110 protein-coding genes and 8 pseudogenes (1 of these 118 running past the window's edge) are annotated in these 113183 nt (G+C 59.0%); 49 read left to right on the top strand and 69 right to left on the bottom strand.

Going from position 1 to position 113183, the window contains the following annotated elements:
- The 20 genes from nuoL to EAH74_RS17330 all read right to left on the bottom strand — a co-directional run.
- On the bottom strand, positions 1-32 hold the 5' portion of the coding sequence (nuoL, locus tag EAH74_RS17425; RefSeq protein ID WP_140680046.1) for an NADH-quinone oxidoreductase subunit L. It extends 1822 nt beyond the left edge of the window; 32 of the gene's 1854 nt are visible here — the first part of the coding sequence; it begins with the start codon at positions 30-32; its stop codon lies beyond the left edge, outside the window.
- Positions 29-337, bottom strand: a complete 309-nt coding sequence (gene nuoK / locus EAH74_RS17420; protein WP_007946416.1) for an NADH-quinone oxidoreductase subunit NuoK — start codon at positions 335-337, stop codon at positions 29-31. The genes nuoL and nuoK overlap by 4 nt, the downstream gene beginning before the upstream one ends.
- Positions 338-339: 2 nt before the next feature.
- Positions 340-843, bottom strand: coding sequence for an NADH-quinone oxidoreductase subunit J (nuoJ, locus tag EAH74_RS17415; RefSeq protein WP_140680045.1), 504 nt, complete (start codon positions 841-843; stop codon positions 340-342).
- A gap of 9 nt (positions 844-852) precedes the next feature.
- A complete protein-coding gene (nuoI, locus tag EAH74_RS17410; protein WP_019648466.1) occupies positions 853-1398 on the bottom strand; it encodes an NADH-quinone oxidoreductase subunit NuoI in 546 nt (181 codons plus the stop codon).
- A 12-nt stretch (positions 1399-1410) separates the two neighbouring features.
- Complete coding sequence (gene nuoH, locus EAH74_RS17405) at positions 1411-2418, bottom strand: NADH-quinone oxidoreductase subunit NuoH (RefSeq protein ID WP_140680043.1); 1008 nt, start codon at positions 2416-2418, stop codon at positions 1411-1413.
- Positions 2415-5129 (bottom strand): NADH-quinone oxidoreductase subunit NuoG, encoded by a 2715-nt coding sequence (gene nuoG, locus EAH74_RS17400; RefSeq protein WP_140680041.1) that lies wholly within the window; start codon positions 5127-5129, stop codon positions 2415-2417. Before nuoG ends, nuoH begins: the two co-directional genes overlap by 4 nt.
- A gap of 137 nt (positions 5130-5266) precedes the next feature.
- Positions 5267-6622 carry an NADH-quinone oxidoreductase subunit NuoF gene (nuoF, locus tag EAH74_RS17395; RefSeq protein WP_123366298.1) on the bottom strand — a complete coding sequence of 452 codons (1356 nt, stop codon included), beginning with the start codon at positions 6620-6622 and terminating at the stop codon, positions 5267-5269.
- Complete coding sequence (gene nuoE, locus EAH74_RS17390) at positions 6619-7116, bottom strand: NADH-quinone oxidoreductase subunit NuoE (protein WP_008146039.1); 498 nt, start codon at positions 7114-7116, stop codon at positions 6619-6621. Before nuoE ends, nuoF begins: the two co-directional genes overlap by 4 nt.
- Positions 7117-7118: 2 nt before the next feature.
- Positions 7119-8903 (bottom strand): NADH-quinone oxidoreductase subunit C/D, encoded by a 1785-nt coding sequence (nuoC, locus tag EAH74_RS17385; protein ID WP_074878214.1) that lies wholly within the window; start codon positions 8901-8903, stop codon positions 7119-7121.
- A 72-nt stretch (positions 8904-8975) separates the two neighbouring features.
- A complete protein-coding gene (locus EAH74_RS17380; RefSeq protein WP_008146035.1) occupies positions 8976-9650 on the bottom strand; it encodes a NuoB/complex I 20 kDa subunit family protein in 675 nt (224 codons plus the stop codon).
- Positions 9651-9660: 10 nt separating this feature from the next.
- Positions 9661-10074 carry an NADH-quinone oxidoreductase subunit A gene (locus EAH74_RS17375; protein WP_003223812.1) on the bottom strand — a complete coding sequence of 138 codons (414 nt, stop codon included), beginning with the start codon at positions 10072-10074 and terminating at the stop codon, positions 9661-9663.
- Between the two features lie 539 nt (positions 10075-10613).
- Positions 10614-11939, bottom strand: a complete 1326-nt coding sequence (gene aceA / locus EAH74_RS17370) for an isocitrate lyase (protein ID WP_008032724.1) — start codon at positions 11937-11939, stop codon at positions 10614-10616.
- 512 nt (positions 11940-12451) lie between these two features.
- Positions 12452-13213, bottom strand: coding sequence for a secretin N-terminal domain-containing protein (locus EAH74_RS17365; RefSeq protein ID WP_140680039.1), 762 nt, complete (start codon positions 13211-13213; stop codon positions 12452-12454).
- Between the two features lie 214 nt (positions 13214-13427).
- Positions 13428-13853 (bottom strand): GNAT family N-acetyltransferase, encoded by a 426-nt coding sequence (locus EAH74_RS17360; RefSeq protein WP_017339601.1) that lies wholly within the window; start codon positions 13851-13853, stop codon positions 13428-13430.
- Complete coding sequence (locus EAH74_RS17355) at positions 13846-15015, bottom strand: cupin domain-containing protein (protein ID WP_140680038.1); 1170 nt, start codon at positions 15013-15015, stop codon at positions 13846-13848. Before EAH74_RS17355 ends, EAH74_RS17360 begins: the two co-directional genes overlap by 8 nt.
- Before the next feature lie 86 nt (positions 15016-15101).
- A complete protein-coding gene (purB, locus tag EAH74_RS17350; protein ID WP_140680036.1) occupies positions 15102-16472 on the bottom strand; it encodes an adenylosuccinate lyase in 1371 nt (456 codons plus the stop codon).
- 126 nt (positions 16473-16598) lie between these two features.
- A complete protein-coding gene (hflD, locus tag EAH74_RS17345) occupies positions 16599-17222 on the bottom strand; it encodes a high frequency lysogenization protein HflD (protein ID WP_033057057.1) in 624 nt (207 codons plus the stop codon).
- Positions 17219-18364 carry a tRNA 2-thiouridine(34) synthase MnmA gene (gene mnmA / locus EAH74_RS17340; protein WP_140680034.1) on the bottom strand — a complete coding sequence of 382 codons (1146 nt, stop codon included), beginning with the start codon at positions 18362-18364 and terminating at the stop codon, positions 17219-17221. Before mnmA ends, hflD begins: the two co-directional genes overlap by 4 nt.
- 59 nt (positions 18365-18423) lie before the next feature.
- A complete protein-coding gene (locus EAH74_RS17335; RefSeq protein ID WP_140680032.1) occupies positions 18424-18870 on the bottom strand; it encodes an NUDIX hydrolase in 447 nt (148 codons plus the stop codon).
- A 214-nt stretch (positions 18871-19084) separates the two neighbouring features.
- Entirely contained in the window at positions 19085-21310 is a 2226-nt protein-coding gene (locus tag EAH74_RS17330; RefSeq protein ID WP_140680031.1) for an NADP-dependent isocitrate dehydrogenase, read from the bottom strand.
- Between the two features lie 496 nt (positions 21311-21806).
- Here EAH74_RS17330 and icd point away from each other — a divergent pair, with 496 nt between their 5' ends.
- Positions 21807-23063 carry an NADP-dependent isocitrate dehydrogenase gene (gene icd, locus EAH74_RS17320; RefSeq protein WP_010458895.1) on the top strand — a complete coding sequence of 419 codons (1257 nt, stop codon included), beginning with the start codon at positions 21807-21809 and terminating at the stop codon, positions 23061-23063.
- A 61-nt stretch (positions 23064-23124) separates the two neighbouring features.
- On the opposite strand, the gene EAH74_RS17315 is transcribed toward icd, so the two are convergent.
- On the bottom strand, positions 23125-23406 hold the full coding sequence (locus tag EAH74_RS17315; RefSeq protein WP_140680028.1) for a cold shock domain-containing protein: 282 nt from the start codon (positions 23404-23406) through the stop codon (positions 23125-23127).
- A gap of 225 nt (positions 23407-23631) precedes the next feature.
- On the opposite strand from EAH74_RS17315, the gene clpS reads away from it, so the two are divergent.
- The gene (clpS, locus tag EAH74_RS17310; protein ID WP_140680026.1) at positions 23632-24015 is read left to right on the top strand and encodes an ATP-dependent Clp protease adapter ClpS; all 384 of its coding nucleotides are present in this window, start codon (positions 23632-23634) and stop codon (positions 24013-24015) included.
- A 30-nt stretch (positions 24016-24045) separates the two neighbouring features.
- Positions 24046-26316 (top strand): ATP-dependent Clp protease ATP-binding subunit ClpA, encoded by a 2271-nt coding sequence (gene clpA / locus EAH74_RS17305; protein WP_095129000.1) that lies wholly within the window; start codon positions 24046-24048, stop codon positions 26314-26316.
- 236 nt (positions 26317-26552) lie between these two features.
- Here clpA and infA read toward each other — a convergent pair whose 3' ends face one another.
- The 4 genes from infA to trxB form a co-directional block, all read right to left on the bottom strand.
- Complete coding sequence (gene infA, locus EAH74_RS17300; RefSeq protein ID WP_002553999.1) at positions 26553-26771, bottom strand: translation initiation factor IF-1; 219 nt, start codon at positions 26769-26771, stop codon at positions 26553-26555.
- Positions 26772-26882: 111 nt separating this feature from the next.
- Complete coding sequence (locus tag EAH74_RS17295) at positions 26883-27590, bottom strand: arginyltransferase (RefSeq protein ID WP_008154860.1); 708 nt, start codon at positions 27588-27590, stop codon at positions 26883-26885.
- Between the two features lie 57 nt (positions 27591-27647).
- Positions 27648-28328: a leucyl/phenylalanyl-tRNA--protein transferase gene (gene aat / locus EAH74_RS17290; protein ID WP_140680025.1), complete on the bottom strand. Its 681-nt coding sequence runs from the start codon at positions 28326-28328 to the stop codon at positions 27648-27650.
- 64 nt (positions 28329-28392) lie between these two features.
- Positions 28393-29352 carry a thioredoxin-disulfide reductase gene (gene trxB / locus EAH74_RS17285; RefSeq protein ID WP_140680023.1) on the bottom strand — a complete coding sequence of 320 codons (960 nt, stop codon included), beginning with the start codon at positions 29350-29352 and terminating at the stop codon, positions 28393-28395.
- A 307-nt stretch (positions 29353-29659) separates the two neighbouring features.
- Here trxB and EAH74_RS17280 point away from each other — a divergent pair, with 307 nt between their 5' ends.
- The 6 genes from EAH74_RS17280 (at position 29660) to cysG (ending at position 37299) form a co-directional block, all read left to right on the top strand.
- Positions 29660-32065, top strand: coding sequence for a DNA translocase FtsK (locus EAH74_RS17280; protein ID WP_140680021.1), 2406 nt, complete (start codon positions 29660-29662; stop codon positions 32063-32065).
- A gap of 65 nt (positions 32066-32130) precedes the next feature.
- Positions 32131-32754 carry an outer membrane lipoprotein chaperone LolA gene (lolA, locus tag EAH74_RS17275; protein WP_008154853.1) on the top strand — a complete coding sequence of 208 codons (624 nt, stop codon included), beginning with the start codon at positions 32131-32133 and terminating at the stop codon, positions 32752-32754.
- A 157-nt stretch (positions 32755-32911) separates the two neighbouring features.
- A complete protein-coding gene (locus tag EAH74_RS17270; RefSeq protein ID WP_111448954.1) occupies positions 32912-34234 on the top strand; it encodes a replication-associated recombination protein A in 1323 nt (440 codons plus the stop codon).
- Positions 34234-34608 (top strand): fluoride efflux transporter CrcB, encoded by a 375-nt coding sequence (gene crcB, locus EAH74_RS17265; protein WP_140680019.1) that lies wholly within the window; start codon positions 34234-34236, stop codon positions 34606-34608. Before EAH74_RS17270 ends, crcB begins: the two co-directional genes overlap by 1 nt.
- A gap of 15 nt (positions 34609-34623) precedes the next feature.
- Positions 34624-35904: a serine--tRNA ligase gene (gene serS, locus EAH74_RS17260; protein ID WP_140680017.1), complete on the top strand. Its 1281-nt coding sequence runs from the start codon at positions 34624-34626 to the stop codon at positions 35902-35904.
- Complete coding sequence (cysG, locus tag EAH74_RS17255; protein ID WP_140680015.1) at positions 35905-37299, top strand: siroheme synthase CysG; 1395 nt, start codon at positions 35905-35907, stop codon at positions 37297-37299.
- A 117-nt stretch (positions 37300-37416) separates the two neighbouring features.
- Here the strand turns inward: cysG and EAH74_RS17250 are convergent, their stop codons facing one another.
- The 9 genes from EAH74_RS17250 to EAH74_RS17205 form a co-directional block, all read right to left on the bottom strand.
- The gene (locus tag EAH74_RS17250) at positions 37417-38418 is read right to left on the bottom strand and encodes a glutathione S-transferase family protein (RefSeq protein ID WP_140680013.1); all 1002 of its coding nucleotides are present in this window, start codon (positions 38416-38418) and stop codon (positions 37417-37419) included.
- Between the two features lie 90 nt (positions 38419-38508).
- Positions 38509-39510, bottom strand: coding sequence for a glycosyl transferase family protein (locus tag EAH74_RS17245; RefSeq protein ID WP_140680011.1), 1002 nt, complete (start codon positions 39508-39510; stop codon positions 38509-38511).
- Positions 39507-39842 (bottom strand): TusE/DsrC/DsvC family sulfur relay protein, encoded by a 336-nt coding sequence (locus EAH74_RS17240; RefSeq protein WP_140680010.1) that lies wholly within the window; start codon positions 39840-39842, stop codon positions 39507-39509. Before EAH74_RS17240 ends, EAH74_RS17245 begins: the two co-directional genes overlap by 4 nt.
- Positions 39839-40132 (bottom strand): sulfurtransferase complex subunit TusB, encoded by a 294-nt coding sequence (tusB, locus tag EAH74_RS17235; RefSeq protein WP_123366318.1) that lies wholly within the window; start codon positions 40130-40132, stop codon positions 39839-39841. The genes EAH74_RS17240 and tusB overlap by 4 nt, the downstream gene beginning before the upstream one ends.
- On the bottom strand, positions 40132-40494 hold the full coding sequence (gene tusC / locus EAH74_RS17230) for a sulfurtransferase complex subunit TusC (protein WP_111448948.1): 363 nt from the start codon (positions 40492-40494) through the stop codon (positions 40132-40134). The genes tusB and tusC overlap by 1 nt, the downstream gene beginning before the upstream one ends.
- Before the next feature lies 1 nt (position 40495).
- On the bottom strand, positions 40496-40888 hold the full coding sequence (gene tusD, locus EAH74_RS17225) for a sulfurtransferase complex subunit TusD (protein ID WP_140680008.1): 393 nt from the start codon (positions 40886-40888) through the stop codon (positions 40496-40498).
- A 195-nt stretch (positions 40889-41083) separates the two neighbouring features.
- Entirely contained in the window at positions 41084-41788 is a 705-nt protein-coding gene (locus EAH74_RS17215; protein WP_140680004.1) for a YoaK family protein, read from the bottom strand.
- 35 nt (positions 41789-41823) lie between these two features.
- Positions 41824-42153, bottom strand: a complete 330-nt coding sequence (locus tag EAH74_RS17210) for a DUF6388 family protein (RefSeq protein WP_140680003.1) — start codon at positions 42151-42153, stop codon at positions 41824-41826.
- Between the two features lie 20 nt (positions 42154-42173).
- A complete protein-coding gene (locus EAH74_RS17205) occupies positions 42174-42422 on the bottom strand; it encodes a hypothetical protein (protein WP_008154823.1) in 249 nt (82 codons plus the stop codon).
- Positions 42423-42582: 160 nt separating this feature from the next.
- On the opposite strand from EAH74_RS17205, the gene EAH74_RS17195 reads away from it, so the two are divergent.
- Positions 42583-42933, top strand: a complete 351-nt coding sequence (locus EAH74_RS17195; protein ID WP_008154821.1) for a hypothetical protein — start codon at positions 42583-42585, stop codon at positions 42931-42933.
- A gap of 101 nt (positions 42934-43034) precedes the next feature.
- Here the strand turns inward: EAH74_RS17195 and EAH74_RS17190 are convergent, their stop codons facing one another.
- A complete protein-coding gene (locus EAH74_RS17190) occupies positions 43035-43463 on the bottom strand; it encodes a GNAT family N-acetyltransferase (protein WP_140680001.1) in 429 nt (142 codons plus the stop codon).
- Between the two features lie 150 nt (positions 43464-43613).
- Here EAH74_RS17190 and EAH74_RS17185 point away from each other — a divergent pair, with 150 nt between their 5' ends.
- Positions 43614-44051: a hemerythrin domain-containing protein gene (locus EAH74_RS17185; RefSeq protein WP_140679999.1), complete on the top strand. Its 438-nt coding sequence runs from the start codon at positions 43614-43616 to the stop codon at positions 44049-44051.
- A 61-nt stretch (positions 44052-44112) separates the two neighbouring features.
- Positions 44113-44706 carry an NUDIX domain-containing protein gene (locus tag EAH74_RS17180; RefSeq protein WP_140679997.1) on the top strand — a complete coding sequence of 198 codons (594 nt, stop codon included), beginning with the start codon at positions 44113-44115 and terminating at the stop codon, positions 44704-44706.
- 168 nt (positions 44707-44874) lie between these two features.
- Here EAH74_RS17180 and EAH74_RS17175 read toward each other — a convergent pair whose 3' ends face one another.
- Entirely contained in the window at positions 44875-45390 is a 516-nt protein-coding gene (locus EAH74_RS17175) for a methylated-DNA--[protein]-cysteine S-methyltransferase (protein ID WP_140679995.1), read from the bottom strand.
- Between the two features lie 150 nt (positions 45391-45540).
- On the opposite strand from EAH74_RS17175, the gene ggt reads away from it, so the two are divergent.
- Together ggt and EAH74_RS17165 are read left to right on the top strand one after the other, a co-directional pair.
- The gene (gene ggt / locus EAH74_RS17170; RefSeq protein ID WP_140679993.1) at positions 45541-47268 is read left to right on the top strand and encodes a gamma-glutamyltransferase; all 1728 of its coding nucleotides are present in this window, start codon (positions 45541-45543) and stop codon (positions 47266-47268) included.
- A 69-nt stretch (positions 47269-47337) separates the two neighbouring features.
- Positions 47338-47871 (top strand): cysteine hydrolase family protein, encoded by a 534-nt coding sequence (locus EAH74_RS17165; RefSeq protein WP_140679991.1) that lies wholly within the window; start codon positions 47338-47340, stop codon positions 47869-47871.
- Positions 47872-47901: 30 nt separating this feature from the next.
- Here the strand turns inward: EAH74_RS17165 and EAH74_RS17160 are convergent, their stop codons facing one another.
- The gene (locus EAH74_RS17160; RefSeq protein ID WP_140679989.1) at positions 47902-48804 is read right to left on the bottom strand and encodes a LysR family transcriptional regulator; all 903 of its coding nucleotides are present in this window, start codon (positions 48802-48804) and stop codon (positions 47902-47904) included.
- 148 nt (positions 48805-48952) lie between these two features.
- Between EAH74_RS17160 and EAH74_RS17155 the strand changes: the two genes are divergently transcribed.
- The 7 genes and pseudogenes from EAH74_RS17155 (at position 48953) to EAH74_RS17125 (ending at position 55153) form a co-directional block, all read left to right on the top strand.
- Positions 48953-50452 carry a purine-cytosine permease family protein gene (locus EAH74_RS17155; RefSeq protein ID WP_140679987.1) on the top strand — a complete coding sequence of 500 codons (1500 nt, stop codon included), beginning with the start codon at positions 48953-48955 and terminating at the stop codon, positions 50450-50452.
- Positions 50449-51294, top strand: coding sequence for a nitrilase family protein (locus EAH74_RS17150; protein WP_140679986.1), 846 nt, complete (start codon positions 50449-50451; stop codon positions 51292-51294). The genes EAH74_RS17155 and EAH74_RS17150 overlap by 4 nt, the downstream gene beginning before the upstream one ends.
- 93 nt (positions 51295-51387) lie before the next feature.
- Positions 51388-51531, top strand: a pseudogene (locus EAH74_RS33380) (AAA family ATPase); the annotation flags it as partial.
- A 222-nt stretch (positions 51532-51753) separates the two neighbouring features.
- Positions 51754-53220: an ArnT family glycosyltransferase gene (locus EAH74_RS17140; protein ID WP_140679984.1), complete on the top strand. Its 1467-nt coding sequence runs from the start codon at positions 51754-51756 to the stop codon at positions 53218-53220.
- Positions 53220-53372 (top strand): annotated as a pseudogene (locus EAH74_RS17135) (transposase domain-containing protein); the annotation flags it as partial. The gene EAH74_RS17140 and the pseudogene EAH74_RS17135, both read left to right, overlap by 1 nt.
- A gap of 117 nt (positions 53373-53489) precedes the next feature.
- Complete coding sequence (locus tag EAH74_RS33890; protein ID WP_430539784.1) at positions 53490-53687, top strand: DUF3606 domain-containing protein; 198 nt, start codon at positions 53490-53492, stop codon at positions 53685-53687.
- A 770-nt stretch (positions 53688-54457) separates the two neighbouring features.
- On the top strand, positions 54458-55153 hold the full coding sequence (locus EAH74_RS17125) for a tRNA (adenine(22)-N(1))-methyltransferase (protein ID WP_345789596.1): 696 nt from the start codon (positions 54458-54460) through the stop codon (positions 55151-55153).
- Positions 55154-55193: 40 nt separating this feature from the next.
- Here the strand turns inward: EAH74_RS17125 and EAH74_RS17120 are convergent, their stop codons facing one another.
- From EAH74_RS17120 to EAH74_RS17105, 4 genes are all read right to left on the bottom strand, one after another.
- Entirely contained in the window at positions 55194-55934 is a 741-nt protein-coding gene (locus EAH74_RS17120) for a Mut7-C RNAse domain-containing protein (protein ID WP_140679982.1), read from the bottom strand.
- A 58-nt stretch (positions 55935-55992) separates the two neighbouring features.
- On the bottom strand, positions 55993-56394 hold the full coding sequence (locus EAH74_RS33375) for a hypothetical protein (protein WP_140679981.1): 402 nt from the start codon (positions 56392-56394) through the stop codon (positions 55993-55995).
- A gap of 230 nt (positions 56395-56624) precedes the next feature.
- Complete coding sequence (locus tag EAH74_RS17110; protein ID WP_140679980.1) at positions 56625-57047, bottom strand: MAPEG family protein; 423 nt, start codon at positions 57045-57047, stop codon at positions 56625-56627.
- An 80-nt stretch (positions 57048-57127) separates the two neighbouring features.
- Complete coding sequence (locus EAH74_RS17105; RefSeq protein ID WP_140679979.1) at positions 57128-58081, bottom strand: diiron oxygenase; 954 nt, start codon at positions 58079-58081, stop codon at positions 57128-57130.
- Positions 58082-58279: 198 nt separating this feature from the next.
- On the opposite strand from EAH74_RS17105, the gene EAH74_RS17100 reads away from it, so the two are divergent.
- From EAH74_RS17100 to EAH74_RS17080, 4 genes are all read left to right on the top strand, one after another.
- Positions 58280-59236 carry an AraC family transcriptional regulator gene (locus EAH74_RS17100; RefSeq protein WP_140679978.1) on the top strand — a complete coding sequence of 319 codons (957 nt, stop codon included), beginning with the start codon at positions 58280-58282 and terminating at the stop codon, positions 59234-59236.
- A 156-nt stretch (positions 59237-59392) separates the two neighbouring features.
- On the top strand, positions 59393-60139 hold the full coding sequence (locus EAH74_RS17090) for a tetratricopeptide repeat protein (RefSeq protein ID WP_140679977.1): 747 nt from the start codon (positions 59393-59395) through the stop codon (positions 60137-60139).
- 293 nt (positions 60140-60432) lie between these two features.
- Positions 60433-61581, top strand: coding sequence for an L-threonine dehydrogenase (yiaY, locus tag EAH74_RS17085; RefSeq protein WP_140679976.1), 1149 nt, complete (start codon positions 60433-60435; stop codon positions 61579-61581).
- Between the two features lie 264 nt (positions 61582-61845).
- A complete protein-coding gene (locus tag EAH74_RS17080; protein ID WP_140679975.1) occupies positions 61846-62424 on the top strand; it encodes an eCIS core domain-containing protein in 579 nt (192 codons plus the stop codon).
- Here EAH74_RS17080 and EAH74_RS17075 read toward each other — a convergent pair.
- From EAH74_RS17075 to EAH74_RS17055, 5 genes are all read right to left on the bottom strand, one after another.
- Positions 62393-63103, bottom strand: a complete 711-nt coding sequence (locus EAH74_RS17075; RefSeq protein ID WP_140679974.1) for a class I SAM-dependent methyltransferase — start codon at positions 63101-63103, stop codon at positions 62393-62395. The genes EAH74_RS17080 and EAH74_RS17075 overlap by 32 nt on opposite strands.
- 85 nt (positions 63104-63188) lie before the next feature.
- Positions 63189-63881 carry an arsenical resistance protein ArsH gene (gene arsH / locus EAH74_RS17070; RefSeq protein ID WP_140679973.1) on the bottom strand — a complete coding sequence of 231 codons (693 nt, stop codon included), beginning with the start codon at positions 63879-63881 and terminating at the stop codon, positions 63189-63191.
- Positions 63882-63893: 12 nt separating this feature from the next.
- Positions 63894-64364 carry an arsenate reductase ArsC gene (locus tag EAH74_RS17065; RefSeq protein ID WP_008154752.1) on the bottom strand — a complete coding sequence of 157 codons (471 nt, stop codon included), beginning with the start codon at positions 64362-64364 and terminating at the stop codon, positions 63894-63896.
- 29 nt (positions 64365-64393) lie between these two features.
- Positions 64394-65677, bottom strand: a complete 1284-nt coding sequence (locus EAH74_RS17060) for an arsenic transporter (protein WP_140679972.1) — start codon at positions 65675-65677, stop codon at positions 64394-64396.
- 23 nt (positions 65678-65700) lie between these two features.
- Entirely contained in the window at positions 65701-66048 is a 348-nt protein-coding gene (locus EAH74_RS17055; RefSeq protein ID WP_140679971.1) for a metalloregulator ArsR/SmtB family transcription factor, read from the bottom strand.
- Positions 66049-66344: 296 nt separating this feature from the next.
- Here EAH74_RS17055 and EAH74_RS17050 point away from each other — a divergent pair, with 296 nt between their 5' ends.
- A complete protein-coding gene (locus tag EAH74_RS17050) occupies positions 66345-66926 on the top strand; it encodes a DUF2214 family protein (protein ID WP_140679970.1) in 582 nt (193 codons plus the stop codon).
- Positions 66927-67219: 293 nt separating this feature from the next.
- Here EAH74_RS17050 and EAH74_RS17045 read toward each other — a convergent pair whose 3' ends face one another.
- Positions 67220-67519: a hypothetical protein gene (locus EAH74_RS17045; RefSeq protein WP_140679969.1), complete on the bottom strand. Its 300-nt coding sequence runs from the start codon at positions 67517-67519 to the stop codon at positions 67220-67222.
- A gap of 309 nt (positions 67520-67828) precedes the next feature.
- Here EAH74_RS17045 and EAH74_RS17040 point away from each other — a divergent pair, with 309 nt between their 5' ends.
- From EAH74_RS17040 to EAH74_RS17015, 6 genes and pseudogenes are all read left to right on the top strand, one after another.
- Positions 67829-68851, top strand: a complete 1023-nt coding sequence (locus EAH74_RS17040) for a helix-turn-helix transcriptional regulator (protein WP_140679968.1) — start codon at positions 67829-67831, stop codon at positions 68849-68851.
- 195 nt (positions 68852-69046) lie between these two features.
- Positions 69047-70915, top strand: a complete 1869-nt coding sequence (locus tag EAH74_RS17035; protein ID WP_140679967.1) for an amidohydrolase — start codon at positions 69047-69049, stop codon at positions 70913-70915.
- Positions 70916-70933: 18 nt separating this feature from the next.
- Positions 70934-72677 (top strand): annotated as a pseudogene (locus EAH74_RS17030) (amidohydrolase).
- Positions 72678-72787: 110 nt separating this feature from the next.
- Positions 72788-73528, top strand: coding sequence for a TorF family putative porin (locus EAH74_RS17025; RefSeq protein WP_140679966.1), 741 nt, complete (start codon positions 72788-72790; stop codon positions 73526-73528).
- A 50-nt stretch (positions 73529-73578) separates the two neighbouring features.
- The gene (locus EAH74_RS17020) at positions 73579-74982 is read left to right on the top strand and encodes a purine-cytosine permease family protein (protein ID WP_140679965.1); all 1404 of its coding nucleotides are present in this window, start codon (positions 73579-73581) and stop codon (positions 74980-74982) included.
- A 156-nt stretch (positions 74983-75138) separates the two neighbouring features.
- Positions 75139-75597, top strand: a complete 459-nt coding sequence (locus EAH74_RS17015; protein ID WP_140679963.1) for a GNAT family N-acetyltransferase — start codon at positions 75139-75141, stop codon at positions 75595-75597.
- 15 nt (positions 75598-75612) lie between these two features.
- Here EAH74_RS17015 and EAH74_RS17010 read toward each other — a convergent pair whose 3' ends face one another.
- The 6 genes from EAH74_RS17010 to EAH74_RS16985 all read right to left on the bottom strand — a co-directional run bounded on the left by EAH74_RS17010 (position 75613) and on the right by EAH74_RS16985 (position 81063).
- On the bottom strand, positions 75613-76416 hold the full coding sequence (locus EAH74_RS17010) for a protein kinase (protein WP_140679961.1): 804 nt from the start codon (positions 76414-76416) through the stop codon (positions 75613-75615).
- Between the two features lie 109 nt (positions 76417-76525).
- Entirely contained in the window at positions 76526-77350 is an 825-nt protein-coding gene (locus tag EAH74_RS17005; protein ID WP_140679959.1) for a phage protease, read from the bottom strand.
- A 751-nt stretch (positions 77351-78101) separates the two neighbouring features.
- Positions 78102-78410, bottom strand: a complete 309-nt coding sequence (locus EAH74_RS33885; RefSeq protein ID WP_123366410.1) for a hypothetical protein — start codon at positions 78408-78410, stop codon at positions 78102-78104.
- 125 nt (positions 78411-78535) lie between these two features.
- Positions 78536-78754: a hypothetical protein gene (locus EAH74_RS16995; RefSeq protein WP_109636033.1), complete on the bottom strand. Its 219-nt coding sequence runs from the start codon at positions 78752-78754 to the stop codon at positions 78536-78538.
- 320 nt (positions 78755-79074) lie between these two features.
- The gene (locus EAH74_RS16990) at positions 79075-79563 is read right to left on the bottom strand and encodes a hypothetical protein (protein WP_140679957.1); all 489 of its coding nucleotides are present in this window, start codon (positions 79561-79563) and stop codon (positions 79075-79077) included.
- 144 nt (positions 79564-79707) lie between these two features.
- Positions 79708-81063, bottom strand: coding sequence for a HEAT repeat domain-containing protein (locus tag EAH74_RS16985; protein ID WP_140679956.1), 1356 nt, complete (start codon positions 81061-81063; stop codon positions 79708-79710).
- Between the two features lie 592 nt (positions 81064-81655).
- On the opposite strand from EAH74_RS16985, the gene EAH74_RS16980 reads away from it, so the two are divergent.
- Both EAH74_RS16980 and EAH74_RS16975 read left to right on the top strand, forming a co-directional pair.
- A complete protein-coding gene (locus EAH74_RS16980; protein ID WP_140679954.1) occupies positions 81656-82015 on the top strand; it encodes a DUF6124 family protein in 360 nt (119 codons plus the stop codon).
- A 206-nt stretch (positions 82016-82221) separates the two neighbouring features.
- Positions 82222-82377, top strand: a pseudogene (locus tag EAH74_RS16975) (cysteine hydrolase); the annotation flags it as partial.
- Between the two features lie 298 nt (positions 82378-82675).
- Here the strand turns inward: EAH74_RS16975 and cls are convergent.
- The 3 genes from cls to EAH74_RS16960 all read right to left on the bottom strand — a co-directional run bounded on the left by cls (position 82676) and on the right by EAH74_RS16960 (position 85886).
- Positions 82676-83971, bottom strand: a complete 1296-nt coding sequence (gene cls, locus EAH74_RS16970; protein WP_240050524.1) for a cardiolipin synthase — start codon at positions 83969-83971, stop codon at positions 82676-82678.
- Positions 83972-84164: 193 nt separating this feature from the next.
- Entirely contained in the window at positions 84165-84725 is a 561-nt protein-coding gene (locus tag EAH74_RS16965) for a YSC84-related protein (RefSeq protein ID WP_140679951.1), read from the bottom strand.
- A 258-nt stretch (positions 84726-84983) separates the two neighbouring features.
- Complete coding sequence (locus tag EAH74_RS16960) at positions 84984-85886, bottom strand: LysR substrate-binding domain-containing protein (RefSeq protein ID WP_140679949.1); 903 nt, start codon at positions 85884-85886, stop codon at positions 84984-84986.
- 106 nt (positions 85887-85992) lie between these two features.
- Between EAH74_RS16960 and EAH74_RS16955 the strand changes: the two genes are divergently transcribed.
- The 3 genes from EAH74_RS16955 to solA all read left to right on the top strand — a co-directional run bounded on the left by EAH74_RS16955 (position 85993) and on the right by solA (position 89934).
- Complete coding sequence (locus EAH74_RS16955) at positions 85993-87390, top strand: MFS transporter (protein ID WP_140679947.1); 1398 nt, start codon at positions 85993-85995, stop codon at positions 87388-87390.
- Positions 87387-88661: a glucarate dehydratase family protein gene (locus EAH74_RS16950; protein WP_140679945.1), complete on the top strand. Its 1275-nt coding sequence runs from the start codon at positions 87387-87389 to the stop codon at positions 88659-88661. The genes EAH74_RS16955 and EAH74_RS16950 overlap by 4 nt, the downstream gene beginning before the upstream one ends.
- 109 nt (positions 88662-88770) lie before the next feature.
- A complete protein-coding gene (solA, locus tag EAH74_RS16945; protein WP_140679943.1) occupies positions 88771-89934 on the top strand; it encodes an N-methyl-L-tryptophan oxidase in 1164 nt (387 codons plus the stop codon).
- A 4-nt stretch (positions 89935-89938) separates the two neighbouring features.
- On the opposite strand, the gene EAH74_RS16940 is transcribed toward solA, so the two are convergent.
- Positions 89939-90241: a DUF7693 family protein gene (locus EAH74_RS16940; protein WP_140679942.1), complete on the bottom strand. Its 303-nt coding sequence runs from the start codon at positions 90239-90241 to the stop codon at positions 89939-89941.
- A gap of 66 nt (positions 90242-90307) precedes the next feature.
- Complete coding sequence (locus EAH74_RS16935) at positions 90308-90877, bottom strand: acyl-CoA thioesterase (protein WP_140679940.1); 570 nt, start codon at positions 90875-90877, stop codon at positions 90308-90310.
- 105 nt (positions 90878-90982) lie between these two features.
- On the opposite strand from EAH74_RS16935, the gene EAH74_RS16930 reads away from it, so the two are divergent.
- The 3 genes and pseudogenes from EAH74_RS16930 (at position 90983) to EAH74_RS16920 (ending at position 93494) form a co-directional block, all read left to right on the top strand.
- Positions 90983-91948, top strand: a complete 966-nt coding sequence (locus tag EAH74_RS16930) for a GlxA family transcriptional regulator (RefSeq protein WP_140679939.1) — start codon at positions 90983-90985, stop codon at positions 91946-91948.
- A gap of 38 nt (positions 91949-91986) precedes the next feature.
- On the top strand, positions 91987-92376 hold the full coding sequence (locus EAH74_RS16925) for a c-type cytochrome (RefSeq protein ID WP_140679937.1): 390 nt from the start codon (positions 91987-91989) through the stop codon (positions 92374-92376).
- Positions 92377-92473: 97 nt separating this feature from the next.
- Positions 92474-93494, top strand: a pseudogene (locus tag EAH74_RS16920) (sterol desaturase family protein).
- Between the two features lie 19 nt (positions 93495-93513).
- Here EAH74_RS16920 and EAH74_RS16915 read toward each other — a convergent pair.
- The 6 genes from EAH74_RS16915 to EAH74_RS16890 all read right to left on the bottom strand — a co-directional run bounded on the left by EAH74_RS16915 (position 93514) and on the right by EAH74_RS16890 (position 99627).
- Positions 93514-95229, bottom strand: a complete 1716-nt coding sequence (locus EAH74_RS16915) for an amidase (protein ID WP_140679935.1) — start codon at positions 95227-95229, stop codon at positions 93514-93516.
- Between the two features lie 180 nt (positions 95230-95409).
- Positions 95410-95838, bottom strand: a complete 429-nt coding sequence (locus tag EAH74_RS16910) for a nuclear transport factor 2 family protein (protein ID WP_140679933.1) — start codon at positions 95836-95838, stop codon at positions 95410-95412.
- A 147-nt stretch (positions 95839-95985) separates the two neighbouring features.
- Positions 95986-96558 (bottom strand): chorismate mutase, encoded by a 573-nt coding sequence (locus EAH74_RS16905; protein WP_140679931.1) that lies wholly within the window; start codon positions 96556-96558, stop codon positions 95986-95988.
- A 153-nt stretch (positions 96559-96711) separates the two neighbouring features.
- Complete coding sequence (locus tag EAH74_RS16900) at positions 96712-97113, bottom strand: hypothetical protein (protein ID WP_140679929.1); 402 nt, start codon at positions 97111-97113, stop codon at positions 96712-96714.
- A 295-nt stretch (positions 97114-97408) separates the two neighbouring features.
- A complete protein-coding gene (locus tag EAH74_RS16895) occupies positions 97409-98164 on the bottom strand; it encodes a hypothetical protein (RefSeq protein ID WP_140679927.1) in 756 nt (251 codons plus the stop codon).
- A gap of 368 nt (positions 98165-98532) precedes the next feature.
- Positions 98533-99627 carry a formylglycine-generating enzyme family protein gene (locus tag EAH74_RS16890; RefSeq protein ID WP_205012920.1) on the bottom strand — a complete coding sequence of 365 codons (1095 nt, stop codon included), beginning with the start codon at positions 99625-99627 and terminating at the stop codon, positions 98533-98535.
- A gap of 213 nt (positions 99628-99840) precedes the next feature.
- Between EAH74_RS16890 and EAH74_RS16885 the strand changes: the two genes are divergently transcribed.
- Positions 99841-102327: an arylsulfatase gene (locus tag EAH74_RS16885; RefSeq protein ID WP_205012919.1), complete on the top strand. Its 2487-nt coding sequence runs from the start codon at positions 99841-99843 to the stop codon at positions 102325-102327.
- 177 nt (positions 102328-102504) lie between these two features.
- On the opposite strand, the gene EAH74_RS16880 is transcribed toward EAH74_RS16885, so the two are convergent.
- Positions 102505-102999 carry a PaaI family thioesterase gene (locus tag EAH74_RS16880; RefSeq protein ID WP_140679924.1) on the bottom strand — a complete coding sequence of 165 codons (495 nt, stop codon included), beginning with the start codon at positions 102997-102999 and terminating at the stop codon, positions 102505-102507.
- A gap of 82 nt (positions 103000-103081) precedes the next feature.
- Between EAH74_RS16880 and EAH74_RS16875 the strand changes: the two are divergent.
- Positions 103082-103705, top strand: a pseudogene (locus tag EAH74_RS16875) (HlyD family secretion protein); the annotation flags it as partial.
- The gene (locus EAH74_RS16870; RefSeq protein WP_140679923.1) at positions 103702-105297 is read left to right on the top strand and encodes an MFS transporter; all 1596 of its coding nucleotides are present in this window, start codon (positions 103702-103704) and stop codon (positions 105295-105297) included. The pseudogene EAH74_RS16875 and the gene EAH74_RS16870, both read left to right, overlap by 4 nt.
- Before the next feature lie 45 nt (positions 105298-105342).
- On the opposite strand, the gene phnE is transcribed toward EAH74_RS16870, so the two are convergent.
- Genes phnE through EAH74_RS16850 form a run of 4 tightly spaced genes read right to left on the bottom strand, consistent with a single transcriptional unit; the run spans position 105343 to position 108573 of the window.
- The gene (gene phnE / locus EAH74_RS16865; protein ID WP_140679922.1) at positions 105343-106110 is read right to left on the bottom strand and encodes a phosphonate ABC transporter, permease protein PhnE; all 768 of its coding nucleotides are present in this window, start codon (positions 106108-106110) and stop codon (positions 105343-105345) included.
- Positions 106107-106934, bottom strand: coding sequence for a PhnE/PtxC family ABC transporter permease (locus EAH74_RS16860; protein ID WP_123366384.1), 828 nt, complete (start codon positions 106932-106934; stop codon positions 106107-106109). Before EAH74_RS16860 ends, phnE begins: the two co-directional genes overlap by 4 nt.
- The gene (locus EAH74_RS16855; RefSeq protein WP_140679920.1) at positions 106928-107725 is read right to left on the bottom strand and encodes a phosphonate ABC transporter ATP-binding protein; all 798 of its coding nucleotides are present in this window, start codon (positions 107723-107725) and stop codon (positions 106928-106930) included. The genes EAH74_RS16860 and EAH74_RS16855 overlap by 7 nt, the downstream gene beginning before the upstream one ends.
- The gene (locus tag EAH74_RS16850; RefSeq protein ID WP_140679918.1) at positions 107722-108573 is read right to left on the bottom strand and encodes a putative selenate ABC transporter substrate-binding protein; all 852 of its coding nucleotides are present in this window, start codon (positions 108571-108573) and stop codon (positions 107722-107724) included. Before EAH74_RS16850 ends, EAH74_RS16855 begins: the two co-directional genes overlap by 4 nt.
- Positions 108574-108864: 291 nt before the next feature.
- Between EAH74_RS16850 and EAH74_RS16845 the strand changes: the two genes are divergently transcribed.
- The 6 genes and pseudogenes from EAH74_RS16845 to EAH74_RS16815 form a co-directional block, all read left to right on the top strand.
- The gene (locus tag EAH74_RS16845; protein ID WP_140679916.1) at positions 108865-109173 is read left to right on the top strand and encodes a panthothenate synthetase; all 309 of its coding nucleotides are present in this window, start codon (positions 108865-108867) and stop codon (positions 109171-109173) included.
- A gap of 186 nt (positions 109174-109359) precedes the next feature.
- A complete protein-coding gene (gene tnpB / locus EAH74_RS16835) occupies positions 109360-109578 on the top strand; it encodes an IS66 family insertion sequence element accessory protein TnpB (RefSeq protein WP_240050523.1) in 219 nt (72 codons plus the stop codon).
- Between the two features lie 80 nt (positions 109579-109658).
- Positions 109659-110018, top strand: a complete 360-nt coding sequence (gene tnpB, locus EAH74_RS16830; RefSeq protein ID WP_076962084.1) for an IS66 family insertion sequence element accessory protein TnpB — start codon at positions 109659-109661, stop codon at positions 110016-110018.
- Positions 110019-110035: 17 nt separating this feature from the next.
- A complete protein-coding gene (tnpC, locus tag EAH74_RS16825; protein WP_140679914.1) occupies positions 110036-111571 on the top strand; it encodes an IS66 family transposase in 1536 nt (511 codons plus the stop codon).
- Between the two features lie 48 nt (positions 111572-111619).
- Positions 111620-111868: pseudogene (locus tag EAH74_RS16820) on the top strand (transposase domain-containing protein); the annotation flags it as partial.
- A gap of 46 nt (positions 111869-111914) precedes the next feature.
- Positions 111915-113183 (top strand): annotated as a pseudogene (locus tag EAH74_RS16815) (hemagglutinin); the annotation flags it as partial.

Raw genomic sequence — 113183 nt, 5'->3', positions numbered from 1 at the left:
GGGAATACGAAAGTCAGATAGAGAAGATTCATCCGCGCATCTCGCTGGCAGCGTCGATATCGAGAGTGTGGAAGCGGCGATACAACTGCAACAGAATCGCCAGGCCAATACTGGCCTCGGCGGCTGCCAGGCTGATCACCAGGATGAACATGATCTGTCCATCCGGCTGCGCCCAGCGGCTACCGGCAACGATGAAGGCCAGTGCGGAGGCATTCATCATGACCTCCAGGCTCATCAGCACGAAGAGAATGTTGCGGCGGACCATCAGGCCGACCAGACCGAGGCAGAACAGGATGCCGGCGACCGCCAGACCATGCTCCATAGGGATAGCAGGCATCGTCATTGCTCCTTGGCTTCGTTGCGGCCCAAGTGGAACGCCGTGACAGCTGCGGCGAGCAGCAACATCGAGGCGAGTTCGACCACCAGCAGGTAAGGACCGAACAGGCTGATGCCCACGGCCTTGGCGTCTACGGTGGTGTGGCCGATGGCCTGACCGCTGTCATGGCTGAACAGTACGTACAGCAGTTCAACCAGCAGCAGGGTGCCGAGCGCGACCGGGCCGAGCCAGATGCCGGGTTTGAGCCAGACGCGCTCTTGCTGAACCGAGGCGGGCCCCAGGTTCAGCATCATCACCACGAACACGAACAGCACCATGATGGCGCCAGCGTAGGCGATCACTTCCAGCACACCGGCAAACGGTGCGCCGAGGGTGAAAAAGGTCATCGCCACGGCAAGCAGCGAAATGATCAGGTAGAGCAGGGCGTGCACAGGGTTGGTGTTGGTGATCACGCGAAGCGTGGACACAACAGCGATACCCGATGCGAAATAGAAAGCGAATTCCATCTTTCTTCCTTAAGGCAGCAAGCTCTTCACGTTGATCGGTTCGGCTTCATTCTGCGCGGCGCCTTTCGGCTTACCGGCAATCGCCATACCTGCAACACGATAGAAGTTGTAATCAGGGTTTTTGCCGGGGCCGGAGATCAGCAGATCTTCTTTCTCGTACACCAGGTCCTGACGTTTGAACTCGGCCATCTCGAAATCCGGTGTCAGCTGGATCGCGGTGGTCGGGCAGGCTTCCTCGCAGAGGCCGCAGAAAATGCAGCGCGAGAAGTTGATACGGAAAAACTCCGGGTACCAGCGACCGTCATCGGTTTCAGCTTTCTGCAGCGAGATGCAACCGACCGGGCATGCCACGGCGCACAGGTTGCAGGCTACACAACGCTCTTCGCCGTCGGGGTCGCGGGTCAGCACGATACGGCCACGGAAGCGCGGCGGCAGGTACACGGCTTCTTCCGGGTACTGCAACGTGTCGCGCTTGCGGAAGGCGTGGCCGAAGATCATCACCAGGCTGCGAAGCTGGGTGAAGAAGCCATGCACGATGTCAAATATGTACTTCATGATTCTCTATCCTCACTGAGCCGCGACGGCGGGCGTGTTGAGCAACACGATCGCAGCGGTCACCAGCATGTTGACGAGGGTCAGCGGCAGGCAGAACTTCCAGCTGAAATCCATCACTTGGTCATACCGTGGGCGCGGAATCGAGGCGCGCAGCAGGATGAAGAACATGATGAAGAACGCGGTTTTCAGTGCGAACCAGATGAACGGGATCTGCGGCAGAATGCCGAACGGACCGTGCCAGCCACCGAAGAACAGGGTCACCAGCAGCGCCGAAATCAATACGATGCCGATGTACTCACCGACGAAGAACATGCCCCATTTCATGCCGGCGTATTCAATGTGGTAACCGTCGGCCAGTTCCTGCTCCGCTTCTGGCTGGTCGAACGGGTGACGGTGAGTCACGGCGACGCCGGCAATGAAGAAGGTCAGGAAACCGAAGATCTGCGGAATGACGAACCACAGGTTCTGCGCCTGGTATTCAACGATGTCGCGCATGTTGAACGAGCCAACCTGGATCACGATGCCCATCAGCGACAGGCCCATGAACACTTCGTACGACACGGTTTGTGCCGAGGCCCGCAAGCTGCCCAACAGGGCGAACTTGTTGTTACTCGACCAGCCGGCGAACAGCACCGCGTAGACCGACAGACCGGCCATGGCGAAGAAGAACAGGATGCCGATGTTGATGTCCGCCACACCCCAGGTCGGGGTGATCGGGATGATCGCGAAGGCAATCAGCAAGGCGCTCATGGCCACGACCGGTGCCAAGGTGAAGATCACCTTGTCGGCGAACGGCGGGGTCCAGTCTTCCTTGAAGAACATCTTGATCATGTCGGCCGCAATCTGGAACGCGCCGAACGGACCGACGCGGTTCGGACCGTAACGGTCTTGCCAGAGGGCGAGCAGACGACGCTCGACCCAGCTCAGCAGCGCGCCGCACACTACAACGGCGAGCAGAATCACGATGGCCTTGAGGACCGCGATGATCACGTCAATCACTTCAGGCGTGAACCAGATCATTGAGCTGCCTCCTGCAGACCGTCAACGGATTTGCCAAAGATCGCTGGCGGAATGCCGGCGATACCGGCCGGCAATGCGACCAGACCGGCACCCAGCTCTTCGTTGATGCGTAGCGGCAGACGCAGGGTCTGGCCGGCCACGCTCAAGCTCAGCAGGGCACCGTCATTGACCCCCAGACGGTCGGCTTCGGATTTGGCCAGCGACACGTAAGCGGCCGGGATGCGCTCCTGAACCGGTGCGGCTTTGGAAGAGTTCTCTTCGCTGCCGAACAGGTGGAAGAACGGCACAACCTGCCAGGTGCCCGGAGCCGGGTTGAACGCACGTGGAACAGCAGCGAACCAGTTCAGCGAATCACCGGTGCTTTCGATCAGGCGGGTGCCCGGGTCGCCAGCGCGGATGTGTCCACCGACTTCGTCCTGGAACTTGTTCCAGGCTTGCGGCGAGTTCCAGCCCGGAGACCAGGCGAATGGCACTTGCTGACGCGGTTCGACCGAGCCCGAGTAACCTTCCATGGAGAACGAGAACGCGGTGTCGTTGTCCTGGGAAGTACGCGGTTCGTGCACGCTGATGTCGGCGCGCATGGCGGTACGACCGGAGTAACGCAGCGGTTCGCGAGCCAGTTTCAGGCCTTTGATACGGAACGCAGCGGACGGTGCAGCGCTGACGATGCCGGCCAGTTGCGGAGTGCTTGCGGCACAGGCAGCAGTGACGTGGTCCAGTTGGGTCCAGTCGATTGGCTGGTTCAGCAGGGTCGAACGCAGAGCATGCAGCCAGCGCCAGCCTTCGTGAACCATGATGCTCGCATCCAGGTAAGTCGGGTCGAAGACCTGGAAGAAGCGCTGGGCGCGACCTTCCTGGCTGACCAGCGTACCGTCGCCTTCCGCGAAGCTGGCGGCTGGCAGAACCAGGTGCGCGCGATCGCTGGTGGCGGTTTTCTGATGGTCCGCCACGATCACCACTTTCGCGGCGTTCAGGGCAGCATCGACCTTGGCTTTGTCGGTGCGGGTGTACAGATCGTTTTCCAGCACGACGATGGCGTCGGCCTTGCCATCGATCACGGCTTGCAGCGCGGCATCGACCGAGTCGCCACCGAGCATGGCCAGGCCGAGGCTGTTGGCCTCTGGCACGATCAGGCTGATGGAACCGTTCTTCTCGCGCAGCTTCAGGGCTTTGGCGATGTTTGCCGCGGCTTCGATCAGCGCCTTGGAACCCAGCGAGGTGCCGGCAATGATCAGTGGACGCTTGGCGGCGAGCAGGGCGTCGGCAATGCGCTTGGCCAGCTCAAGAGCTTCAGCGTCCAGGCCTTCAACGGCAGGTGCGCTGGCGTCGAGGGCGTGAGCCACGGCGAAACCGATGCGGGCCAGGTCGTCTGGCGCGGCGTGTACGCATTCTTCAGCGATGTCATCGAGCTTGGTTTCAGCCAGGCTGGCGATGAACAGCGGGTTCATTTCGTGCTGACCGATGTTCTTCACCGCAGCGTCGAGCCAAGGCTGAACGCGCATGGCATCGGCCATGTCTTCGGCCTTGCCCTTGACCGATTGACGCAGGGACAACGCCATACGGGCAGCGGTCTGGGTCAGGTCTTCGCCGAGGACGAAGATCGCATCGTGGTCTTCGATGTCGCGCATGTTCGGGATCGGCAGCGGGCTGTCTTTGAGCACCTGCATGACCAGACGAATGCGTTCCAGCTCAGCGGCTTCGATCCCGGAGTAGAAGTGCTCGGCGCCGACCAGTTCGCGCAACGCGTAGTTGCTTTCGAGGCTGGCACGCGGCGAACCGATACCGACGATGTTGCGACCGCGCAGCAGGTCAGCCGCTTTATCCAGCGCTTCGTCGAGGGTCAGCTTGGCGCCGTTGGCCAGCTTTGGCTGACGCGGGCGGTCTTCGCGGTTGACGTAGCCATAGCCGAAACGGCCACGGTCGCACAGGAAGTACTGGTTTACCGAACCGTTGAAACGGTTTTCGATACGACGCAGTTCACCGTAGCGCTCGCCCGGGGAGATGTTGCAACCGCTGGAGCAGCCATGGCAGATGCTCGGAGAGAACTGCATGTCCCACTTGCGGTTGTAGCGCTCGGAGTGAGTCTTGTCGGTGAACACACCGGTCGGGCAAACCTCGGTGAGGTTGCCGGAGAACTCGCTTTCCAGGGTGCCGTCTTCAACGCGACCGAAGTACACGTTGTCGTGGGCGCCGAACACACCGAGATCGGTGCCGCCGGCGTAGTCCTTATAGAAGCGCACGCAGCGGTAGCAGGCGATGCAGCGGTTCATTTCGTGACCGATGAACGGGCCGAGATCCTGGTTCTGGTGGGTCCGCTTGGTGAAGCGATAACGGCGCTCGTTGTGGCCGGTCATCACCGTCATGTCTTGCAGGTGGCAGTGACCGCCTTCTTCACAGACCGGGCAGTCGTGAGGGTGGTTGGTCATCAGCCATTCGACGACGCTGGCGCGAAACACTTTCGCTTCTTCGTCGTCGATGGAGATCCAGCTGCCGTCGGTAGCTGGCGTCATGCACGACATGACGATCCGACCACGCTTGTCGTTTTCGTCGGTGTACTGCTTGACCGCGCACTGGCGGCAAGCGCCAACGCTGCCTAGGGCTGGGTGCCAGCAGAAATAAGGGATATCGAGGCCTAGCGACAGACATGCCTGTAACAGGTTGTCTGCCCCATCGACTTCGAGCTCTTTGCCGTCTACGTGGATAGTGGCCATGGTTCAAAGTTCTTCGTTGGCCCGGTGTCAGCGGGCGTGGCTAATGGAATCTTGTTATTCGCGTGAATCAACACAGCCGTTTACGGCGTCATCACACGACAAAGCGAAGGGCACGGACCCTTCGCTTCTTTAAGCGTTTACGCGCCGACTACGATCGGCCTTGCCAGAGGCGGGACGACAGCGCTGGTAGGCGCGATGCCGGCTTCGAACTCATGGCGGAAGTATTTGATTGCGCTGCCCAACGGCTCCACGGCGCCCGGTGCGTGAGCACAGAAGGTCTTGCCTGGGCCGAGGAAGCCGACCAGACCCAGCAGGGTCTCGATATCGCCGGCTTGCCCTTCACCGTCCTCGATGGCGCGCAGAAGCTTGACGCTCCACGGCAAACCGTCACGGCACGGGGTGCAGAAGCCGCAGGATTCGCGGGAGAAGAACTCTTCCATGTTGCGCAGCAGGGAAACCATGTTGACGCTGTCGTCCACCGCCATGGCCAGGCCGGTACCCATACGGGTGCCCACTTTGGCGATGCCGCCGGCGTACATTTGTGCGTCCAGGTGTTCCGGCAACAGAAAACCGGTACCGGCGCCGCCAGGCTGCCAGCACTTGAGCTTGTAACCGTCGCGCATGCCGCCGGCGTAGTCTTCGAACAATTCGCGACCGGTAACGCCGAACGGCAATTCCCACAGGCCCGGATTCTTGACCTTGCCGGAGAAGCCCATGAGCTTGGTGCCCATGTCTTCGCTGCCTTCGCGGGCCAACGATTTGTACCAGTCCACGCCGTCGGCAATGATCGCCGGCACGTTGCACAGGGTTTCAACGTTGTTCACGCAAGTCGGCTTGCCCCATACGCCAACGGCGGCAGGGAAGGGCGGCTTGGAGCGCGGGTTGGCGCGGCGACCTTCGAGGGAGTTGATCAGTGCGGTTTCTTCACCGCAGATGTAACGCCCGGCGCCGGTGTGGACGAACAGCTCGAAATCGAAGCCGCTGCCCAGAATGTTTTTACCCAGCAGGCCGGCTGCCTTGGCTTCTTCCACGGCACGGTTCAGGTGCTTGGCGGCGGTGGTGTATTCGCCACGCAGGAAGATGTAGCCACGGTAGGTTTTCAGCGCGCGAGCACTGATCAGCATGCCTTCGATCAGCAGATGGGGCAGTTGCTCCATCAGCATGCGGTCTTTCCAGGTGTTCGGCTCCATCTCGTCCGCGTTGCACAGCAGGTAGCGGATGTTGATGGATTCGTCTTTGGGCATCAGGCCCCACTTGACACCCGTGGGGAAGCCTGCACCGCCGCGACCTTTAAGGCCGGAGTCTTTCACGGTCTGGACGATGTCGTCCTGAGCCATGTCGGCGAAGGCCTTGCGCGCGGCGGCGTAACCGTTCTTGGCCTGGTACTCGTCGAGCCACACAGCCTCGCCGTCGTCACGCAGGCGCCAGGTCAGCGGATGAGTCTCGGCCGACCGCTTGATGCGGTTGGCAGGACCGAAGGAAGTCAGGGTCATACGTAGCCCTCGAGCAATTTGGCAACGCCGGCAGGCTGCACATCACCGAAAGTGTCGTCGTCGATCATCAACGCCGGCGCCTTGTCGCAGTTGCCGAGGCAGCAGACCGGCAGCAGGGTGAAACGACCGTCGGCGGTGGTCTGACCCAGGCCGATGCCCAGATTGCTCTGGATTTCGCTGACCACGGATTCATGGCCGCCGATGTAGCAGACCATGCTGTCGCAGACGCGAATGATGTGACGGCCGACCGGCTGACGGAAGATCTGGCTATAGAACGTCGCTACCCCTTCAACGTCGCTGGCCGGAATGCCGAGGATCTCGCCGATGGCGTAGAGCGCGCCATCAGGCACCCAGCCACGTTCCTTCTGGACGATCTTCAGGGCTTCGATCGACGCCGCGCGCGGGTCTTCGTAGTGATGCAGCTCGTGCTCGATGGCCGAGCGCTCGGTTTCGCTCAGGGCGAAACGGTCTGTCTGGATAAGCGTGCTGTTCATGCTTAGCGGTCCACGTCGGCCATAACGAAATCGATACTACCCAGGTACGCGATCAAGTCCGCGACCATGCTGCCTTTGATCACCGAAGGGATCTGCTGCAGGTGCGGGAAGCTTGGGGTGCGAATCCGGGTGCGGTAGCTCATGGTGCCGCCATCGCTCGTCAGGTAATAACTGTTGATGCCCTTGGTCGCTTCGATCATCTGGAAGGATTCGTTGGCCGGCATGACCGGGCCCCACGAAACTTGCAGGAAGTGCGTGATCAGGGTCTCGATGTGCTGCAGGGTGCGCTCTTTCGGTGGCGGCGTGGTCAGCGGGTGATCCGCCTTGTACGGGCCTTCCGGCATGTTGCGCATGCACTGCTCGATGATCTTCAGGCTCTGGCGCATTTCTTCGACACGCACGATGCAACGGTCGTAGGCATCGCCATTGGCCGCCAGCGGCACTTCGAATTCGAAGTTCTCGTAACCGGAGTACGGGCGAGCTTTACGCAGGTCGAAATCGCAACCGGTCGAACGCAGGCCGGAACCAGTGACGCCCCATTCCAGGGCTTCTTTGGTGTTGTAGGCGGCGACGCCGATGGTCCGGCCACGCAGGATGCTGTTGTCCAGTGCGGCTTTCTGGTATTCGTCCAGACGCTTTGGCATCCAGTCGATGAAGTCTTTCACCAGTTTTTCCCAGCCGCGCGGCAGGTCGTGAGCGACGCCACCGATGCGGTACCAGGCCGGGTGCAGGCGGAAGCCGGTAATGGCTTCGATCACCGTGTACGCCTTCTGACGGTCGGTGAACGTGAAGAACACCGGAGTCATGGCGCCGACGTCCTGGATGTAAGTCCCCAGGAACAGCAGGTGGCTGGTGATCCGGAAGAACTCGGCCATCATGATGCGGATGACGTCGACCTTCTCAGGGACCTTGATGCCGGCCAGCTTCTCGACCGAGAGCACGTACGGCAGGTTGTTCATCACGCCGCCGAGGTAGTCGATACGGTCGGTGTACGGAATGAAACTGTGCCAGGACTGACGCTCGGCCATCTTCTCGGCACCACGGTGGTGGTAACCGACGTCCGGCACGCAGTCGACGATCTCTTCACCGTCCAGCTGCAGAATGATGCGGAATGCACCGTGCGCGGAAGGGTGGTTAGGACCGAGGTTGAGGAACATGTAGTCCTCGTTCGCACCGGAACGCTTCATGCCCCAGTCTTCAGGCTTGAAGCGCGCGGCCTCTTCCTCAAGCTGTTGCTTGGCCAGGGTCAGGCTGAACGGGTCGAACTCGGTGGCACGGGCCGGGAAGTCCTTGCGCAGCGGGTGACCTTCCCAGGTCGGCGGCATCATGATGCGGGTCAGGTGCGGGTGACCGGCAAAGTTGATGCCGTACATGTCCCACACTTCACGCTCGTACCAGTTGGCGTTCGGCCAGATGCCGGTCACGGTCGGCACGCTGAGGTCGCTCTCGGACAAGGCGACCTTGATCATTACGTCACTATTACGTTCGATCGACATCAAGTGATAGAACACAGTGAAGTCGGCGCCGCTTGGCAGCCCTTGACGCTTGGTGCGCAGACGCTCGTCCACGCCGTGCAGGTCATAGAGCATGACGTACGGCTTGGGCAGGTTACGCAGGAAGGTCAGGACTTCGACGAGTTTGGCACGGGCAACCCAAAGCACCGGCATGCCGGTGCGGGTAGGCTGGGCGGTGAACGCCTCGGGGCCAAAACGGTTGTTCAGTTCGACGACCACATCCTGGTCGTCTGCCTTATAAGGCGGGATGTACAGAGCACTGCCTGTAGTCATGGTTATTTATCGCTTTCGGTCAACGTAAAGAATGAAGCCAGTTTCTCGTTCTATAAAAGAAGCAGGTCTGGATCAGACTTCGTCGGGGCTGCGCAGGTTGGTGACTGCGATTCGCTGTTCGCGGCGCTGTTCCTTTTGCGAAGGCATCTCGGCGCGGTACACGCCTTGATCGCCGACGACCCAGGAAAGCGGACGACGCTCCTGTCCAATCGACTCCTGCAAGAGCATCAAGCCTTGCAGAAAAGCTTCAGGACGGGGCGGGCAGCCAGGCACGTAGACGTCCACGGGCAGGAACTTGTCCACCCCTTGAACGACGGAGTAGATGTCGTACATGCCACCGGAGTTGGCGCACGAACCCATGGAGATAACCCATTTAGGTTCGAGCATTTGCTCGTAGAGACGCTGGATGATCGGCGCCATCTTGATGAAGCAGGTACCGGCGATAACCATGAAATCCGCCTGACGCGGCGATGCCCGGATAACCTCGGCGCCAAAGCGCGCGATGTCGTGGGGCGCCGTGAAGGCGGTGGTCATTTCCACGTAGCAGCACGAAAGACCGAAGTTGTACGGCCACAGGGAGTTCTTGCGCCCCCAGTTGATCGTGCCGTTAAGCACGTCTTCGAGCTTGCCCATGAAGATGTTTTTGTGGACTTGATCTTCTAACGGATCGGAAACGGTTTCCCGTTCGCCAATCGGATACTGCTCGTTAGGAGCATCGGGGTCGATCCTGGTGAGATTGTATTGCATTGCCAAAGCCTCATTGTTTCAGCTTCGCCTGCCGCTTGCGACGAGCTTCCGGAGCCCAGTCAAGGGCGCCCACTCGGAACAGGTAGACAAGACCTGCCAACAGAATTGCTATGAAAACGAGAGCTTCGACGAATCCGGTCCAGCCGCTTTCGCGGACGGACACAGACCAGGCAAAGAGAAAGAGGGCTTCGATATCGAAGATCACGAAGAGCATCGCGACCAGATAGAATTTGGCTGAGAGCCGTAAGCGGGCGCCACCTGTAGGTAGCATGCCGGACTCGAACGGTTCGTTTTTGCTGCGGCCCCAGGCTTTTGACCCGAGGAGGCTGGAGACACCGAGCATGAAGGCACAAAGGCCGACGACGCCCAGAAGGAAAATGGCAAAGCCCCAGTTGTGGGCCATGAGTCCTGTCGCTTCGGGCATGCTGGTAATCCTTAACAGAGAGCAAAGGTCTCTGAGCTTGAAAAGAAACAAAGCAGTGACGATATGTCGCAGCAATCAATCCCGCTGATTTTATGGCACAACACCGTGCAAGTAAAATTCCTATAGCGAAATTATTTACAGGAATAAGGACATAGCGCACCTCCAAAGCCCCGCAGCCCATGCGGTTCGGGCATTAGCCGGCATTTCATCAATTATGTTTTGTAGAGAATGTAACGAACATAGTTGCGGCTAAATGATAATCAATATTGTTTGAGGTGGTTTTTAAACAGTTTAACGGGTAGGGGGCCGGGAAGTTGTCTTATATGCGCGCTACTGCAAGTAGCGAGCGAGGTCGTTTTACCTTCTTTTCCTGATCGAGAAACTGCTCTGGATCAATGATTTTGAGCGCGTTGTGTGAGAGTGAGCGTGTGAAATCGCAGGCAAAAAAAACGCCCCGAACCAGTCGGGGCGTCAGATGTGCGGCGTTGCGGTTAGCTTTCTATTCGGTCCGCAACGGCCGTTTGCTCAGGCGAATCGGATCAGTGGAACTGTTCTTCTTCAGTCGAACCGGTCAGCGCGGTTACCGAAGACGAGCCACCTTGAATCACAGTGGTCATGTCGTCGAAGTAGCCGGTGCCCACTTCCTGCTGGTGAGCCACAAAGGTGTAACCCTTGGCGGCGTCAGCGAACTCTTGCTCTTGCAGCTTCACGTAGGCAGTCATGTCGTTGCGGGCGTAGTCGTGCGCCAGGTTGAACATGCTGTGCCACATGTTGTGAATGCCGGCCAGGGTGATGAACTGGTGCTTGTAGCCCATGGCAGACAGTTCGCGCTGGAACTTGGCGATGGTCGCGTCGTCCAGGTTTTTCTTCCAGTTGAAGGAAGGCGAGCAGTTGTACGACAGCAGTTGGTCCGGGTATTCCTTTTTGATCGCTTCGGCGAAGCGACGAGCTTCGTCCAAATCCGGCTTGGCAGTTTCGCACCAGATCAGGTCGGCGTACGGAGCGTAAGCCAGGCCGCGAGCGATGGCCTGGTCGAGACCGGCGCGCACTTTGTAGAAGCCTTCCTGGGTACGTTCGCCAGTCACGAAAGGCTGGTCGTACGGGTCGCAGTCGGAGGTCAGCAGGTCAGCCGCGTTAGCGTCGGTACGAGCCAGGATGATGGTCGGAGTACCGGCAACGTCAGCCGCCAGGCGAGCAGCGGTCAGCTTCTGTACAGCTTCCTGGGTAGGAACCAGTACCTTGCCGCCCATGTGGCCGCATTTTTTCACGGAAGCCAGTTGGTCTTCGAAGTGAACGCCGGCGGCGCCTGCTTCGATCATGCTCTTCATCAGCTCGTAAGCGTTCAGTACGCCGCCGAAACCCGCCTCAGCGTCCGCCACGATTGGAGCGAAGTAGTCGATGTAGCCTTCGTCGCCCGGGCCTTTACCGGCTTTCCACTGGATCTGGTCAGCACGACGGAACGAGTTGTTGATGCGCTTGACCACGGTTGGAACCGAATCCACCGGGTACAGCGACTGGTCCGGGTACATCGATTCGGCGGAGTTGTTGTCCGCAGCGACTTGCCAGCCCGACAGGTAGATCGCCTGGATACCGGCTTTAACTTGTTGTACAGCCTGGCCGCCGGTCAGGGCGCCCATGCAGTTTACGAAATCTTTCTCAGGACGGAAGGACGGCTTGGCGCCCTGGGTCACCAGGTTCCAAAGCTTCTCGGCGCCCAATTTTGCAAAGGTGTGCTCAGGTTGAACCGAGCCACGCAGGCGGACGACGTCAGCAGCGGAGTAAGCGCGTGTCACGCCTTTCCAGCGTGGGTTTTCAGCCCAATCTTTTTCGAGGGCTGCAATTTGCTGTTCGCGTGTCAGTGCCATGGGGATAAACCTCGTCGCGTCTTTAATCGAAAGTGGTTCTGGGTGGACAATTCCTGCGTGCCAAGTACGCCTTTCAAAGGGGGGCGTAAAAGGCTGCTCGCTGACCAGAAGCTTAGGTGGTCAAGTCGGATTCGGCGGGGATGGCGACGGGATGAACGATGGGCTCGAGGGGAAGTGAGCAGGTAAGGGCGAACTGGCGAGCGCATTCGGGCGTCGTGGGCCTTGGTGCGAACTTCAGTGTGGAGCCGGGTTACCTAATTACGCTTCCGTCCCTCGGGACAACTTCGTTCCAGTCGGCAACCTCGTCAAACACACCTTGTGGGCGGTACAGACACGAAGCGGCTCGCGGGGTAGTTGCGAGCGTCGCCTCGAAGGCCCTTGCCAGGGCCCCTGATTAGCGGGAGCGAGGCCATCATGCCTTTGCTTTTTTGTATCGTCAAACGTTTTGTAGTGCTTTTTTTATGGCACTACATCTTTGGTCTAATACGACTAATCAGTCAGTTTTCGGTGGTTTAGTCCAAAGTATCGACTTTCACCCGCAGGGTCATGTCATCTCGGCCCTGAGTCGAGTAGCTGCGGGTCTGGCCCTGTTTGTCGGCCTGAGTCTGGCGGTTCACGCCGGCCAGGGTGATCCATTCACCCAGTCGTCCCGTGACAGTTGTGTCGGTACTTTGCACATTCACTACATCGGGACGTTCCTGGCTCATGCGGTCACGATTGGTGCTGATCGCCAGGTGAACGATGTCGCCGGTGACGCTGGCGGTGACGTAGAAACCCTGGGTGACGTTGCGGTATTCGGTCTGGCTGCGCAGATCGCCGTAGGAATCGGTCTGAGTGCTGGTGAGCGGAACGCTCTGGCCGACCTGGATCAGTGCCGGTGCGCCTTCGCTGGCCTGAATCTGCTGAATCCCGCCGTCACGGCTGTCGGTGCTGCGATTGATGATGCGAGTCTGGCTCGGTTTGGCGCCATTTACCGAGTAACCCTGATCGCCCTGGAAGTTGTTTTCGTTGGTGTCGACAGTAATCAGCAGGCGCTTGGGTTGGGTGTCGAGTTGGACGATAAGGGCTTTAAGTTCGTCGATCTTGCGCTGATCGGCATTGACAATTAGCTGGTTGCCGTAGGCGCTGACCTGGCCGTCCTTGCCGATAAAATCCTGGGCCATCGGCAGCATGTCGGCACTGGTGTGGTAGTTCAAGGGCACGATCTCGGTGGCGGCCATGACCGAAAAACTGCAGGTCAGCAGCAGCGTGGTGAGCAGGGTGCGTAGGGACATATCCGTTATCTCCGACATCTTGAAGTGTTGATATTGCCAGTTTGTCGGCCCGGCGTGGGGCAAGTTGAATCGTAGACAGCAAAACGCCCCGGCATCCGAAGATGGCGGGGCGTTTGTGGTGTTCTTCAGGGCCTCTTCGCGAGCAGGCTCGCTCCCACAGGTTCAGCGCAATCCTTGTGGGAGCGAGCCTGCTCGCGAAGGGTGCGACTCGGTATTAAGCCGAATGACGCACCATGTCCACATGCGGAATGCCTGCTTCCAGGAATTCTTCACTGACCAGGCTGAAGCCCAGGCGCTCATAGAACGCCGTGGCCTGTACCTGTGCGCTCAGCATCTGCTGCTTCAGTCCGCGCTTTTCGGCTTCACCGATCACTGCTTGCATCAGCGCATCGCCGACTTTCAAGCCGCGCCAGTCTTTCAGCACCGACACCCGGCCGACGTGGCCGTCGGGCAGCAAGCGAGCGGTGCCAATCGGAAAGTCGCCTTCAAAGGCCAGAAAATGCACCGCCGTTGCGTCATCAGCATCCCATTCCAGTTCAGGTGGAACAGATTGCTCGGCGATGAACACCGTCTCACGAATGCGCCGAATCTCGGCGTTGTCCTTTTGCCAGTCTGCGACACGTACGTGAATTTTATTCATCAGCAAACCCCAGGCTGCCTTGCTTGACCAGTTCACACAGCAGGCCGCGGCCGTCTTCGTCGCTCAACCAGTCGCCAAGGTTATCGGTGTGCAAGGCGTCGGCGGCGCAGATCATTTTCAGCAGCTCGCGCAGTTTGCCCGGCAGGTAACGGCTCTGACCGCTGGCGAACAGCAGCAGGTCGTCATCCACTTCAGACCAGGCCATGCGGGCGCTCGGGTTGCGGATCAATACCGCGCCTTGCTCAAGACTGGCGAGCAGGTCTTCTTCTTCCATTTCTTCCGGGCCAGCCACCAGTTCTGGATAGCGCGGTTCGGTCATGAACTGGCCAAACCAGGTCAGCAGCAGGCGCTCGTCGCTCATGTGTTCGGCCAGCAGGCCTTTCAAGCGATCAAGAGCGTCGTGCTGGATCTGATGCGGATCGACAGCAGGCAGAGCGTCGGCGTCGGTGTAGCGTTCTTCGTCCGGCAGGAACTGGCTGAGGAAGTCGGTGAAGTGAGTCAGCACTTCAGCGGCGCTCGGCGCACGGAAACCGACCGAGTAAGTCAGGCAGTCATCAACGGCAACGCCGCAGTGGGCCAGGCGCGGCGGCAGGTAGAGCATGTCGCCCGGTTCCAGAACCCATTCGTCGGTCGCTTCGAAGTCGGCAAGGATGCGCAGGTCGGCGTGTTGCAGCAGCTTGCTCTCGGAGTCGCACATCTGGCCGATTTTCCAGTTGCGCTTGCCGTGACCTTGCAGCAGGAACACGTCGTAGTTGTCGAAGTGCGGACCGACACTGCCACCCGGGGCGGCGAAGCTGATCATCACATCGTCGACACGCCAGCTCGGCAGGAAGCGGAAGTTTTCCAGCAACTCGGCAACTTCCGGCACGAATTGGTCGACGGCTTGAACCAGCAGGGTCCAGTCGCGTTCCGGCAATTTGCTGAATTCGTCTTCGGCGAATGGGCCGCGGCGCAGTTCCCAAGGGCGCTCGCCGTGCTCGATCACCAGGCGCGATTCAACTTCTTCTTCCAGCGCCAGGCCGGCCAGTTCGTCGGCGTCGATCGGGCTTTCGAATTCAGGAATCGCCTGACGGATCAGCAGGGGTTTTTTCTGCCAGTAGTCGCGCAGGAATTCGCGCGCCGTGATGCCGCCCAGAAGTTGAAGAGGAATGTCAGGATTCATGTGTAACCTATTGAAAAAAAGTACTTTTCAGACGGGAATAAAAACGCCCGGCGCTGCCGGGCGTCTCAAAAGGGTAAAGCGGTCGATCAGATGCGTTTGGCTTGCTCTACAGCGTTACCAATGTAGTTCGCCGGGGTGAGCAGTTTCAGCTCGGCCTTGGCCGAGGCTGGCATGTCCAGGCCGTCGATGAAAGTTTGCAGTGCTTCAGGGCTGATGCCCTTGCCACGGGTCAACTCTTTCAGTTTTTCGTACGGGTTTTCGATGTTGTAGCGACGCATCACGGTTTGGATTGGCTCGGCCAATACTTCCCAGCACGCGTCCAGGTCAGCAGCAATCTTCTGAGCGTTGAGCTCCAGTTTGCTGATGCCTTTGAGGCTGGCTTCGTACGCGATCACGCTGTGGGCGAAGCCGACACCGAGGTTGCGCAGAACGGTGGAGTCGGTCAGGTCACGCTGCCAGCGGGAGATCGGCAGCTTGCTCGCCAGGTGCTGGAACAGTGCGTTGGCGATGCCCAGGTTGCCTTCGGAGTTCTCGAAGTCGATCGGGTTGACCTTGTGCGGCATGGTCGACGAACCGATTTCGCCCGCGATGGTGCGCTGTTTGAAATAGCCCAGGGAAATGTAGCCCCAGATGTCGCGGTCGAAGTCGATCAGGATGGTGTTGAAGCGCGCGATCGCGTCGAACAGCTCGGCGATGTAGTCGTGCGGTTCGATCTGCGTGGTGTACGGGTTGAAGCCCAGGCCCAGCTCGTCTTCGATGAAGGCGCGGGCGTTCTCTTCCCAATCGATCTCAGGGTAGGCCGACAGGTGAGCGTTGTAGTTGCCGACAGCGCCGTTGATCTTGCCCAGCAGCGGAACGGCAGCGACTTGAGCGATTTGACGCTCCAGACGGTAAACCACGTTCGCCAGCTCTTTGCCCAGGGTGGTCGGCGAGGCCGGTTGACCGTGGGTGCGCGACAGCATCGGCACGTCAGCGAAACGGATGGCCAGTTCGCGGATGGCTTCGGCAGTCTGGCGCATCAGCGGCAGCATCACGTCATCACGGCCTTCACGCAGCATCAGGGCGTGGGACAGGTTGTTGATGTCCTCGCTGGTGCAGGCAAAGTGGATGAATTCGCTGACAGCAGCCAGTTCCGGCAGCTTGGCCGCTTGCTCTTTGAGCAGGTACTCAATGGCTTTGACGTCGTGGTTGGTGGTGCGCTCGATCTCTTTGACACGCTCGGCGTGCTCCAGAGCGAAATTTTCCGCCAGGGTGTTCAGCACAGCGTTGGCTTCGGCGGAGAACGCCGGCACTTCGCTGATGCCAGGGTGAGCGGCCAGGCGCTGGAGCCAGCGCACTTCAACCAGAACGCGAGCACGGATCAGGCCGTATTCGCTGAAAATTGGGCGCAGGGCCTGGGTTTTGCCGGCGTAGCGGCCGTCAACAGGGGAAACCGCAGTGAGCGAAGAAAGCTGCATGGGGTGTTCTCGGACAGTCGGGCAACGAAATGGGGCGCGTATCATACATGAAAAAATCCGCCGGTCCGTTGCCAACTGACCAGCGTCTTACGCGTTACAAATTACAAAAGGTCTTGCGGGCGCGGTTCAGCTGCTGCGCATCAGCGGGTAAAGCTCTTTGAGCAACTTGCGGCGGCTGATCACCAGCTGCCAGCGATGACCGCCCAACTGCCGCCACAGGCGCGCCGATCGAATCCCGGCCAGCAACAGGGCGCGGATTTTCGAAGCGTTGCTCGGTTGCTGCAGGTTGCGCATGTCGCCATGGACCTGAATCCGTTGGCGCAAGGTGCTCAGGGTGTCCTGGTACAGCGCACCGCAGGCAGCAATGACGTTTTCGTGAGCCGGGCCGAAGTGCTCGACCTGGGATTGAATCTGCGGCAAACGCTTGCCGATCACGTCTAGCATGTCGTTGCGCTTGGCCAGCTGACGCTCCAGGCCGAGCATTGCCAGCGCATAGCGCAGTGGTTCGCGCTGAAGGGTGCTCGGGTCGCGTTCCAGGGCGCCGATCAATGCGCGGTAACCTTCACGCAGATTGATGTCGTCGCCGCCGTAGACTTCCAGGGTGTCTTTGGGGTCGCGAATCAGCAGGCTACCGAGCATGCACGTCAGGCCGGCTTCGGCGGTCTGGCCGGTCTTGGCGATCTTGTCGACCAGCACGGCGGCGAGAAACACGCCGCCCAGAGCCGTCAGTTGCTCCTGAGTCGGGCTCATTGCTGCTCGCCTTGAGGAGTGCCTTTGCTGGTCCACGGCTCTGCGACTTCGATCACGCCGCCACCGAGGCAGATTTCGCCGTCATAGAACACCACGGACTGGCCTGGGGTGACCGCGCGTTGCGGGTCATCGAAGGTCGCGCGGTAGCCGTTGGCGGTCTTTTCCAGCGTGCAGGGTTGATCGCTCTGGCGATAACGGACTTTGGCCGTCAGTTTGCGCGGCTCGGTCAAGTCGATCGGGTTGACCCAATAGATGTCCGAGGCGAGCAGGGCGCGGGAGAACAGGTACGGGTGGTCATTGCCCTGGCCAACGATCAATTCGTTGTGCTCCAGGTCTTTGATCAGCACGTACCACGGCTCGTCGCTGGCGTCTTTCAAGCCGCCAATGCCCAGGCCCTGACGCTGGCCGATGGTGTGATACATCAAGCCGTGGTGACGGCCGATGACTTCACCTTCGGTGGTCTTGATCTCGCCGGGCTGGGCTGGCAGGTATTGTTTGAGGAAGTCGCTGAAGCGGCGTTCGCCGATAAAGCAGATTCCGGTGGAATCCTTTTTCTTCGCGGTGGCCAGTTCGTGTTTCTCGGCAATCGCGCGCACTTCGGGTTTTTCCAGCTCGCCGACCGGGAACAGGGTCTTGGCGATCTGTTCACCACCGACGGCGTGCAGGAAGTAACTCTGGTCCTTGTTCGGGTCCAGGCCCTTGAGCAGCTCGGTGCGGCCATTGATGTCGCGACGGCGCACGTAGTGGCCGGTGGCGATCAGGTCGGCGCCGAGCATCATGGCGTAGTCGAGGAACGCCTTGAACTTGATCTCGCGGTTACACAGGATGTCCGGGTTCGGCGTGCGACCGGCCTTGTATTCGGCCAGGAAGTGCTCGAACACGTTGTCCCAGTACTCGGCGGCGAAGTTGGCGGTGTGCAGCTTGATGCCAATTTTGTCGCACACGGCCTGAGCGTCCGCCAGGTCATCCATGGCGGTGCAGTATTCCGTTCCATCGTCTTCTTCCCAGTTCTTCATGAACAGGCCTTCCACCTCATAACCCTGCTCGATCAGCAGGAGAGCGGAAACGGAAGAGTCCACGCCGCCGGACATGCCGACAATGACGCGCTTCTTTTGTGTGTCAGAAGGGGCTGGATCACGCATAGGGATTCAATGAGTGTCTTTAAAAAGGACGCGATTCTAACAGGCTGAAGCCCGCAAGGCTAAAGAGAAGGGCGGATCAGTTCGAGACCGAAGTGTTGGCCGTCCAGATAATCATCGATACAGCGGATGATCAGCTCACTGCGCCAGTTTGCGCGCTGTGCCATGAGTTCGTCACGCGTCAGCCATTTTGCGCCGACGATGCCGTCGTCCAGCTGATAGTCGGGGTGATGTTTGAGCGGTTTTGCAGTGAAGCAGACCCGCTGATAAGTCACGCCGTTGCTCGGAGCGGTGTAGAGGTAAATGCCCACCACGCCGGTCGGCTCGACGTCCCAGCCGGTTTCTTCGAGGGTTTCGCGTACAGCGGCTTCGATCAGGGTTTCGTCCGGGTCGAGGTGACCGGCGGGCTGGTTGAGCACCGTTCGTCCGCCCTTGGATTCTTCGACCATCAGGAAGCGGCCGTTGTCTTCGACGATGGTCGCGACGGTGATGTGGGGTAGCCAATCCATGAGACTTCCTCGATTTTTTATGTTGGAACAAAGATCAATGTGGGAGCGAGCCTGCTCGCGAAAGCGGTAGGTCAGTCAATACAGGATTGAAGGATATACCGCATTCGCGAGCCGGCTCGCTCCCACAAGGGCCGGGTCAGGCAGATAAATTTGTGTGAATGCCACAAACAGAAACCCCGGCGCAGGGCCGGGGCTTCTTTGCATCCTTACAACCTTAAACCAGCGCAGCGATCGCGGCGTTGAAGGTGTTGCTCGGGCGCATGGCCTTGCTGATCAGCTCGGCATTGGCGTGGTAGTAACCGCCGATGTCCACTGGCTTGCCCTGAACGGCGTTGAGCTCGGCAACGATGGTTGCTTCGTTCTCGGTCAAGCTTTTTGCAAGCTGGCCAAACTGCGCTTGCAGTGCAGTGTCTTCGGTCTGGGCGGCCAGGGCCTGAGCCCAGTACAGCGCCAGATAGAAGTGGCTGCCGCGGTTGTCGATGTTGCCGACTTTGCGCGATGGCGACTTGTTGTTGTCCAGGAACTGGCCGGTGGCCTGATCCAGGGTCTTGGCCAGCACCAGCGCTTTAGGGTTGTTGTAAGTAACACCCAGATGCTCAAGGGAGGCGGCCAGGGCCAGGAACTCGCCCAGGGAATCCCAGCGCAGGAAGTTTTCTTCCAGCAGTTGCTGAACGTGCTTCGGTGCCGAACCGCCAGCGCCGGTTTCGAACAGACCACCGCCATTCATCAGCGGCACGATCGACAGCATCTTGGCGCTGGTGCCCAGTTCCATGATCGGGAACAGGTCAGTCAGGTAGTCGCGCAGTACGTTGCCGGTCACCGAGATGGTGTCCTTGCCTTCGCGAGTGCGACCCAGGGTGAAGGCCATCGCGTCGACTGGCGACATGATGCGGATGTCCAGGCCGGAGGTGTCGTGATCCTTCAGGTAAGCCTGAACTTTCTCGATCACTACGCCGTCGTGGGCGCGCATTGGGTCCAGCCAGAAAATCGCTGGAGTGCTGCTGGCGCGAGCACGGTTGACGGCCAGTTTGACCCAGTCCTGGATCGGCGCGTCTTTGGTCTGGCACATGCGGAAGATGTCGCCGGCTTCAACCGACTGCTCCAGCAAGGTGCGGCCAGCGCCATCGGAAACCCGAACCACGCCGTTTGCCTTGATCTGGAAAGTCTTGTCGTGCGAACCGTACTCTTCGGCTTTTTTTGCCATCAGGCCAACGTTTGGCACGCTGCCCATGGTGGTTGGGTCGAAAGCGCCGTGCAGCTTGCAGTCTTCGATCACCGCCTGGTAGATGGTGGCGTAGCAGCGATCCGGGATCACAGCCTTGGTGTCGTGCAGCTGGCCGTCGGTGCCCCACATCTTGCCGGAGTCACGGATCATCGCCGGCATCGAGGCGTCGACGATAACGTCGCTCGGCACGTGCAGGTTGGTGATGCCTTTGTCGGAGTTGACCATGGCCAACGACGGACGAGCGGCGTAGACCGCCTGGATGTCCGCTTCGATCTGCGCTTGTTGCTCGGCCGGCAGGGCTTTGATGCGAGCGTACAGGTCGCCGATGCCGTTGTTCAGGTTGAAGCCGATCTGCGCCAGCACGTCAGCGTGCTTGGCCAGTGCGTCTTTATAGAACTCGGCAACGATCTGGCCGAACATGATCGGGTCGGAGACCTTCATCATGGTGGCTTTCAAGTGGACCGACAGCAGCACGCCTTTTTGCTTGGCGTCTTCGATCTCGGCAGCGATGAAGCTGCGCAGGGCGTTTTTGCTCAGTACCGCGCAATCGAGGATCTCACCGGCTTGCACGGTGGTTTTTTCTTTCAGGACGGTGGTGGTGCCGTCTTGAGCGATCAGTTCGATTTTGACGGCGTCAGCGGCGTCGATCAGGGCAGCTTTTTCGCTGCCGTAGAAATCGCCGGTGCTCATGTGCGCGACGTGGGACTTGGAGTCCGCAGCCCAGGCGCCCATTTTGTGCGGGTGCTTGCGTGCGTAGTTCTTGACCGACAGCGGTGCACGGCGATCGGAGTTGCCTTCGCGCAGAACCGGGTTCACGGCGCTGCCCTTGATCTTGTCGTAACGTGACTTGGCGAGCTTGTCGGCGTCGCTGGTCACGGTTTCCGGGTAGTCAGGCAGTGCGAAGCCCTGGGCTTGCAGTTCCTTGATCGCGGCTTGCAGTTGCGGAACCGAGGCGCTGATGTTCGGCAGCTTGATGATGTTGGCTTCAGGCGTAACGGCCAGGTCGCCCAGTTCAGCGAGGTGGTCGGCTACGGCTTTGTCACCCAGTTGCTCGGGGAAGCTGGCCAGGATGCGCCCTGCAAGAGAGATATCGCGGGTTTCCACGGCGATATCAGCGGAGGCGGTGAAGGCCTCTACGATAGGCAACAGTGAATAAGTGGCGAGGGCGGGAGCTTCGTCGGTGAAGGTATAGATGATCTTCGAGCGGGTGGGCATATTCGGATTAACTCTCTCTTCTTTGCTAAAGCGTGCGCAGAAAAACTCGAGGGGCGCCGGGTAAGCGCGTTCGTTCAAAGTCATCCATGAGCCGAATGTCGAGATTTGTGCGCGGTGATGTTGGGTGCATCAGTCGAGCGTCAAGCGGGTGGACTGCGGTAACAGCCCTGCTTTTTCGGGCTCAAAGTCTCGTAGTAGAGAGATCGGCCGTCGTGACTCTGTGGTCAGCGGGCGGCATTATACATAGGAAGCTGGCAATCTGCCGATGGTTCATATGCAACGATTGTCGTCCATTGGTCTAAAGGTCGCAGGGGCGAGTGGGGCGTAGAGTCTTGCACCGTGCTTGAGTTTGGCGCTTTTCCCTTTGCTTTCAGGCTTGTACGTCGCGAACTGTGCAGCTTTGCGGCCGATGGTTGGAACATAGGGTTTGCGTGCCGATTTAACTGGGGTACGCTCGAACGAAGCCAGATGTTCAATCCAAACAATGGAGTTCAGCATGGGATACAAGAAGATTCAGGTTCCAGCAGTCGGCGACAAAATCACCGTCAACGCGGACCATTCTCTCAATGTTCCTAACAACCCGATCATCCCCTTCATCGAAGGCGATGGTATTGGCGTTGATATCAGCCCGGTCATGATCAAGGTTGTCGATGCTGCTGTTAAGAAGGCTTACGGCGGCGAGCGCAAAATTTCCTGGATGGAAGTCTACGCCGGGGAGAAAGCGACTCAGGTTTACGATCAGGACACCTGGCTACCCCAGGAAACCCTGGACGCAGTCAAGGATTACGTGGTTTCCATCAAGGGCCCTCTGACCACCCCGGTCGGCGGCGGCATCCGTTCCCTGAACGTGGCCCTGCGTCAGCAGCTCGACCTCTATGTCTGCCTGCGCCCTGTGCGTTGGTTCGAAGGCGTGCCTAGCCCGGTCAAGAAGCCAGGCGACGTCGACATGACGATCTTCCGTGAGAACTCGGAAGACATCTACGCCGGTATCGAGTGGAAAGCCGGTTCGCCGGAAGCGACCAAGGTCATCAAGTTCCTTAAAGATGAAATGGGCGTCACCAAGATCCGTTTCGACGAAAACTGCGGTATCGGCATCAAGCCGGTTTCGCTGCAAGGCACCAAGCGTCTGGCGCGAAAAGCGCTGCAGTATGTGGTCGACAACGACCGCGACTCGCTGACCATCGTGCACAAAGGCAACATCATGAAGTTCACCGAAGGTGCCTTCAAAGAATGGGCCTACGAAGTAGCGGCTGAAGAGTTCGGCGCGACCCTGCTCGATGGCGGTCCGTGGATGCAGTTCAAAAACCCGAAAACCGGCAAGAACGTCATCGTCAAAGACGCCATCGCTGACGCCATGCTCCAGCAGATCCTGCTGCGCCCGGCCGAATACGATGTGATCGCGACCCTGAACCTGAACGGCGACTACCTCTCCGACGCTCTGGCGGCGGAAGTGGGCGGTATCGGTATCGCGCCGGGTGCCAACCTGTCTGACACCATTGCGATGTTCGAAGCGACCCACGGTACCGCACCGAAGTACGCTGGCAAGGACCAGGTCAACCCGGGTTCCCTGATCCTGTCCGCAGAGATGATGCTGCGTCACATGGGCTGGACCGAAGCAGCTGATCTGATCATCAAGGGCACCAACGGCGCGATTTCCGCCAAGACCGTGACCTATGACTTCCACCGTCTGATGGAAGGCGCGAAACTGCTGTCTTCGTCCGCGTTTGGTGATGCGCTGATTTCGCACATGTAAGCGAACCGGCACAAAAAAACCGCCTTCGGGCGGTTTTTTCATGACTGGATGACCGGTGCTATCAACTCGACGCTGTTTCTTGCTGAGTGACAGGTGCGGTTTGATCATTCCCCGTGGCGACAGCCCCGATCTTCACTGCATGCAGCCCCTTGGGGCCCTGAATGATTTCGAAGCTCACTATTTGCCCGGCCTTGAGGGTCTTGTATCCGTCCATCTCGATGGCTGAATAGTGGGCAAAGAAATCAATAAGATGGCCGTCATCGTCGCGACCTTCCCTGGCCTCGGTGTTAATGAAACCGAAACCCTTGGCATTGTTGAACCATTTCACCTTGCCGACAGCCATGCTCATATCCCTCTGCAACAGACTCCATCACTGGAGTATCATCCAGTACATCCGCAGTCATTTCCTGGAAATAAGATTGACTCAGCGGACCTTTTTTACCCACTGTGGGCTCTATTGGTTGTAACACCGTTTTGCCGATAGTCAAGGTGACCAGGCAGTCGGAGTTGAAATCGACGATGGTCGCCCCCACCACTGTATTCGCACAACTGACGAACCTTTCTTTCCATGCATGCAATCAGCCAGATTCGACTAACATTCAATCAGGATCGCCCGGCTCTCCAAAAAGATCACCCGGGGGCTCACGAGGACGATTCCGCAGGCATTGCTGTTCAGGAGGCAAAGCCTGCTTTACAGGCGCCGCCGATGTACAAGGTGGTTTTGTTCAATGATGACTACACACCGATGGATTTCGTCGTCGAAGTGCTCGAGGTGTTTTTTAACCTGAATCGCGAGCTGGCGACCAAGGTCATGCTGGCCGTCCACACAGAAGGACGGGCAGTATGTGGAGTGTTTACCCGCGACATCGCCGAGACTAAGGCCATGCAGGTCAACCAGTACGCCAGGGAAAGCCAGCATCCGCTACTCTGTGAAATCGAGAAGGACGGTTAATCGCCGACCACTTGGGTATGAGGTGAAGCTATGTTAAACCGCGAGCTCGAAGTCACCCTCAATCTTGCCTTCAAGGAGGCCCGTTCGAAGCGTCATGAATTCATGACCGTCGAGCACCTCCTGCTGGCCCTATTGGACAATGAGGCTGCCGCCACCGTTTTGCGTGCCTGCGGCGCAAACCTCGACAAACTCAAGCATGACTTGCAGGAGTTCATCGACTCCACCACGCCATTGATCCCCGTTCATGACGAGGATCGTGAGACCCAGCCAACCCTGGGCTTCCAGCGTGTTCTGCAACGTGCTGTCTTTCACGTACAGAGCTCGGGCAAACGCGAAGTGACTGGCGCCAACGTACTGGTCGCGATCTTCAGTGAGCAAGAGAGTCAGGCAGTGTTCCTGCTGAAACAGCAGAGCGTTGCGCGTATCGATGTCGTCAACTACATCGCACACGGCATTTCCAAAGTGCCGGGGCATGGCGATCACTCTGAAGGTGAGCAAGATATGCAGGACGACGAGGGCGGTGAGTCTTCTTCTTCAGGCAATCCTCTGGATGCTTATGCCAGCAACCTCAACGAGCTCGCGCGCCAGGGTCGAATCGATCCATTGGTAGGCCGTGAGCTGGAAGTTGAGCGCGTCGCGCAGATCCTGGCGCGTCGTCGCAAAAACAATCCGCTGCTGGTGGGCGAAGCGGGCGTGGGTAAAACCGCGATTGCCGAAGGCCTGGCCAAACGCATTGTCGACAATCAGGTGCCAGACCTGCTGGCCAACAGCGTGGTGTATTCCCTCGATCTGGGGGCCTTGCTGGCCGGGACCAAATACCGCGGTGATTTCGAGAAACGCTTCAAGGCGTTGCTCAATGAGCTGAAAAAACGTCCGCAGGCGATTCTGTTCATCGACGAGATCCACACCATCATCGGTGCGGGTGCCGCGTCCGGTGGGGTCATGGATGCCTCGAACCTGCTCAAGCCGCTGCTGTCGTCGGGTGATATCCGTTGCATCGGCTCGACCACGTTCCAGGAGTTCCGCGGGATCTTCGAGAAGGACCGTGCTTTGGCCCGGCGCTTCCAGAAGGTCGACGTGTCGGAACCTTCGGTGGAAGACACCATTGGCATCCTGCGCGGCCTGAAAGGTCGTTTCGAAGCGCACCACAACATCGAATACAGCGATGAAGCGTTGCGTGCGGCGGCCGAACTGGCCTCGCGCTATATCAATGACCGGCACATGCCGGACAAGGCCATCGACGTCATCGACGAGGCGGGCGCCTACCAGCGTCTGCAGCCAATCGAGAAGCGCGTGAAACGCATCGAAGTGCCTCAGGTCGAGGACATCGTCGCGAAAATCGCGCGGATTCCGCCTAAGCACGTCACCAGCTCCGACAAAGAGCTGCTGCGTAACCTTGAGCGTGACCTGAAGCTGACGGTATTTGGCCAGGATGCCGCAATCGACTCGCTGTCGACCGCGATCAAACTGTCCCGTGCCGGCCTCAAGTCGCCTGACAAGCCCGTCGGTTCGTTCCTGTTCGCAGGGCCTACCGGTGTCGGTAAAACCGAAGCGGCGCGTCAGCTGGCCAAGGCGTTGGGGATCGAGCTGGTTCGTTTCGACATGTCCGAGTACATGGAGCGCCACACCGTATCGCGTCTGATCGGTGCGCCTCCAGGTTACGTCGGGTTCGACCAGGGCGGTCTGCTGACCGAAGCCATCACCAAGCAGCCTCACTGCGTGCTGTTGCTCGATGAGATCGAGAAGGCGCATCCGGAAGTCTTCAACCTGCTGCTGCAGGTGATGGACCACGGTACGCTGACCGATAACAACGGGCGCAAGGCGGACTTCCGTAACGTGATCGTCATCATGACGACCAACGCCGGTGCCGAAACGGCAGCTCGCGCTTCGATCGGTTTCACCCATCAGGACCACTCGTCCGATGCGATGGAAGTGATCAAGAAGAGCTTCACGCCAGAGTTCCGCAACCGTCTGGACACCATTATCCAGTTTGGTCGCCTCAGTCATGAGGTCATCAAAAGCGTGGTGGACAAGTTCCTTACCGAGCTTCAGGCGCAGCTGGAAGACAAGCGCGTGCAGCTGGAAGTGACGGACGCGGCGCGCAGCTGGCTGGCAGCGGGTGGCTACGACACGGCAATGGGGGCTCGACCAATGGCGCGTTTGATTCAGGACAAGATCAAGCGTCCGCTGGCGGAAGAGATCCTCTTTGGCGAACTGGCCGACCATGGTGGCGTGGTTCACATCGATCTCAAGGACGGCGAGCTGACCTTCGACTTCGAGACCACGGCTGAAATGGCCTGACGTTAAACCGCAACAAAGCAAAAAGGCGCTGAAAAGCGCCTTTTTGCTGTCTGTCTATTATACGCCGATCCCCCTGTAGGAGCTGCCGAAGGCTGCGATCTTTTGATCTTGCTGTTACCGGTCATAGGCAAAAGATCGCAGCCTTCGGCAGCTCCTACGCAAGCAGGTTTCGGCGTTGTTAAATCGCAGACAAACAAAAACGCCCGGCATAAACCGGGCGTTTTGTATTGACTTGATTAGCGAGCGCGGTAAGTGATGCGCCCTTTGCTCAAGTCATAGGGCGTCAGCTCGACGCGCACTTTGTCACCGGTAAGAATACGGATGTAGTTCTTGCGCATCTTGCCGGAAATATGCGCGGTTACGACGTGCCCATTTTCCAACTCCACACGAAACATGGTGTTGGGCAGGGTGTCGACGACAGTGCCTTCCATTTCGAAGCTGTCTTCTTTCGACATGCAGTAAAGCCCTCGGTGTCCAATGAATGGCCCGGTGCAACTGCGCCAGGCAAAAGCGGCGTGCATTGTGCCCGAAAAATGGGGTTTAAGCCAAGGGGTTTACGGCTTGCTCTAGTTCAGGATGACCCAGCGCTGATTAATCAGCAGTTCGATAGGGCGATATTGAGTCTTGTAACTCATCTTTTTGCAGTTTTTGATCCAATAGCCCAGATAGACCGCTTCCAGCCCCAGACGCTGAGCCTCGGCGATTTGCCAGAGGATCGCGTAACGCCCCAGGCTGCGGCGTTCTTCGGTGGGCTCGTAGAAGGTGTAGACCGCCGACAGACCGTTCGGCAGCAAGTCGGTGACGGCCACCGCCACCAGTCGTCCTTCGAGGCGGAATTCGTAGAATCGGGAAAACGGCAGGTCACGTACCAGGAACGTCGCAAACTGATCGCGACTCGGCGGGTACATATCGCCATCGGCGTGACGCTGTTCGATATACCGCTGATAAAGGTCGAAATACTCTTCGCTGAATTGCGGCCTGGCAGGGCGCACCTGCAGGTCGACGTTGCGTTTGAAGATGCGTTTCTGCTGGCGGTTGGGTGAAAATTGCGCCACAGGGATGCGCGCCGGTACGCACGCATTGCAATTCTGGCAATGAGGCCGGTAAAGATGATCGCCGCTACGACGGAAACCCATTTCAGACAGGTCTGCATAGACATGCACATCCATGGGCTGACTAGGGTCGAGGAACAGGGTCGTGGCCTGCTCCTCGGGCAGATAACTGCAAGAGTGGGGCTGAGTGGCATAGAACTTCAAACGCGCCAACTCGGTCATGATCAACCCTCGGGATAAGGTTTTGAATTAAGTGTAAGCCACTGGCGCAAAAGTCGCTCAGCAAACCCAGGTGGCGCGGCTGGGCCGGTCCAGATGCTGCGCAAGGTAGTCGGCAAACTCGCGGCGGGGAATCGCTCGGGCGCCGAGGCTGTGCAGATGGTCGGTCGGCATCTGGCAGTCGATCAGCACAAAGCCTGAGTCTTTCAGGTGTCGGACCAGTGTGGCAAAGCCATATTTCGAGGCGTTGTCGGCGCGGCTGAACATGGACTCGCCGAAAAACAGCTGACCCATCGCCAGGCCATAGAGCCCGCCGACCAGTTCGCCCTGGTCCCAGACTTCCACCGAATGGGCGTAGCCACGCCTGTGCAGCTCGAGGTAGGCGTTCTGCATGGCTTCTGTGATCCAGGTGCCGTCGGCGTAATCCCGAGGCGCGGCGCAAGCGCCGATGACCGCGGCAAAATCCTGATCAAAGGTCACTTGATAGCGTTGCTGGCGCAGCAATTTGTTCAGGCTGCGCGAGACATGCAGTTCGTCGGGAAACAGTACGGTGCGTGGATCCGGCGACCACCAGAGAATCGGCTGGCCTTCCGAGAACCACGGAAAACAGCCGTGGCGATAGGCCTGAATCAGACGATCGGCGGACAGATCCCCGCCCGCGGCCAACAGCCCGTTGGGATCGCGCATGGCTTTTTCCAGGGGCGGGAAGGTCAGGGTGTTGCGTTGTAACCAAGTCAGCATGGCATCCGGGCTTGCAGAAGGGGAGGGCGGTGGTGGGCGGGTGGGCCCACCGTGAAGTGTGCCGTCAAACGACTGGAATGTCGTCGAGATACTTCTCGGCGTCCAGCGCAGCCATGCAGCCGGCCCCGGCAGACGTCACGGCCTGGCGGTAAACGTGATCGGCCACGTCACCGGCGGCAAACACGCCTGCGATTTCGGTGCTGGTAGCATCGCCTTCGCTGCCACCCTTGACCAGCAGATAGCCGTCACGCATTTTCAGCTGACCCTCGAACAGGTCGGTGTTGGGTTTGTGGCCAATAGCGATGAACACGCCAGTTAGCGGCAATTCACTGGTTTCGCCACTGTGGCTGTCCCGCAGGCGGGCGCCGGTCACACCGCTGGCGTCGCCCAGCACTTCATCCAGATTCTGGTTCCAGTGCAGGCGGATATTGCCTTTGGCGGCTTTTTCGAAGAGCTTGTCCTGAAGAATTTTCTCCGAGCGCAACTTGTCGCGGCGGTGAATCAGGTGAACTTCCTTGGCGATGTTTGACAGGTACAGCGCTTCTTCAACTGCCGTGTTGCCGCCGCCAACGACTGCGACCACCTGATTGCGGTAGAAGAAACCGTCGCACGTCGCGCAGGCCGACACCCCTTTGCCGGCAAATGTCTCTTCCGATGGCAGCCCCAGGTATTGCGCCGAGGCGCCGGTGGCGATAATCAGCGCATCACAGGTGTAAGTGCCGCTGTCACCGATGAGTTCGAACGGGCGCTGTTGCAACTTGGCAGTGTGGATGTGGTCGTAGACGATCTCTGTGTGAAAACGCTCGGCGTGTTTTTGCATGCGTTCCATCAGCACCGGGCCGGTGAGGCCTTCGACATCACCGGGCCAGTTGTCGACTTCGACGGTGGTGGTGAGCTGGCCACCTGCCTGTATGCCGGTAATGACAACGGGATTGAGGTTGGCGCGGGCGGCATAAACGGCAGCGCTGTAACCGGCAGGGCCGGAACCCAGAATGATCAGGCGGGAATGCTTCGCTTCGCTCATAAAAACACCTCATAAGCCTTTGTCACAAAAGAGAATGCATGCTCAAATTGAACCGCACGTAATGTGCTGTTGGCTATGCTACACCTTGGGTTTCAAGCATGGCATCGGACGAACAAACCCGTACAATGCCTGCCTGTAACAGCGTTTGTAATAAAATGAGCGCGACACGCCGTGTTTATAAAAACCGGAGCGTAGTGTTAAAAGTAGTCCCAGTTACACCTGTTAACTTTTTTACCTGCCTGGATTGGGCAGTTTTTTATAGTCATTCAACAGATGGACGCGCCATAGGCGCAGGAAAAGAAGCGTTTTGAAGAAATCCACCGCAGCACCTAAACCAGCCGTCGTTCCGCTCTGGCGCCAGCAACTGCACTACCGACTCAAGGAAGGTGCATTGATCGCCATCGGCGGCTTGTGCCTGTTCCTGATGATGGCCTTGTTGACCTACGGCAAGGACGATCCGGGCTGGAGCCATAACAGCAAAATCGACGATGTGCAGAACTTCGGCGGACCGGTCGGCTCCTACAGCGCCGATATCCTGTTCATGGTGTTGGGTTACTTCGCCTACATCTTCCCGCTGTTGCTGGCAATCAAGGCTTTTCAAATCTTCCGTCAACGCCACGAGCAGTGGGAGTGGAGCGGCTGGCTGTTCTCCTGGCGCCTGATCGGCCTGGTGTTTCTGGTGCTCTCGGGCGCGGCGCTGGCCCATATCCATTTCCACGCTGCGACCGGTCTGCCGGCCGGCGCTGGCGGCGCGTTAGGCGAAAGCCTCGGCGACCTGGCCAGGAACGCCCTGAATATCCAGGGCAGTACGCTGTTGTTCATCGCGTTGTTCCTGTTTGGCCTGACAGTGTTCACCGACCTGTCGTGGTTCAAAGTGATGGACCTCACCGGCAAGATCACCCTCGACCTGCTCGAATTGTTCCAGGGCGCGGCCAATCGCTGGTGGGCCGCCCGTGTCGAGCGCAAACAGCTGGTTGCGCAGTTGCGTGAAGTCGACGACCGCGTCCATGACGTGGTGGCGCCGACCGTCACCGACAAACGCGAGCAAGCCAAGGTCAAGGAGCGCCTGATCGAACGTGAGCAGGCCCTGAGCAAACACATGTCGGACCGCGAGAAGCAGGTGCCGCCGGTGATTGCCCCGGCGCCGCCCAAGCCAGCGGCGCCCAGCAAGCGCGTGGAAAAAGAGAAACAGGCGCCGTTGTTCGTTGACAGCGCCGTCGAAGGCACCTTGCCGCCGATCTCGATTCTCGACCCGGCAGAAAAGAAACAACTCAATTATTCGCCTGAATCCCTGGCCGCGGTTGGCCACTTGCTGGAAATCAAGCTCAAGGAATTCGGCGTCGAAGTTTCGGTGGATTCGATTCACCCGGGCCCGGTGATTACCCGTTACGAAATCCAGCCAGCGGCGGGTGTCAAGGTCAGCCGCATCTCCAACCTGGCGAAAGACCTGGCACGTTCCCTGGCCGTGACCAGCGTGCGCGTGGTGGAAGTAATTCCGGGCAAGACCACCGTCGGTATCGAGATTCCTAACGAAGACCGCCAGATCGTGCGCTTCTCCGAAGTGCTGTCGACCCCCGAGTACGACAACTTCAAGTCGCCGGTTACTTTGGCCCTGGGTCACGACATTGGTGGCAAGCCGGTCATCACCGACCTGGCGAAAATGCCTCACTTGCTGGTAGCCGGTACGACCGGTTCCGGTAAATCGGTGGGCGTGAACGCGATGATCCTGTCGATCCTGTTCAAGTCCGGCCCGGAAGACGCCAAGCTGATCATGATCGACCCGAAAATGCTTGAGCTGTCGATTTACGAAGGCATTCCGCACCTGTTGTGCCCGGTCGTGACCGACATGAAGGACGCCGCCAACGCCCTGCGCTGGAGCGTGGCGGAGATGGAGCGTCGCTACAAGCTGATGGCGAAAATGGGCGTGCGTAACCTGTCGGGCTTCAATGCCAAGGTCAAGGAAGCCCAGGACGCCGGTACGCCGCTGACCGATCCGTTGTACAAGCGCGAAAGCATTCACGACGAAGCGCCGCTGTTGACCAAGCTGCCGACGATTGTCGTGGTGGTGGACGAATTCGCCGACATGATGATGATCGTCGGCAAGAAGGTTGAAGAACTGATCGCCCGTATTGCCCAGAAGGCGCGTGCGGCCGGTATCCACTTGATCCTCGCGACCCAGCGGCCGTCGGTTGATGTGATCACCGGTCTGATCAAGGCCAACATTCCGACGCGTATGGCGTTCCAGGTGTCGAGCAAGATCGACTCCCGGACCATCATCGACCAGGGCGGTGCCGAACAACTGTTGGGTCACGGTGACATGCTTTACATGCCGCCGGGCACCAGTCTGCCGATTCGTGTCCACGGTGCCTTCGTGTCCGATGACGAGGTTCACCGGGTGGTCGAGGCCTGGAAACTGCGTGGGGCGCCGGAATACAACGACGAGATTCTCGCCGGTGTCGAAGAGCCGGGCAGTGGCTTTGAAGGCGGCAGTGGTGGCGACGAAGACAGTGAATCCGACGCGCTCTACGACGAAGCGGTGCAGTTCGTACTGGAAAGCCGTCGTGCGTCCATCTCTGCGGTTCAGCGCAAGCTGAAAATCGGCTACAACCGCGCCGCGCGCATGATCGAAGCCATGGAAATGGCCGGTGTCGTGACGTCCATGAATACCAACGGTTCGCGTGAAGTCCTGGCTCCAGGCCCGGTACGCGACTGAATTGATTGAAACGCGGTGGCGTAATGACGCGCCATCGCACCCCCACGAATGTTATGAGGACTCCCATGCGTCTTATCCGCATGCTGTTGCTGCCGGTTTTGGCTTTGACCACGCTCTCGGCCCACGCCGATGACAAGGACGTGGCGCGCCTGACCCAATTGCTGGAAAAATCCCAGACCCTGACGGCGCGTTTCTCCCAGCTGACCCTCGACGGCAGCGGCACCCAGTTGCAGGAAACTGCGGGTGAAATGTCCTTGCAGCGTCCTGGCTTGTTTTACTGGCACACCAACGCGCCGGCCGAACAAACGATGGTCTCCGACGGCAAGAAGGTGACGTTGTGGGATCCGGACCTGGAGCAAGCCACCATCAAGAACCTCGATCAGCGCCTGACCCAGACTCCGGCGTTGCTGCTGTCCGGTGACGTGTCCAAGATCAGCCAGAGCTTCGACATCAGCGCCAAGGAAGCCGGTGGCGTGATCGACTTCACCTTGAAGCCGAAAACCAAGGACACTCTGTTCGACAGCCTTCGCCTGTCGTTCCGTAACGGCCTGGTCAATGACATGCAGATGATCGACAGCGTCGGTCAGCGCACCAACATCCTGTTCACCGGCGTGAAGGCCAACGAGCCGATTCCGGCGTCCAAGTTCAAGTTCGACATCCCGAAAGGGGCGGACGTCATTCAAGAGTAAGACGCAAAACCTGTGGGAGCGAGCCTGCTCGCGATAGCGTCGGGTCAGTCAACATTGATGTTGAATGTAATGCCGCTATCGCGAGCAAGCTCGCTCCCACAGGGATCGGCAGTGTTCAGATTATTGACTGATAGTCAGTGAGGTTTCATAAGTAGTGATGGACCTGTTTCGCAGTGCCCCGATTGCTCAGCCCTTGGCCGCCCGTTTGCGCGCGGCCAATCTGGACGAGTACGTCGGTCAGGAACATCTGCTCGCTCGCGGCAAGCCTTTGCGCGAAGCGCTGGAGCAGGGTGCCTTGCACTCGATGATTTTCTGGGGCCCGCCGGGTGTGGGCAAGACCACCCTGGCGCGGCTGCTGGCGGAGGTCTCGGATGCGCACTTCGAAACGGTTTCGGCGGTACTGGCCGGCGTGAAGGAAATCCGTCAGGCGGTGGAAATCGCCAAGCAGCAGGCCGGGCAGTACGGCCGGCGGACCATCCTGTTCGTCGACGAAGTGCATCGCTTCAACAAGTCCCAGCAGGATGCGTTCCTGCCGTACGTCGAAGACGGCACGCTGATTTTTATCGGCGCCACCACCGAAAATCCCTCATTCGAACTCAACAACGCGTTGCTCTCCCGGGCCCGCGTCTACGTGCTCAAAAGCCTCGACGAAGCGGCCCTGCGCAAGCTGGTGCATCGCGCGCTGACTGAAGAGCGTGGCTTGGGCAAGCGGCAACTGACCCTAAGCGATGAAGGTTTCCAGATGCTGCTGTCGGCCGCCGATGGCGATGGCCGGCGTCTGCTCAACCTGCTGGAAAACGCCTCGGACCTGGCTGAAGACAACAGCGAGATCGGCGTCGACCTGCTGCAAAGCCTGCTCGGTGATACCCGTCGGCGTTTCGACAAGGGCGGCGAAGCGTTTTACGACCAGATTTCCGCGCTGCATAAGTCGGTGCGCGGCTCCAATCCCGACGGTGCACTGTACTGGTTCGCCCGAATGATCGACGGCGGTTGCGATCCGCTGTACCTGGCCCGGCGCGTGGTGCGCATGGCCAGCGAAGACATCGGTAACGCCGACCCCCGCGCCCTGAGCCTGTGCCTGGCGGCGTGGGAAGTGCAGGAACGCCTCGGCAGCCCGGAAGGCGAATTGGCGGTGGCCCAGGCCATTACTTATCTGGCTTGCGCGCCGAAAAGCAATGCGGTGTACATGGGTTTCAAAGCCGCGATGCGCAGCGCCACCGAACACGGTTCGCTGGAAGTACCGCTGCACCTGCGCAACGCGCCGACCAAGCTGATGAAGCAACTGGGTTATGGCGACGAATACCGTTACGCCCACGATGAGCCGGACGCTTACGCCGCTGGCGAAGACTATTTCCCGGAGGAGCTCGAGCCACAACCGTTTTATCAGCCAGTGCCGCGTGGCCTGGAGCTGAAGATCGGCGAGAAGCTCAATCACCTCGCGCAACTTGACCGTCTCAGCCCCCGGCAGCGGAGAAAATAGTGCTTCCATTAATCGTTGCGGTTTCCGTCGGCGGGATCGCCGGCACGCTTTTGCGCTTTGCCACCAGTAATTGGGTCAACGCTAATTGGCCGCGGCACTTCTATACCGCGACGCTGGCCGTTAATATCGTCGGCTGTTTGCTGATCGGCGTTCTATACGGTCTGTTTTTAATACGCCCGGAGGTGCCGATCGAGGTGCGCGCCGGGTTGATGGTCGGCTTCCTCGGGGGGCTGACGACTTTTTCATCTTTTTCACTGGATACGGTGCGCCTGCTTGAAAGCGGGCAGGTGCTGCTGGCCCTGGGCTATGCTGCCATCAGCGTATTCGGCGGGCTGCTCGCCACCTGGGCTGGCCTGTCCTTGACCAAACTTTGATAACGAGAGACCGACATGCTCGATTCCAAACTGTTACGTAGCAACCTTCAGGACGTAGCGGACCGCCTGGCATCCCGTGGCTACACGCTGGATGTTGCGCGCATCGAAGCGCTGGAAGAACAGCGCAAGACCGTCCAGACCCGCACCGAAGCACTGCAGGCTGACCGTAATGCGCGCTCCAAATCCATCGGCCAGGCCAAGCAGCGCGGCGAAGACATCGCGCCGCTGATGGCCGACGTCGAGCGCATGGCGAACGAATTGAGCGCCGGTAAAGTCGAGCTGGACGCGATCCAGACCGATCTGGATTCGATCCTGCTCGGCATCCCGAACCTGCCGCACGAATCCGTGCCGATCGGTGATGACGAAGACGGCAACGTCGAAGTGCGCCGCTGGGGCACCCCGACCGCGTTCGATTTCCCGGTTCAGGACCACGTCGCCCTGGGCGAAAAATTCGGCTGGCTGGACTTCGAAACCGCCGCCAAGCTGTCGGGCGCCCGTTTCGCCCTGTTGCGTGGCCCGATTGCTCGGATGCACCGCGCCCTGGCGCAGTTCATGATCAACCTGCACACCAGCGAACACGGTTATGAAGAGGCCTACACGCCTTATCTGGTTCAAGCGCCGGCGTTGCAAGGCACGGGTCAGCTGCCGAAGTTCGAAGAAGACCTGTTCAAGATCACTCGCGAAGGCGAAGCCGATCTGTACCTGATCCCGACCGCCGAAGTGTCGCTGACCAACATCGTCGCTGGCGAAATCGTCGATTCGAAACTGCTGCCGATCAAATTCGTCGCCCACACCCCATGCTTCCGCAGTGAAGCCGGTGCGTCGGGTCGCGATACGCGCGGCATGATCCGTCAGCACCAGTTCGACAAGGTTGAAATGGTCCAGATCGTTGAGCCGTCGACCTCGATGGAAGCGCTGGAAGGCCTGACTGCCAACGCCGAAAAAGTCCTGCAATTGCTCGAGCTGCCTTATCGCACTATTGCGCTGTGCACCGGCGACATGGGCTTCAGCGCGGTCAAGACCTACGACCTGGAAGTGTGGATCCCGAGCCAGGACAAATACCGCGAGATTTCGTCGTGCTCCAATTGCGGTGATTTCCAGGCCCGCCGTATGCAAGCGCGTTTCCGCAACCCGGAAACCGGCAAGCCTGAACTGGTTCACACCCTGAACGGTTCCGGCCTGGCGGTCGGTCGTACCCTGGTGGCGGTGCTGGAAAACTACCAGCAAGCCGACGGTTCGATCCGTGTGCCGGACGTGCTGAAACCGTACATGGGTGGCCTTGAGGTCATCGGCTAAATGGACTATCTGCCGCTGTTCCATAACCTACGCGGCAGTCGTGTCTTGGTCGTCGGCGGCGGGGAGATTGCCTTGCGCAAATCCCGCCTGCTGGCCGAAGCCGGTGCGCTGCTGCGGGTGGTCGCACCTGAAATCGAACCGCAACTGCGCGAACTGGTTGCCGGCAGTGGTGGCGAGTGTCTGGTGCGAGGCTACGTTGAGTCGGACCTGGACGGTTGCGGGCTGATCATCGCCGCCACCGACGACGAACCGCTGAACGCGCAAGTCTCAGCCGATGCCCATCGGCGTTGTGTGCCGGTCAACGTGGTGGACGCACCAGCGTTGTGCAGCGTGATCTTCCCGGCGATCGTCGACCGTTCTCCTTTGATCGTAGCGGTCTCCAGCGGCGGCGACGCGCCGGTGCTGGCGCGGTTGATCCGCGCCAAACTGGAAACCTGGATTCCTTCCACCTACGGTCAACTGGCCGGCCTGGCCGCGCGTTTTCGCAGTCAGGTCAAACACCTGTTCCCGGATGTGCAGCAGCGTCGGGCGTTCTGGGAAGACGTGTTCCAGGGCCCGATTGCCGACCGGCAACTGGCCGGGCAGGGCGCCGAAGCCGAGCGCTTGATGCTGGCGAAAATTGCCGGTGAAGCACCGACTGCAACGGGCGAAGTCTATTTGGTGGGCGCCGGCCCGGGTGATCCCGACCTGCTGACCTTCCGTGCCTTGCGTCTGATGCAGCAAGCCGATGTGGTGCTGTATGACCGCTTGGTGGCGCCGGCGATTCTGGATTTGTGCCGTCGCGATGCCGAGCGGGTTTACGTCGGCAAGCGTCGCGCCGATCACGCAGTGCCTCAGGATCAGATCAACCAGCAATTGGTGGATTTGGCCAAGCAAGGCAAGCGGGTCGTACGGTTGAAGGGCGGTGATCCGTTCATCTTCGGTCGCGGCGGCGAAGAGATCGAAGAACTTGCGGCCCATGGCATCCCGTTCCAGGTGGTGCCGGGTATCACCGCGGCCAGCGGTTGCGCGGCGTATGCCGGGATTCCGCTGACTCACCGCGATTACGCGCAGTCTGTGCGTTTTGTCACCGGGCACCTGAAGGACGGTTCCACCGATTTGCCGTGGGCCGACCTGGTCGCGCCGGCGCAAACCCTGGTGTTTTACATGGGGTTGGTGGGTTTGCCGATCATCTGCGAGCAGTTGATCAAGCATGGTCGCGCGGCGGATACCCCAGCGGCGTTGATCCAGCAGGGCACCACGGTCAATCAGCGGGTGTTTACCGGCACCTTGGCCGATTTGCCAAGTCTGGTGGCGGAGCATGAAGTGCATGCGCCGACGCTGGTGATCGTTGGGGAAGTGGTGCAATTACGCGAGAAACTGGCGTGGTTCGAGGGCGCTCAGGCGCAAGTCTAGAGACCGCGTCGCCCCCTTCGCGAGCAGGCTCGCTCGCACACTGGATCTGTGTCGTTCACAAATCCCCTGTGGGAGCGAGCCTGCTCGCGATGGGGCCTTAAAATCCAGCCCAAAACCTCAGGCCCTGCGCCAAACCCCTTTCCCGCTCAACCGCTCCCGATCATGGGGCGCGGTGAAGTCCTGCGTCGGCCCTTTAGGCACGATCCCGGTCGGATTGATGGTCTTGTGGCTGCCGTAGTAGTGATTCTTGATGTGCTCAAAATCCACCGTCTCGGCAATCCCCGGCCACTGATAAATCTCCCGCAGCCAATTCGACAGATTCGCATAATCGGCAATCCGCCGCAGGTTGCACTTGAAGTGCCCGTAATACACCGCGTCAAAGCGAATCAACGTGGTGAACAGCCGAATATCCGCTTCCGTCAGATATTCCCCGACCAGGTAACGGTTCTCGCCTAACAGCAACTCCAGCCGATCCAGTTCGGCAAACACATCATCGAACGCCTCTTCATACGCCTGCTGCGACGTGGCAAACCCTGCGCGATATACGCCATTGTTCACCGCCGGATAAATCCGCTCGTTCAGCGCGTCGATCTCGCCCCGCAACGGCGCCGGGTAGAAATCCAGGTCATTACCGGTCAAATCATCGAAGGCGCCATTGAACATGCGGATGATCTCCGCCGATTCATTGTTGACGATGCGATTCTGCTGTTTGTCCCAGAGCACCGGCACCGTGACGCGGCCGGTGTAGTCGGCGGTATCGGCGGTGTAGCGCTGGTGCATGAAATTGAAGTGATCGAGTTTGTCGCCGGTCGATCCGAGGTTCTTGTCGAAGGTCCAGCCGTTTTCCAGCATCAGCCAACTGACCACCGAGACGTCGATGAGGCTTTCGAGGCCTTTGAGTTTGCGCAGGATCAGTGTGCGGTGAGCCCATGGACAGGCGAGGGACACGTAGAGGTGATAACGGCCGGTGTCGGCCGCAAAGCCACCGACACCGGTCGGGCCGGGCTTGCCGTCGGCGGTCAGCCAGTTACGACGCTGCGCTTGTTCACGCTGGAACGTACCGTCCTTGCCGCTTTCGTACCACTGGTCATGCCAGCGACCTTCAACTAACAAACCCATGTTCAAGACTCCTCAACCAATAAGCGTTGGAGAGGAGTCTATTCGCATAGGTTCGATAAAAAAGCGCAAAGGTTGGGCGCTTATGATCGGTTAAATCGATTTGTCCCGAGCGTCCCAATATTGCTGGGCGGTTTCGAAGGCGTGTTCGCGGGTTTGGCCGAGGCCGCGCAAGGCCAGGGCTATGGTCGAGATCAACGCCATTTGCGGATAGCTGTCGACTACGTCGCCACGCCACACGGCTTTCAAATGCTCGGGATCGAGGGTGGCTGGTTTGACGTGGCGTTGTGCCGACAACTGTGGCCATTCCTCGTCCCAGCTTTCGCCGCCAGTGGTGCCGTACAAGTGACTGTCGGCGTCCGGGTTGATCTCGATTTCGCCGCCGTCGCCTTTCACCACGATCGCGGTATCGCCGAGCAAGCCGCTGGCATCGCGATGCACAGCCTGGTAACCGGGGTGGAAAATGCTTTGCAGGCCACAGCGAGCACCCAACGGATTGAGAATTCGCGCCAGGGAGTGGATCGGCGAACGCAGACCCAATGTATTACGCAGGTCGATCATTCGTTGCAGCTGCGGTGCCCAATCCACCAGCGGCATGAAGGCCAGACCGCCGTTATCCAGTGCGTCGCCGACCTGCTGCCAGTCGCGGCACAACGGGATCTTCAACTCATCCAACAGTTGCTCGCTATAGAGCCGACCCGCCGTGTGTGCGCCGCCACCATGCATGAAAATGCGCAGACCATTTTGCGCCAGGCATTTGGCCGCCAGCAGATACCACGGAAGATGACGCTTCTTGCCGGCGTAGGTTGGCCAGTCCAGATCCACATTCAACGTCGGTGCCTGTAAACGTTCGCGCAACGCTTCGGTAAAACCCGCCATCTCCTCAGCGCTTTCTTCCTTGTGCCGCAACAGCATCAGGAATGCGCCGAGCTGGGTGTCTTCGACCTTGTGGTCGAGCACCATGCCCATGGCTTCGCGGGCTTCGACCCGGGTCAAGTCACGGGCGCCGCGTTTGCCCTTGCCGAGAATGCGCACGAACTGGGCGAACGGGTGTTCGGGGGGTGTTTCGAGGGTCAGCGCAGGGTAGTCGGTCATAAGCAATTCGTCGGTTTGGGCAGGCCCGCCAGTTTCGCGGCGAGTTTGGCAGGGGTGCCTTTGAACAGTCGGTTCAGGTGCAGGCTGTTGCCCTTTTCCGGGCCCAGCTTCGTTGCGGTGTACTTGATCAGCGGACGGGTGGCCGGCGACAGCTGGAATTCGGCGTAGAAGCTGCGCAGCAGTTCGAGGATTTCCCAGTGTTCGGGGCTCAACTCGATGTCTTCGGCGGCCGCCAGGGCGCTGGCCACCTCGGAGGACCAGTCGCTCAGTTCTACCAGGAAACCGTCCTTGTCCAACTCGATGGCGCGTGCGCCGACCGTCAGGGATTTCATAGCCAACTGTTGACCTTGTCGTAGTGAATCGACAGCTCGACGAAGGCCGGGTAATCGATGGCCTTGGCCGTGTCAGGAATCTCCAGCGCGCGAGCCTGGACGTCTTCGGCCAGTACGAACAGTTTCAGAGTGCGGGCGTTCAGCGCATTGAATGGCGCGGTGCCTGGTTGCAACGCATAAACCGCGTCGCCAGTCAGCAGAAGCGCATCGTCAGCGCCCATCAAGCGCAGGCAACTGGTCAGGCGATCGTCGCCGAACGGGGAATGAGACAACACATGCAAAGTCGACATCAGAGGGTGATCACCTGGTCGTAACGGTCAATAAGTGCGGTGATTTCGTGGGCGGCCAGCACCTGCGCTTCTTCCAGCGACAAGCCAGCCGGGTTCAGACCCCGTTCCGCAACGCTGTCGCCACAGACAAACAGCTCGTCGACACCGAACATCGGCAAGGCTTGCAGGTTGGCGCTCAGGTCCTTCTGCTGAAGGGCCTTGGCATCCTGTTTCGCGGCGAGCTGGAACACCCCGTCATCGAGAAACAGCAGGCCGATCGGCAGATCAAAGGCACCGCCGGCCAGCACGATATCCAGCGCTTCCCGCGCACTCGGTCCGGACCAGGGCGCCTGACGGCTGATAATCAGCAAGGATTTAGCCATCTCACGCGCCTCCGAAACAAATCAGGCGGTCGGCGTCCTGCACCGCGTCATGCAACTGGCCCAGACCAGACAGTTCCCACGGCGCGCCCACCGCAACGGCTTCACGCTGATAGCGCCCGGCTTCTTCTTCGTTCAACACGCCACGACGCAGGGCGGCCGCGATACACACGACACCATCCAGTTGATGCTCGGTGACGAAGTTGCGCCATTGCTTGGGAAAATCCTGCTCATCCTGCGGCGTGACCACGCTGCCGGAGGCGTTGTAGACGCCGTCCTGATAGAAAAACAGCCGGACAATCTCATGCCCACCGGCCAGCGCAGCCTGGGCGAACAGCAAGGCGCGGCGCGAGGAGGGCGCATGGGCGGCGGAAAACAGCGCGATGGCGAACTTCATGACGGACTCGATCAGTAAAACTGCGGCCATGATAATGCTTTATGGCCGGGGCGGCTAAATCGATGTTGTCTGTGCTGGCCCCATCGCGAGCAAGCTCGCTCCCACAAGGGATTTGTGTCGTACACAAAATCGGAATCCACCACAAAACCCCTGTGGGAGCGAGCTTGCTCGCGATGGCGGACTGGCAGGCGCCGCTCAGCGCGGCATATACCCCAACTGCCAGCGCTGCGGGATTTTCAACGACAGCAGCCCGACCAAGCCGGCCAGCAGACCGCTGACAAACAGGGCACTGAGCCCCAAGTGATGTTCCAGCACGGCGCCGAGTATTGCGCCGGCAAACATCCCGGTCCAGGGGATCAACTGAACACGCCAGCCATTGCGACGTTCGCCGAGTATCCAGCGTCCCAGCCCACGGCCGAAGCGCGAAAGGGCGCCGGTGACGTAGGTCAGGCCGACCGGCAGGCCGTTCACTTCTTCCACGGCGGCATTGAGCATGCCCATGGCGATGATCGCCGCCAGCAGCGCTGGCAATTGTTCGTCGTAGGGCCAGGCAGCGGCGCCGCAGAGCAGCGTGGCGATGCACAGCAGCAAGGGCAGCGCCCGACGGCCGCCGAGGCGGCTGACGACAATCCCCAAGGCGTTGCCGACGATGAAGGTGCCGACGAGGATCACCAGGCGCATGGTCAGGCCCAGGTCGCCGTCGCTGATGGCGACGGCGAGGCGGGTGGTGTTGCCGCTCATGAACGAGACGAAATCGCCGCTGGCCATGAAACCGATGGCGTCGGTCATGCCGGCGAGCACGGAGAGGCTGGCCACCAGCGACATGCCGATGCGTCCGCGCCATTTGCGGGTATGCAGGTGGCCAGGACTGGCGCGGTCAGTTGAGAGGGATGGCAACATCAGCGAAGGTCGTCCTCAGGCAGCGACCGAAATGGTCACTTACTCAATCCGTATAACTCGCAGTACTCCAGCCAGTCCATGCCTGCCATCTCGGCCACTTCCTTGTGCACTTCCATGCGCTGCGCCTGATAGTCCTCGGACGTCGCCGCAGTCAGTTGCAGCGTCAGCTCCCAGGCAAACAATCCCAGGCGTTCGGCCTCGGCTTCGAAAGCTTCATGCAAGCGCTCGTCGCGGTACTGCGCCGCGGTTTCGCCCTTGGCCTGAGCCAACAACGGGTTGAGGTTGTCGAGTTCTACGCGCAGCTCAGGGCGCTCATCGAGAAACTTCTTCAGCGCTTGCTCGTGTTGCTGTTCGGTTGCCGCCATGGTCGCTCCTTGAGGCTGGATTACGAAGACTGCTTCTTGCTGGCCTTGGCTGCTGCTGCCAGGCACTCGAGGGCAAACTGCTCGGGATACGTCATTTGAATCGGCGTGGTTTCACCTTTGACGGTTCTTTCGCCGTCGAGGATGTAACGAATCCGCTTGTCGGTGACACCAATTCGCTTGGCAATCCAGGACGGCGTCTGACCGATCTGGCTGATCAGCTTGTCGGCGTATTCAGCGGTCGGTTTGTAATATTCGGCGTTGGGTGTCATGACCTTTCCAGAAAATGAGCCCGGAAAACGGGCGATGCGGTGTTAATGGCGCGACAGGGTGCGCGAATCGTCACTCGGTGTCGCGGTATAAATGAAGTAAAGCAGAACGATACGCCGTGCCGCGGTGATACAGTCCGCTTTTTCTTGATGAGCGAACGCAATGCGAATTCTGATGGTGGCGCTGGCCGTAACGTTGCTGGCGGGATGCGCCGGCTCGGCGATGAACGACGCCCGCACTGGAACCCCGTACAAAACCCTGACGTCGGATAAGCCGGAAAAAGTCGTCGCCCAGTGTGTGCAGTTTTCCTGGCAGGACGAGGCGGTGTTCGGTGTCGATGCTGGTGCGTATTTGCAACCTGGCGAGAAGGGCGGCACCACCGTTTACACGCGCTCGGCGGAGTCTTTTGTGGACGTGAAGACTGACGCTTCCGCCACCGTGCTGAATTACTACGCGCAGCATGACGACTTTGTCGCCAAGCGCCGACTGGCGGCGTTGGCGACCTGCTTGTAAGCAGGGATCAAAAGATCGCAGCCTGCGGCAGCTCCTACACTGGGCAGGTGTACTCCCTGTAGGAGCTGCCGAAGGCTGCGATCTTTTGGCGGCGCCAGGGATTAAATATTTATCAGGCGCTTCTGGAAAAAGAAGCGCGTGTGGCCCGGCGGGTAGTCAGCGATCTGGCCTAACTCGCTGTAGCCGAGCTTCCTGTAGAACTCCGGCGCCTGGAAGTCGAAGGTGTCGAGCCAGATTCCGATGCATTCCTTTTCCCGTGCCAGGTCTTCAGCCATCTGCATCAGCTTCGTGCCCATTCCCTGTCCCCGGGCTTGCTCCGGTACCGACAGCAGGTCGATGTACATCCATTGGTAAAACACTCGACCGTGAAGCCCACCGAGAATCTCGCCGCTTTCGTCACGCACCAGCAAGGCAACGGGCTCCTGAGTCGAGACACCGGCTTTTGCGGCGTTATAGGCGCGCAACGGCAGCAGGATCGCCTGGCGCTCTTCATCCGTGGGGTTTTGCGACCGTTCGATTCGCAGGGTCATCAGCTATTTCCTTATGGCCAGGGTGAAAAACAGTTCCAAGCCTATCGCGGCACCTGGTCATTGTTCCAGCCCTCAGGTGGAACCGTCGTTCGCGCGCAGATGTCTAGCCTAAACAGCGTCATTCCAGAACGCGGCCTATGAGGACCCTCCGTGAATATTTTCGAAGCCTTGCGCGAAAGCCACGACCGCCAACGTACCTACGCCGAGGCACTGATCCAGACCAGCGGCGACACCCCCGAGCGAGTCGAGGCTTACAAGCAACTCAAGTCCGAACTCCAGGCCCACGAAACCGCTGAAGAGCGGCATTTCTACATCCCGCTGATGGAGTTCGATAACGGCGTCGACCTCAGCCGTCATGCCATTTCAGAACATCACGAGATGGATGAAATGATGGAGGAACTGGACGAGACCGAGATGTCCAGCCCTGCCTGGCTGGCGGTCGCGAAGAAGCTTGCCGAGAAGGTCAATCATCACCTGGAGGAGGAAGAGCAGAAGTTCTTCCAGATGGCCGGCAAGCTACTCGACGACAAACAGAAAGAGACGCTGGCGGGCCAGTATGAGAAGGAATACAAGGCGCAACTGTCTTAGCGCCAGGCTTTCGTTTTCGCCTAAGATGTGCGCCTTCTGACGAAAAAAGGGATGCATTGTCATGTCGAACACAGCCGAGCGGGTCAACCTCATCGAGTCTCAGGTGTTGTCCCACGACTGGTACCTGCTCAAGAAAATCACCTTCGATTACCTGCGCAACAACGGCGAATGGCAACGCCAGACCCGCGAGGTCTACGACCGGGGCAACGGCGCGGCGATCCTGCTGTTTAACCGTGACAAGAAGACTGTGGTGCTGACCCGGCAATTCAGATTGCCGGTGTTCGTCAACGGCCACGATGGGTTGCTGATCGAAGTGGCGGCGGGGCTGCTCGAAGGTGCGGCGCCTGAAGAGCGCATCCGCGAAGAAGCCGAGGAAGAAACCGGTTATCGCGTGCACCATGTGCACAAGGTGTTTGAGGCCTACATGAGCCCCGGCTCGGTGACTGAGAAGCTGCACTTCTTCATCGCTGAGTACGATGCCGCTTCCAAGGTCAGTGATGGCGGCGGACTGGAGGAGGAGACCGAGGAACTGGAAGTGCTGGAGTGGAAGTTCGATGACGCGCTCGAGGCGTTTTATCGCGGGGAAATCTGCGATGCGAAGACCATCATGTTGCTGCAGTATGCGGCGATGAAAAACATCTTCACCGCAGCCTAATCAAGGTAGCAGCTGTCGAGCCTGCGAGGCTGCGTCCGGCTGCGCAGCAGTCGCAAAACCATTCACCGCGCTGTTCCGGATAAACCGTGGCGCCTGAGTTTGCGACTGCTTCGCAGCCGAACGCAGCTTCGCAGGCTCGGCAGCTGCTACAGGTCGCGTTACGGCTGATCAGAACAAATCGTCTGTCCTGCCGGCCCCTGACCATTCGCATCCTTCCAGCGTCAGCAGCTGCTCCTTCGCCTCAAGTCCACCGGCAAACCCGGTGAGTTTCCCCGAAGCGCCGATCACCCGATGACACGGCGCAACAATCGAAATCGGGTTCTTGCCATTCGCCGCACCCACCGCCCTCACTGCACTGGGATTGCCGATCTGCCGGGCTATCTCGCTATAACTGCGGGTCTCGCCAAACGGAATGGTCAGCAGTGCTGCCCAGACCTTCTTCTGAAATTCCGTGCCGGCAAACTCCAGATCCAGGTCGAAACGATTGCGCGTGCCCGCAAAGTATTCCCGTAGCTGCTGAGCGGTGCGCATCAGGATCGGATTATCCGGCGCCTCGCGCATCGGCCCAAGCCGCACCCGGTCGGGTTTGTCGTTTTCCCAGAGGATGGCTGCCAGTCGTGAGCCGTTCGCGACCAGCTTCAACTCGCCCACCTTCGATGCGAGGGTGATGAAGGTGTAACTCATGCCGGTGGACTCCGTAAAAGTGCTGAGCAGAGGCCAAGCATACTGCCTCGACGGGGAGGCGCAATACGCAATCCCAGCCATACTTGCCTCTGCTCTTGAAGCCTTCCCTCTGTTTTTGTACAGAGCCTAAAAACAAAAAGAGACCGACTCATGAAGTTCGAACCTTTTGCCAAATCGTTGATTGCGACCTCATTGGCGCTCAGCTGCCTCAGTGCTTACGCGGCCTCCGTGGCGCCGGTCGCGGCCGAAAACGGCATGGTCGTCACCGCCCAGCATCTGGCCAGTCACGTGGGTGTCGATGTGCTCAAGAACGGCGGCAACGCCGTTGATGCCGCGGTAGCGGTCGGTTATGCGCTGGCGGTGGTTTATCCCGCAGCGGGCAACCTGGGCGGCGGCGGTTTCATGACCATTCAGTTGGCGGACGGGCGCAAGACGTTCCTCGACTTCCGTGAAAAAGCACCGCTGGCCGCCACCGCCAACATGTACCTCGACAAGGAGGGCAACGTCGTCCCTGACCTGAGCACCCGTGGCCATCTGGCCGTTGGCGTGCCGGGCACCGTGTCGGGCATGGAGCTGGCGCTGAAGAAATACGGCACCAAACCGCGCAAGGAAGTGATCGCCCCGGCCATCAAGCTCGCCGAAGACGGTTTTGTGCTGGAGCAGGGCGATGTCGAGTTGCTGGAATACGCCACTGACGTGTTCAAGAAGGACATCAAGGATTCCGGTGCGATCTTCCTGAGCAACGGCGAGCCGATGCAAGTCGGTCAGAAACTGGTGCAAAAAGACCTCGGCAAAACCCTGCGGGAAATCTCCGAAAAGGGCGCCGACGGCTTCTATAAAGGCTGGGTGGCGGATGCCATCGTCACCGCCAGCCAGGCCAACAAAGGCATCATCACCCAGGCCGACCTCGACAAATACAAGACCCGCGAACTGGCCCCGATTGAATGCGATTACCGCGGCTACCATGTGGTCTCGGCACCGCCGCCAAGCTCCGGCGGGGTAGTGATTTGCGAGATCATGAACATCCTCGACGGTTACCCGATGAAAGACCTTGGCTACCACTCGGCCCAGGGCATGCACTACCAGATCGAAGCCATGCGCCACGCTTATGTGGACCGCAACAGTTACCTGGGCGACCCGGACTTTGTGAAAAACCCGATCGCCCATTTGCTGGATAAAAACTACGCCACCAAAATCCGCACCGCCATCGACCCGCAAAAGGCCGGTGTGTCCCGCGAGCTCAAACCCGGCGTAGCGCCCCATGAAGGCAGTAACACCACCCATTACTCTATCGTCGATAAATGGGGCAACGCGGTCTCGGTGACCTACACCTTGAACGACTGGTTCGGCGCCGGCGTCATGGCCAGCAAAACCGGGGTCATCCTCAACGACGAAATGGACGATTTCACCTCGAAAATCGGCGTGCCAAACATGTACGGCCTGGTGCAAGGGGAGGCCAACGCCATCGCGCCCGGCAAGGCACCGCTGTCGTCCATGAGCCCGACCATCGTCACCAAGGACGGCAAAGTGGTAATGGTGGTCGGCACCCCCGGCGGCAGTCGCATCATCACCGCAACCTTGTTGACTATGCTCAACGTGATCGACTACGGGATGAACATCCAGGAAGCGGTCGATGCACCGCGTTTCCACCAGCAGTGGTTGCCGGAAGAGACCAACCTTGAGACCTTCACTACCAGCCCCGATACGGTGAAGATGCTCGAAAGCTGGGGGCACAAGTTTGCCGGGCCACAGGACGCCAACCATGTGGCGGCGATTCTGGTCGGTGCACCGTCGCTGGAAGGCAAACCGGTGGGCAAAAACCGCTTCTATGGGGCGAACGATCCACGTCGTAACACTGGGTTGTCGCTCGGTTATTGAGGGTTGTTTTTCAAAGGGGACGGATCTATTTTTCGTCCCCTGATCCACTGACTTTTCAAGGAAGGGACCATGGCTACCGCACTGCTGATCATCGACGTCCAGCGCGCCCTGTGCACTGGCGAGTACGAATGTTTTGAGATCAAGCGCGTTATCGAGAACATCAACGGCCTCAGTGCCAATGCTCGCGAAGCAGGCATCCCGGTCATCCTCATCCAGCACGAAGAAAAGGGCGACCAGCTGCAACACGGTTCCGAAGGCTGGCAACTGGACGAAAGACTGAAGACTTCGCCGCAAGACCTTCGCGTGCGAAAAACCAATCGAGACTCGTTCTACCGGACCCACTTGCAAGCCCAATTGCAGGATTTGGGCACTGACCGCCTAATCATCTGCGGGCTGCAAACCGACTATTGCGTCAACGCCACTGTCCGCCAGGCCCTGAACCTGGGCTATGACGTAGTGCTCGCCGCCGATGCGCATTCCACCGTCGACAACGGCAACCTCGCCGCCGAAGACATCATCACCGAGCACAACGCAGAGCTGGCGCACTTGACGGGGCCCGTGGCGCGGATCGACGTTGTTCCGACCAGCGAAATCCGGATCTGAAACGGGTGAGGGGCGTGCTCCCGTTGACGCTTACACGGCTCCGAAAATGTCGATCAATTCAGTCAAAAAAGCACTCACCAAATCCCGCTGACGCGCCGAATGCCTGACCGCCGCATGAAAGCCCACCTCATAGCGCAACAGCTCAGGATTCAGCGGATGCAACTGCCCCAGTTGTTCATGCTTCGCCGCATAGTGCTGCGGTAGAAACCCCAAATGCTGGCCTGACAGAATGAGCAGGGCGGCGCCGTCCATGCTGTCCGTGAGCACCGTCAGGCGTTCTATCGAAGTGGGCGCCGGCATTTCCGGCAAAGGATGGCTGGGCCATACCCAATCGTAATCGCTGACGTCGTCCCGGGTCAGCTCGCCCACTTGCTCGAACAGCGGATGAGTGGGGGCGCAGTAGGCGATCTGGGTTTCCTGGAACAACGCAAAGTAATCAATGTTGGGCAGGCGGTGCCAGAAATAGCCGATCGCCAGATCGATATGGCCGTTGATGATTTTCTCTTCCAGCAGCGATGACGATAGCTCCGTGAAATGGAAATACAGCCCTTCATGTCGGGACCGTAATCGCGCAATGGCCAAGGCGATTTTCTTGTTGGCAACCGGATCGATTTGACCGAGCAGGCCGATGTTGATGTTGCCCGACACCTTGCGATTGATGTGCTGGACTTCAACCCGGAACCCCTCGGCAGCCGCCAGTAACCGACGGGCCGCCTCGACAAACTGGCTGCCTTTGGGTGTCACCGAGAATCCGCCGCGCCCGCGTTCGCAAAGACGAAACCCCACCAGCGCTTCCAGTGTCGCCAATTGCGCACTGATGGTGGGTTGAGTGGTATTGAGCGCCGTTTGCGCGGCCGAGATCCCGCCCGCCTCAACGACGGTCAGAAATACCCGGATCAAACGCAGATCCAGCTCCGATACAGTGCCCAGCATGCGTGCCCCGCGATATTCACTCACATAGACGTGGATCTATGTAAACAGTGTGCCTGCGATATTTCACAGCCCTGATCAACGCCCTACATTGCAATGAAACCGGCGCTTTGCCCATAAAAACAACAATCACCAGCATAGGAACACTCATATGTCAGGGTCCCCTCAATCTGCGCACGCCATCGAGGCGAGCAGCGGGTTGGCCATCGAAGGCCACTCGATCGATTACATCCCGGAAAACGAACGTCACGCCAAGCTCAGCAGCCAGGGCCCTTTCTGGTTTCTAGGCAACTTCCACTTCTTCACCATCTCCATCGGTTTTGTCGGCCCAAGCCTTGGCTTGTCGGCGCTGTGGACGATGTTGGCCGGTGCGCTGGGCATCATGTTCGGTACTATTTTCATGGCGTTTCATGGCTCGCAAGGTCCGGAAATGGGGCTGCCGCAAATGATCCAGTCGCGTGCGCAGTTTGGTTATCGCGGGGTGATCCTGGCCTTGATGGCGACGATGTTTGTGTTCGTCGGATTCAACGTGGTGAACATCTCGTTGATCATGAACGGCCTTGAACACGTGTTTGGCATCGACCCGACCATCGTTGCCATTGCGGTGGTGCTGATCGGCGCGCTGCTGTCGATTTACGGCCACGACCTGATGCACAAAGCCTTCAAGTGGGCGTTGCTGGCCACGTTGCCGCTGTATGCGCTGGTCACCATCGCCTTGATGTTCGGTGCGGGGCAGGAGGGTGTCACCCAGGCGACCGACCTGGGTTTCAGCTGGATTGCCTTTGCCACACTGTTTGCCATTGGCGCGAGCTACAACATTTCCTATGCGCCTTATGTCTCTGACTATTCCCGTTACCTACCGAAAAACACCAGTCGACCAAAACTGATCGCCGCCGTTTTCATCGGCGCGTCGTTGTCGGGCGGCTGGATGATCGGCCTCGGGGCCTGGCTTGCGCAGCAGTTGAAAGCGGCGGATGCGCTGGTGGCGCTGAATCAGGTGGGCTCTTCGATGATTCCCGGCCTGGGTAATGTGTTGGTGATCGTTTCGGTGGCAGGCTTTCTGCCGATCATCGCGCTCAACACCTACAGCGCCATGCTGACGTTGCTGACGGGTGTGGATTCGATCAAAAAAATCACACCGACACCTCGTGCCCGAGTGATGTCGATCTCCACGATCAGCGTCATTCTGTTGACCTGTGTGCTGTCGATCAAAGGCGATGGCATCGCGCTGTTGAACACATTCCTCGTGCTGCTCCTGTACTTCCTCGTACCGTGGACCGCGGTCAATCTGGTGGACTACTTCTTCGTGCGCAAAGGCCGCTACGCGATCCCTCATTTCTTCACGCCAAAGGGTATTTACGGCGCCTGGCAATTTCGCGGCATCGTCTCTTATCTGATTGGCTTCGCCGCGATGGTGCCGTTCTTCTACATCTTTGATGCGGCGGCCGGCAAAGAGGTGTTCGTCGGGCCGCTGGCGCGGATGCTGGAAGGCGTGGATATCGCCTGGCTGGTTGGCCTGGTGGTCTCGGGCCTGACTTATTACCTCCTCAGCCGTTCGATAGACCTTGAGTACGAACGCCGGATTATCGATTCGATTACTGAGAGTGACATTGTTTCCATGGCTCATCAGTCTGTGGAGGAGGGGCGTTGAACAGCACAAAAAGTACTGTGGTGGCTTGTTGCCAACTGGCGCCGAAAATAGGCGACCTCGCTTACAACCGGAAGCTGACCGAACGGGCGATGCGTTCGGCGGCTTACCAGGGCGCCCAGGTGGTGGTGCTACCTGAACTGGTCCAGAGCGGCTACTTGTTTGCCGACCGCAGCGAAGCCCTGTCCCTGGCGGAAACCGTCGAAGGGCCGACCTTGCTTCTGTGGACGGCGCTGGCCCGGGAATTGAACATCGTCGTGGTGGGTGGATTCTGCGAGCGGTTAGACGGCGATGGACTGGCCAACAGTGCGGCGATGATCGATGCACAAGGCCTGCGCGCCGTGTACCGCAAGGCGCACCTCTGGGATGGCGAGAACGAAATCTTCAGCGCCGGAAACGACGCGCCGCCGGTTGTAGAAACCGTTCATGGACGGATCGGCATGCTGATTTGCTACGACCTGGAATTCCCCGAGTGGGTGCGACTCCCGGCGCTGGCCGGCGCAGACCTGCTGTGCGCACCGGTCAATTGGCCCGATGGGCCACGGCCGCAAACCGAGCGTCCGGCCGAAGTTGTGCGAGTCCAGGCCAACGCCTCGGTCAACCGAATGTTCGTCGCCGCGTGTGATCGGCATGGTCATGAACGTGGGGTCAGTTGGGTGCAAGGCTCGGTGATCGTCGATGCCGATGGCTACCCTGTGGCAGGGCCGGCGGAGCAGGGTGGCGAGCAGATTTTGCTGGCGACGCTGAATCTTGCTGAGGCGCGCAATAAACGAATCAGTGCGCGTAATGATTTGCATCGGGATCGGCGGTCGCAGTTGTATGGGTTGAATCGTTTGGTTGAGTAATGCAGAGCCTCTATCGATAGGCTTTTGCGAACACCCTCACCGGCACCGCAGTATGGCCGATGCAACAACCGTCACTGCCACAGACTTCATTCTCGCCACTTGATATTCCCGGGCTGACTCCACCCACCTGGCGGTCTGTACTGGATGATGAGTATGAGGCGTGGGATGAAGCTCCCATTTAGCATAGACACCGCCTTGACGTCCCCGGCGCAAGCTGTGGCGATGATCACCAAATGATTTTTGTCCAGGCAGTAGTGTCGGCGAAGCCCAAGGTTGCAAGGTGTGATTCGCGTACGCTGACTTTTCTACAGCCTTGGCTACACTTCGTTTTCGTTGGAAACTTGCTGGAACTTACGTGAAGGCGCAATACGTTGTTATTAGTTCACGAAAACACGATGAGCTGACCCGTTGGGCAGACTCACGCATTCTGGTGCATCTTGGGGACGGAGTAAGGCGTGTATGAGTACAGTAGGCGAGGCATTCCTGCCGACGCAAGCCGCGCGGCGCGCGCTGGACTGGCCAACCCTGGGCGTGGTGGTGTTGCTCCTGCTGCTGTTTTACTGGGGACTGGGAAGTTTGCCGTTCCTGAGCGTCAATGAAGCCCGGCGCGCCGTTACGACACGGGAAATGCACGAGGCTGGCCAATGGCTGTTGCCGTACATGAACGGCGAGCTGTACCTGTCCAAACCGCCGCTGTTCTATTGGCTGGCCCTCGTCAGCACCTCACTGCTGGGCAGCCTCTCCGAATGGAGCGTGCGCCTGCCTTCGGCGCTGTTTGCGACGCTGTGTTGTCTGACCTTGTATCGCCAGGCCTGTACATTCGCCGGGCGACAAGTGGCGCTGCTGGCTGTGGTGTTCCTGGCGGCGAATGCCGGGTTCAGCCTGTTTGCCCGCCGGGCAGAAATAGAAATGTCTTTGACTGGCCTGTGTCTGCTGGCGCTGTTTTGTGCATGGCGCTTTCTGTTCGCGCAAGGCAGTCGCAGCTGGGTCTGGCTCAGTTACGGGCTGCTCGGCTGTGCCTTGCTGACCAAGGGGCCGGTCTGCCTGTTGTGGGTGACCGCACCGATACTGGTCTATGCGTTGATCAGCCGTGATCGTCTGGCCCGAGCTTTTCTGTGTGACAGCTGGGGCTGGATGCTTGCGGTGCTGGTCGGGATTTCCTGGTATCTGGCGGTGTCCATGCAGGAGGGCTGGGGCGTCTGGTCGGTCATCCTCAACGAGGACATCGTCAAGAAAATCAATGGCCAGGGGGCAGAAGCCTGGTATGCCTATCTGTTGTATCTGGGTGGGGATTTCTTTCCCTTCTGGCTGATATTACTGGTGCGGCCGCGGCAACTCTGGCACGCCATCCGCCTGAGCCCGCAGCTGACCCTGTTGTTGTGCTGCATTCTGGTGCCACTGCTGCTGTTCTCGCTGTTCACCGAAAAGCACGCCAAGTACCTGTTGCCTATCTACCCGGCCATCGCCCTGCTGTTGGCCTGGCACTGGAGCCAACTGCTGACCCAGGCCCGGCACCCTTGGCAGCGCTGGAGTCTGCGCGTTGTTCCGGCCGTGGTACTGGCGGGATACACGCTGTTCTACTTGGGTCTTGAAGGGCGGGTGTTCGCCCATCGGATCGACGGATTTGCGCAGATAAAGGCCGCCACCGACGCGTACCCAAACTACCCGGCCTATAGCTTGGGAGCTGCGGACATTCGTCTGGCCTATTACATGGGGCGGCCCGTCAGTTCGATCACCGAGTCGCAGGCCAACAGCGTAGCCCGTACGCCGGGCCTGCTGTTTGTCCAGGAACCCCTTTCTGCGGCATTGCAAGCCCTGGCGCCTTGCACTCTGACGCAGATTGAGTCGTACCTGAAACCCAAGCGTTCGGCCCTGCTGCTCGGGCTGGGCTCTTTGTGCGCCAATCAGGGCCAGATCAAGCCTTGAAACTGCGGGCGGCGATCATGAGCTTGATCCAGTCTGCGCGCCTCAACGGGCATGATCCGTATGCTTATTTGAAGGACGTGCTGACGCGTCTGCCGACGCAGCGGGCGAGTGAAATTACAGAACTACTGCCGCTTGTGCGGCACCCGGTTTAGTGCGCAAGCACGAGACCCCAAGGCGCATACCGCTCTTCGCATAATTCACGGGATTTTCACAAAAACCAACGCGGCCTTTCTGAACTGGCTATTCTGGTTTTGCACCCTAAACATGACATGGAGAGTCCGATGGAAAAGCGAAGGCCTATGCGAGGCACCGACGCGATCAGAATCAACATCCAAGACAGCACAGAACTCAAGTATTGGGCTGAAAAATTTGGGGCGTCCAAGGATGAGATCAGATCTGCTGTCAAAGAGGCTGGTGATTCGCTAACCGCAGTCAAGCGACATATCAAACACATGCAACACGCTTAAGCAGACAGGCCCTGCAAATTGCGGGGCTTGTCGTTTCTGTCCCCCCGCCTGTCCATCCATGCACCAGTCCCGCCAGACACAAAGTACGCTTGCGGTCCGTTTTGCTTTGCCTGGACGTGTTTGCCGGACGCTTATGGATCTAGAGCAACAGGCAGCGATCCAAATTGGCCAAATGCGGTCTTCGACGGATTATCAGCGAATGACTGTCGCGCAACTCCTTCCCACTGACTTTTAACTGCTGAACAAGCTGAAAAGACTCCAGGCTGCCCCTATCGCAAAAATGAAAAGAATGAGTACCAGCGTGAGGATTAGCGGCTCGACGCGCATCAAAGTGACTCCTCAGAAGGGCTAGCAATGCGCGCCTGATCTGTGGCGCAGGTGTTTTTCGAGGCAACGGTTGCATGTATAGGGAGTGCCCCAGGAAAGTTGTTTTTCCAGTGGTAACAGCGCTTCAAACTCTCAATTAATGCGCTAGTGAACTCACAGCATTCTCTATGCCAAAAAACTAAACAGCCTATAATTCCCCGCCGGCGAGGCAGCCTGATTCTGTGGCTGGTTCTCCATCAAAAAAGTTGAAACAGGATGCGGGTAATACAGCCCATTCATGGGGGATTTCTCTCAACGTGGGTACGGCAATATTACAGATAGCTTTGGTTGGTATTGGAGGCCGGCTCTGGAACGCTCTGTCCGCTTATCGCCGGGATACGTGCTTGCGCCTTTCGCGACCTGCTGATATCGACCTGATGCGGACACCGAAAAAGGAACTGCAGTTGAACGAACAGACATTGTCCATGCGCCTGGAGCGCGTGGCGGCGCATGTGCCAGCAGGTGCTCGCCTGGCCGATATCGGCTCGGATCATGGCTACCTGCCGGTGGCGTTGATGCGCCGTGGCGCCATCTCGGCGGCGGTGGCCGGCGAGCTGGCATTGACGCCGTTCCGCTCGGCCGAACGCACCGTGCGCGAGAACGACCAAGACCTGCGGATCACCGTGCGCCTGGCCAATGGCCTGGCGGCGATCGAACCGGGTGACGGGATCACGGCGATCAGCATCTGCGGCATGGGCGGCGAGACGATCCGCGACATCCTCGACAGCGGCAAGGCGCGTCTGAGCGGCCAGGAGCGCCTGATTCTGCAGCCTAACGGCGGCGAGCAGCCATTGCGCCAATGGCTGATGGAAAATGGCTACCGCATCCTCTGCGAGGAACTGCTGCGGGAAAATCGCTTCGACTACGAAATCATCGTCGCCGAGCGCGCCGGGCCGGTGATGTACACCGCCGAGGAGCTTTACTTCGGCCCGCTGCAGATGCAGGCACGCAGCCCGGCGTTCCTGATCAAGTGGCAGCGCATACTGCGCGAGAAGCAGAAGACCCTGACTCACTTCGCCCGTGCGCGGCAGGCCGTGCCCGAGGAGAAGGTGCAAGAAATCACCCGGCAGGCTCGGTGGATCACCGAGCTGCTGGCTTGAGCCCGGACCAGGGTTTGTACGAAAAAGTCGATGCGCTCGGCTATCGGTCCAGCAGAGGGGCCAGCAGTGCACACATGCCGCGCCAGTGCGAACCCTCCCAGTAAATCCGCTGGCAGGCGTCGCAGCGCAAGAAGTGCGAATAGAGGGCGCCAACGCTTGGCGGCACCTGCGGCCGGGCCAGTTCCGGGCTGATCTCGCGCAGCGGCAGGTTGCAATGAAGGCACAGGCTGAATGGTCGCGCGCTACGCGCCAGGTCGAGGCGCTCGTACAATTCGCGCAGCTGCAGCGACGGTTTCAGGGCATGCACGTAACAGCCGTGGCTGATGATTCGCCGCTTGAGCAGATCGCGGTCGCGGGTTAGCACGATGCGTCCTTGCTGCGCAGCGATCTCGGCGATCTCGCCATCCTCGAAGCCATTGTCGTAGAGGGTGTCGAAGCCGCTCATGCGCAGCAGGCTGGCCAGCCCGCCCAGGTGCGCATCAGCGACGAAGCGCAGCACCCGTAAAGGATGCGCACGAACCTTTAGCAGCGGGCTGATGTCCAGCGCTTCGAACTTGGGATACACCGCCAGCCGGTCACCGTCGAAGATCACCCGCTCGAGGCCCACCGACTCGCCGTTGAGCAGCACCAATTCGACCTCCGTGTGCGGTATCCCGAGCGCCTCGATCATGTGCTTGACCGTCGCCCCTCGTGCGCACTCGCAAGTGAATGACTGCCGCCGCCGTTCGGCCGGCAGGAAATCGTTGAGCTCCTCGTAGAAGCGGAAGGTTGCACGGGTCATGCTGAACAGTATGGCAGGGCTACAGGATGAGCGAGTCTAGTCCGGACATCGTCTGCGCCTAGCGACGATAGTAGCGGGGATCGTCCTCGTAGCGGTGCCGCATGGCCCGATCCTGGTGGCGGTCCCAATCACGATCGCGTTCGGCTTCTCGGCGGGCTTGCTCTCTACGCCACTGGTCTCTACGCCAGTCGTCTCGGCGCCAATCGTCTCTACGATCGTGCCAACGGCCGTCACGCCAGTATCGGTCGTCATGGGCAAGCAACGGCCCTGGCTGCTTGCCGGCCATACTGGCCAAGGTCGGCCAAGGGTTGCCGGCGGCCTGGGCAGGAGCCTCAACGGCTGTGACTTCTGTTGCGAAAACAGGGGTTGAGGTCTTCATCTGTGTTGCTGATGCCGAGCCCACTGCCGCGAACGCGGCGAACAGGCCGAAGAGCACCATCCGTGGGTCATGAAATTTCATGAGCGAAGACAACCTCTGATAGACAATCGGACGTGTGGCCATCTGGCTGCGGGAAGCCTGCGGGTTCGCGCTTACCGAGCGGATGTGCCTATCCACATAGACAGATAAATAGGGAAAAGTTCTAGGGAGCCACTGCTTAAATAGCCAACGTTGTACGTCCAGAACTGTGCTACAGCAGCGCGCCCTTCGGTGATCGACGGGCGCGCTGTGCCGATGATCTATTTGAGTATTCAGGTGCCGTAACAAGCGGCTATAACAATGAGCGCTAGAAAACAGACCAACTGCACGCAAAAGAAGGTAAACCGAACCGCCACGAACGTATCGGTTTGCACATGGGATACGTGAACCAGAGACTGGCACACGCGAGCGATCAGGACGATTATGGACAAGTAGCTCACTGCAGGGCCGTCGACACCAAGGGCTGAAATCACGAACACGATGACGCCAAAGACCGGCAGATTTTCCACACAGTTTGCGTGTGCTCTTGTCCCGCGCTGATACCAATCCTCGCCTTCGAGCTGATCGCTTCGGAAAGAAGCAATCGGAACATTCGAGAACAGGATTCTGACCCAGCGATACACCCCGACGGTTGCCATCAACAACAGTAAAGTCCAGGTCGCAAATCCAAGCAGCATCCACATCGGAATCGTCATGGCTGCCATCCTCAATCAATCATTTTCGGCACGTCATCCCACTGTCGCGCGACCGACGCGCGGTCGGTCGCCCCTGTCGATCAATTGCTCATGATGGGTGCCAGTGCGGCCTGAATCCTGGACATCTGTGCGGGTGTTGTCATGCGCGTAAGCAGCCGGCCAAAGTGTGGATGCTGCACGCCCGAAATAATGTATTGCCAGCGGTAGGCGCTCAGCACGCAGGCTTTGATTTGCGCTGTCTCATCGACACTGAACGATCGTGAAACATTTCGAATAAAGTAGTCGGCATCGGACGCCGATTGTGCCTGCAGGATTGCGTCGACGGCTGCCACCAGCGCAATCAGATCGCTCACTGCCTGCTCGTGCTCGGCTGGCGAGAGTTTTGCGTGTTCCGCCTTCCACTCCAGCTCATCGAGTACGACGTGCCGGCTTTCATCCTTCCAGTGAAATTTGAAGACATCCTTGAACAGTGGGCACAACTCCTCCCGCGGGGCGATGCTTTGCGTGTAGTGCGCCTGAACAAACAGCTCGATATGACAGGTCAGCGCCAGCACCGACCAGGTACTGGCCTCAAGTACCGAGCGCGCCACATCGTTTGGATCGGCAACCTGGCGATATCCGGCTGGCAATTGCGAACCAATCATTGTCTCCATGCGCCGGAACAGCTCCTGGTGCTTGATCTCGTCGTTGGAAAAGCGCACCAGCGCTTCGAGTGCGAGCTGATCGTCAAACACATGGGCTCGGCCTTGATCGAGCATTTTGGCACTGATAAAACGCTCGACCAGGCCAAAGATATACGCATAGGTTCGGCCCTGAATCTGGCTAAGCAGGCGCGCCTCGTCCGCAGTAAGAAAGGTCAGGCGGTCGATCCGCGATAGTCCGTCGGGCAAGAATTTGCGCGAGAAGTCGAAGCTGCGCTCCTGTAGCAAATCGCGATCGATCTGCCATTCCGCTTTTTTCGATGATCTGACAAGTTGAGCATAACGGGCGGCGTTGCCCGAATCTGAGCTGGTTATGGTAGCGACGGTGTTCATATCGATCTCCTGCTTCCCTGGTCGAGTTGGAAGGGGCCATTACGGTTAACGTCGGAGCCAATGAGCATGGGTTAAGCCTCTTGGGACAGCTTCGATCACCGAGTCCGCGTTGGTGCTAATCTAGGCCTTGCAGTTCAGGCGGCGAATGACCAGTGCGCCTGATTACATGCTCCGGACTCCGGAAAGGAGGGCTGGCAATTGTTGGATGCGCTTTCTGATGTCTTGCGTGTGATTCGGCTGTCTGGAGGGGTCTTCCTCGAGGCGGAGTTCACTGCGCCCTGGTGCATCAGCGGAAGAATCTCAGCAGACGATTGCAAACCGTTCCTGGCGGCACCTCGACATGTCATTGCGTCGCATTTTGTCGCCGCGGGGCACATGCAATTACGAATCGACGATGGCGCCACCCTCGACGTGCGGGCAGGCGAACTCATTCTGCTTCCTCGCAATGACGTTCATACTTTTGGCAGTGACCTAAGCATTGCGCCCATGTCGGGGCGCGAAGTTATTCAGCTGCCGGAAGTCGGCGGCATTTCAAGAATCAAGTACGGCGGGGGCGGCGAGGCCACACAGTTATTGTGCGGATTCCTCGGCTCTGAAACACCGTTCAGTCCGCTGCTTTCGTCGCTGCCTTCCTTATTGAAGTTAGATGTCCGCGCGACGGCTTCGGGAGCCTGGATTGAAAGCTCATTCCGTTTCGCTGTCAGTGAGATTGCGGCGGGGCGAGTCGGCTCGGCTACGGTCATTGCCAAGCTATCCGAATTGCTGTTCGTCGAAGCCATCAGCCAGTATGTCGCGAGCCTCCCGGCTGAGCGGCGCGGGTGGCTGGCGGGTTTGCGAGATCCGCATGTCGGGCGCGCACTGGCGCTGCTCCATGCTCGTCCAACCGAGGGCTGGACGGCAGAAGCCCTGGCGCTTGAAGTGGGCATGTCGCGCTCGGTATTCGCGGAGCGATTCACGGCATTGGTCGGACAGCCACCGATGCAATACCTGACGCTCTGGCGTATGCATGTGGCGGCTCAACACCTGCTCGAAGGTCGCGGTAATGTGGCGCAAATTGGCTTTGCGGTTGGCTACGAATCCGAAGCCGCGTTCAGTCGCGCATTCAAACGCCAGTTCGGCACATCACCCGGCACCTGGCGCAGACAATCCGCGTGAGCAGGCTGCGGATTCCACGCCTTCGGCAGTGGCCGTTGCAGCGGGAACTTAAGGGTACTGGCCAGGTCAACAGGGGCCCTGTATCGGCGATGCCGAGCAGCGCTGGTGGCCTGTTTATGGCAGTGCCGTCCTAGATCAGCCGAGTCCGCCCCCCTGATGCCAACCAAGAGTTTTCTGCCGGGTCTCATCCTGGTGTTCTGCGCCGTCGCGTCGCTTTGCTCGGTTGCTGCCGAGCGAAAGGCGCCCTCGCAAAGTAACAGCGCATCAACCACGCTAATCGAAACCGCCTCGCGGCAGTATGAAAATGGCCAGTTGGATCAAGCCGCTGCCACGCTGGAGCGTGCCCTGCATATCCAGCCGAACAATCCCGCGACGCTGCATTACCTTGGTGTGTTGCGTCTTCAGCAGGGGCAGTACCAGCAGGCGGAAACGTTGGCGGCGCGCTCGAACATGCGGGTTGGTCGCAACGTCGAGTTACGCAACCGCAACTTCCAATTGATCCAGGCGGCGCAGCAGGCCAAGGCTTCGAGTACCTCACCCAACGCCAAAGAGGACCTGGTCGCCGTACAGAAGGGGCTCGAAGAGGATGCTCAAAAGCGCCGCGAAGCAGAAATGGCCGCTGCTGAACAACTCAACGCTGGCAACTTCGCTAGCGCAAAGGCAGAGAGGGTATCGGATTCGCCGACGGCTGGCAGGCCACGGCCCGAAGGAGAATTGCCAGTGGCTTCCGTCGAGCCAGAGCCCGCGTACGATGAGGTTGAGATTCCCCGCGGCCATTGGCCGCCTCCGGGTAAATGCCGAATCTGGTTTCCTGATCGCCCGCCCGGGCATCAGCCCAAACCCGGCAAATGCAAGAAGCTGCGATATCGGGTTCCGTCAGGAGCCTACCTGGTGCACGGTTGAGTTTCTGAGTGTCCTGCGCATTACCTCCCAGTACTAAAGGAGGTGCCAATGAAAGCTAAAGGACCATTCCAGTCTGGCGTCATAGGTTTAGGGTTAATCCCATGATCAAAAGATACCGGCTGCGATGGCCCATTCACCTCTGCATCTTAAAACACTGTTCGCCTGAACACTTGATGTAGCACGTCTCCCGCTGAACGTCGTCAATGATGACAATCAGACCCGCCTCACAGCCTGCGATATGAGTAGAAGACCTCACCTGATTTCCGGGTTTCCAGAATAAAAGAGGATTTATCATGAGCAGCACCTTCTTCATTCCATCCGTGAACATGATGGGCATTGGCAGTCTCGACGAAGCGATGCTCGCAATCCGCAAATATGGTTTCCGTAAAGCCTTGATCGTCACTGATGCAGGCCTGGCCAAAGCCGGCGTGGCCGCCAAGGTAGCCAGCCTTCTGGCCCAGCAGGACATCAACTCCACCCTGTTTGATGGCGCCAAACCGAATCCGACGGTCAGCAATGTCGAGAAAGGCCTTGAGCTGCTGGGTCGCAGCGACTGTGATTTCATTATTTCCCTGGGCGGCGGTTCACCCCATGACTGCGCCAAAGGCATTGCTCTGTGCGCCGCCAACGGCGGGCACATCAGTGATTACGAAGGCGTGGATCAATCCGCCAAGCCACAGATGCCGTTGATCGCGATCAATACCACCGCCGGCACGGCGAGTGAAATGACCCGTTTCTGCATCATTACCGACGAAGTCCGGCACGTGAAAATGGCCATCGTCGACCGTAACGTCACCCCACTGTTGTCGGTCAACGATCCTTCGCTGATGGCGGGCATGCCCAAAGGCCTGACCGCCGCCACCGGCATGGACGCGCTGACCCACGCTATCGAAGCCTACGTGTCGACTGCGGCAACGCCGATCACCGATGCCTGTGCACTTAAGGCCGTGGAATTGATCTCGGCCAACCTGCGCACTGCCGTTGCCCAGGGTGACGACATGACAGCCCGGGAAAATATGGCCTACGCTCAATTTCTTGCCGGCATGGCCTTCAACAATGCTTCGCTGGGCTATGTCCACGCCATGGCGCACCAACTGGGTGGGTTCTACGACCTGCCCCACGGCGTCTGCAATGCGATCCTGCTGCCCCATGTCGCCAGCTTCAACGCCAGCGTATGCCCGGCCCGGTTTAAAGACATCGCCAACGCAATGGGTGTCGACACCCAGCATCTGGATGCGGAAAAAGGCGCCGCCGCGGCCATCACCGCCATCCGTAAACTGTCTTCGGATGTCGGTATTCCGAGCGGCCTCGCCGAACTGGGCGCCAAGGCCGACGATATCCCGATCCTGGCAACCAATGCCATGAAGGATGCCTGCGGCTTTACCAATCCGCGTCCTGCGAATCAGGACGAGATCGAGCAGATTTTCCATACCGCGATGTAACCGGTGTGAAGTGACGCCAGCCAGATCAAAAGCCCCGCCTTCGGTTGAAGTGCGGGGCTTTTGTTGGTACGCCTTGGACGAAAGCTGCCTCTGGCTATCATGCTTGAGTGGGCGCCTGTATCTCATAAATGCGAGGCATCTGTGGGGTTTGTTGCTTCCTGCGATTATCTTGGGGGCGCTTCGTTCGGGACTACGCTAAAGCCATGCGGATCGTCGATTAACTGTGACCCACTGTTCGCGCTGCGTCCGTCCCTGGAGCGCCCAATGTCGCCCATCACCACGCGCCTGGTGGCGCTGTTTGTTCTTTGCCTGACTCTTGACGTGTCAGCCCAGACCAACGCCTGCCCACCTGGCGAGAAACAAGTGTGCCTGGACGGCTGCATCTGCCTACCAGACCTGGTGCCTGATGGTATCTACCAGATCGCGGCACCTGCCCTGACGCTGTGGCTGACCCAAGCCCGCGCTGAAGCAGCCAGCGCCGGCATCCAACCCATTCCACCGCACATCCGGGAACAACTGCTGCGCTGGTACGACCCCAGCGTCCTCGACGCCGCGAGCTACAAAGTGAGCGACAACGGCCAATTCAGCGCCGCCAATGCCATGCTGCAAAACCCCGATGTCGGTGCCGTGACGCTGATCGACATCATCCTCTTCCGGGACGCTCAATCCGCAGAGCAGGACGTCGCGCTCTGGGCTCACGAATTAAAGCATGTGCAGCAGTATCAGGAATGGGGGGTAGATGGATTTGCCCAGCGGTATACACAGGATTTCAATGCTGTGGAGGCGCCGGCTTATGCCATACAGGCTGAGGTCAGGCGGTTGGTGAGGGAAGGGAATTACTGAAGAGTAGCGAGCCCCGCTGCTCGGCCACCAACAGCAATGACTGTGGCACAGGACTTTGCGGGTGCTGCGGCTCCTGCAGGGCGGCCAGCTGAAAACCGGCCATGTCCAGCGCAATGAGCCAACTGGACAAGGAGCGGAAATACCACGGCATGGGTTGCCATTGCCCCTTGAACCCAGTGAAGGTCTCTTCCCGCCAACCATCCTGATAGTCGCCCGCGGCCGCGGTCCACGGATGCAGCGTCTGGATCACCAGCGCGCCGCCCGGGGCGAGCAGGGCGTTCATGGCCGCGAGCAGAGGGATGATGTCCTGGTGCAGCAGCGCGAAGTTGGCGCAGATCAGGTCATAGTCGCGGCCGATGTCCACCTTCGCTTCCACCAACGCTTCATAGCTCGCCAGATGCACCTGCGCAGAGCCCGCCGCCCGCGCCGCCTCGACCAGCGTTGCATCGCCATCCACACCGACCGCCTCGATGCCCCGTTCAGCCAGCGCACGCAACAACCAGCCCTCGCCGCAGCCCAGGTCGAGCACGCGCTCGGGCTGGCGGCCCAGCACCGCCAGCAGGATTGCCTGGTCGGTGACCTTGAGGCGGCTTTCGATGGCGCCGGTGCGGATGGCTTCGATCCAGGATTGGGCGTTGTGGTGCCAGCTGTCGAGGAGGGTGGATTCGGGGGCGGGCATATCGGTGACCGGAGTTGTTGGTTGGATAGAAGGATAGGACAAGTGCGGGTGGATCGCAGACGCTTTACTGGCTTCATCCCAGCTTTCAAATCGACCGTTGATTCACCCGCTGAGTCAGTTCTTCCGCTGACTCCTTGCGTTCGGAGTAGCGATCAACCAGGTCCGGGCGCTCGCGCAGCAGCAGCGTGAACTTCACCAGTTCTTCCATGACGTCTACCACCCGGTCATACAGCGAGGACGGTTTCATGCGGTTGCCTTCGTCAAACTCCAGATAAGCCTTCGGCACGGAAGATTGATTAGGGATCGTGAACATACGCATCCAGCGTCCCAGCACGCGAAGCTGATTCACCACGTTAAAGGATTGGGAACCGCCGCTGACCTGCATGACGGCGAGCGTTTTTCCTTGGGTCGGGCGAACGGCGCCCAGGGCCAGCGGCACCCAGTCAATCTGCGCCTTGAATACGGCAGACATTGAGCCGTGGCGCTCGGGCGAACACCAGACCTGTCCTTCAGACCATTGCATCAGCTCAAGCAATTCCTGAACTTTCGGGTGATCGTTGGGTGCGTCATCCGGTAGCGGTAGTCCCGATGGATTGAAGATCCGCGTCTCTGCACCAAAGTGTTCGAGCAGACGGGCTGCTTCTTCGACCAGCAACCGACTGAATGACCGTGCGCGGGTCGACCCGTACAGCAACAGGATTCTTGGCTTGTGTTGGCCGTCGTCACTGGCAATGGACTGAATCAATGACGCGTCGAGATTAGGCAGTGAGTGGGTCATAGGGGGCTCCAGTTACAGGGTGCTGATGCGGTCGAGTTCGCGTTTCAGTGCATCGCGATCAAGTTGGGCGAAGGGCAGGGCGAGGAACGCCCGGCAGCGCGTTTCGATGCGCGCAAGCGTCGAGTGGAATGCAGCGGCGACGACGGTCTCATCACCCTTCACCTCTGATGGATCCTCCAATCCCCAATGGGCCTTCAAAGCCGGCCCGAAGTAGACCGGGCACGCCTCACCGGCGGCCTTGTCGCAGACGGTGATGACAATGTCCGGCGGGTTGGCCTCGAAGGCGTCGTTGCCTTTGCTGCTTAACCCGTCGATCGCAATCCCGGCCTCTTGCAACGTGGTCAGGCTGCGCGGCAGAACCTGTCCTTTGGGGAAGCTGCCGGCGCTGATCGCCTGGAAGCCTTGCGGTGCGAGATGATTGAACATCGCTTCGGACAAAATGCTGCGACAGCTATTGGCGGTACACATGAACAGAACGCGCATGGCGACTCCTCTTTCCAGACGGGCAAGTGCTAAACGCCCAGGCGCAAGGCCAGGGCAGATAAGGTGATGAACAGAATCGGCAGCGTCAGAACGACACCCACCTTGAAGTAAGAACCCCAGGTGATGCGGATGCCCTTGCGCTCCAGAACGTGCAGCCAGAGCAGTGTTGCCAGGCTACCGATAGGCGTGATTTTCGGGCCCAGATCGGAGCCGATGACATTGGCGTAGATCATGGCCTCACGCACCACGCCGGTGGCGTCACTGGCCTGAATCGACAGCGCACCCACCAACACCGTAGGCATGTTGTTCATGCCGGATGACAGCAACGCCGTGAGAAAACCAGTCCCCAACGCGGCGCCCCAGATGCCGAATTCGGCAAAGTAGTTCAGGGCTACCGTCAGATAGGTTGTCAGGCCAGCGTTTTTCAGCCCATAAACCACCAGGTACATGCCTAGCGAAAAGGTTACGACCTGCCATGGCGCTTCACGCAACACACGTCGGGTTGAAATCACATGCCCACGCGCCGCAACGGCGAACAGCATCGCGGCGCAGACAGCCGCAATGACACTGATCGGAATGCCCAGAGGCTCCAGCGCAAACAACCCAATCAGCAACAAACCCAGAACAATCCAGCCGACGCGAAACGTCAGCGGGTCTCGCACGGCACGTCGTGGATCTTGTAGGTCATCCAGTGAATAACGTTCGGGTATGTCACGACGGAAAAACCAATACAGCACCCCCAGAGTGGCGCCTACGGCAACGAAATTGACCGGGACCATGACCGAAGCGTACTCGCTGAAACCCAGGCCGAAGTAGTCGGCTGAAACGATATTGACGAGATTCGACACCACCAGGGGCAGGCTGGCCGTGTCGGCAATAAAGCCCGCCGCCATGACAAACGCCAGGGTAGACGCGGGCGAAAAGCGTAATGCGAGCAGTATTGAAATTACGATGGGGGTCAATATCAGCGCCGCACCGTCATTGGCAAACAGGGCGGAAACGGCTGCGCCCAGTAGCACCGTGAAAGCGAACAGGCGACGACCATCGCCCTTGGCCCAACGTGCCACATGCAGTGCGGCCCACTGAAAGAAGCCTGCTTCATCAAGCAACAAACTAATGATGATGACCGCGATAAACGTAGCGGTGGCGTTCCAGACAATGCCCCACACCAGTGGAATATCGTCCAGCGTCACGACGCCTGCAATCAGTGCAAGAGCAGCCCCCAAGGAGGCGCTCCAGCCGACACCCAGTCCCTTGGGCTGCCAAATGACCAACACAATGGTGACGAGAAAAATGGCGAACGCAGTAAACATGAGCAGTCTCGACGAGTGATGGGTCAGCAGCAGGCGGCAGTGTTGAGAGGGCGGTCGCCCATCGCTTCGAGTCGAGCGCAATTGTCCTCAAGCCAGTCGGCGTTGGCTTCCAGGGTTGTCTCAAGAAGGGTGCGAACCCACTTTGGCAGTTCGGGGTTGAGCCGGTAATACACCCACTGACCCTGACGGCGGTCTAGCAGCAGGCCACATGCCCGGAGCTGCGCGAGGTGGCGGGAGATTTTGGGCTGACTGTCATTCAGGGCGCAGACCAGTTCGCAAACGCATAACTCCCCCTCACGGGTGATCAACAAGGTGGCCCGCGTGCGAGTTTCGTCGGACAGGCATTTGAATACGGCGGCAGGGTTCAGCATGGAGGCGTCTTCAAGACATGTGGTTATCCGAATATACGGTTATCCATATGTATCGAGCAAACCAAATCAGATCGACGTCAGGAAGACGATCTGTCGGAAGTGACTTTGCAAAGGGGCTTGAATCAGTGAATGGCTGCTTCTGGGCCTTTTGCTGTCTGTCGCGACAGTTGTGTCGCGGTCGGTGCCAGCCTAGGAATGAATGCTCATCTTGAAAATGCAATTGCAAATTTGTATCATTCGTTTTCAATTAAGCGAAGCAGGGAACGCAGCGCCAAAACAATAATAAGGTCAAGGCAATGCTCAAAATGCTTCTCGTATACGGTCATCTGCTCGCTACGTGTATTGCCCTGGGGAGGGTGTTGCAGGCGGATCACAAGCTTTGGAGTTGGCGCAAGGAAATACTGGACCAGGCGAGGCTTGAGTACCTTGATGAAACTCAGAGGATCGTCAGCCTCGCACTGCTGGCCCTTTGGGTAAGCGGACTGTTGCTGGTGCTTCAGGGTTATCTCAATGAAGGCGACGCGTATCTGCTCAATCAGAAACTCTGGGCCAAGGTAACTGTCGTCGCGCTGCTTAGCCTCAACGGTGCATTACTGCATCGAGTCGGCTTCCCGTTGCTGCAAAAGGCTCCATTCGTCGCACTGCGCAGTGCAGGCCGCACGCGGCTCGCCTTGTTGGGTGCGCTTTCCATGAGCGGTTGGCTATTCGCCGCTTTCCTGGGGGTGGCTCGAGCCTGGAATCACGTGTTGCCTTATCTACATGTGATGGGCGCATTCGCCGCATTCTCGTTACTGGCTTGTTGCGTGGCACTTGCAGTTGCCGGTAGGGCGGGCAGTGTCGGTGCACAAAAATCCTCGGTACCGGGTAGCTATCAATAATGTGCAGCTGGCTCTGAGGGATCGTACGGAAACCGCAGTTGCTCGTTATTGCTGCAGATTTATGGCCGTGCCGGTTGGCTGGCCGCTCCAATGGGCGGCCGGGAATTCACTGGACATTGCATTCGATACGGAGATGACTGCGCAACTCCAAGCGGAGGTGCATCATGCTGCTCAAGAAATGTTTGTTGGCTCTGGCAATTGGCGTGTTAGTCAGATGCCTTCGGTCATGACGCGACTGGCGTTCGGTCAAGTGGTTGACCGCGAACCGAACGATCCGCTTCACTGCCGCTCTATTAATTTTTGCACTCCGCCATCACCACTTTGCAGGTATCGGGCGTGCCACCGGATCGGCCGGCATAGCGTATGCAATTGTCCAGGGATTTTTTGCGTGCCATGTTCAAGCTGGAGCCCCAAGCCAGGCCGCCCTCGCCGGCGGTGGGTAGCGCTTTTGCATAGCAGCTGTCGCCTATGTTTGAGGCCGAATAGCGAGCCGTGGCAGCTTTGCCTGCACATCCCGCTGTCAGCGCCAGGTTAATGGCGAGCAGGGAGAGCAGGACCCATGACGAGCAGTGGCGCGCAGTTTTTCCGGTCATCCCATCTCCCCTGTATCAAGAGGCTAGAGGCATGTTTGTGGTCGTGTTCTATTCAGATTAGACGGTGTTGTGCCTGCCCTTGGGTCGGTTTAGCGGAAATAGCGCATTTGGGTCATTCTTGCTGACAGCCGGAGTAAACCGTACGACAGCGAGCGGCGATCCGTTTGCGCACGGCGTGGCCTTCCGGCGCTATTGCCAAAAGCTGCCAGTCACCAGAATTCTCCCGCAACAACACCGCTCGCTGGACGCCATAACCGCGCCTATGGCATCGTCTAAAAAATACGCCATGTAGTAAACAGGATAAAAACAATGGAGGAGGGTGATGAGGTCGGCGCCAAGGCGTCGATGGCCACGCTGACAGCGTTCAATCGTTGCGTGTTGCACCTGGGGCGCCTTGCCCGAGATCGCGGCGCCTCCCAATTTATTGCCGACGGCCTGCAGGCATTTAGCCAACTGGTGCCCTTCGCTTCGGCATGGTGGGGCGAGATGTCTGCGTCAGGCGTCAATGCGCCTCCCAAAAGCTGGATGCACGGGCGAATCAATCTGCCCGAATCGTTTGCCACCGAATGGCACAAGAGTGCGGGTGACGACAAATTCTCCCATGACACCTTGAGTCGACCCGGTGAGGTGGTGCGCGACAGCGGGTTCACCGACCCTAATGAAGAAGTGGACGCGTTCGCTCGGCGCCACGACCTCTACCACGTGATGTGCATCACCTTCGAGTTACCCGAAAGCGGCTTGATGTTCTTCGTCTGTCTCTACCGTGGCGGTGATGCTTGTGCGTTCAATGACAGTGAGGACGGATTGTTTTCGGCGTTCTGCGACCATCTGTTGCAGCTGTGGCGGTTCCAGGTGCAGGACATGATTCGCTGCGACACGGGCAACGGGGCGAGTGACTTCGGGGTCGCCCGGATGGACGGCAGTCTGCTGTATGTGGGCGCAAGTCTGTGCGCCGTCATTCAGCGGGAGTTGCCCGGGTGGAGCGGTTCAATGCTTCCCTTTGATGTCATCGCACAACTGCAAAAGGCGCCCTGCGTGATTCGCCTGGGTCGCACTGCAATGACGCTTAGCCCCAACGCCGAGCACGTCATCCTGTCACTCGAAACACAGTCGCACGGGGCAGTGCTGGCGCCACGCGAGCGCACGGCGGCGATGCTGTTCGCCGCCGGCCATTCCTATAAGGAAATTGCCAAAATCCTTGCACTGAGTCCGGCCACAGTGCGCACCTATCTGCGCAACTGCTACTTGCAGCTCGGCGTGAAGAGCAAAGTGGAACTGGGTTCTGCCCTGCGTTCGCCGACTTCGCTTGCGCAAACTGCACGTCGTAATTAAGCGCAGCGACTTAAGCCACAACGCAGCTGCTACAAAGTATGCGTTGCTGCTCAACTGACCGGTATTTGCCTTACCCCTCCTCATTTGTGGAGGTCCATCCGACCGCCGCGCTCTATAGGGTATGCCCTGCATATCAGGGGCTTGCGGCCGTCCGTTCGGGCCACTTCCAAAACTATAAAAACAGAGGTGAGGCAGTTGAAATTTTCCAGGCTATTTATCGCCGTTGCCGCGACAACGGCATTTTCCTGTGTGGCGCTGGTCGGGTGTCAGACACACGCTTCGACAGGCGCCGACATGGTCATGCGCAACGGCTATGTCTACACCGTCGACGGCAAGAATTCCGTGCAGCAGGCGATCGCCGTCACGGGCGGGAAGATCGTTTATGTCGGCAGTGATGCAGGGGTTTCCTCTTACATCGGCACGCAGACACAGCTGATCGATCTGACCGGCCGCATGGTTATGCCGGGCTTCATTGATGCACACATGCATCCGGGAGACGGCGGTCGCGCCATGACCTTGTGCGACCTGAAATACCAGACGATGACCCGCAAGGTTTTCCAGGAAACCATTCAGGCGTGCCTGGATGCCGACAAGGACAAAGGCCCCGATGTCTGGCTCGAAGTGGGCAGCTGGGACCGCATTGGCATGACCGGACTCGACGGCGATCCCGACAAGTCGACACTGGACGCGCTCAAGACCAACCGTCCGATTCAAGTCCGTTCCACCGACTTCCATACGGTGCTGACCAACTCGCGCGGTCTGCAAGTGGCCGGCATCAACAAGCAAACGGCCAATCCCGGCGATGGCAAGTACGTGCGCGACAGCGCCGGCAACCCGAACGGCATCTGCGAAGACGGAGCCGCCGAGGCCATGGCCGCCGTGGTGCCGCCCGCCACCGACGCCGAGAAACTCAATCAGACCCGCGCGGCGCTCGACGCCATGCGCCAGCAAGGCATCACCAGTTTCTTCGATGCCTTGTCGGGGCCGGAAAACGGCAAAGCGTTTACCACCCTGCAGCAATCGGGTGAGCTGACGGCCCGGGCCTTGTTGGCGATCAAACTTGACCCTGCGGCCGCCGCTGCCGATCCGGACAAAACCATCGCCGAGGCCAAGGCACTGGCCACCACTTACGACCAGGGCGAAGCGAAACCGGCGCCGGGCGTGAGCATGCGCCACGTCAAATTGTTCATGGACGGCATCATCAATGCGCCGGCGGACACTGGTGCCATGTTGACGCCGTACCTGCACAACGCCGGCACCGATACGGCGCCGAAGTGGACACCCGGCAAGAACACCGGTGAGCTTTACTTCCCGCCGCAAGTGCTCAACCCGCTGCTGCTGAAGGCCGTTCAGGCCGGCCTCGATCCGCACCTTCACGCCACCGGAGATCGCGCGGTCCGTGACTCACTGAACGGCATCGAATACGTGCGCCAGCAACTGCCTGGCAATGGCTTCCGCCCGACCATTACTCACAACGAGTCGGTGGACCCTGCCGACTACGCGCGCTTCAAGGCGCTCGACGTGACCGCCAATATGTCTTTCCAGTGGGCCCAGCAGGCACCCTCTACGGTCGACGGTACCAACGAGCATTTGGGGGCTACGCGATTTGCCCGCATGGAGCCTTCCGGCAGCATCGCTCGTGCCGGCGGCCGCGTTGCGTATGGCAGCGACTGGCCCGTCGACCCGCTCGACGAGTTCCTGGCGCTGAAGATCGGTGTTACCCGCTCAGGCGATCCGCTGAACCCGCACAGCTACGGCCCCAAGTATGCGGGGAGGCTGAATGCCGCCCCGGCGCTGTCGCGCTCTGAAGTGCTGCGCACCATCACCATGAACGCTGCCGAGCAGCTGAAACTGGACGCTGTGGTCGGCTCAGTCGAGGTGGGCAAGTTCGCCGACTTGATCGTTCTGGACAAGAACTTCATGCAGGTGCCCGAGGAGGAGTTGGCCCGCAATGACGTGCTGCTGACGGTCGTGGGCGGCCAGGTCGTATGGGCCAAGGCGCCGTTCGTTGACCTTGATCCGAAGGCGTTGTCCCAGGCATCAGCCGCCCGCCCAGCCCAATAAAAACAAGAGAGTGTTCCGATGCAGCGATTTATTCCAAACCTGTTGGCCGCAGCCCTGGCTTTTTCTTCGGTGCAAGCCATGGCCGCCGCTGACCTGGTGTTGTTCAACGGCAAGGTCTTCACCGCCGAACCCGGTCAGGGACTGGTCCAGGCGGTGGCCGTGCAAGACGGCAAGATTCTCAAAGTGGGCAGTAATGCCGAGATCAACGCCCTGGCCGACACCGGCACGCAACGGATCGATCTGGCGGGCAAGGTGCTGATGCCGGGAATGATTGATACCCCACAGCCACCCGGTGGTTGCCGCCTTCAACAGCATGGGGGCCAACCTGCTCGACGAGGTCAAGCCATTGCCGGCGCTTGAACAGTGGATTATCGAACAGGATCAGGCGGGCATTGCGCGGGCCGGTGACGTGATCAGCATCGCCGGGGTCAGTTCGGCCTATTGGGACAAAAGCCGTGAGCTGGGCCAGCGCTTCAATCAGGGACGCTGGGTGGATCAACCGGTGGTCCTCAGCGGGATCGACGGCCACACCGGCTGGGCCAACAACGCCATGCTCAAGCGTCTGAAAATCGACGCGACATTGGTAAAAGGACTCTCGGAACAGGATCGCAGCTTTGTGGGGCACGACGGGGATTTCACCCCCAATGGATATTTTGCCGAGTCGCGCTGGGACCAGGTACGCAGCCAGATCCCCGCGCCCAGCGACGAGGTCATGTTGAAAGCCGCCCGCGAGGCAGTAAGGGTCAACAATCAATACGGCGTCACCGCCTGGATGGACGCGGCGGCGAATGCCGGCAGTGGCGATTCGTTGTTCGATTTCAAGGCAACCGAGCAGAGTTACGGCGTGCTGCCGCTTTACCGCGAACTGGCAGAGAAGGGCGAGCTCAATGCCCACGTCGCCGCGCTGCTGTTGGCCAACCCGAAAAGCCGGCCGGCCGACCTGGAAGTGCTGGCCAAGGTGATGAAGAAATTCGAGGGCGTACCCAACCTGAGTTTTCCTGGCATCAAGGTCTTCGCTGACGGCGTTCTCGAGTTTCCGGGGCAGACCGCCGCGGTCATCGTTCCCTTCAAGAACAGCCAAAAGAACGGTCAATTGCTGATCGACCCCGCGCACTTCGGTGAGTTGGTCGTGGCAGCAGAGAAGCGTGACTGGATTGTGCACATGCATGCGGTCGGCGACCGTGCGGTGCGTGAATCACTCAATGGTTTTGCCTACGCGCGCAAACTCAACCCGACACCGGTGGCTCATAGCATCAGTCACCTGCAATTGGTCAACCCGAAAGAGTTTCCGCGCTTCAAGCAACTTGGCGTGATCGCTTCCATGCAATTGCTGTGGGCCACCGGCGAGAGTTACACCGTCGAGCTCGTCAAACCCTATATCAGTGCATTTGCCTACGGTTATCAGTATCCCGCCAAGTCCCTGCATAACGCCGGTGCGGTCATCGCCGGTGGCAGTGACTGGCCGGTGTCCAGCCCCAATCCATGGAACGCCATCGCTCAGGCCAGCACGCGCAAAGGGCCGCTGGGTGTGTTGAATGCCAAGGAAAGCATCGATCGCCAGACCATGTTCTACGCCTACACGCTCAATGCCGCCAAGGCCCTGCGCCTGGAGCAGCAGATTGGTTCGCTGACACCTGGCAAACAGGCCGATCTGATCATCCTCGACCGTGATGTCTTCAAGGTCAGCGATGACGAACTGTTCGACACCAAGGTCCTGAAGACCTTCTTCGCCGGTAAAGAGGTGTACGCGCCCGCGTCCTGACCCTCCGTTCACCCGCACCACGCAAAAGACGCCTGGCTCCTCGTATGACGAGGGGCTCGGCATCGCCGTGGCTGAAATAACCCGCACCTCCATAAAAATAAGAGACTTGTATGAACGCACGCTCAGTATTGACCCTTGCCACGCTTGTATTGGCACCCCTGACCACCCAGGCACTGCCACTTAACGATGACTTCAGCCTGGACATGACCCTGGGAGTCGTCAGCGACTACCGCACCCGTGGCATTTCGCAAACCCTGGGTGATCCGGCGGCTCAGGCCGGCGCCACGCTGCTGCACAGCAGCGGCTTGTACATCGGCGCCTGGACCTCGAATGTCGATTTCGGCGGCGAGTTCAAGACGCGCCAGGAACTCGAGTATTACGCGGGCTACTACTGGCAGGCGACCGAGGCCATCAGCCTCGATCTGGGGTACATCAAGTACGACTATCCAAAAGAGGGCCAATTCAACCTGAGTGAGGTCTACGCCGTCCTTGACGTGTATGGCGTGAAGCTTGGCGCTTACTACTCAAACGATACGCCGAACTTCTTCGGCGAGGACCAGGACACCCTTTACACCTACCTCAGCTACAAAATCGAATTGCCGGCCGACATCGGCCTGAACCTGCGCGTGGGTCGCAACGATGTCAAAGACCCGGCTTTCTGGTCCGCCAGCGGCGAAAGCCGTGATGCCTACCGCGAGTGGGAAGCCAAGTTGACCCGTGACTTCGTGGGCGTGACCTGGGGCCTTAGCTACATTGATACCGACCTGTCGAAAAGCGAATGCACGAGCTGGTACGGCTATGGCGATTTGTGCTCCGCCACTGTGGTTGCCAGTGCCAGTAAGGCGTTCTAAGCGTTCGAGTCCACACCATAAAAACAAGCGCCTCAAAGGAAAACAGCGTAATGACCAAGGTCAGCGATAGTCAGCAGCGAAGTCCCCTGATCGAGACACGTTCGATCGATTACATCCCCGAGGCCGAGCGTCATGGCAGCCTCTACAGTCAGTTCACCCTGTGGCTCGGCGCCAACCTGCAGATCACCGCGATTGTCACCGGTGCCCTGGCCGTGGTGCTGGGCGGCGATGTGTTCTGGTCGCTCATCGGCTTGCTGATCGGCCAGGTGCTCGGCGGGGCGGTGGTGGCCCTGCACGCGGCGCAAGGACCGAAGCTTGGGCTGCCGCAGATGATCTCCAGTCGTGTGCAGTTCGGGGTCTATGGGGCGGCCATCCCGATTGTACTGGTGTGCCTGATGTACCTCGGTTTCAGCGCCACCGGCGCAGTGCTGTCAGGGCAGGCCATTGCTCAGTTGATTCATGTCAGCGACAGCGCGGGCATCCTGATTTTCGCCTCCTGCATCGCGTTTCTGACGGTCTTCGGTTACCGGGTCATCCACGTGGTCGGCCGGGTGGCCAGCGTGCTGGGCATCATCGCCTTCGTCTATCTGTTTACCCGGTTGATGACCCTCAACGATATCGGCCTGTTGCTGGAAAACCGTCATTTCGGCTGGAGTACTTTCCTGCTGGCGGTGTCGTTGTCTGCTTCCTGGCAGATCGCCTTTGGCCCTTATGTGGCGGACTATTCACGCTACCTGCCGAGCAAGACTTCGTCGTGGAAGACGTTTGCTGCCGTCGGGCTTGGAACGGTGCTGGGTGCCCAGGCGTCCATGGTGCTGGGAGTGTTCGCCGCGGCGTTGGCCGGTGCGAACTTCCGCGGTCATGAGGTGGCGACCATCGTCGGGTTGGGCAGCACCGGTGTGATGGCGTCCCTGCTTTACCTGAGCGTGGTGTTCGGCAAGGTCACGGTGTCCACGCTCAACGCTTATGGCAGCTTCATGTGCGTGGCCACCATCATCAGTGGTTTCCGTAGTCGTCTGGAGATCTCCGCCCGGCAGCGGATGGTGTTTGTGTTGGTGATTGTCGCGGCGTCCACCACGCTCGCGCTGCTGGGCCAGTACTCGTTTCTCAACACCTTCAAGTACTTCATCCTGTTTTTGCTGACCTTCTTCACACCGTGGAGCGCGATCAATCTGGTGGATTACTACTTCATCAACAAAGAACGCTATGACATCCCGGCGTTGTCCGACCCGGCGGGCCGTTATGGTCGCTGGAACATGCGCGGGATCAGCGTGTATGTCGTGGGTGTATTGATCCAGTTGCCCTTTGTCGATACGCACTTCTACTCCGGGCCGATGGTCGCGCAGCTCGGCGGTGTCGATATTTCCTGGATCGTTGGTCTGGTGGTGCCGGGGATTCTTTATTACGGGCTGGCCAGGACATCAATGCCGGCGGTGGCTCCTGCGCGGAACTGAAAGGCCTTAAGGATTGGGTGAATCCCAAAAGATCGCAGCCTGCGGCAGCTCCTACAAGGGACGGCGTACACCTGTAGGAGCTGCCGCAGGCTGCGATCTTTTGATCTACATTCCCTGTTCCCGTACATCAAATCAATCCGCAAGGAGACGGTCAACATGGACATCCAGGCCCTGCGCGCCGACGCATCCCACCTCGATAAAATCGCCAGCCTGTTCGACGCCTATCGAGGTTTCTACGGCCAGCCGTCGAACCTGCCGCAGTCTCGCGACTTCATCGCCGAGCGCATTGCCCGGGATGAATCCGCGATCTTCTTCGCCCAGGCCCCCAGCGGAGAGGCGCTGGGTTTCGTCCAGTTGTTCCCGACGTTCTCCTCCATCGACGCGCACCGCACCTGGCTGCTCGGCGACCTCTTCACAACACCCGCCGCCCGAGGGCAAGGGGTCGGCAGGTTGCTGATGAACACTGCGCGAGCCTTTGCATTGTTGACCGGCGCAAAAGGCATGGTGCTGGAAACGGCCACGGACAATGTCGGCGCGCAACGGTTGTATGAATCCTTGGGCTATGTGCGCGATACGGGTTACTACACCTACTGCCTCGATTTGAAACAAGGCTGAGGCAATCGCTGCCGGTTACATCAGTTCGCGCAGGGATGCCGCTTGGGCCTTGGGGCACGTGAGGATGCGGTAACGGGTGCTTCGGGAAACATCACGGTCCCGAAAGCGTTCATACACCGCCTGGAAAACTGCACGGTTCAATGCTGGGTGCTGATGCTTCAGGTAGCGTTCACAGCACGCGTTGTAGTGTTCAACCGATATGAACTTGTTGAACCAGAAGCGATAGAAGTAACCCAGCAGAAAACCCAGCCTGCCATCGGGGCCGATCAGGATATTCTTGGGGTGCGGGTACATGTGTAAAAACCCCTCGACCAGCGTCCGCCCAAACAGTTGGAAAATGTCCGACAGCAGCGTTTGTGTCTGCTCGGGTTGGGCGATCAGTCGATCATCGACGCTGCAATGGTTGTCGAAAAAACTGACCAGCAAATACTCTTCCTTGAGAAAAGGAAAACGTCCGACATGGCCGAATTCAGCCACTCTTGGCGACGATTCTGACTTGGCGGACACAACGGACAGATTGATGAATTCGTTGGTCAGGTCATGCAGCCCGAACACACGCTTGAGGCCCAGGAAATTCTGCAGCTGCTTTTTCCAGTGGGTCAGACGGTTGTGTTTCAACACCCATTTACGCTCACCTTCAAGCAGGAACACGCTGCGGGTTTTTTCGGGAATATCCAGCAAGGCATGTTGATCCGGCTTGGCAAAAAAACGCTGAAGCACCGTCACCAGTTCGTTCTGATCAGATGGATCTAAATGGAACGTGACGTCAGCAATCTTTTGCTGATTCATAGGGGAAGTAAGGTGTCTGAGGTGACGCATGTAAAGTCCCTGCTAAATGCTTTGCGGTCCATAAAACGCCGGCAAAAGAGCGCGACGCTTTGTCGATATCGGCAGGGCGCTGCAGACCCTTACTCACGGAGTTGATTTTTTACCGCTGGGTTGGCTGCACGTACGCCGCATCGGTGCTTTCCGAGACGCCAAAGGTTGACTTGCCATAGGCCAACAGGACGGCACCGCGTGGGTGGTTGAAGCGGTATTTACCGGCGACTTTGGCCTGCATCTGGCCCAGCGAGTTGTCGGTGCCGGCCAGCGGCGTGGCCTTGGAGCGGGGCCAGCCGGGGCTAACTTCGACCTGCAGCAAGTCGCCCAGGTCTTTGGGTTGGGTGAATGTGGCCATGGGCTGTTCTGGTTGGCGGGCGGTGTCGGCGAGGCTGTCGATGGCCCACGACGGGGCGACATGGTCGGCGGTGTCTTTGTTGAATTGGCTGATGAGCCATTCGCGGAAGCGGCGCCAGAGGTCGGCGCTGAGGTAGTGGCCGTGGTCGCTGAATTCGATGACGCCTTGTTCGTCGTCAGCGAGTTCGATGGGGCGTAGGCCTTTTACTGATGGCGGTTGGGCGCCGAGGAACCCGACGTGGCGCAGGTAGTAAACGCCGGGCACGGGGTTGTTGGCGGCGTCTGGGTGGTAGAAGGAGGCGGAGATTTTTTTGTAGCTGCCTTTGGCGATTTGTTCGGCGAAGGTGGCGTCGACTTGTTGGGGCTCGGCGATGAGGCCTTGAGTGGTGGCTGATAGGGATTTGATCCAGCCGGCGGCTGGGGCGTCGTGCTGAGGATGGCCGATGCCCATGGGGGCTTCGTGGAGCGATGGGTTGTAGGCGGCGACGGTGGCGGATAGGTCGGATTCGGTGAAGTTGAAGCTGGTGCCACACATTGCGGTGTGGGTGCCGGGTTTGAAGATGTGGAGGGGTTTCATGGTTGAGCGCTGCACTGGAGTAATGAGCAGAGCTTGGGCTTGAAGGTGGCTTGGGGCTTTTAATCGGGTTTAAAGGGTTTGGGTGGGAGTGCCAGGCGAGATTCGCGGCGGGTGTGATGGTTTTGATGAGCGAGATGAGATGGGAAGTGATGATGAGGAGAGCCAGTGGTGCGCAATGCGGCTGACTGGCTTTATAAAGCATTTACGTCGTATTGTTCGCTCAACCGTGAGCCGACACGCAGTGTACCGTTGCTTGTGCCTTCTAAGACGACTGTGTAAAGCCTTCGGGTCTGGTCTTGGTCTGAGCTATAGCTAACGGGGAGAGCCATTGGTTTCAGTGGTGGAAACTGGGCGATTACTGCTGGTTACAATGGACGGCTGTTGACCCGAAGCGGGCCGTGATGGAGGGCACGAGTCGGCCAATAGCTGCCAGTTGTATCCGGTAGCAACCGGCCAAAAGCAGGCATTAGACGCGTGTACGAACCCAGCGGCTATTCACTGCTCTAAATCCCGCTGTCTGCCGAAGACGTTCACGGCGCCAACGCCCTATTGCATCGGTCTCGCTGATCCCGTCTCGCACCACCCCGAAAGCATGTGAGGTCAGGGTACGGGGGTCGCCGGTGTTGATTCCGTACGTCGCACTATCCGGCCATCGACGTCCAGGCCTTCCCAAGGGCTGCCCTGGCTACAGGTAAACTCGAGGCGTAAAAAAGCCCGCGTTGAGCGGGCATCGGAAATCATCCGAACTAATTCAGGCACCTGATTCAGGGTCACTCGCAGGCATACCGCGAGCTTCCTTATCGTTTTCGTCCTGATCGTCCATCTGTGGGTCGGCGTCAGGGTTATCGACTCGACCGCTCTGTCCAGCTTCTGGATGCTCACTCGACACCGAGTTATTTGCATCCACGTCAGTCATGTCTTCGTCGACAGGAGCCTCGTCGTCTGGAGGCAGCGGAACTTCGGGCTCGTCCCTCTTGGGGTCATGGCCGGTTTCGTTGTCCGTCGTGCGCGTTTCGGGCTGCTGTGATTTGTTGCCAGGTGCGTTCTCGTCAATGTCCATGCTGAACCTCCGTACTGATGCGCGGGATGTCCGTGCTTGAACATGAGAAACGGCAAAGCGTTACAAGTGCAGCGCAGTGGACGAACGGAGAAGAAAAACCCGGCTCACTGGCCGGGCTTTCTCTCCTATCTCCTATCGTCAGAAAGCGGTGTCTGTTCATCCGCCTCTGGGGTAGTCCTCTCACCAGGATCCTTCCAGTCTTCTGGACGATCATCGCTTGGATTTTTCAACGGATCGTATTTGTTCGGATCGTCTGGATCTAGCGTCGGCTCATCTGAACCTGGCTCAGGCTTGGATGGAACAGAACCTTGTGTTTGGTTTTGAAAACTCGAATCGGTAGACATACCCACCTCACCAATGAGGTCCAGCTTTTCTGGGCCGTAATAGTTTGAATTTGGCAGGTGGAAAGTGTGCGACTGAGCAGATGAGCGGGCAGTAAAAAGCCCAGCGGGCGGCTGGGCTTTTGGAGTTGCACGGACTTGCCCCCCATCTGCATCACAACTGACCAGTCATTTGCAGCCGACTTGACCAGCGCACGTGGGAATGACGACCGGCAGAGAACGGCCAGAAGCAGCCACTCGGCTGGATCCTTTCGTTTGATTATCGGATGGGGTTTATCCCGTCCCCGGCGAGCGAAGCGAACGCTTGAACCGTAGATTCGGCTCTAGGAGTACACGGTGCCGGCCGGCATTTTTATGCCGCACAGTGCGCGGTAGCAAACACCATTTCCATATACCAAGCATTTATCCTGGGCTTGAGCTTTAAGTATTAACGCTCGCAACCTTTGGACAATCCGAACGGCTCGACGTCTGAATAACAGCGGTTTGATTGGCCGCTTTTCTTGCCTTGGGTGTTGGATTTCCCCGAGATACTCCTGCCAACTTGTTGGTTGCTGATAGAGCTGTGTTTCGAGATCGTTCAAAATTGCCAATGCGTCAGCTAGATCGTCAGTTCTCAAGCGGAACATTACATTCATTGATGTAATGCTTATCCGTGCATCTCTTTGTGCATATCGTTCAAAAGCAGGTGCTATAAGGGAAAAATATCCAAACGCATGAAAGCAGTCAGATCTGAAAACAATTCGGTCTTCTGGGTCTAGCGGCCATAAACGCTCTGTTTTTTTCGAGGTATATAAGCCGATAATATGATGCATGGTGACTGTACCTGACTACTGACATGCTTATGGGTGAAGGCTGGCTCACACTCCTGCGAGGACGCAGCGTAGCAGGTTCATGCCATCCATTGGCCACTGCTTCTGGCCGGAAGGTGCCGCTATGCTCTATGCCACACACGCCCATCATTTCGAGATTCGTGCGAAATTGGTGCTGCTGATAAGTCCTTCCGATGCCAGGCCTCGGAGCTGCTCAATCAGTTTCCCCCGCTCGGACCTGGACGTGACCGGATCGACAATTTGATATTGCTCTTCGCACCACAGGTTGACCTTTTTTGCCCAAAACACTTGTACAGTGGGCTCTGTAGTCAACCGTGCCAGCAGGTAAGCTACTTGTTGCCATTTCGGACGCAGTCGCATGAGGGCATGACGGCGCTTATCGGATAGCTCATGCCAATCCCTGTCCAGTTTGGCGTCCAGCCCGGTATGCAATGAAGCCCACGATTGTTTGTTCAGTTGGGCGACAGCTGCAAGAAATACGGTGTCCGATGGATCGTCGAGTGCCGCAAACAGCTCAACCGATTGTCCCTCGCTCAGTTGACCCATAGCGGCTTGTCGCACGGTGGGATAATTGGATCGTGCAGCTGCCATCAACCAGCGTTGTTCGAGTTCGACATCAAGCTCTGCTGCCAGCCCGAGGATACCCAGCCAACCGCGCTTTGCTTTGGGGAAGGCTTCCGTCAGTCGTCCTGCCAATATGGCCCGCGCATCAATATCGTGCTTCGGTGCTACCCAGCGCGCCAGACTGCGGATGGACCGCGAGTCATCCAGCAAGGCCGCGCACAACAACGGTTGTGGATTTTCCAGCAACGGCAGCAGGGCACGCATCACGCAGACTCGTACCTTCGCCCCTGGACGTGGAAGGGCTTCTCGTAGCAATTGCAGTGCTTGCGCATCTGGCAGCGCCTGGCAAGCAGCCACGCCCGCCACGCGTACAGTTAATTCTCGATGGGCCAGCGCGTCTCGCAGAAGCGTCTGTTTATCGATATCTTTTTCCAGCAACAATTTAAACAGGTAGCGTGCCGCGCTGCCTTGTCGCGCCAGGAAGTTTGCGTAGACATCAGAGTGAACCTCGGTCGCCTGAAGGGTGTTGCGCACTGCCCTCAGCGTAGGGCCGTGGTCTGCACGGTGACGCGAAGCCAGCGCCATGAGGGGTTCGAGCGCGAACAACAAGGCCTGAACATGGGAGGGCGATAGATAATGATTTAGACTTTCCGTTGCCAGATCGCGAATTTGTGGCACCCAATCGTTCAACCGCTCGATCAATGCTACTAATGCTTCGGGAGAGGGTTGGTCACGTAGCGCCCTGATGGCGACTTCGCGAATGAAGCCGTTGTAGTGGATAGTCAGCGCTATCCAGTCTCCACTCTCCTTTGCTTTGCCGAGCAGATGCGCAGCTTCGTCACGACGCTGAGCCGCCCATTGCGTGACGGGCGCCTGATGATTTTGCAGTCGAGCTAACCATTCCCGTATTACTACCACGCTTCAATCCTTTCGCAACATTTCCATCTGAGCCGAAATATACAGTAGATCGTGGTCACGGATAGCGGGGCGGCAGCTGTAGCATTCTGAGTGACTGCTTCTGGCCGGAATCAGACTGATTCAAGAGTTCACACTACCCACCACACCTGCGACGCTCAACCTTAAAAATATGTCGGATGCGTCCACGATTTTCTCAAGGTTTCACCTCGCGGAAGAAGCGTGCATCAGATTATTAAACATCTCCACAGGATGCTTGTTTAAGATCCATCAAGGTTACTTCCTGAAAGCCACAAGACCTTGCGCCGTTGCCTACGGCTGCGCCAGAATCCGCCGGCTTGTGCGCCTTGGGGTCACTCGGTAACTTGATTCGTGTCACTGCCCATCAGTGATCGGGTTTAGCAGCCCGTGAACAACCTAAGTCGTACGACGCTTCTATCAGTCAGGTTTTGCGCCTGCATTTTGATGGTAGCTGTACGCAGGGCGCCCTTGGGCGCGCCGGCTTCTTAGGTTTCCCGGTCTGCTAACCTGCGTGCAGCTGCCACCCTCTTCGTTTAGCAGCAGGAGGGTTGGCACACCATTAGGAACCTAAGATATGTTCAAGGTCACACCCAACCCACCGGACACCGATCCGGTTTCCCCGTACGAACCCGATTCAAAAAAACTCAACGAAGCCGCCGAGCGGGCTCTCAATTACCACTTCCCGTCGATTGCCGACATCAAAGCCACCCCGCGAACACGCAGCACCCTGTTTTACGTGGACCCAGAGGCCACGACCGAAACCCTGGCGGTTTTTCTGGTCGAAACCCTGGCCTCGGTTGATGTGATGGTCCACGAGTTGGCGGACCTCTTGGAGGGTTGCTCGCGCTATTCCCTGTTGGGCATTTCCAACAGCGTCATGGTGGCTGAAATCACGGCAAACCGATTGCTGGATAAAATTGAACCACCTGCGTAAGTGCGGTCTGCTGGGGTGAGTGGGTGACTGACGTTGGGTTGGGCAGTTTTTCCCTTTTGGGGGCCGCTGCGCGGCCCAGCGGAAGCACGCTCCCTCGCCACAGGTTTCTCGGTTGCCGTTGCTGACCGGTGATTGGTTTTGTGTCAGGCCTGGGATGTCGCGTCATCGTTCATCGCGAGCAAGCTCGCTCCCGCAGGTATTGCGGCGACTTCATGCCCGAGTACAAGCCCTACATCCTCGACGGCAAAACCATCATTGCTTCACCGCACATGGTTTATGGCCCGGAAACCAATGACCTGGCGCTGCAGCCGCGCAAGCACGGCGTGTCGCAAATCATATTGGCGGGCATGGCGGCGAACCTGTGGAGTTTCTAAAGGCCAAATAGGTCAAGCGCGACCAGGCTGTGCCTCGCGGTGCGGGGTACAGCCTTGTCAATACGAGACGCTCTTCGATTCTATGCAAACCCGAGAAACGACAGGATAACCACGACAATCACAACTACCCCGACGATGTAGATGATGTTGTTCATGAATTCCACCTCTCAACCTGAATGGATTGCGAAACGTGGCCGTTACAACCACAAGGTACTGCACCTTTACTGGCAATTCCATTGCGCAACACACCTGGCTCCGTTGCTCATTTGCAACCGCGCGACCCGACTTATAGCCAGTATCCCCACAGTCGCCCCATCTGCTCCTTGGCTCTCGAAGCGAGCGAGCGGCGCTGCCACTTTTCCAGCTTGATTTCCTTCGACTTGGCCAGGTCAGCCATGAATGCCGCCTGCATCTTTTTTCCAAATCCGGTGCCCAGCACAACGACGTTGACTTCATCGTTGTGCAGGAAACTGCGCCAGTCGAGGTTGGTGGAGCCGACAGTCGACCACACACCATCGATGACGGCAGTCTTGACGTGGAGTAGCGCATCACGGCGTTCGTAAAGCTTGACGTTGGCCTCCAGCAGTTCTCTGTAGTAGGCACGTCCGGCATGGAACACCAGCCATGAATCGGTGCTGCTGGGCAGCACCAGCTTGACGTCGACGCCACGTGCTGCCGCCTCCTTGAGTGCCGCCAACAACTGCGGATCGGGCACAAAGTAGGCGTTAGTCAGCCATATCTCGGTCTGCGCGCTATGCAGCGCCGAAATCAACGTCGCATAGATCTGGCTGAACGGCTCATCTGGCGAGCTACCGATGGCGCGAATCACTTCGGTGCCTTTGCGCTCCTGTGGCGGAAAGTAGTGGCGAGCCGCGAGTGGCTCACCTTTCTGGGTCGTCCAGGTTCCGATGAACAGCTTCTGCAGGTCCGCAACCACGGGCCCCTCGATGCGCAAGTCGGTATCTCGCCAGGGTAATTCACCCGTTGGACGAGTTTTCGAGTGAGCGCTGAACGAACCCCCCGAATAGACGCTGCTGATGTTGATCCCGCCGAGAAAGGCAATACGGCCGTCCACTATCAGCAGCTTTCGGTGGTCGCGCTGGTTCACGTCCCAACCCACTTTGGCCGTCGCCGGATTGACTGGGTTGTACTCCAGCACTTTGATGCCCGCGTCGGTCAATCGAGAGAAAAACGCTGAGGGTGTTCCAAGGGTTCCGATGCTGTCACGGATCAGATTGACCTGTACGCCTTTTTGTTGCTGAGCGATCAGTGCGGCGGAGAAACGCTGACCGACTTCATCATCGTCGAGGATGTAGGTCTCCATGTTGATGTGGTCGCGCGCAGCTTCAATGGCTTTGATCATCGACTGGTAGGTGCTGGGACCGTCCTGCAGCAAGTCGATCTTGTTTCCTTCCGTTAGCGGGCTACCGGCAACGGATTCTTCGATTGCGAGGTGCACATCGAAGATGTTGGTCTCTGCTCCGGTGGACTTGAGTCGGTCGAGAATGGCTTTGCTGCGCTCGGCTGACAGAGGTCCGTTTATCCCGTCGAGTTGCACTGGCGCAGAAGGAGCGCGAGCCATGTCGGGCACTATCCTCGGCAAAGCACTGGAGCCAATCACAAATGTCAGGAGCACAACCACGCCTAGCACCAGAGCGATACATGCACCCTTACATCGGGTTAGCAGATTCATCAGGGCCCCTCTTGGCGAGGACGGTGATAGCGCTCTGTCCGGGCGTCTTGCGGATTACGCAAGACGCCTTGATGGACGGGTTTCAGCGCTTGATCAGGGAAATCTTCGTGCCCTCGATGCTGACCCCGGCCATTAACCCTTGCTGGTCGAAGATGAACGCGTAGGCGTCGTCCTTGAGTGTCGAACTCGACAGGTTCTTCGCGACCCCTGCGTCAACCACGACAACGGTTGGCCCCACACCGACTTCCCAGCCCTTGGTCTCACGAACATAGTTCACGGCTTTGTCAGTCATCAGGAACAACGCATAACCGTACGATTGGGCGCCTGCCTGCAGCCCCCATGACCCGGTTACGGAGTTGTAATAACTATCCACTTTCGAGCCCTTCATCAGCACGCCTTCGCCATAGCTGCCACCAAACACAAGGCCGGCCTTGATGATTTTCGGGAAGACCAGCACCGCTTTGGCTTTCTGCGAAATGTCTTTGGCAACGGGTGAGGCCTTGTAAAGCGTTTGCAACGCTTGCTTGGAGTCGGCATTCAGGTCCTCGGCGGTTGCCGCACCTGCAGTGTTCAGGAGGCTCGCTGATGCCAATGAGGCTGTCGCGAGGAAGATCGATAGGAAGAAGCGCATTGACTGAGTCATTTTCGTACTCCGGTAAGGGAGCAGGGGATGGGAGCAGCAGTCAGCACCTGCACCAGACAGGATCCGAACCTACTGAACGTTATCCGGCGCACCCTGATGTGTGTGAATTGCAAAGCGTCGCTTTTGAATGAACCAGGCCCAAGGCCTTTGATCAGTCGCGATGCCATCAGTTGGTTGGACCACTGCGCAAGAGCCGGGTTCGTCGTCAGAGGCAAAGTGGTCGATGCCCCCCAAAGAAAACGCCAGGCAACGACAGACTCAAACGCCCCATCCCTCGCGCACGGCCCTTCGAATGCCTTCCAGCAACATCGCAAATGCCGGGTTGTCATTGTTCTCGCGCCAGATCAAATGCAGCTCGCTCTGCACACCTTCGCCCAAATCGATATCGCGAAACACCACGTTCTTGAATACCACGCTGGTGGCGCAGCGAGGCACCAGGGCCAGGCCCATTCCGGCGTTGACCAAGGCCAGGATGGTCAACGATGAACCGAGCCATTGCACGTATTCCGGAGCGACGCGGGCAGAGCGGAGCATGCCGGTCAGCAGTTCGTTGAACGGCGGGTAGGCGGCGTGGGAGTACATCAGGAACGGTTGCGTATCGAGGTCGTTGACCGAGACGGTTTCTGCGCTCGCCAGCCGATGATTGCTCGGCACCGCCAATACAAACGGTTCACGCACCAGGCATTCGGTGGCGTATCCAGGCTCCAGCAACGGCGCTCGAACGATGCCCAGATCGATACGCCGCGCACGCAGGGCTTCATGCTGCTGGTAGGTGTTCATCTCCGTCAGGTCGATTTTCACATGCGGCTGTTTGAGCCGTGCTTCGGCGATGACTTTGGGCAGGAATTCATACACTGCGCTGCCAACGAAACTGATGTTGACCGAGCCGATGTCGCCCTCGGCAAAACGGCGGGCGGTGACGGCGGCTTGCTGGGCGCGCTCCAGCAGGTTCTGCGCTTCGATGAAGAAGGCGCGGCCGGCGGCGGTCAGGGCGACGCTGCGGGTGGTGCGGGTGAACAGCTCGACGCCCAGGTGGTGTTCCAGCAGTTGAATCTGTCGACTGAGGGGCGGTTGAGTCATGTTCAACCGTTCGGCGGCACGGCGGAAATTCAGTTCAGTCGCCACGGTGGTGAAACAGCGCAGTTGGGTCAGTTCGAACATTGATCTAATTCCGGTATCAATCGAATGCCAAGTTAGATTAGACGGGATCAATACCTGCGTCCATCATCGGCCTGTCCCTAAAAAAACAATGATTGGGAGTTGCCCCTTGAATACCGTCCAGAGTCCGCCGGACCCGAATGTACTCGCCCGCGCAGCGGCCAAGGTGAAGCGCCATGTGTTGCCGCTGTTCGTGGTGATGTTCATCGTCAACTACATCGATCGGGTCAACATCGGCTTCGTGCGCAGCCACATGGAAACCGACCTTGGCATCGGCGCAGCCGCCTATGGCCTGGGTGCCGGGTTGTTCTTCATCGGTTACGCGATCTTCGAAGTTCCCTCCAACATGCTGCTGCAACGCTACGGCGCTCGCGCCTGGCTGACGCGCATCATGTTCACCTGGGGCGCGGCAGCAATGGCCATGGCGTTTGTGCGCGGTGAAACCAGCTTCTATGTCCTGCGTTTTGTTCTCGGTGCAGCCGAAGCGGGGTTCTTTCCCGGCATCATTTACTACTTCACCCAATGGCTGCCGTCGACCGAGCGCGGCAAGGCCATGGCGATTTTCCTCAGCGGTTCGGCCATTGCCTCGGTAATCTCCGGTCCCGTCTCCGGCGCGCTGTTGAATGTCAGCGGTTTCAGCCTGCATGGCTGGCAGTGGATGTTCCTGATTGAAGGCTTTGCCTCGATCGTGCTCTGTGGATTTGTGTGGTTCTGGCTGCAATCCCATCCCCGCGAGGCGAAATGGCTGAGCGCCGAAGAAAAGGACGCACTGGTTGACGCCATCGCCCTGGAACAACAGGCCCGCGAAGCCACACAGACCGTCAAGCCGTCGATGTTCAAGCTGCTGGCCGACAAGCAAATCGCACTGTTCTGCTTCATCTACTTTTCCATCGCCCTGACCATCTACGGCGCCACGTTCTGGCTGCCGAGCATGATCAAGAAAATGGGCAACCTCGGCGACTTCCAGGTGGGCCTGTTCAACTCGATTCCGTGGACCATTTCGATCATCGCGATGTATGGCTTCGCCGCCATGGCCAGCAAATGGAAACACCAGCAAGCCTGGGTGGCCTTGACCCTGGTGATCGCCGCGTTCGGCATGTTCATGTCCACCACCGGCGGGCCGATTTTCGCTTTCGTCGCCATCTGCTTTGCCGCCATTGGTTTCAAGGCCGCCTCGGCATTGTTCTGGCCGATTCCGCAAGGCTATCTGGACGCTCGCATCGCCGCCGCCGTGATCGCCTTGATCAATTCCATCGGCAACCTCGGTGGTTTCGTCGCCCCGACGGCGTTCGGTTTCCTGGAGCAAAAAACCGGCTCCATCGAAGGCGGCCTCTACGGTTTGGCGGCCACGTCACTGGTCGCGGCCGTGGTGATCTTTTTCGCCCGCACGGCACCGCGTGGCGATGCGCTTCGGGCGCTGACCGGCAATCCTGCCGCCGACGCGGCACCACAAAAATCTATAAGTCACCCAGCTTTGAAACCTGATCCAAAGGGAGCAGCCTCTTGAAAATCAAACGAGTCACCGTCACCCCAATCGCCTTCCGTGATCCGCCGCTGCTCAACGCCAGTGGTATTCACGAACCCTTTGCGCTGCGCTCGATCATCGAGATTGAAAGCGACAACGGCTACATTGGCCTGGGTGAAAGCTACGGCGACGCCCCGGCACTGTTGATCCAGCAGCAACTGCAAGACCAGTTGATCGGCCTCGACCCGTTCAACCTCAATCAACTGCGCCGCATCGTGCAGGCCACTGTGGCGGCGAACAAACCGGCGAGCATTGCCGGTGCGGAACTGGCGCCCGGCTCCCATGCCAGCAAAGCAGTGAGCAACGCGTATTCGGCGTTCGAAGTGGCGTTCCTGGATTTGCAGGCGCACTCGTTGAACGTGCCGTTGGTGGACTTGCTGGGCGGTGCGATTCGCGACGAGATTCCGTTCAGCGCCTACCTGTTCTTCAAGTACGCCCAGCACGTCGACTCACCCTACAAACCCGACAGTTGGGGCGAAGCGCTAAACGAAGAACAGATCGTCGCCCAGGCCCGACGCATGATCGAGGCCAACGGTTTCAAGAGCATCAAGCTCAAGGCCGGCACGCTGCCACCGGAGCACGAAGTGTCGTGCATCAAGGCGCTGAAAAAGGCTTTCCCCGGTTACCCGTTGCGCATCGACCCGAACGGCAACTGGTCGCTGGAAACCTCGATCCGCATGGCCGAACTGCTGGGCGATGACCTGCAATATTACGAAGACCCGACGCCGGGCCTGGACGGCATGTCCGAACTGCACAAACGCACCGGCCTGCCGCTGGCGACCAACATGGTGGTCACCGACTTCGATGAGTTCCGCCGCAGCGTGGCGTTGAACAGCGTGCAGATCGTCCTCGCCGACCACCACTACTGGGGCGGCCTGCGCGACACCCAGGCGCTGGCGAAAATGTGCGACACCTTCGGTCTTGGCGTCTCGATGCATTCCAACTCGCACTTGGGCATCAGCCTGATGGCGATGGCGCATGTCGCCGCCGCAGTGCCCAATCTGGATTACGCCTGCGACACGCATTACCCGTGGCAGGAACCGGATGAAGAAGTGATCAAGGGCGGCAAAATACCCATCGTCGATGGCTGCGTGAAAATCACCCGTGCGCCCGGGTTGGGCCTGGAACTGGATCACGATCAACTGGGCAAGCTGCATGACCAGTACCTGACGTGCGGCATTCGTCAGCGCGATGACGTGAAACAGATGCAGCATTACAAGCCGGAGTGGAAGGCGGTCAAACCGCGGTTTTGATCACCTGAGCTGTGCCTCCGGGAATACAGAAAAACCCTGGCAACCCAAAGGAGCGATCCGTGGCCTATGCTGGTGGCTTTTCAACGAGTCGGTTTCGACGGGGGCATAGATGGATCTTCGGTGTGAAGTAGCGGTTCTCGGCATGGGCGCGATGGGGGCCGCCACCCTGTATCAACTGGCGAAATCCGGCGTCAAGGTAATTGGCGTCGACCGCCACCATCCTCCCCACGATCAAGGTTCAAGCCATGGCGATACGCGCATCACCCGGCTTTCGGTAGGGGAAGGCGCCGAGTATCTGCCCATCGTCCGTAACGCTCATCGAATCTGGCGCGAGCTCGAAGCGCTGTCCGGTGAGTCATTGTTCGAGCAGTGTGGCGTGCTGGTCATGACCTCCAGCCCCGCGTATGACGTTGACGATGAAAGTGACTTCACCCACCGCACCCTTCATCTCGCGAACACCTATGACATCGAGCACGAGGTGTTGTCGGCCCAACAGATTCGTCAGAGATTTCCGCAGTTTTCACCGGTGCTGGACACGGCAGTCGGCTATTTCGAACCGGGGGGCGGTTATGTCCGGCCCGAACGCTGCATCGCGGTACAGCTCAAGCTCGCCGAGGAACTGGGCGCGACGCTGCTGAAGGGCGAAACCGTCATGCAAATCACCTCGGACGAGCAGGGCGTCACCGTCATTACCGATCAGCGAACCATCCTCGCCGACAAGGTGGTGATCAGCGCCGGCATGTGGTCCAAGGGTTTGCTCGGCGAGCCTTTCGACCGGCTGTTGAGGGTGTGTCGTCAGAAGCTGTTCTGGTTCGAGCTGGAGGAGAACGCCCGATTCGCACCGGTGTCACCGACCTTTATTTATTCTCACGGGCCGGGCGATGAAGACTCTGTCTATGGGTTTCCGCCGTTGCCCGGCGAAGGCAGCCTGAAGGTCGGCACCGAGCAATACAGCGAAGAGTCTTCACCCGACACGCTGGACAGAACCGTCAGCGACGCCGAAGCACGCGAGATGTTCGACACCCATGTGCGCGGCAAGATGGCGGGCGTCAGCTCGCGGGTCGCCAAGTCGGCGGTGTGTGCTTACACCGTCACACCGGACGGCAATTTCATCATCGACGAGCACCCGACACTGAAAAATACCCTGGTGGTGTCCGCCTGTTCGGGGCATGGCTTCAAGCATTCCGCTGCGCTGGGCGAGGCGCTGGCGCAGTGGTGCGTGCGGGGCAGCAGTGATCTGGATTTGTCGGCGTTTTCGTTGAAGCGGTTTTAGGGCGTTATTGAGTGAGAGCAGTGCTCAGGCGCTCGATCTGCGCCAGCTCCCAGGTGCTGAGCAAACTGACCGGGTCGGTGCCGTAACGTTGCCAACTGTCGAACTCACCCTCGCGGCCGTCCGGGCTCTGGCACCGTTGGCAGTGGCGCAGGTGATTGCCGTCGAAGTCGAGGGTCAGACGCCAGCCCTCGATTTCGACCTGTACCTGGCCCGGCTCGGATTGTTCGTCGAGGCGCTTCAGAAGCCGAACTTCCAGCGCGGCGTCGCGCAATTGCTGGTAAACCTCGCGGGCGGTCAGGGGTAGCACAGGTGTCTCCGGTGAAATCGTGGCAAGCGTAGATTCGGGGTGCACAGGATAGCGGGAGCGTCGAGTTTATTCGACGGTCTGCGGACGCCGTGCAGGCTGACCTTCTTCCTCTCGAAGCTCACGGCTCATGTCGTTGCAGCTTTGCGACCAGTCTGTCAGCCACGTCGGCATCGGCGGCGATTGTTCTGCCAAGCTCAGCTCCCGGGCGTACTCGCCAGGTGCAACCGTGCCTTTGGCAGAGCGGAACAGACCCCGCATCACCACGACGCCGACCACGCGTCCCTTGCTCACGAAGCGGTGCTCCATAAAGCTCCACTTGTCGTCCCAGCCGAGCATCCTGGTGTGAATCTCGAACGCTTCGAACAGTTTCAGCTCACGCCGGAACTTGCCCCAGGTGTCCCCGACGATAGGCACGGCCTTATTGCGTAGCGCCACCCGGAATGCACCGCTGCGCAACACGTAGTCCATGCGTCCTATATCGGCCAGGGTGAAATACCGGCCATTGGTAACGTGTCGGTTGAGGTCGAGATCAAGCGGCCAGACGCGCATGTGGACGATGGTGGTGGCCAAGGCGTCAACCGGCTTGCGCCACGGACGACGGAACAGCATGAAGAAAAGTCGGAACCAGAGATTCATAAGTACGCCGATGATTGAATGACGCGTGCACTTTAGGGAGGAAGGATCGGGTAAGGTAGGTGCGCAAATGACTTTTTTCATGCGAAAAGCGCAACAGGATCATTTATGCACGTCACGCTTTTACTGGCGGATCAATGTTCCGCCGCCAGCGCCACGATGGCCCTGGAAGTGCTCAGCGCCGCCAACCTGTTCGCAGACACTGCCGGCGCGCCTTTTGAGGTGGTCATCGCCTCGCTTGAGGGTGGGGATGTCGCCGCGTGGGGAGGGCAGACGCTGCGCGTGGACCTGTCCACCGTCGACATCCCGCGAACCGACCTGGTGTTGATCCCCGGATTCCTCTTCACCCTGAAGGACGCCTTGCCGGCCTTTTCAGCTTATGGACCATGGCTGCGTCAACAGCATGCGCAGGGTGCCGTGGTGGCGTCGATGTGCACGGCGGCATTTATGCTGGCCGAAACGGGCCTGCTGGAGGGCGTTCGTGCCACCACGCACTGGGCCTTTGCAGATTTCTTTCGTCGTCGGTATGCCGAGGTCTGCCTGGAGGAGACGCAGATCCTCTGCGAGGACAATCGCGTGATCACTTGCGGGGGCGCGAGTGCCGCCATGGATCTTTTACTCCACCTCGTGCGCCGGTTCGCTTCGCTGGAACTGGCGCAAAAGTGCGGCAAATACTTGCTGGTCGACGCTGTGCGCAGCGAGCAATCGGTGTATGTCATGTGCTCATTACCGAAGAACCATGGGGATGGCGACATCCTGCGGGTTCAACACTGGCTGGAGGAACACTTCGAACAGCCGCTGCTGATTGATGACGTCGCCCAGCGATTCGGGTTCGGCGTCAGGAACTTCAAACGGCGTTTCAAGGAGGCCACCGGTTACACGCCCATTACCTACCTGCAAACCCTGCGTCTGGAGAAGGCCAAACAGCTTCTTGAATCCACCCGCATGACACTCGACAGCATCACTTACGCCGTGGGCTACGAAGACGGCAATTCGTTCCGTAGACTGTTCCGCCAGCGAGTGGGTTTGCTGCCAGCGGCGTACAGGAAGAAATTTCAAGCGGGTGCGAGTTGATTCACTGGCGCCAAGCCACAGATGATTGGGAGCAGAACATGCAGAAAGCCGCCGTACTCACCTTCACCCTGATGCTCAATGCAGGATTATTCAGCACGCAAGCACAGGCAGCCGGCGATGCTGAAGCGGGTGCGACACTGTTCAAGCGGATATGCGGCGGCTGCCATCAGGTCGGAGAGTCGGCACGCGGTTCATTCGGGCCGCAGCTCAATGGCATTTTTGGACGCCCTTCGGGCAGCACCACGGATTACCAATATTCCGATGCGATGAAATCAGCCGGTATCGTCTGGACCCGCGAAACACTGACCGCGTACCTCGAAGCTCCAAAAGAAGTAGTACCTGGTACTCGCATGATTTTCTGGGGCCTCAGCGATCCGGAAAAGATCGAAAACCTGTTGGCGTACCTTCAGACATTTCAGCCGCAATAGGACTTTGTGACGTTCCAAAGGCAATCGTTCGACTCGGAACACCCGCTGATTACGATCTGAATTACAATCCCCTCCCTTTGACGGAGGGGAGCCGTTAATGGATGTTCTCGCGCTTCTATATGACGGCCTGATGAAGTGGGTGATCGAGCCAGTCACGGATCAGGTTCTTGGCATTTTCGATCTGAACGGCCGCTTCAGCATCGTGTTTCTCTGCGTGTCCTACAGCATCGCCTACGGCCTTTACCGCTTCAGAACATATCGCGGGCTGACCGACGCACGTTCTTTCTGGCAGTTCATCGGCGGACACCGGGTTCATTTTCATCCCTCGGCGTTGCTGGATTACCGGTACTACTTCGTGCGGGCCATCCTGAAGGTCGCACTGGTGCTGCCCATTGTTGGCCTGGTCGATCCGTACGTCCTGCGTTCCGGCGACTACATCTCGTTTTTCAACAATCTTTGGGGCGCGCGCGCAGGTGGGGGAGAACCTCTCACTTTCCTTGCTCTACGGGATGGGCGTGTTTCTGGTGCAAGACTTCATCCATTACTGGGGCCATCGCGCCTTTCATTCCCGGTATCTGTGGGCGTTCCACAAAGTCCATCATTCCGCGCCCGTCCTGGTGCCGGCGACGGCAAGCCGGATTCACTTTGTGGAAAAAATGCTCGAAAAACTGACTGACACCGTCTTCCTCGGCGCTTTTGCCGGTGTCTTCTGGTACGCCTGTGGCGGGGAGATCAGCCGGTACACCTTGTTCGGCGTGACGTATATGGTCTTGATCCTCAATGCCTTGGCGGCCAATTTGCGTCACAGCCATGTCTGGTTTTCTTTCGGGCCCGTGGTCGAGCATGTGCTGAACAGCCCGGCGCAGCACCAGATTCACCACAGTGACGCGCCCCGACACTTCAACAAGAACTTCGGTATCAACCTGTCACTCTGGGACTGGATGTTCGGTACGCTCTACGTCACACACTCGACGCCCGAGCCTATTCAGTTTGGCACCGGCAAACAGGACCACGACCGTTACCTGACGCTCTATAGCCTGATCGTCACGCCCTTTGTGGACATCGCCCGCAAGATTCCCGTCAGACGTTCAACCACTGGACGGGATTGGAGCGTGTAAAGCCCCAATCCCGCTCTTTCTATTGTTTGCCAACCGGCAAGGATGGGGTTCGAGGCGGGATCAATCGTTTTGACCCGATCGACTCGAACGCTGAAGCCAGGCGCAGCAGCGTCGAATCGTCATAGGCACGACCGGCAAATGTCAGCCCGACGGGCATGCCGATGTCCGGCATGACGCCCATCGGCACCGTGACTGTGGGAACGCCCAGGTGCCGGATGGCGAGGTTGCCGTTGGCGACCCAGATGCCGTTGCTCCACGCGATATCCGCAGACCTCGGATCGACATCGGCATTCGCCGGCCCCACGTCGGCAACCGTCGGGAACAGCACCGCATCGAGCCCCAACCGATCCATCCAGTCCTCAAGATCGATTCGACGCGTCTGTTCAAGTCCGCGCAGTCCGTCAGGAACGGTGGTGATCTGGTCCCACGGGGTAATGCCGCGCTCGGCCATCTTCACGTACTCGTCCATGCCCGCGGCAAGGTCGTCCTCCCGGTTGGGGAGAGTGCCCGGGTCGTGGGGGAAAATCAGCGGTCCGTCGACATCGGCCAGGCAGTTCAACTTGGGATCGCCATTGGCCCGCAGAAAATCATCGAACGCCCAGGCCGACAGGTCCCACAACTCATGATGCAGGAACTCTTTGGACACCAGGCCCCGCGTAAATACGGTCGGCGCACCAGGGCGATCACCTTCGCAATTGGAGACCAGCGGGAAATCGACTTCGATCACTTCCGCACCGGCAGCTTCGAGTGCCTTGCGCGCCTCTGCCCAGAGCCCGATCACGGAAGGGCGGGTGACGATTCGCTGCCCCGTCGGACCACCGATGCCAGGCGCATCGCTCGTGCCGGCATCCGGATCCGCGTTGATGTACATGCGCGGAACGCCAAAGCGTTTTCCAGCCAGTGCATCGGACTTCACCGCCAACTCGGCATAGGAAGCGGGGCGCACCGAAGCGACGCTCGGAATCGGCACCCAGGGTTGCATCCGCCACAGATCGCCACGGGTGTCGGGATCATCCGCCACCACCACGTCGAGCACTTCGAGCAGGTCGGCCATGGTTCTGGCAAACGGCACGACAACGTCCATCGTCGGCGTCAACGGCCAGTTGCCGCGCACCGAGATTACCCCGCGCGAAGGTGTATAGGCACACAAACCATTGTTCGATGCAGGGCCGCGTCCGCTCGACCAGGTTTCTTCCGCGAGGCCGAATGCCGCGAAGCTGGCGGCAGTTGCCGTACCGGCGCCGTTCGATGAACCCGAGGCGAAGGGGGCGGTGAGATAGTCAGCGTTGTACGGGCTCTCCGCCCGGCCGTAGACCCCGCGCTGCATGCCGCCGTTTGCCATGGGCGGCATGTTGGTTTTGCCCAGGCAGATCGCGCCAGCAGCGCGAAGCCGTTCGATCGTGAACGCATCGCGATAAGCGATCAGGTTCGCGAAGGCGGGACTGCCAGAGGCAGCGGTGAGCCCCTTTACCAGGTAACTGTCCTTGGCCGTATAGGGAATGCCATCGAGCGGACCCAGCGTCTCGCCCTTGGCCCGACGGGCATCGGACGCCTGCGCCTCGTCGAGCGCCTCGGGGTTTCGAACCACCACCGCGTTGAGGGCGGTCGGCGTGTCGGGTCCGTCGTAGGCATCGATCCTGGCGAGATAGGCCTGGACCAGCTCAACCGCAGTGGTTCGACCAGATTCGAGCGCAGCACGCAGTTCGGCAATGGAAACTTCGGTGACCTCGATCATGCTGTTACCACCGTCTGCTGATGGGCGACGCGATGAATGTTTCCATCACGCTGAATGTTGGGCTCAGGGACATCATTAATCTCAAAAAGGGTATTCATCGGTGTTCTCGTTGCGCTGCTTTACGCGCTCTATTTAACACCAAGCCGGGAGCAGAGGCATCGCCAAGGCGATGCAACGTCTTCAAGCTTTGCTGGCCGCCAGGTAAGCGCCAAGGCGTTGTCCCATTTGCTCGCCCAAGGCTTGCAGGCCACTCAAGGGACGGACCATCACTTCAAACTCAACGATTTTTCCTTGTTCGTTGAATCGGATCATGTCGATGCCCTTTAACGCTTTCCCGCCGACGTTGGCGCTGAACTCCAGGACGACATTCAGGCCGTCTGCGGTCGACAGTTTCCGGTGGTAGACAAAATCCTCAAATACTTCGATGACCGTGTTGAGAATCATCGATACCACGGCCGCACCCGAGTAAGGCGTGTGAGCCATCGGGGAGCGGAATATCGCCTGTGGGTCCAACAAACCGGGCAAGGCGCTCAAGTCACCCTTGCTGATCATGTCGTGCCAGTGGTTCAGGGATTCTGCGGCTTTTGGATGCAATTTCAGTTCAGACATTTCAACTCCGATGGTTTGCCGTGTGACATTCAATAGTGCCGCCAGGATCGACTTGCGACCCTGCGGATGCACTAAAAGTAGCTCACAAAAAAAAGCCCGGCTGATCGGGCCGGGCTTCTTTTCAGAGACCGCTTTAAAGCTACTCAGTCACTGATCAGCGACACACAGCTCCCCGGTGGCGCGTATCAGTGCCTGACCATGCAGGCCGTCCTTGATCAGGCTGGATCGTTCTTTGGCTAGCCAGTTCGCGCATTCCGGGTCATTGCGATAGGGCGCGAAGGCGGCGTATTGCTGCAACAGGCGGTTTTGCAGCTCATCAAGCTGTGGCCGGATTTGATTGGCGAGGTCTGGTCGCGGCGTGTCAGGCGCCTTGCCAGCCGCTCGCCATTGGGCCACCAGCCCGTACTGCACCAGCTTGTTGGCTTCAATCTGGGCGGCGATCAATTCGGCTACTTCGTTCGGGTCCAGTTTGCGCTCAACGGCCAGCTTCCTGGCGTTGGCGATGACTTGCGCTTCCCGGGCACTGTCCTGGATCGGTTTGCCACTGTCCCACTTGGTCAGCGCCACAAGATCAGCAATGCTCAGACGTTCGTTCAACGTCACCAGCAGCGGTTGCAAGCTATCGGGTACCGGGGGGGGCACACTGGCCTGTGCGCTGCTGGCGAGTAAACCGACGACGGCGCAGATCAGCAGTTGCGGTAAATGTGGGGAACGGGGCATCGGTAAACCTCATCGGGTACGGGACTCACAATCAGGTGTTATGTATCACAGGTGTGGCGGAGGCATTAAGCAGGGATCGATTTATTTTGTGCACGAAAAAGCCCGGCTTGTCAGGCCGGGCTTTTCGTTGAGTGCTTCGGTAATGCTATTCATTTATGCAGCGCGGCTTTCGATCAGACGATCCGAACCACCTTCAGCGACGCGGTTTTCGATCAGAAGGTCGGAGCCACCTTCAGCGACGCGGTTTTCGATCAGGCGATCCGAACCACCTTCGGCGACGCGGTTTTCGATCAGACGATCCGAACCACCTTCAGCGACGCGGTTTTCGATCAGACGGTCGGAGCCACCTTCAGCGACGCGGTTTTCGATCAGACGATCGGAGCCACCTTCGGCCACACGATTTTCAATCAAACGATCCGAACCACCCTCAGCCACACGACTTTCAATCAGACGATCCGAGCCGCCTTCAGCGACAACCGGGTGAGCAGAGGTAGCGGCGAAAGCGTTAACTGCAAAAACCGAGAAAGCGATGCTGAGAAGGATTTGGCGTTTCATGATGGTGTGCTCCGGGGTGTAGTTGTTTGGTATGGGGCTGATGTTACGCCGCGGATTTTTTATGAGAACTTCATTGAGGTGATGGTGACTATCGACGCCGGCAATGATCCTCCTGTCGTCGGCTCTACCGCTCAGCCAGAACCGCGGGGAGCAGGTTTTACAGTCAGAACCGGAACAAAAAACGCGCGCCTACGCAAATTTCAGGCCTGGCTGATTAACCAAACGCCAGCAGATTTTACGTAGCAACGCAGACTTCAAAACGGCGCATGCGTTTTCACACAGCCTGACTAATTGATCAACGGATGATCTCGGCCAGCGCTTGGCGCATCGGCTCACCGGAGACATGGACGAGGCCGGAGAAGGGTGAGTCCAGCTCCAGTATCATCGTGATGCCTCCTGAAACCGCAATCGAACAGAGGCAGAAAACGGCGATAGTCGTGGCATTGCGAGGTGCGAACAAACCGAAGCTGGCGAAAACCAGGCTAAGCCAAAAGATCAGCAGGATCAGGAACGGCATCGGAATGTTGCTGGCACGCTGTTCCGCCAGTAGCCAGCGCGCCTGTAAAACATCGTCTGAAAGCGTAAGAGCCTGCGTGCGTAGCCAGCGCTGTCTTGGGTCCGTCGGAACAAGCAATAGAATCGATTCTTGTGTCGCCTCCATCATCTCGACAGTCGCTTCGCTTGACTGTGATGGTTCCCCTGCCGCCGGGAACAACTCCTGCATTTTCGCCCTCGCGTAGTTGCGCAGCTCAACGCGGGCATCCTCCGCCTCTGGTCCGTAACGCAGCAACACTCGGTTAATGCGGACGATGTCGACGGCGATCCTGGATACTTCACTCGACCGTGTCGAGAACGAACTGTTCGCCGTCGAGATCATCAGGCCGATTACCAAGGCCGAAAGCGTGCCGACAATCGCCGCTGAAACGGAGATTGCATTGCGCGACTCATTGCTGAGGTGATGCTCGGGCAGAGCTCGCGCAGCAAAGACGCCAATAAGAGCGCCGCCGAAGATAGCGACGAAGGCGATGAGTCCGATAGCGATATGGTTCATGAGAAAAAATTGCGCATCGCTGCACCTTGGAATTCCTGCCGTCGTGAGGAAGGCTCGCGCCGCATGCGAGTAGTGCGCCGGCCATGGACTGCAGCCCGTTCGAACCGCGTTGCGAGCGGCGCGTACAAATCGTTTGTTGAACGGGTGGAGTGTAGTGCGATTTCAGCGCCCAACCTGCCATGCCCGCTTCTGGCCGGATAGCCAGTGAAGGAACTCAACCATGCATCTGTCGATTCGAAAGGAGAGGCACACCCCTAATGAACCCAACAGATAAATCTTCGTGCGATACACGCTCGAAGAACGAAACCCGATCCTGAGGCAGGCTATTTTCTTGACTGCAAAGCATGGCACCCGCGTGCATATTGCAATCAGCGATTCTTTTCCCATTGGTCATTGCTCATCGCCAGGCGAAATCCGAGATGTGACATGGAATTCATTGGATCTGCGCCCTGCCTGGCACTGGTTCGAAAGCTCGTGCAGTAGCTGTCGCTACACAGAAAAGAGCCCCCTCGAATCACACGTTGCGGTGCATTGGCCGTTACCCCGAGATCCGGGTCATAGCTGTCGGATGGACCCACTGGGTTAAACACCACTTCACCCGCCGACTGACGCTTGAGCCCTACTCTGAACGCATCAACACGATACCAATCGGCGACCCACTGCCAAACGTTTCCGGACATGTCGTACAGCCCATAAGCGTTGGGTCTGTAACTGCCTACCGGTTTGGTGCCGATTTTGAATTTGTTGCTGGCCCCGGACACGGGAAACGGTTGCACCTCATCCCAGGTGTTGGCCATCTTTTCGCCATCCGGCGAAAAATCATTTCCCCACGCATAGTTCGCCTGTTCCAGGCCGCCTCTCGCGGCGTACTCCCATTCGGCCTCGGTCGGCAGGCGCTTATGAGCCCACGCTGCATACGCCTGTGCATCCTCGCGTGAAACCTGAACAACTGGATGGGTTTCCTTGCCCTCGATTGTACTGTCAGGGCCCAACGGGTGGCGCCAGTCAGCGCCCGGGACAAATGCCCACCACTGACTGAAATCATTCAGTGGAATGGGTCTGTCTGTGCCCACGAAAACCAAGGCCCCAGGCACCATGAGGCTGTCGTCCGGCTCAGCAGTACCCGGCGGCAACTGCACTTTCAGATCGTCCCATTCAGGTTTGCGTTCGGCGGTGGTGACGTAATGCGTTTCAGAAATGAAACGGGCGAAATCGGCATTGGTGACGTCGTAGCGGTCGATCCAATAGCCGTCGAGTCGAACCTTGTGGGCCGGCCCCTCATTGGGCCGTGCCTGCTTATGATCGCTGCCCATCAAAAATTCGCCAGCAGGCAGCCAGACCATCTCCGGGGGGCCATTTTTTCCATCACCCAGTGTCAACGGTTCTGGACCGCGAAGGTGCTGATACACAGCAAAAGCCAGGCTGGCAGACACTATCCCGACTGCGACTAACGCGATGCCCAAGCGCCGTTTCCTGATAAGCATTTGCGCTCCCCTTGTTTCAGGCTGCGACCATTACCATTGCTGAGCCTTCCTGGTATCAGGATCAGTTATAGGCGCCACGACTCTATTGTCAACGACCACTCAGGTTATGATCCGGGCGCTGAATTGGCTGGCGAGAAAGAAAAGTGGTTCTACACTCCAGAGCCTGGGGTGTGGGGATTACGGGAGCTGGCCATGGCCAATGCACACTGGGATCGACCTTCAAGACTGCACACGCAAGTCGGTGCAGGGCTGGCATTTGCCATGCTTGTGCTTTCGTCCGCCGACGCAGCGACTCCGCAAGTTTACGGGACGCCTGGGTCACCGAGCGCGACCACGACCATCGACGGCAGATATCTCCCCAACCCTCCCGCAGCATTCGGCGGCGTTATCAACCTCGACGCCACGACCTCGACGCCCTACTGGTCCCCGACCGTCGTACCGCCCAAAGACGCGCCGAATATCTTGTTGATCATCACCGATGACGTCGGCTTCGGTGCGCCCAGTACGTTCGGCGGCCTCATCCCGACGCCGACCATGGATCGCGTTGCGGCAGCTGGATTGCGCTTCACGCAGTTCAATTCGACGGCGCTGTGCTCGCCGACGCGGGCGGCCTTGATTACCGGACGCAATCACCATTCCGTCGGCTTCGGCGTCATCACGGAAATTTCAACGGGGTATCCCGGCTACAACAGCGTCATCACCAAGGACAAGGTGACCGTTGGCAAAATCCTCAAGGACAATGGCTATGCAACGTCGTGGTTTGGCAAAAACCACAACACCCCGTCTTTCCAGATCAGCCAGGCCGGCCCGTTCGACCAATGGCCCATCGGCATGGGCTTTGATTACTTCTTCGGGTTCATGGGGGGCGAAACCAATCAGTGGCAACCGGGCAATCTGATGCGCAACACCACGCCGATCCATCCTTACGTCGGCAAACCGGGTTGGAACCTGATTACCGCGATGGCAGATGATGCCGTCGGTTACGTCAATGAATTGAACGCGCTCGATCCGAAGAAGCCGTTCTTTCTTTATTACGCGCCCGGCGGCACCCACGCGCCGCATCACCCGACGCCCGAATGGATCGACAAATTCAAGGGCAAGTTCGACATGGGCTGGAACGCTGCGCGCGAGCAGATCTTCACCAATCAAAAGCGCCTCGGCGTCATCCCGCAGGAAGCCAAGCTCACGCCGTGGCCGGACTCACTGAAGAAATGGGACGAACTGCCGGCGGACGAGAAGCAACTGTACGCCCACCAGATGGAGGTCTATGCGGCCTATCTTGCGTACACCGACCATGAAATCGGCCGGGTGATCCAGGCGGTCGAGGATATCGGCAAGCTCGATAACACGCTGGTTATCTACATCAGCGGCGACAACGGCGGTAGCGCAGAAGGCACACCCAATGGCACCCCCAACGAGATGACCACCTTCAACGGCATCAACGTGCCGGTGGCCGACCAGATGAAATACCTCGACGCCTGGGGTTCGGATCAGACCTATCCGCATATGGCCGTGGGCTGGACCTGGGCCATGGACACCCCCTTCAAGTGGACCAAGCAAGTGGCGTCACATTTTGGTGGCACGCGCCAGGGCATGGCCATTTCCTGGCCGGACCGGATCAAGGATGCCGGCGGCATCCGAAACCAGTTTCACCACGTCATTGACATCGAGCCGACGATCCTCGAAGCCACCGGGATTGACGCGCCGCTCCAGGTAGATGGCATTGCGCAAAAACCCATCGAAGGCACGAGCATGGCTTACCTCTTCGACAAGCCGAATACCGACAAGCCGTCCACGCGCACCACCCAGTATTTCGAAATGTTCGGCCTGCGCGCGCTCTACCACGAGGGCTGGATGGCATCGACGACGCCTTATCGCGCACCTTGGGACATCACCTCGCAGCCACCCAAGGACATCGTCAATGGCGTCAAATGGGAGCTGTACGACATTAGCAAGGACTGGACGCAGAACGACGATGTCGCAGCAGCCAACCCTGCCAAACTCAAGGAACTCCAGGATTTGTTCTGGGTGGAAGCGAACAAGTACCAAGTGTTACCGCTCGACGCCTCCGGTTTCACCCGCGTGGTTGCGCAGCGCCCGAGCATCGTGGCCGGACGCACCGAGTTCAATTACTTGTCGCCAGTCACCGGCATTCTTCCGGGCAACGAGCCCAACATATTGAACAAATCCTACGTCATCTCCGCTGACGTCACCGTTCCGCAAAACGGCGGCGACGGCGTGCTGGTGACGGACGGCGGCCGCTTTGGTGGTTATGCCCTCTACCTCCTGAAAGGCAAGCCGGTTTTCAGCTACAACCTTGAGGGTGTGGCGCAATTCCGTTGGGAAGGGACTGAGGCACTTACTCCCGGAAAGCATGGCATCAGCTTCGATTTTAAATACGCTGGTCCGGGGTTCGGCAAAGGCGGTACCGGCGTGCTCTCGGTGGACGGCAAACAAGTGGCGAGCCGTACGATCCCCAACAGCGTTCCATTCGTCTTCGGCGTGGATGAAAGTTTCGACGTCGGCTCCGACACCGGTACCCCCGTCGATGACAAGGATTACCAGGTGCCGTTCGCGTTCAACGGCTCGCTGCACAAACTCACCGTCAAGCTCGAACCGTCGCAGTTGAACGTCGCGGGCAAGGAGACTGCCCAGAACAAGGTTGGCAACAAAGACTAGGAACGCACGTGGGGTCAACTCGCACGAGACAACCCACGTCGTGAATCCACCTACAACTGGGAGTGAATCGCCCCGGATTTTCTAGACACCCTGAAAGCTCATTGCGTAACGCTTTTCAAACTCTACCGGTGTGCTGTCCATTTGAACCTCTGTCCTTGGTGCTTGGGTGGAGGCAACCTACCGACTATGAGCAACGGCTGCCAGTTGCTCGGTATCTACGCGAACAAAAACGGAGTCTCCAATAGCCGTGAGCACATCCCCCGCATAGACCTCACAGATGACGCGAGTTTTGCGTCCGACTTCACCGTCGACTTTCGCACGCAGGGTCAGCGGTACACCCATCGGGGTCGGTTTGATGAATTTGATGCCAAGGTTGCCAGTGACGCAATTGATGCGTGGGAGGCTTCCGACTTCGCGGTGTTCCATACGGTAGTGATAAGCCATCGCCGTCCAGTTTGAATGGCAATCAACCAGCATCGCTATCAGCCCGCCGTAAACCAGATCCGGCCAGCCGCAATACTTGGCATCAGGCACGTGTTCGGCCATGACATGCACGCCGTCCTCATGCCAGACGCTCTTGATGTGAAGCCCGTGCGGATTGCTGCTGCCGCAACCGTAACAAACACCTTCAGGTGCGGCGGTGTCTTGCAGGGAGATGTCGAGCCTGGACATACCGTGGTCATCCTCAAAAATGTGAACCAAACCGTCGGATTTTAACGCTGCAATCGGCCGCGGTCACTCGGGCAAGCCGGCCAGCCGCAAACTCATTCTCAGCAACGCGGTCAGTCAAGCCCTCGTCGATGAAAGCGATGCGGCGCGATTGAGAGCCGAGGCGACGGTGTCCGGCGCTTCCGCAACGGTCGAGGCGCAACAGCAACGCATCGCCGTCCTCCTGGCGCAGCGCGAAGCTGCCGTTGCTGCGGTGACGCAGGCGCAGGCCGCACGCGATCTCGCCCAGATCGATCTCGACAGCACCGTGGTACGTGCGCCGGTTGATGGCGTGGTCGGTAATCGTCAGGTCCGCATCGGCCGCTTTGTTACGACGGGCGTTGCCTTGCTCGATATCGTGCCGGTCAACAACGTATGGGTTGTGGCGAATTTCAAGGAAACCCAGCTCGAACAAATTCGCCCCGGTCAGCGTGTGCGCATCACGGTCGACGGCTACCCCAGCGGGGCACTTGAAGGCGTGGTCGACAGCTTTGCACCGGGTAGCGGGTCGGCATTCAGCTTGCTCCCCACCGACAACGCGACCGGCAACTTTGTGCGTGTCGTGCAGCGCGTTCCGGTGAAGATCCGGCTTGTCCACAACCCGTTGCCGGGCCGCATCGTGCCGGGCCTGTCCGCCCGTGTCGAGGTTGCGCACGGGGAGGGATCATGAGCGCGGATGCCTGCGCGACGCGGAGCAACACCCGTACTACGTCCGGTGTGTTGCTCATGGTGGGCATCGTGCTTGCCACGCTGACGGAAGCGATCGCCAGCACCGTCCTGTCGCTCGGACGCGGCGACATCATCGGCGACACCTATGCAACGCCGGATGAGTTTGCCTGGCTGGATATCGGCTACACCGCGCTCAAGCTGATCGGGTTCATGACCGCGCCTTGGCTGCTGACGCGTTTTAATCCGCGTCATGTGATCATCGGCTCAACCCTGGTCATGGGCACGGCATGCGGCATTGCTGCCATCACGGCTCGGCTGGACCTGCTGATCGCGCTTCGAATTGTTCAGGGCTTCGCTGGCGGCACCCTGCTGGTCGGGGGGCAGACAATCATATTTCGCGCCTTTGCGCGATCTCGCCAACCCATCCTTCAAGCCCTGTTTGCCATGGGCGCCGTTGTCGCGTCCGCGACGCTCGCTCCGGCACTTCAAGGGTGGTTGATCGATAGCCAGTCCTGGACATGGATTTTCTTCAGCGTTGTTCCGGTGGCCCTGGCGGCGACCGGATTTCTGCTGATCGCAGATGGCCCGATGTCAGCCACGGCCCGGCACCGTCCATTCGACTGGGTCGGCTTCGCGCTGATCTCTGCCACGCTGTTCTGCTTCACCTACGTTCTCAGCCAGGGCAGCCGATGGGACTGGTTCGAAGAGCCACGCATCCTCTGGCTGAGCGTGATCGGCACAGCTGCGCTGCTGGGATTTCTCGGTCATCAAGTGTTGGCCAAGGGCCAAGGTCTGTTCGACTTCACCCTGTTCAAATCGAGCGATTTTTGCTTCGCCTTTATCGTCAGTTTTGTCGCCGGCGCCGCCTTGTTCGGCAGCGCGTTTCTGATCCCGGCGTTCGCCCTGTCGGTCCTCGCGTTCACGCCTACCGATGCCGGCCTGCTCCTGTTGCCCAGTGGTGGGTTTTTTATCGGCGGACTGCTCATATCGGCTTATCTCATGCAGGTCCGCCGCGTTCCGCCGGTCGCTACCGTGCCCTTTGGAATCCTGATGATCATGGTTGCGATGTGGATGCTGTCCGGTTCGACCAGCGAAAGCGGCACGGACGACATGATGGCAGCCATCCTGTTGCGCGGTCTGGGTCTTGGCTTCCTGTTTCTATCGATCACGCTGATCGCTTTCAGCGACCTCAACAGCCGAAACCTCGCCTGCGGAATAGGTCTCTTCAATACGGGGCGCCAGTTGGGCGGTCTTATGGGCGTCGCAGGGCTCCAGACACTGATCGACCATAACGTCTTCGCCAATGCCGTGGTCCTCGGCGCCAATGTCACCCCGGGAGGAGTTGCGGTCATCGAACGGCTGACGACCACGACAGCCATGCTGATGGGGAAGGGGATGGATGCAGCGGCCGCTGGCCGGGCAGCGGTGAGCCTCCTGGGCCGGGTCGTGTCAGGTCAGGCCACTGTGATTGCCTTCGACACAGCGTTCATCGCTGTTGCCCTGCTTTTTGTAATCGCCGCCCCCATCCTGGTTGGCATCAAGATCGGGCTCTCGCGATATGCGAAAGTGCGCGCTGCGCGAACCGTAGCGTGAGGCTTAGTCTGGATCAACGCTTTGCCATCCGGTTCTGCGAAGCCGTCAGGCCTTGACCCAGCGTTGACGGCTCCAACTGCTCAATGTGTCGACAGCAAATACCAGCAACAGCATCGCCAGAATGACCGTGCTGGCTTGAGCTTCCTGGAACAGGCTTAGGCTGACATAGAGCATTTGCCCCAAACCACCGGCACCGACGAAGCCGAGCACACTGGCCATGCGGATATTGTTTTCCCAGCGGTACAGGATGTAGGCCAGTAGTTGTGGCAACAGGTTGGGCAGTGATCCGTAACAGAAAGCCCAAACGGCATTGCCACCCTGCAGGCGGATGGCTTCGGCCGGTTCGGGTGGGGTGTTTTCCAGTGCTTCGGCGAACAGCCGGCCGAGCACGCCGGTGGTGTGCAAGGCCAAGGCCAGGGTGCCGGCATTGGGGCCGAGCCCGGCGGCCAGGACCATCAGCGCCGCCCACACCAGTTCCGGAACCGCGCGCAAAGCGTTGAGCACCAGACGCGACGCGCTTTGCAAAGGCCAGCCGAAACGCCCGGCCGCGGGCAATGCCAAAAACAGGCCGAGTACCGCCGCGAGCAGGGTGCCGAGGGCGGACATGGCCAGGGTTTCCAAGGCGCCGTGGCCGATGGCTTGCAGATGGCCTGCGCTCAGGTCCGGGCTGAGAAAACGCTGCGCATAAGCGCCCATCTGCTTCAGGTTACCGCTGCCACCGAGCTCGCCGAGGTCGATGCCCAGGTAGATGAACGAGGCGACCACCGCTGCGCCGATACACAGGAGCAGCACCAGATTGATCAGGCGATTCATGCCAACCTCCAGCGCAGCAGGCGGCTGAGTTGATCGGCGAGCAGTACCAGGACGAGAAACGTCAGTAACAAACTGGCCACTTCTCCGCCGGCGAACATGCGCAACGACAGGTCCATTTGCTGGCCCAGACCGCCGGCACCGACGAAACCCATCACCACCGAGGCGCGGATTGCGCACTCCCAGCGGTACACCGTGTACGACAGCAGTTCCGCAGCGACATTGGGCAGAATCCCGTAGAAAAAGGCTGCGAGCCGACCGCTGCCAGCCTGCAGCAGTGCGTGGGCCGGGCGCTGGTCGACCGACTCGAAAATTTCCGCGTAGACCTTGCCCAACATCCCGCTGTAGGTAATGGCAATGGCCAGCACTCCGGCCGTCGGGCCGAGGCCGACGGCGCGCACGAACAAAAGCGCCCAGACGATTTCCGGCACGCTACGCAGGAAGATCAGTAAACCGCGGACCGGCCAACGCAGCAATTGGCCCCAATAGCTTGGGTGGCCGGCTCGGGAGGCAGCAGACAGCGACAGAGCACGACTGGCCAGCAGGCTGGCGGGGACGGCCAACAGCAACGCCAGGGCCATGCCGGCCGTGGCGATGGCCAGGGTCTGCAGAGTGGCTTGCACTAACAGCTCAATGAATTCCTCGCCATGGGCCGGTGGCCAGAAGGCTGAGACAAACCGGCCCATCTCGCTCTGACTGTCACTCGCCACCAGAACACTGAGGTCCAACTCGCTGAAGTGAATACCCGGCCACAGCAAGGCCAGGGCCAGCAAGATGAGCAGCAGGCGGGGCAGGGTAGCCGGGTCTCGGGTATCACGGGTCAGCATCGGGGAATCTGCACACTCAAGGGCGCCGGAGTAATCGGTGGGGATTGCAGTTGTTCGTTGGCGTAGAGCTTGTCGAGCAGCTCGCGGTCGACTTCGCTGGCCGCAAGGTCGAACAGGATCTGTCCATCACGCAAGCCGATGATGCGCGAAAAGTGCGCCAGGGCCAGCTCCACCGCATGCAGGCTGGCGACCAGGGTGACGTTGTGCTGCCGGGCATGGCGGCAGAGTACCGACAGCGTGTGCTCGGCCAACACCGGGTCCATGGCCGAGACCGGCTCATCGGCCAGCAACACCTCGGGCGCTTGATACAACACGCGGGCAATGCCCACGCGCTGTAGCTGTCCACCGGACAGTTGCTGGCAATGCGCGAACAACTTGTCGCTGAGGTCCAGCCTGGCCAGCGCCGCACGTGCGCCCGGAATATCCACCGGACGCAACAAGTTCAGCAGACTTTTGCCCAGCCCCCACTGACCCAACTTTCCAGCCAGAACCGCAGTGACCACGCGCTGGCGCGGTGGCAGCGGGGGCGCTTGATGGATCAGGCCGATGCGCGCGCGAAGACGCTGACGCTGACGGGCAGACAGTTGCCAGGCGCGCTTGCCGAGCACCTGTAGCTCACCGTTGTCCGGTCGCAGGGCGGTGGCCAGCAGGTTGAGCAGGCTCGACTTGCCAGCGCCGGACGGGCCGATGATGGCGACTTGTTCGCTGGCGCCGATGTGCAGGTCCACCCCACGCAACGCCTCGACGCCGTTGGCGTGGGTAAGGCTGACCTGGGTCAGGTGCAACGTCATTTGAGCAGATCGGCGGCGCGTGCTGCTTCCTCGATGCCCTTGTAGTTCTCGGGTTTGGTTTCGATGAATCGGCTGGCAGCCTGCAGATCCAGAATCTCCTTGTCCTTCGGGTTCGCCGGATCGAGCGCCAGAAAGGCTGCCTTGATCTTGGCCGCCAGCGCCGGGTCGAGGGTCCCGCGCACGGTCCAGTTGTAGTCGAAGTAGGCCGGGGTGGTCTCAAACACTCTGACCTTGGTGGTGTCGACCTTGCCGGCGGCGACCAGTTTTTCCCACACGCTGGCGTTCAGTACCCCGGCGTCCACCTTACCGGCCTGGACCCAGGCGACAGTGGCGTCATGGGCGCCGGAATAGCCCACGCGACTGAAGTATGTTTCCGGCTTGATGCCGTCCTTCAGCATGAAATAACGCGGCATGAGACTGCCCGACGTGGAGGACACCGAACCGAAGGCGAAGGTCTTGCCCTTGAGATCAGCGAGTGACTTGACGGCCGGGTCGGCGGTGATGAATTTGCTGGTGAACTGGGCGTCCTGTTCGCGCTGTACCAGCGGAATGGCATTGCCGGTTTTCAGGCGGGCCTGCACGAACGTGAAGCCGCCCAGCCAGGCCATATCGATTCGGTCGGTGGCCAGTGCCTCGACCACGGCCGGATAGTCACTCACGGGAACGAACTCGACTTTCATGCCCAATTTTTGTTCCAGGTAGGTGCCCAGTGGCTTGAACTTGCGGAGCAGTTCGGTCGGGGCTTCATCGGGAATCGCACTGACTTTCAGGGTGTCGGCGGCCTGCGCCAACAGGGTGCAAAAAGACAGCGTCAAGCCGACAGCCAATGCCAGGGTACGGTTGAGCATGAAAAATCTCCGGTGCATTAAGGCAACAATGTCGATACGCCAAGGGGCAAGCGGGTTGCTGCATGGCGCATTGTGAGGGTAGACGAAATGGAGTGAAATTGACCGTTTTGGCCCAATTGTTAGTGTGACAAGCCTGAAGTCGATCCGGCCAGGATAATCCTTGGGCTAGCGCTTTTAGCAGCCCGAAATCGCCATGTTTCATGACCGCCCGTAACCTGGCACGAGGGTTAGCTCAGGCTTCGCTATTCTTGATGACACTACAGGGTTGCATGTTGAACAGAGGATCGAATGATGAAGATGTTACTGATGGTCGAGTGCCCTAATGAACCCTTCAACACCCTTGTCAAAGCTGGGAAGGTGGGCGAGGTTATTGAGCGCATCCTGAACAGCATCAAACCGGAGGCGGCGTACTTTACCGAGCAAGATGGCATGCGTGGTGGGATTTTTGTGGTCGACGTACAAGACCCCTCCGACATCCCCGCCTTGGCGGAGCCCTTTTTTCTAAACTTCAACGCCAGCTGCAAGTTCCGTATTGTGATGAGCGCGCAGGATCTGCAAAAGGCCGGTCTGGAGACGCTGGGGCAAACGTGGGCGTGCTGAGAGGCCAGCCACGTCTGATTAGTCAGTTCCGTACAGTCCACAGCATGGTCTGAACCCTGATATGTGGATGACTGACCAAAGGTTCCCATTCATCGATGAAAGGTAAGCGATCCACCGTACCCACATTCAAAGCCGCCAGTTGAAGCCTGATGCTGTGCTCTTGATCTCTTTCAGGAGCCCGCAACCATGATGCGTCCCGACGCCAAAGTCGAAAAAGTTTATCTGTACCCCAAACCCGTGGACTTCCGAAAATCCATCGACGGCCTGTCCGCCCTCGTCGAATTGGATATCAAGGTCGCGGTGTTCGATCCCGTGCTTTTCGTTTTTCTGAATCGCCACCGTAATCGAGTAAAAATCCTCTATTGGGAGCGCAACGGCTTTTGCCTTTGGCTCAAGCGCCNGTAAGCGATCCACCGTACCCACATTCAAAGCCGCCAGTTGAAGCCTGATGCTGTGCTCTTGATCTCTTTCAGGAGCCCGCAACCATGATGCGTCCCGACGCCAAAGTCGAAAAAGTTTATCTGTACCCCAAACCCGTGGACTTCCGAAAATCCATCGACGGCCTGTCCGCCCTCGTCGAATTGGATATCAAGGTCGCGGTGTTCGATCCCGTGCTTTTCGTTTTTCTGAATCGCCACCGTAATCGAGTAAAAATCCTCTATTGGGAGCGCAACGGCTTTTGCCTTTGGCTCAAGCGCCTGGAGTCCGAACGTTTCAAAACATCGCCTGAGCTCAGCGATGAAGCTATCGTGCTGAGCGTGCAAGAGTTGAACTGGTTACTGGACGGCTTCGACCTCTGGCGCAACCGCCCACATCAAGTTTTAACCCCTCGATTCGTCGCCTGATCGGATATAATCCGGGCATGAATTTGATGCCCGAAATGCTCCCTGATGATCCTGTTCTGCTCAAGCAAATGCTTGTGCAGATGCTCAGTGAGCGTCAGTTGGACAAGGGCCAGATTGTTGATCTGAAAGAACAGATCAAGTTGCTACGTGACCGTTTATTTGGCCGCAAATCCGAGCAGACGGTCGACGCTGAGACACCGCAATTGGCGCTGTTCAACGAAGCCGAAAGCGTTGCCATGCTGGAAGAAGGTATTGCTGAAGACGAAGAAGTCGTTGCCCCGACCCAGCGCCGCGGTAAACGCAAACCGCTATCCGCCGACCTGCCGCGCATTGAAGTCATCCACGAACTGCCCGAACACGAACTGACTTGCCTTTGCGGTTGCCGCAAACACGTCATCGGCGAAGAAACCAGCGAACAGCTGGAAATCGTGCCGATGCAGATCCGCGTCATCAAACACATCCGCAAGGTCTACGCTTGCCGTGGTTGTGAAACGGCACCGGTCACTGCTGACAAACCGGCACAACTGATCGAAAAGAGCATGGCCAGTCCCAGCGTCCTGGCGATGCTGCTGACCACCAAATACGTCGACGGTTTGCCACTGTATCGGTTCGAAAAAGTACTTGGCCGACACGGCGTCGATATCCCCCGCCAAACCTTGGCGCGCTGGGTGATCCAGTGCGGCGAACACTTGCAACCGTTGCTGAATTTGATGCGCGACCGATTGCTGGAAAGTCCGGTGATCCACTGCGACGAAACGCGGGTACAAGTGCTGAAGGAACCGGATCGAGATCCGACCAGCCAGTCTTGGATGTGGGTCCAAGCCAGCGGCCCGCTTGAGCGCCCGGTTGTCCTGTTTGACTACACCACCAGCCGAGCGCAGGAGGTGCCGCTGCGCCTGCTTGCCGATTATCGCGGCTACCTGATGACCGACGATTACGCCGGCTATAACGCCCTGGGCGCGCAGCCAGGTGTCGAGCGTTTGGGCTGCTGGGCACATGCGCGCCGTAAGTTCGTCGATGCGCAAAAAGTGCAGCCCAAGGGTAAGACCGGGCGAGCCGACATCGCGCTGAACCTGATCAACAAACTCTACGGCATCGAGCGCGAGTTCAAAGAAGCCAGCGATGGCCAGCGCTTTAGCGCTCGACAGGAAAAAGGCCTGCCGGTACTCGCAGAACTGAAAAGCTGGCTGGAGAAAACCCATCCCCAGGTGACGACGCAAAGTGCTTTGGGCAAGGCCGTCGGTTATCTGGCCAGCAACTGGAGCAAGCTTGAGCGTTACACCGAGGCCGGCTTCTTGCCCATCGATAACAACAAGGCCGAGCGAGCGGTAAAACCCTTTGTGATTGGTCGCAAAAATTGGATGTTCAGCGACACGCCCAAGGGCGCGACGGCCAGTGCGCAGATCTATAGCCTGGTCGAAACTGCCAAAGCCAACGGCCAAGAGCCCTATACGTGGCTGCGCCACGTACTTGAACGCCTGCCACAAGCTACTTCGGTAGAAGACTTCGAAGCCTTGCTGCCGTGGAACTGTTCCCCGACTATCTCGCGCTAAATGCACACATCGGTTTTTTGCCATGTGTGGTTTATGGGTCGCTTACNCGATAACAACAAGGCCGAGCGAGCGGTAAAACCCTTTGTGATTGGTCGCAAAAATTGGATGTTCAGCGACACGCCCAAGGGCGCGACGGCCAGTGCGCAGATCTATAGCCTGGTCGAAACTGCCAAAGCCAACGGCCAAGAGCCCTATACGTGGCTGCGCCACGTACTTGAACGCCTGCCACAAGCTACTTCGGTAGAAGACTTCGAAGCCTTGCTGCCGTGGAACTGTTCCCCGACTATCTCGCGCTAAATGCACACATCGGTTTTTTGCCATGTGTGGTTTATGGGTCGCTTACGAACGAACCCGCAACGCAGGCGGGTTGTACACCGCGGCCGGTAATTTCACCGACCAGTACTGGTACGAAAGCGCCAGCTATACCCCCAACGATTTGGGCGGTCTTGAGGCCGGAATGGCCAACTTTATTGGCATGACCGAAGCTGAGCTGCCTCAGTTCGGCACGACCACAAAAATCTCGTCCAGCGACCAAAGTTACGCCGCCGTGATCCAGGCTGCGGGTGCGGTCAACATCAACGCCCAGAACAACATCGACAACAGCGTCGTACGCCCTGGCTACACCTACGTGGGCAGTGGTCCGCGCACCGGCACCAACGCTTCGGGCAGCCAGTTCTCCACCCGCATCACCGTCAATCAGCAACTGCCGCCCAACCTGGCCCAGCAGCAAGTCAACCCGCTGACCTTACCTGGCTTCAGCCTGCCCACCGGGCAGAACGGCCTGTTCCGCCTGAGCGGCCAAGACAGCAGCATGCCAGTGGCCAGTGCTCCGCAAAGCTGGACCATGGGCGGCGGCAGCGTCACCCCGACCCAGCGTCAACAATCGCTGCCCAGCACCCAGCCACGTAACATTCTACTGGGCAGCAACACTCAGGCCTCGGCCAGCAGCGTTGACCTGAACCCGGCGGATCATCAGGCGTTGAACGTGGGCGTCGGTGCCAGCGCGATCGATGTCAGCACACCGACGGCCAATTCAACCGGCTCGGCACTGCCGGGTCGTTCCACAGCCTTTACCGTCAATCGTGTCCAAGGGGTGCCGGCCAACAGCGGCCAGTCCAAACCCCAGAAATACCTGATCGAAACCAACCCGGTCCTCACCAACCTCAAGCAATTCATGAGCTCGGATTACCTGTTGTCGAACCTGGGTTACGACCCCGACCAAAGTGCCAAGCGCCTGGGCGATGGCCTTTATGAACAACGCCTGATTCAGCAAGCGGTAGTGGCTCGCACCGGCCAGCGCTTCATCGATGGCCAGACCAGCGACGAAGGCCTGTTCAAATACCTGATGAACAACGCCATCGCCAGCAAGCAGGAACTCAACCTGTCGCTCGGCGTCAGCCTGACCTCCGAGCAAGTCGCGGCCCTGACCCACGACATTGTCTGGATGGAAAACGCCGAAGTGAACGGCGAACAAGTGCTGGTGCCGGTGCTGTATCTGGCCAACGCCAACAACCGCCTGGCCGCCAACGGCGCCCTGATCCAGGGCAGCGACGTAACCCTGATCGCCGGCAAAGACCTGAACAACGCCGGCACCTTGCGCGCCTCCAACAAC

The organism is Pseudomonas mandelii (genome assembly GCF_006438925.1).
Lineage (GTDB): Bacteria > Pseudomonadota > Gammaproteobacteria > Pseudomonadales > Pseudomonadaceae > Aquipseudomonas > Aquipseudomonas mandelii_C.
Note: the sequence above shows the minus strand (reverse complement) of the source record. Positions and strands in the feature narration are given on the sequence as shown.

Coding starts and splice junctions, on each gene's coding strand:
- nuoK (WP_007946416.1), bottom strand. CDS start 337: ATGCCTGCTATCCCTATGGAGCATGGTCTGGCGGTCGCCGGCATCCTG.
- nuoJ (WP_140680045.1), bottom strand. CDS start 843: ATGGAATTCGCTTTCTATTTCGCATCGGGTATCGCTGTTGTGTCCACG.
- nuoI (WP_019648466.1), bottom strand. CDS start 1,398: ATGAAGTACATATTTGACATCGTGCATGGCTTCTTCACCCAGCTTCGC.
- nuoH (WP_140680043.1), bottom strand. CDS start 2,418: ATGATCTGGTTCACGCCTGAAGTGATTGACGTGATCATCGCGGTCCTC.
- nuoG (WP_140680041.1), bottom strand. CDS start 5,129: ATGGCCACTATCCACGTAGACGGCAAAGAGCTCGAAGTCGATGGGGCA.
- nuoF (WP_123366298.1), bottom strand. CDS start 6,622: ATGACCCTGACTTCCTTCGGTCCTGCCAACCGCATCAAGCGGTCGGCC.
- nuoE (WP_008146039.1), bottom strand. CDS start 7,116: ATGAACAGCACGCTTATCCAGACAGACCGTTTCGCCCTGAGCGAAACC.
- nuoC (WP_074878214.1), bottom strand. CDS start 8,903: ATGACTACAGGCAGTGCTCTGTACATCCCGCCTTATAAGGCAGACGAC.
- EAH74_RS17380 (WP_008146035.1), bottom strand. CDS start 9,650: ATGCAATACAATCTCACCAGGATCGACCCCGATGCTCCTAACGAGCAG.
- EAH74_RS17375 (WP_003223812.1), bottom strand. CDS start 10,074: ATGCCCGAAGCGACAGGACTCATGGCCCACAACTGGGGCTTTGCCATT.
- aceA (WP_008032724.1), bottom strand. CDS start 11,939: ATGGCACTGACACGCGAACAGCAAATTGCAGCCCTCGAAAAAGATTGG.
- EAH74_RS17365 (WP_140680039.1), bottom strand. CDS start 13,213: ATGTCCCTACGCACCCTGCTCACCACGCTGCTGCTGACCTGCAGTTTT.
- EAH74_RS17360 (WP_017339601.1), bottom strand. CDS start 13,853: ATGAATAAAATTCACGTACGTGTCGCAGACTGGCAAAAGGACAACGCC.
- EAH74_RS17355 (WP_140680038.1), bottom strand. CDS start 15,015: ATGAATCCTGACATTCCTCTTCAACTTCTGGGCGGCATCACGGCGCGC.
- purB (WP_140680036.1), bottom strand. CDS start 16,472: ATGCAGCTTTCTTCGCTCACTGCGGTTTCCCCTGTTGACGGCCGCTAC.
- hflD (WP_033057057.1), bottom strand. CDS start 17,222: ATGAGCCCGACTCAGGAGCAACTGACGGCTCTGGGCGGCGTGTTTCTC.
- mnmA (WP_140680034.1), bottom strand. CDS start 18,364: ATGCGTGATCCAGCCCCTTCTGACACACAAAAGAAGCGCGTCATTGTC.
- EAH74_RS17335 (WP_140680032.1), bottom strand. CDS start 18,870: ATGGATTGGCTACCCCACATCACCGTCGCGACCATCGTCGAAGACAAC.
- EAH74_RS17330 (WP_140680031.1), bottom strand. CDS start 21,310: ATGCCCACCCGCTCGAAGATCATCTATACCTTCACCGACGAAGCTCCC.
- icd (WP_010458895.1), top strand. CDS start 21,807: ATGGGATACAAGAAGATTCAGGTTCCAGCAGTCGGCGACAAAATCACC.
- EAH74_RS17315 (WP_140680028.1), bottom strand. CDS start 23,406: ATGGCTGTCGGCAAGGTGAAATGGTTCAACAATGCCAAGGGTTTCGGT.
- clpS (WP_140680026.1), top strand. CDS start 23,632: ATGCATGCAATCAGCCAGATTCGACTAACATTCAATCAGGATCGCCCG.
- clpA (WP_095129000.1), top strand. CDS start 24,046: ATGTTAAACCGCGAGCTCGAAGTCACCCTCAATCTTGCCTTCAAGGAG.
- infA (WP_002553999.1), bottom strand. CDS start 26,771: ATGTCGAAAGAAGACAGCTTCGAAATGGAAGGCACTGTCGTCGACACC.
- EAH74_RS17295 (WP_008154860.1), bottom strand. CDS start 27,590: ATGACCGAGTTGGCGCGTTTGAAGTTCTATGCCACTCAGCCCCACTCT.
- aat (WP_140680025.1), bottom strand. CDS start 28,328: ATGCTGACTTGGTTACAACGCAACACCCTGACCTTCCCGCCCCTGGAA.
- trxB (WP_140680023.1), bottom strand. CDS start 29,352: ATGAGCGAAGCGAAGCATTCCCGCCTGATCATTCTGGGTTCCGGCCCT.
- lolA (WP_008154853.1), top strand. CDS start 32,131: ATGCGTCTTATCCGCATGCTGTTGCTGCCGGTTTTGGCTTTGACCACG.
- EAH74_RS17270 (WP_111448954.1), top strand. CDS start 32,912: ATGGACCTGTTTCGCAGTGCCCCGATTGCTCAGCCCTTGGCCGCCCGT.
- serS (WP_140680017.1), top strand. CDS start 34,624: ATGCTCGATTCCAAACTGTTACGTAGCAACCTTCAGGACGTAGCGGAC.
- cysG (WP_140680015.1), top strand. CDS start 35,905: ATGGACTATCTGCCGCTGTTCCATAACCTACGCGGCAGTCGTGTCTTG.
- EAH74_RS17250 (WP_140680013.1), bottom strand. CDS start 38,418: ATGGGTTTGTTAGTTGAAGGTCGCTGGCATGACCAGTGGTACGAAAGC.
- EAH74_RS17245 (WP_140680011.1), bottom strand. CDS start 39,510: ATGACCGACTACCCTGCGCTGACCCTCGAAACACCCCCCGAACACCCG.
- EAH74_RS17240 (WP_140680010.1), bottom strand. CDS start 39,842: ATGAAATCCCTGACGGTCGGCGCACGCGCCATCGAGTTGGACAAGGAC.
- tusB (WP_123366318.1), bottom strand. CDS start 40,132: ATGTCGACTTTGCATGTGTTGTCTCATTCCCCGTTCGGCGACGATCGC.
- tusC (WP_111448948.1), bottom strand. CDS start 40,494: ATGGCTAAATCCTTGCTGATTATCAGCCGTCAGGCGCCCTGGTCCGGA.
- tusD (WP_140680008.1), bottom strand. CDS start 40,888: ATGAAGTTCGCCATCGCGCTGTTTTCCGCCGCCCATGCGCCCTCCTCG.
- EAH74_RS17215 (WP_140680004.1), bottom strand. CDS start 41,788: ATGTTGCCATCCCTCTCAACTGACCGCGCCAGTCCTGGCCACCTGCAT.
- EAH74_RS17210 (WP_140680003.1), bottom strand. CDS start 42,153: ATGGCGGCAACCGAACAGCAACACGAGCAAGCGCTGAAGAAGTTTCTC.
- EAH74_RS17205 (WP_008154823.1), bottom strand. CDS start 42,422: ATGACACCCAACGCCGAATATTACAAACCGACCGCTGAATACGCCGAC.
- EAH74_RS17195 (WP_008154821.1), top strand. CDS start 42,583: ATGCGAATTCTGATGGTGGCGCTGGCCGTAACGTTGCTGGCGGGATGC.
- EAH74_RS17190 (WP_140680001.1), bottom strand. CDS start 43,463: ATGACCCTGCGAATCGAACGGTCGCAAAACCCCACGGATGAAGAGCGC.
- EAH74_RS17180 (WP_140679997.1), top strand. CDS start 44,113: ATGTCGAACACAGCCGAGCGGGTCAACCTCATCGAGTCTCAGGTGTTG.
- EAH74_RS17175 (WP_140679995.1), bottom strand. CDS start 45,390: ATGAGTTACACCTTCATCACCCTCGCATCGAAGGTGGGCGAGTTGAAG.
- ggt (WP_140679993.1), top strand. CDS start 45,541: ATGAAGTTCGAACCTTTTGCCAAATCGTTGATTGCGACCTCATTGGCG.
- EAH74_RS17165 (WP_140679991.1), top strand. CDS start 47,338: ATGGCTACCGCACTGCTGATCATCGACGTCCAGCGCGCCCTGTGCACT.
- EAH74_RS17160 (WP_140679989.1), bottom strand. CDS start 48,804: ATGCTGGGCACTGTATCGGAGCTGGATCTGCGTTTGATCCGGGTATTT.
- EAH74_RS17155 (WP_140679987.1), top strand. CDS start 48,953: ATGTCAGGGTCCCCTCAATCTGCGCACGCCATCGAGGCGAGCAGCGGG.
- EAH74_RS17140 (WP_140679984.1), top strand. CDS start 51,754: ATGAGTACAGTAGGCGAGGCATTCCTGCCGACGCAAGCCGCGCGGCGC.
- EAH74_RS33890 (WP_430539784.1), top strand. CDS start 53,490: ATGGAGAGTCCGATGGAAAAGCGAAGGCCTATGCGAGGCACCGACGCG.
- EAH74_RS17120 (WP_140679982.1), bottom strand. CDS start 55,934: ATGACCCGTGCAACCTTCCGCTTCTACGAGGAGCTCAACGATTTCCTG.
- EAH74_RS33375 (WP_140679981.1), bottom strand. CDS start 56,394: ATGAAATTTCATGACCCACGGATGGTGCTCTTCGGCCTGTTCGCCGCG.
- EAH74_RS17110 (WP_140679980.1), bottom strand. CDS start 57,047: ATGACGATTCCGATGTGGATGCTGCTTGGATTTGCGACCTGGACTTTA.
- EAH74_RS17105 (WP_140679979.1), bottom strand. CDS start 58,081: ATGAACACCGTCGCTACCATAACCAGCTCAGATTCGGGCAACGCCGCC.
- EAH74_RS17090 (WP_140679977.1), top strand. CDS start 59,393: ATGCCAACCAAGAGTTTTCTGCCGGGTCTCATCCTGGTGTTCTGCGCC.
- yiaY (WP_140679976.1), top strand. CDS start 60,433: ATGAGCAGCACCTTCTTCATTCCATCCGTGAACATGATGGGCATTGGC.
- EAH74_RS17080 (WP_140679975.1), top strand. CDS start 61,846: ATGTCGCCCATCACCACGCGCCTGGTGGCGCTGTTTGTTCTTTGCCTG.
- EAH74_RS17075 (WP_140679974.1), bottom strand. CDS start 63,103: ATGCCCGCCCCCGAATCCACCCTCCTCGACAGCTGGCACCACAACGCC.
- arsH (WP_140679973.1), bottom strand. CDS start 63,881: ATGACCCACTCACTGCCTAATCTCGACGCGTCATTGATTCAGTCCATT.
- EAH74_RS17065 (WP_008154752.1), bottom strand. CDS start 64,364: ATGCGCGTTCTGTTCATGTGTACCGCCAATAGCTGTCGCAGCATTTTG.
- EAH74_RS17060 (WP_140679972.1), bottom strand. CDS start 65,677: ATGTTTACTGCGTTCGCCATTTTTCTCGTCACCATTGTGTTGGTCATT.
- EAH74_RS17055 (WP_140679971.1), bottom strand. CDS start 66,048: ATGCTGAACCCTGCCGCCGTATTCAAATGCCTGTCCGACGAAACTCGC.
- EAH74_RS17050 (WP_140679970.1), top strand. CDS start 66,345: ATGCTCAAAATGCTTCTCGTATACGGTCATCTGCTCGCTACGTGTATT.
- EAH74_RS17045 (WP_140679969.1), bottom strand. CDS start 67,519: ATGACCGGAAAAACTGCGCGCCACTGCTCGTCATGGGTCCTGCTCTCC.
- EAH74_RS17040 (WP_140679968.1), top strand. CDS start 67,829: ATGGAGGAGGGTGATGAGGTCGGCGCCAAGGCGTCGATGGCCACGCTG.
- EAH74_RS17025 (WP_140679966.1), top strand. CDS start 72,788: ATGAACGCACGCTCAGTATTGACCCTTGCCACGCTTGTATTGGCACCC.
- EAH74_RS17020 (WP_140679965.1), top strand. CDS start 73,579: ATGACCAAGGTCAGCGATAGTCAGCAGCGAAGTCCCCTGATCGAGACA.
- EAH74_RS17015 (WP_140679963.1), top strand. CDS start 75,139: ATGGACATCCAGGCCCTGCGCGCCGACGCATCCCACCTCGATAAAATC.
- EAH74_RS17010 (WP_140679961.1), bottom strand. CDS start 76,416: ATGCGTCACCTCAGACACCTTACTTCCCCTATGAATCAGCAAAAGATT.
- EAH74_RS17005 (WP_140679959.1), bottom strand. CDS start 77,350: ATGAAACCCCTCCACATCTTCAAACCCGGCACCCACACCGCAATGTGT.
- EAH74_RS33885 (WP_123366410.1), bottom strand. CDS start 78,410: ATGGACATTGACGAGAACGCACCTGGCAACAAATCACAGCAGCCCGAA.
- EAH74_RS16995 (WP_109636033.1), bottom strand. CDS start 78,754: ATGTCTACCGATTCGAGTTTTCAAAACCAAACACAAGGTTCTGTTCCA.
- EAH74_RS16990 (WP_140679957.1), bottom strand. CDS start 79,563: ATGCATCATATTATCGGCTTATATACCTCGAAAAAAACAGAGCGTTTA.
- EAH74_RS16980 (WP_140679954.1), top strand. CDS start 81,656: ATGTTCAAGGTCACACCCAACCCACCGGACACCGATCCGGTTTCCCCG.
- cls (WP_240050524.1), bottom strand. CDS start 83,971: ATGGCTCGCGCTCCTTCTGCGCCAGTGCAACTCGACGGGATAAACGGA.
- EAH74_RS16965 (WP_140679951.1), bottom strand. CDS start 84,725: ATGACTCAGTCAATGCGCTTCTTCCTATCGATCTTCCTCGCGACAGCC.
- EAH74_RS16960 (WP_140679949.1), bottom strand. CDS start 85,886: ATGTTCGAACTGACCCAACTGCGCTGTTTCACCACCGTGGCGACTGAA.
- solA (WP_140679943.1), top strand. CDS start 88,771: ATGGATCTTCGGTGTGAAGTAGCGGTTCTCGGCATGGGCGCGATGGGG.
- EAH74_RS16935 (WP_140679940.1), bottom strand. CDS start 90,877: ATGAATCTCTGGTTCCGACTTTTCTTCATGCTGTTCCGTCGTCCGTGG.
- EAH74_RS16930 (WP_140679939.1), top strand. CDS start 90,983: ATGCACGTCACGCTTTTACTGGCGGATCAATGTTCCGCCGCCAGCGCC.
- EAH74_RS16925 (WP_140679937.1), top strand. CDS start 91,987: ATGCAGAAAGCCGCCGTACTCACCTTCACCCTGATGCTCAATGCAGGA.
- EAH74_RS16915 (WP_140679935.1), bottom strand. CDS start 95,229: ATGATCGAGGTCACCGAAGTTTCCATTGCCGAACTGCGTGCTGCGCTC.
- EAH74_RS16910 (WP_140679933.1), bottom strand. CDS start 95,838: ATGTCTGAACTGAAATTGCATCCAAAAGCCGCAGAATCCCTGAACCAC.
- EAH74_RS16905 (WP_140679931.1), bottom strand. CDS start 96,558: ATGCCCCGTTCCCCACATTTACCGCAACTGCTGATCTGCGCCGTCGTC.
- EAH74_RS16900 (WP_140679929.1), bottom strand. CDS start 97,113: ATGAAACGCCAAATCCTTCTCAGCATCGCTTTCTCGGTTTTTGCAGTT.
- EAH74_RS16895 (WP_140679927.1), bottom strand. CDS start 98,164: ATGAACCATATCGCTATCGGACTCATCGCCTTCGTCGCTATCTTCGGC.
- EAH74_RS16885 (WP_205012919.1), top strand. CDS start 99,841: ATGGCCAATGCACACTGGGATCGACCTTCAAGACTGCACACGCAAGTC.
- EAH74_RS16880 (WP_140679924.1), bottom strand. CDS start 102,999: ATGTCCAGGCTCGACATCTCCCTGCAAGACACCGCCGCACCTGAAGGT.
- EAH74_RS16870 (WP_140679923.1), top strand. CDS start 103,702: ATGAGCGCGGATGCCTGCGCGACGCGGAGCAACACCCGTACTACGTCC.
- phnE (WP_140679922.1), bottom strand. CDS start 106,110: ATGAATCGCCTGATCAATCTGGTGCTGCTCCTGTGTATCGGCGCAGCG.
- EAH74_RS16860 (WP_123366384.1), bottom strand. CDS start 106,934: ATGCTGACCCGTGATACCCGAGACCCGGCTACCCTGCCCCGCCTGCTG.
- EAH74_RS16855 (WP_140679920.1), bottom strand. CDS start 107,725: ATGACGTTGCACCTGACCCAGGTCAGCCTTACCCACGCCAACGGCGTC.
- EAH74_RS16850 (WP_140679918.1), bottom strand. CDS start 108,573: ATGCTCAACCGTACCCTGGCATTGGCTGTCGGCTTGACGCTGTCTTTT.
- EAH74_RS16845 (WP_140679916.1), top strand. CDS start 108,865: ATGAAGATGTTACTGATGGTCGAGTGCCCTAATGAACCCTTCAACACC.
- tnpB (WP_076962084.1), top strand. CDS start 109,659: ATGATGCGTCCCGACGCCAAAGTCGAAAAAGTTTATCTGTACCCCAAA.
- tnpC (WP_140679914.1), top strand. CDS start 110,036: ATGAATTTGATGCCCGAAATGCTCCCTGATGATCCTGTTCTGCTCAAG.